Here is a 113,642-nt window from a genome sequence, read left to right as displayed (position 1 = left end):
AGCGGTGCTGGCCAACACCCCGGGTGCTTTCGAACGTCTGGTCCGCGAGTACCAGGGCCTGTGCTGGCACATCATCCAGCGCATGGTTCGACACCCGGAGGACACGCGCGAGCTGTGCCAGGAAACCTTCCTGCGCGTGCACCGCTACCTGCACCAGTACCGCCAGGAGAGTCCGCTCAAGGCGTGGATTGGCCAGGTGGCGTACTCGATGGCCAAACGCCACCTGGAGCGCAAGCGCATTCCACTGGTCGATGCCATCGACGATGAGGATGGCGCCAGCTTGCTGGACCGGGTGGCCGACCGCTTCGACCTGGAGGCAGCCAGTGCCGACGAGCAAGTGGTCGGCCGCCTGCACGCGGCGATCGAGGCACTGCCACCGCTGCAACGCACGATCCTTACCCTGTATCACCTGGATGAAGTGCCCATCGGCGAGATCGCATCAATCACCGGCCTGGCCGAAGGCACCATCAAGAGCCACCTGTTCCGCAGCCGCGCGAAACTGCGCGAACGGCTGCAGGACCACCTGGGAGTCAGCGCATGAACACTGGACCGCATGACAGCATCGCGACCGATGCCCACCGCCGCGACGCCGAATGGCGGGTGCAGGAGCAGGCGCTGCGCGACGAACGCGCGGGCATGCCGGTGGCGGCGGACGACCCGCGCTTGGCCGAATACCGGTTGATCAGCCGCGCCTTGCGCCATCCGCCCCTGGACCCGGTGCCGTATGACTTCGCCCGCACGGTGGCCGCGCGTGCCACCGCGGTGGCCGCGACCGACGACCGGGTGGAGCGGCTGTTGCTGCGCCTGCTGGTGGGCGTGATGGTGGCGGCGGCGCTGGTGATCGGCGCGATGTACGGTGCGACGTGGTGGCCCGCGGTGGCCGCCGTGCTGCCGCTGCCCGCCGGCGAGCTGCTGCGCTGGGGCCTGGTGCTGGTGGCCTGCACGGGGACCACGTGGATGCTGGGCCAGGTTCTGCGCAGCGAGGCCCCGCTGCACGCCTGACCGGGTGGGCGGCCGTTTCCGTCGCGCCGCCGCCGCCGCCGTGCCGCGGTCGCGTCGTCGCAACCCAGGGCAACGGCAGGTCAGCCCATCAACGCAACAACGGCGCCAATGCCTTCCACACGTGGTCACGCAACCGGGGCTGCGCGGCGGCGGTGGGGTGCAGGTTGTCGGCCTGGTAGGCGCGGCGGTCGAGTGCGATCGGCTCCAGCAGGAACGGCAGCAGGGTCACGCCATGCGCCTTCGCCAATGCCGCGTAGTTGGCGGTGAAGCCATCGGTGTAGGCCTTGCCCAGGTTGGGCGGCATGCGCATGCCCACCAGCAGCACCCGCGCCTTGGCGCCCTTGGCGGCGCGGATCATCCGGTCGAGGTTGCCCCGGGTCTGATCCAGCGGCAGGCCACGCAGGCCGTCGTTGGCACCCAGGGCAATCACCACGACGGCCGGACGCGTGCGCTTGAGTTCGGCGGCGATGCGCGTCGCACCCCCCGAGGTGGTCTCGCCGCTGATGCTGGCATTGACCACGCGCCAACCCGGTTTCTGTTGCGCGATGCGGTCCGCGGTCAGCGCCACCCAGCCTTGCGACGCGGCCATGCCGTAGCCGGCCGATAGCGAGTCGCCCATGACCAGCACGGTGCGGGCCGGTGCGGCGGCGGGCGACGCGGCGAGCGGCTTTGCCGCCTGCGCCCAGGCGGGCATGGCAGTCGCCAGCAGCACCACCACCCAACCGATGGCACATTGAACCTGCCGCCGCCACCCCGCATATCGGGAGGCATGGGCGGGTGATGGCATGGTTTGCAGGGTCGTCGCACGCATCGGTTTCACATTCTCCTCGTGGTGGCGCCAAGGGCGCCAGGCGGGGCAATACCAGGACAGATCATGGCCGACAGCATCGCATCCCTCGCTGAAGCAGAGCCCACCGCAGTGCAAAGTGCCCACGCCCTGCGCGTGGCGGGGCTGGGGAAGCGGGTGACGCTGCCGTCCGGCGAACTCACCATCCTGGATGGTGTCGGGTTCTCCATTGCGCAAGGCGAGACCGTCGCCATCGTTGGCGCCTCCGGTTCCGGCAAGAGCACCCTGCTGTCGCTGATGGCCGGGCTGGACGTGCCCAGCAGTGGCACGGTGACGCTGGATGGCGACGCGTTGTCGACGCTGGACGAGGACGGCCGCGCGCGCGTCCGCGGGGAAAAGGTCGGCTTCGTGTTCCAGAGCTTCCAGCTCCTGCCGTCGCTAACCGCGCTTGAGAACGTGATGCTGCCGCTGGAGCTGCGCGGCGATGCGGACGTGGAAACCCCGGCCCGGGCCATCCTGGAAAAGGTGGGCCTTGGCGCGCGCCTCGACCACTACCCGCGGCAACTGTCCGGCGGCGAGCAGCAGCGCGTGGCACTGGCCCGCGCCTTCGTCACGCGGCCATCGCTGCTGTTCGCGGATGAACCCACCGGCAACCTCGACACCCAGACCGGACAGGCCGTGATCGAACTGCTGTTCGCGCTCAACGCCGAGGCCGGCACCACCCTGGTGCTGGTCACCCACGACGACCACCTGGCCTCGCGCTGCGGCCGGCAGCTGCGGCTCGACGCGGGTCGGCTGGTGCAGGGCTGAGCCGACGATGAAAGTGCTCTCCCTCGCCTGGCGCCAGTTGCGCCGCGACGTCGCCGCCGGCGATGTGCGCATCCTGTTCGCCGCGCTGGTGCTGGCGGTGCTTGCGGTCACCTCGGTCGGTTTCATCACCGACCGCGCCGAGCGCGCATTGGCGATGGAGGCCAACCGCCTGCTGGGCGGCGATGCCGTGGTCCGCGCCGACGAAGCGGTCGGCGGCGACATCCGGCGGGCGCTCGGCGCGCCCGGCCTGCGTCACACCGAGACCCGTGAACTCAACACCATGATCCGCGTGGCCAGTGCCGATGGCGAGCGCCTGCACCTGGGCGACCTGCGCGCGCTGGGCGAGGGCTATCCCTTGCGTGGCAGCTACCGCGTCACCACGGCGGCGCGGACTGACGTGCACGACGCCACCGGCATTCCCGCCCGAGGCACCGCGTGGATCAGCCGCGCGGGGGCGGACCGGCTGGGCGCGCGCCTGGGCGACACCCTGCTGGTGGGCGAATCCTCGCTGAAGCTGGTGGCGCTGGTGGCCCAGGAACCGGACGCGGCGCTGGACTACTTCGACGTCGCACCCAAGGTGTTCCTCAACCTGGCCGACCTGCCCGCTACCGGGCTGGTACAGGAGGGCAGCCGCATCCGTCATCGCCTGGTGGTGGCCGGCGACGCCACCGCCGTGGAGCGTTTCGTCCGGCAGGTGCGACCCGCGCTTGGCCGCGGCCAGCGCCTGGAAACCATCCAGGACGCGCGGCCGGAAATCCGCTCCGCCCTGGACCGCGCCGGCCGCTTCCTCGGGCTGGCCGCGCTGGTGTCGGTGGTGCTGGCCGCCGTCGCGGTGGCGATGGCCGCGCGTCGCCATAGCGAGCGCCATCTGTCGGGCAGTGCGGTGATGCGTTGCCTCGGCGCCAGCCAACGCACGTTGGTGGGCGTGCACGTGGGCGAGTTGCTGCTGCTGGGCTTGGTGGCGTGCACGGTGGGCGTGGCGCTCGCCTTTGGTCTGCAGTGGGCGGTGGGGCAGTGGCTCGCGCAGGCATTGAAGCTGTCCATCCCCGCGGCCGGCTGGCTGCCGGCGTTGCAGGGTTATGGCGTGGGGCTCGTGGTTCTGCTTGCGTTCGGCGCGCCGCCGGTGCTGGCCCTGCGCCGGGTGCCGGCGCTGCGTGTACTCCGCCGCGACCTGGATGCGGTCGAGCCCAGCGCATGGGCGGTGGGCATGCTCGCCTTCGCCGCGCTCGGCGGCCTGCTGTGGTGGAAAGCCGGTTCGGCCACCCTGGCGCTGTCGATGCTTGCCGGCATCGCCGCCACGCTGGCCGTACTCGCGCTGCTCGCGTGGCTCATGGTCATTGTCGTCCGGCGCGTGCGCTCGCGGCTGCGTGGCAGCCTGCGCTATGGCCTCGCCAATGTCAGTCGCCGCGCCGGCACCAGCGTGGCGCAGGTATCGGCGCTCGGCCTGGGCCTGATGGCGCTGCTGCTGCTCACCTTCGTCCGCACCGACCTGCTCGACCGCTGGCAGCTGTCATTGCAGGCCAACGCCCCCAACCGCTTCATCATCAACGTACAGGATGACCAGCTCGCGCCGGTGCGTGCGTTCGTTGCCCAACAGGGCCTGGCCGCACCGGTGCTGTATCCGATGATCCGCGCGCGGCTGGTCGCCCGCAACGGCAAGCCGGTCACCGGCGCCGACTACGCCAGCGAGGGCGACCGCGCGCAGCGAATGGCCGAGCGCGAGTTCAACCTGTCCGTCGCCAATGCCCTGCGCGACGACAACGCGGTCACGGCCGGCAGGTTCTGGGGAGCGCGCGCGCCCGCCACGCCCGAGGCTTCGGTGGAGGAGAAGTTCGCGCAGACGCTGGGCTGGAAGCTGGGCGACCGCATCGCCTTCGACATTGCCGGCCAGCCATTCGAGGCGACCATCACCAGCCTGCGCCGGGTGGACTGGGAAAGCTTCCGCCCCAACTTCTTCGTCATCGTCTCGCCGGGCGCGCTCGATGGCTATCCGGCCAGCCACATCACGGCGGTGCACGTTCCCGCCGGGGCCGACCGCTTCACCGCGGACCTGGTGCGAGCCTTCCCCAACCTCACGGTCATCGACGTCGACGCGGTGCTCAACCAGGTGCGCAGCACCGCCGACCAGGTCTCCACCGTGGTCGAAGTGGTGTTCTATTTCTCGCTGGCTGCCGGCCTGCTGGTGCTGATGGCCGCGGTCAGCGCCAGCCAGGACGAGCGCCTGCTCGAAGGCGGGGTGATGCGCGTGCTCGGCGGCAGTCGGCGCCAGTTGCGCCTGGCACAAGCCTCCGAGTTCGCCGCGATCGGGTTGCTTGCCGGATTGGTCGCGGCGATCGCGGCCTCGGTGCTGTCGGGGGTGGTCGCCACTCGCGTGTTCGACTTGCCGTGGCAGGCGGACTGGGGCATGGCCGCGGTGGGCGGTGCCGCCGGCGTGGTCGCGGCGCTGCTGGCGGGCCTGTTCGCCACGCGGCGGGTGCTGGATGCGCCGCCCTCGGTGACGCTGCGCGAACTGGACAACTGAGGATCCATGGCCGGCGATGGCGGGCAGGTAGAATAGGCCGATGTATCCGCATTGCCCGCGCCATGGCCGCTGACGCCGATCCCGCGCTCGAAACCCTGTTCCTGCCGTTCGCCGAGGGCCGCCTGGCCTGGCCCGCCGAGGGCGTGCTGTTCCTGCGCGCGCGCGATGGCTGGCCGCTGCATCGCCACCCTACGGCGGGCCTCGTCTGCGAGCAGACCTTCAAGCCCGAGGCCGATGCGCTGCAGCGCTCGGGGCTGACGGTCTGCAACGACGGCGCGCTTGCCGATGCCGATGCGGATACCGACGCCACGGGACCTGCAGGCGCCACGTCGCGCCGCTATCCGCTGGTGTTGCTGCTGCCCACGCGCCAGCGCGAGGAATCGCGCGCACTGATGGCCCGCGCGCTCGACCTGTGCGCTCCCGGTGGCCGGGTTGTGGCCTGCGTGGCCAACAATGAAGGCGCCAAGTCCGCCGAGGACGACCTGCGCAGGATTGCCGGCCCGGTGGCCACGCTGACCAAGAACAAGTGCCGCGTGTTCTGGACCGCGCCCCGCGGCGAACCGGTGCAAGCAGCCGCTCCCGGCGGTGCTGCTGCCGATGCACCTTCAGCGCACCCGGAACGGGCCGAGGCACGTGACCTTGCCGCGGCGTGGCGCCACCTCGACCATATCCGCCCCATCGCGGGCGGCCGCCTGCTCAGCCGTCCCGGCGTGTTCGCCTGGGATCGTATCGACCCCGCGTCCGCCCTGCTCGTCGAGCACTTGCCGCCGGACCTGGCCGGCCAAGCTGCGGACCTCGGCGCGGGCGTCGGCTACCTCGGCGTTGAACTGCTCGCGCGTTGCCCGCGCATCGCTGCGCTCGACCTGTACGAGGCCGAGGCTCGCGCCCTCGATCTCGCCCGCCGCAACCTGCAATCACACGCCGACCGCGCCACGCTGCGCTTCCATTGGCACGACGTCACCACCGGCCTGCCGGCAAAGTACGACGTGATCATCACCAATCCGCCATTCCACGCGCAGGGCCGCGCGGATCGCCCGGATATCGGCCGCCGCTTCATCGCCGCCGCCGCCGCGGCGATGCGCCTGGGTGGTCGCCTGTGGCTGGTCGCCAACCGTCACCTGCCCTATGAAGCGGTGCTGCAGGAGCATTTCGGCGAGGTGCGCGTGGTGGCCACGCGCGGCGGCTTCAAGGTATTCGAAGCCGTTCGTGGCCGCTGAGGAATCCGCATGAAACTGGTCAAGCACATCGCCAACCTCGGCTACGGCAGCCGCAAGGACGTCACGTTGATGTTCCGCGAGGGCCGGATCACCGACGCCACCGGCGAAGTCCTCTACGCCGACGACAAGGTCGGCCACGAGGCGATCCACATCGACGGCAAGCCCCTCGACCCGCCCGCGGGCCTGGCGCTGATGCTCAACAAGCCGGTTGGCTACACCTGTTCAACCAAGGATGTGGGCCGGCTGATCTACGACCTGCTGCCAACGCGCTTTCGCCATCGTTCGCCGCAGCTGTCCAGCGTCGGCCGCCTTGACCGCCACACCAGCGGCCTGTTGCTGATGACGGATGACGGCCAGTTGCTGCACCGCATCGTCTCGCCCAAGGCGCACCTGCCCAAGGTGTACGAAGCCACGCTGGCACACGACCTGCGCGGTGACGAAGCCGAGGTATTCGCCAGCGGCACGCTGATGCTGGAGTCGGAGACCACCCCCCTGGCGCCGGCCGTGCTCGAGGTGCTCGATTCGCGTCACGCGCGCTTGACCCTTACCGAGGGTCGCTACCACCAGGTGCGGCGGATGTTCGCGGCCGTCGGCAACCACGTGGAGACGCTGCACCGCAGCCGCATTGGTGGCCTGTCATTGGGGGACCTGCCATCGGGGCAGTGGCGCGCGCTGGACGCCCCCGATCTGCAGTCGCTGTTCGCCGGGCGAGGTTGAAGCCCTGGCCGCCATTTGGCGGGCAAGCCCTCACTGCCGTTTGGGACTCAGCCCTCGAACAGCCTGCGCCAGCCCGCGTGTCCCAAGGCGTCGAGCGTGCGGAGATTGCGCTCGACGATCACGTCGGGGTCCGGAAACGCCGCCACTGCACGGTCGATGCTTGCCTCGCGAAGCAGGTGCAGCGTGGGGTACGGCGAGCGGTTGGTGAAGTTGCCGATGTCGTCATCGGCCGTGCCGGCGAAGCGGTAGTCAGGATGGAAGCTCGCCACCTGCAGTTCGCCCTGCAGGTCGAGCGACTCGATAGCCGCGTCGGCGTCTTCGAGGAAGTCGTTGTAATCGAGGAAATCCCGAAGCACGCCCGGGTGCACGATCAGCGTGGTGTCCACCTGCTCCGGGTCGCAGTCGCGCAGCAGCGCCAGTTCTTCGACGAGCTGCGCCAGCAATGCCTCGCGCGTGACGGCTTCGCTGAGCACGAAGCGCACCTGCTGCCTCCCGTACACCGCCTTGGCGAACGGACACAGGTTGAGCCCGATGACCGCCCGCTCCAACCAGCGCCTGGTTTCGGCAATCGGGTCGGGCCCTGGCCGTCCATCAGCTGAGTCAACGCGCATCGGGTTCATCCGGAAGATCGCGGCATCGCCGCACTGCCCGTACAGGTTCAGTCGCGGAAATTCTCGAACTGCAGCGGTCGCTCGAATTCCTTTCCGCGCAGCAATGCCATGGTGGCCTGCAGGTCATCGCGCTTCTTGCCGGTCACGCGCAGCTTGTCGCCGTTGATCTGCGTTTCCACCTTCAGCTTGGCGTCCTTGATCGCGGCCTGGATCTTCTTCGCCAGCTCGCGCTCGATGCCCTGTTTCACGGTGATCTTCTGCCGAGCCCCGGCCAGGTTGGCCTCGATGTCGCCGAACTCCAGGCAGCGTGCATCGATGCCACGCGCGATCAGCCGCGCGCGCAGGATGTCGTCCATCTGCTTGAGCTGGAAATCACTCGGCGCCGACTGGGTGATCAGCTTGTCCTCCAGCACGAACTTCGCATCCACGCCCTTGAAGTCGAACCGGGTGCCCAACTCGCGGTTGGCCTGGTCCACGGCGTTGGTCAGTTCGTGTGAGTCCACTTCGGAAACGATGTCGAACGAAGGCATGGCGATCGCAAAACGTGACGGGGTGGGCAGGGTAACCGAACCTGGGTTCGGCGTCGCGTGCGCTGTTCATCCTGCTGAACTGTGGTCGCTGTCACGCCTGCGATCGATTCATCGAAACCTTCGCTGAATGCGAGACTGAATGTGGATTTTCCTTCACTGCCCCGGGCATAGGATCAGCCCCAGCCGTGAACCCCCGACGGCCCCGATCCATCACCGCCAGACAACAGGAATAACGCAATGAATGCGAATCCGAAGATGCTGATGCTGTCCGCCGCGCTCCTCGCGGCCATGTTCACCACCGCCCCGGCGTTTGCCCAGGACGCCGGCAGCGACGCCGAAGTCGTCGCCACCGCCACCGTGCCGGCCGGCAAGATCGCCGACCGCTACGTCGCCAGCGGCCTGTTCGCCGACGAAGCCACCGCCGATGCCACCATCAACGCGCTGCGCACCGGTGGCGATTTCACCTACACCGAGCAGGTCACCACCACCACCACCAATTCGGACGGCACCACCACGACCACCACCTCCACCGTGGAGCGCACCGTGGTCAACCCGAACGGCCCCATGGGCTACGGCGAGGTCAACATCACCCTCGCCATTGCGGAGAAGCTGGTCGCTGCCGGCGAGTACACCGACCTGCAGTCGGCGCTGACCGGCACCACCACCACGGTGACCAACGCAGATGGCACCACCACCACGACCACCACCGGTGGCGTTCTCGCGATGCGTGCCGATGGCATGGGCTGGGGCAAGATCGCCAAGGAATTGGGCTTCAACCTCGGCTCGGTGATGAGCGCTGGTAATCGCAGCGACAAGGCTGTCGCCGGTGGTGACCGCGCCGCCAAGGCCAAAGTCGAGCGTGCCGAGCGCGTGGCCAAGGTCGAGCGCCCGACCCGTCCGGAACGCGCCCAGCGTCCGGAACGCCCGGAGCGCCCGACGAAGCCGGAACGCGGCGGCCGCCCGTAAGCGTTGACGCGATGACCACAAGGCGGGCGCCAGATTTGGCGCCCGCTTTTCTTGATTACGACCTGGAGTTCGAATGAAGCGTTCCGCCTTCTTGCTCGCCCTGTGCCTGGCCGCCGGCGCCGCCCATGCCGAGGACGGTTTCAACCTCGGCATTGGCGCTGACTACAGCAGCGGTGACTACGGCACCGATACCACCACGACGATCTTCTCGGTGCCGGTAACCGCCAAGTACACCAGCGGCAACTGGACATGGAAGGCCAGCCTGCCGTGGATGCGCGTGGACGGTGACCCGAACGTGGTGCCAGGTCTGGGCAGCGTGGTCAACACCAACCCCAATGGCCGGGGCCGCGGCGGCATCCTCGAACCCGAGCAGCCGGCGTCGGGCACCGCGAGCGGCATCGGTGACCTGCGCCTGAGTGGCACCTACGCGCTGGACACCGGCGGTCCGCTGGGCGTGGACCTGACTGCCAACCTCAAGGTCGCTACTGCCGACGAGGACAAGGGCCTGGGTACCGGCGCCAACGACTACGGCGTGGCCGTGGACCTGTACCGCGACTTCAACGGTACCCTGCTGTTTGGCGGCGCGGGCTACACCCGTCTGGGCGACTCGGATTACATCGACGTCGGCAGCGTGATCAACGCCAATTTCGGCGCGGCGTGGAAGGCCGGCACCGCCAGCGTCGGCGCCATGTACGACTTCCGCCAGGCCGCCACGGAAGATGCCGACGACCGCAGTGAAGTGACGGGGTTCGTCGCCTTCCCGACAGGTGATAGCAGCAAGCTGCAGTTCTACGCCGTGAAGGGACTCACTGATGGCAGCCCTGACTGGGGCGTGGGCCTCAACCTCAGCACGGGCTTCTGATCCGCAGAGAAGTTCCCTGTGATCCAACGGCGGCCTCAGGCCGCCGTTTTCATTTCGAGCCTTTGCCGTGACGCGACGCCCATCGCGCTAGCGGCCTGCAGGTTGCACGGTCCCAGGGTCATCAACCGCATTCGCGGCCTTCGCGGCAGGTGGCAGCGATCCGGGGTTGGCGGCCGGTGCCTGTTCCTCCCCCTTTCCAGGTGTCGTGGTGAAGGGCAAACCGTCGTCCGGCCCCAGCGTGGCGACGGGCGCTCGAGGCACCTCCTGCCCGCTGGCGTGCCCACCCGCGGGGTCGCGCCCCTGCGCGCATCCGGCCAGCCCCGCGGCCAGCCACGCGGCCGCCAGCACTTTGTTGAAAGCCATGGGGGAAACTCCTGCGGCGCGGTTTGACCGCCCGGTTACCTGTTTCCAACGCAAATCCGCGGCTCGGCAGGCAGCCGACAAACGCCCGATAATCCAGGCTCACCCGTTTTAGGAAGTCCGCATGCCCCGTCCGGGTTACACCTTGCGCCGCCAACCGTGTGTCACTGCATGAACCTGGGCGCTTCGCGGCAGTCGCGTGCGGTGCTGGCCATGCTGCTGGCGGTTGCACTGTTCTCGCTGATGGACGCAGGGCTGAAGGGGCTGGCCGGACATTACCCGCCGTTCCAGGTGGCCGCGTTGCGCGGTGCCGCGTCGCTGCCCTTCGTGGTGGCGTGGGCACTGGCCACGGCGGGGCCCGGCACCCTGTTGCGCGTGCGCTGGTCCCTCCACCTGCTGCGGGGCGTACTCGGTGTGGTGATGATGGCTGCGTTTGCCTACGCGTTGCGCCGCATGCCCCTTTCCACCGCGTACTCGATCTTCTTCGTGGCGCCATTGCTGATCACCGCACTGTCGGTGCCGTTCCTGGGCGAGTACGTGGGGCCGCGCCGCTGGATAGCCATCGGCATCGGACTGGCCGGGGTGGTCGTGGTGTTACGACCCACCGGCGAAGGCGTACTCAGTCTCGCTGGCATCGCGGTACTGGTGGCTGCACTGGGCTATGCGGTGAGTGCAATCACCGTGCGCGTGCTCGCGCGTACCGACAGCACGCAGGCAATGATGGTGTGGCTGCTGGCGATGATGGCCGTGGGCGCCGGCGCCATCGCGTGGCCGGAATGGGTGCCGCTGCGCAGCACCGACGCGTGGCTGATCCTCGGCGTGGGCGTTGCCGGCGCGCTGGGCCAGTACGCCATCACCGAAGCGTTCCGTCTGGGCGAGGCATCGCTGATCGCCCCGCTGGAATACACGGCGTTGCTGTGGGGCCTCATCCTTGACGCCACGTTGTGGGGCGTGCTTCCCGACAAGGTAACGTGGATCGGCGCGGCGATCATCATCGCAAGCGGCCTGTACCTGCTGCATCGTGAGCGGCTGCGCGCATCCACCACCACCTGACCGCCCGATGAGAAAACGGGCTCCCGAAGGAGCCCGTCTTGCACACGTCCACACGTGCACCGTCAAACTCAGAAGCGTGCGCCCAAGCCGACGCCGACGACCACCGGGTTGAGCTTGGCCTCGCCGGCATCCACGCCATCAATCTTCACGTCCGAGTTCCCATGCAGGTAGCGCACGTCCGCACGCGCGAACCAGTTCGGGTGGAAGTTGGCATCGACGCCCACCGTCGCCATCGCGCCCTTGGCGGTTTCAATGCCGATTCGCTGGCCAGCCAGGGGGCCGGTCGGGGTCGCGGTTTCCTCGCTGAAGTTGCTCTCGAAGTAGCCCAGGCCCACGAACGGGCGCACGGTCTGCGACGAGGTGCCGAAGTGGTACTGGCCACTCAGCGCATACGGCTGCGCGGCCACGCTCGCGGTCTTGCCCGCGGCGGTGCTGACGCGGTGGCCGAACTTGTCGGCGGCGCCCCACGCCTCAATGGCGAAGTTGTCGGTGATGTAGTAGCTGGCGCTCAGTGTCGCCGCGCCATCACCGTCCACCTTGGCCTGCGTGCCGCCAATGGTCGGGTCGTTGGTGGGCTCGGACAGCGCGTAACCGCCCACGATGGCGAAGCGCTTGCCGCTGGTGTCGGTGCCGTCCTGGGCGAAGGCCGAGGGTGCGATCGCCAGCGTGCCCAACAGGGCCAGGGTCAGGGTACGAAAACGGTTCATGTGGCGTCTCCTTGATCTCGTTTTGAGTGATGCCTTTGGAGGCGCCGCCACCGTAGCCACGCACGGATGAACCGTTGTTGCCACGCGCGTGCTCCGCAAAACCCCGGAAACGGGCGAAATCGTGCGGTAAGCCGTGCTCACGCGCGGTTCACTCCGCGTGCGCTGCGGCCCCAGCCGCGCTACGCTGCCCCGGTCCATTCCCCGGAGAGCCCCGATGCGCCGCGTTCCCGTCTTTGCCGCCCTCGCGCTGGTGTGCGTGAACGCCGCGGCAAAGGACGCGGGCTGCCGGGTCGAAAGCGATTACGAACTCACGCTGAACCAGCGCAGCCTGATCCTGGTGCGCGATGTTGGCGTTCCCAAGGCCATCGTGATGCGCCAAGGCCGCCTGTTCGTCGACAACGCCTGGGTCACCCTCGGTGCGGAGGACGTGCGGCGGTTGACCGCCTTCGAGCAGGGCACGCGGGACGCCATGCCCGAGGCGCAGGCGATCGGGCGCGCCGCGGCGGACATCGCGTTCACGGCACTGGGCGAGGTCGCCGTTGGTTTCAGCAGCGACCCCGTGGCGGTCCGGACCAAGCTGGACGCAGCACGGGTCAAGCTGGATGCGCGTCTGGCCGATTCGGTCAGCGCGAACCGCTTCGACGGGCGCGACGTTGGCCGCGGCATTGCCGAGGCCGTGGGCGAGGCGATCCCCAACCTGATCGGCGACATCGTCGGCGGCGCGATCAGCGCCGCTTTCTCGGGTGACAAGAGCCGGTTGGAGCGCATGGAGCGCCTGGACGCGGAGATCGAGGCCGCCGTGGCGCCGCGGGCGGCCGCCCTCGAGCAGCGCTCGAAGGCGCTGTGTCAACGCCTGGAAGCGCTCGACGCCCTGGACAACGCGTTGGAGTTCCGACTCCCCGACGGCCAGCCACTGCAACTGCTGCGGGTGGACGCGCCCGTCGAACACCCCCCGGCCGGCTAGTTTCGCCAGAAACATACCCGGGCGTACCCACTTGGCTTCCCGCGTACCCATTCGTCGCGGTTGGCGCTGTCCGCCGCAGAGCCCACAATAGGCCTTTGCCCGGATTTCGGAGCCCCCCATGGCTGAGCTGAAGGAAGCACGCGTCCCCGACATCGGCGGATACGACGACGTGCCCGTGATCGAACTGCTGGTCGCTGTTGGCGACACCGTTGCCGCCGACCAAGGCCTGGTCACGCTGGAGTCCGACAAGGCGACCATGGAGGTTCCCGCGCCGTTCGCCGGCGTGATCCGCGAGCTCAAGGTCAAGCTGGGCGACGCGGTGTCCGAAGGCAGTGTCGTGGCGGTGATCGAAGCCGAGGCGGGCGCGGAGGCGCCGGCCGCCGAAACGCCGAAGGCCGCGCCGGCGCCCGCACCGGCCCCCGCCCCGGCGGCCGCTGCCGCCCCCGTCCCGACCGCCGAGACCGGCGCCCGGGTCGAACCGGTGGCACCGTCCCCCCAGCCCGACGCCCTCGCCGCCCGCGAGATCGAAGCCGCCGCCGCGCACAGCGAGCCGCGCACACCGCCCGTCGCCTTCAACGCCGAAGAGCTGATGCCCGACAAGGTGCCTTACGCCAGTCCCGCGGTGCGCCTGTTCGCCCGCGAGCTGGGCGTGGACCTCGGCCAGGTCAAGGGCAGCGAACGCGGTGGCCGCATCACCCGCGAAGACGTGCAGAAGTTCGTCAAGGGCGTGCTGCAAGGTGGCGGCGCGGTCAGTGCGACACCCGTGGCCGGCGGCGGTGGCCTCAACCTGCTGCCGTGGCCCAAGGTCGACTTCGCCAAGTTCGGCCCGGTCGAAACCCGCGAGCTCAGCCGCATCCAGAAAATCTCCGGCGCCAACCTCGCCCGCAACTGGGCGATGATCCCGCACGTCACCCAGCACGACGACGCCGACATCACCGAACTCGAAGAGCTGCGCGTGCAGCTCAACAAGGAAAACGAGAAGTCGGGCACCAAGCTGACCATGCTCGCCTTCCTGATGAAGGCCTCGGTTGCCGCGCTGCAGAAGTTCCCCAACTTCAATGCCTCGCTCGATGCCTCGGGCGAAATGCTGACGCTCAAGCAGTACTTCCACATCGGCTTTGCCGCCGACACACCCAACGGCCTCGTGGTGCCGGTGGTGCGCGACGTCGACAAGAAGGGTGTGCTGCAGATCGCGCAGGAAACCAGCGAACTGGCCAAGAAAGCGCGCGATGGCAAGCTCGGCCCCGCCGACATGCAGGGCGGCTGCTTCTCCATCAGCTCGCTGGGCGGCATCGGGGGCACCAAGTTCACGCCCATCGTGAATGCCCCGGAAGTCGCCATCCTCGGCGTGTCCAAGTCGGCCATCCGCCCGGTGTGGAATGGCAGCGCCTTCGAGCCCAAGCTCATCCTGCCGTTGTCGCTCTCGTACGACCACCGCGTCATCGACGGCGCCGCCGCGGCACGCTTCACCGCCTATCTGGCGCAGTTGCTGGCCGACATGCGCCGGGTCCTGCTGTGACCGTGCGCGCGCTCTGCCTGGCCGCCGCGCTGGCGGTCGCGCCGCTCGCGCAGGCGGACGAGTGCGTGGTCGATCTGGGCCGTGGCTGGCCGCCGGGTGCACAGAACCATGGCGAGGCCGCGGAGAAGCTGCTGTTCGGCGGTCGCCAGCCGGTGCTGTCGCTGACCTGGCTGCCGGTGCGCGGCGAAGAACGTAGCCTGCAGCTCGTGCCCGCTGAGAGCGGTGACTGGACGCTGCGCTACAGCCTCGCCGATGAACGCGTGCTGCAATGGGCCACCGTGCGCAACGGCGTCGAGCAGCGGCTGATGCTGGAGCAGACCCCCGAAGTGCTGGAAGCGCCGATCCCGGCCGCGGTGGGCCAGCGCCTGGTGGCCGATTGGGGCCGTGTGCTGGCTACCGTCGCACCGGCAAGCCGCGCAGCCTCCTTCCACGAGGGTGACCTGTGGTTGCTGCAGGTGGAAGGCATGCGCATCAGCGGCCTCGCGCCCGGGTGCGGTCCGGCCGAGCGACTGCACGAACAGATCGGCCTGCTGATCGAGGCCGTGGACGAGAAGGCCTCCAAGCGCGAGAAGCGCTGGGCCCAGGTCCAGGAATCACTCGACACGATGCGCGAAGAACTGGCCAGCACCGCGGGTGCCGATGAAGGAGTGGCCCATGCCAACGATTGAAATCAAGGTCCCGGACATCGGTGGTTATGACGATGTGCCGGTGATCGAGCTGCTGGTCGCCGTGGGTGACACCGTCGCCAAGGACCAGGGCCTGGTCACACTGGAATCGGACAAGGCCACGATGGAAGTGCCGTCCTCGCACGCCGGCGTGATCAAGGAACTCAAGGTCAAGCTCGGCGACGTCGTGTCCGAAGGCAGCGTCATCGCGCTGATCGAAGCCGAAGGCGAGAACGCCGCAACGGCTGCGAAGCCGGCAGCGGCACCCGCGGCCGCACCGGCTTCCGCGGCCGCGCCTGCAGCAACGTCGGCCGCCACCGCGGCATCGACCGGGGCTGCGTCCGCACCGATCGCACCGGTCGCGCAACCCGCATCGTCCACCGGCCCCGCACCGGCCGCCGCCTCCGGGCGCAAGGCCGACATCGAGTGCCGCATGCTGGTACTGGGCGCTGGTCCCGGCGGCTACACCGCCGCGTTCCGCTCCGCCGATCTCGGCATGGACACCGTGCTGGTCGAGCGTTATCCCAGCCTCGGCGGCGTCTGCCTCAACGTCGGCTGCATCCCGTCCAAGGCGCTGCTGCACGCCGCAGCGGTGATCGACGAGGCCGCGCACGCCAAGGACTACGGCATCGATTTCGGCAAGCCCAAGATCACCCTGGACGCGCTGCGCGCCTACAAGGAAAAGGTGGTCGGCCAGCTGACCAAGGGCCTGGCCGGCATGGCCAAGCAGCGCAAGGTGCGCGTGGTCGAGGGCGTGGGCAAGTTCGTGTCGCCGCATGAGGTGGAAGTGGCCGGACCCAACGGCACCCAGCTCATCCGCTTCGAGCAGTGCATCATCGCCGCGGGTTCGCAGGCGGTGAAGCTGCCCGGCTTCCCGTGGGACGACGCGCGGGTGATGGATTCCACCGACGCGCTGGAACTGGCCGAGGTGCCGAAGAGGCTGTTGGTCGTGGGCGGCGGCATCATCGGCCTGGAAATGGCGACGGTCTACCGCGCCCTCGGCAGCGAAGTCACCGTGGTCGAATTCGCCGACCAGATCATGCCGGGCGCGGATACCGACCTGATCAAGCCGCTGGCCGACCGCCTGAAGAAGCAGGGCGTCGTCGTCCACACCAAGGTCAAGGCTGCGGGCACCGAAGCGCTCAAGTCGGGCCTCAAGGTGCGCTTCGAGCCGGCCCACGAGGGCGGCAGTGCGCCCGAGGCGCAGACCTTCGACCGCGTGCTGGTCGCCGTCGGCCGTTCGCCCAATGGTGGCAAGGTTGACGCGGGCAAGGCCGGCGTCAACGTCACCGATCGCGGCTTCATTCCAGTCGACCGGCAGATGCGCACCAACGTGCCGCACATCTTCGCGATCGGCGACCTTGTCGGCCAACCGATGCTGGCGCACAAGGCCACCCACGAAGGCAGGCTCGCCGCGGAAGTCGCGTTCGGCGAGAAGAAGGAGTGGGTGGCACGCGTGATCCCGTCGGTGGCCTACACCGATCCGGAAATCGCCTGGGTCGGCGTCACCGAGACCGAGGCCAAGGCCAAGGGCCTGAAGGTTGGTGTGGGCAAGTTCCCGTGGGCCGCCAGCGGCCGCGCGATCGGCATCGGTCGCACCGAGGGTTTCACCAAGCTCGTGTTCGATGAGGCCACGCACCGCATCATCGGCGGTGGCATCGTCGGCGTGCATGCCGGCGACCTGATCGCCGAGGTCGGGCTGGCCATCGAGATGGGTTGTGAGGTGCACGACATCGGCGCCACGATCCACCCGCACCCGACGCTGAGCGAATCGGTGGGCATGGCGGCCGAGGTCTACGACGGCACCATCACCGACCTGTACATCCCGCGGAAGAAGTAAGCGCGCGAAGCGATGAAAGCAAAGCCCCGGCCCGGGGAGCACATCCGGGCCGGGGCTTTGAGTGCCGCCGTTGCGTTGCCTTTGACGAGGAGGTTTGGGGCGGCGGCACCCGGGGTATGGGACAGGCCCGCCGGGAAAAGGTTCCCGGCCAATTCGCAAAGTTCAGCCGACCGGTTGCGGCGGGGCCGACGGTCCACTCCCATAGGCCCCGTCGATCATTTCGGCCCCGGGGCCATTGATTCACAAGGAAGCGCCCGACCAACGTCGGTTGCTCCATGCCGGTAGCCGTTCTATACTTTTGCGGCTTACCCGGGCGCTTTTCAGCCCGCTTCCTCCGACCGGGACCAGCGTGCACGACCCATTGACTGCAGGCCGTCGTCTGGCGACCCGCACGGTCGTCTGGCAAGCCACCGCGACAGCCCTGCTGGCGCTGGCTTTCCTGGCCAAGGGTGGCATGCATGCCCTCGCGGCGCTGCTTGGCGGCGGCGCGATGGCGGTCGGAAGTGCCATCGCGGCCCGCCTGCTGTTCAGGGGTGGCGTCGGGTCCGCAGGCACGGTGATGGGCCGCTGGCTGGCGGGTCTGGCACTGAAGTGGCTGGTGGTGTTCGTGGTGCTGTGGTTGGGCGTGGTGGTCTGGCACTTGCCGGCGCTGCCGCTGCTGCTGGGGATCGTGGCTGCACTCGTTGCGCTCGCCCTGGCCGCGACCCGCCGCTGACGGCACCGCTCGTTGTTCACAAATTTCACATTGCAAGGTTAGGGCACATGTCCGGCGCGGCAGAACTGACTCCCACCGAATATATCCAGCACCACCTCAAGAACCTGACCGTCCAAGTCGGCGAGGGTGGCTTCTGGACCCTGCACCTGGACACGTTCATCACTGCGGTGCTGATGGGCCTGGTGATCGTGGTCGCCTTCTGGCTGGCCACCCGCAAGGCGACTTCGGGCGTGCCCGGCAAGTGGCAGGCCTTCGTCGAGATCTGCCTGGAGTTCGTCGACAAGCAGGCGCGTGACACCTACCACGGTCCGAGCAAGCTGGTGACGCCGATCGCGATCACCCTGTTCTTCTGGATCCTGATGATGAACCTGCTGAAGATGATCCCGGCAGACTTCATCGCCAAGCCGCTGGAACTGGTCGGCGTGCATTACTGGAAGCCGGTTCCGACCGCCGACGTCAACGCGACGCTGGGCATGTCGATCAGCGTGTTCTTCCTGATGCTGTTCTTCGCCATCCGTGCGAAGGGCCTGGGCGGCTTCACCAAGGAATTCCTGACCGCGCCGTTCGGCAAGTGGATGGTGCCGTTCAACCTGATCCTCAACATCGTTGAATGGCTGAGCAAGCCGATCTCGCTGGCCATGCGACTGTTCGGCAACATGTTCGGCGGCGAAATCGTGTTCCTCCTCATCTGGGTGCTCGGCGGTGCCGGCATCCTGGGCGCCCTCGCGGGCGGTGCGTTCGGCCTCGGCTGGATGCTGTTCCACCTGCTGGTGATTCCGCTGCAGGCGTTCATCTTCATGATGCTGTCCATCGTGTACCTGAGCCTGTCGGAAGACGCTCACTAAGCGCCTCGGCGCTGGACCAAACCCGTTTCGTTTCAACCCTTCCTCGTATCAACCCTTAAGCACACGTTCGGAGACAACCATGGAAATCCTTGCCCACCTCGCTTCGGTTCAGGCCTCGACCGTTCTGGCCGTCGGCATCATGATCGGCCTCGCCGCCCTCGGCGCCGGCCTGGGTCTGGCCATCATGTCCGGCAAGTTCCTGGAGTCGGCCGCCCGCCAGCCGGAGCTGATCCCGGTCCTGCAGGTCCGCATGTTCATCACCGCCGGCCTGATCGACGCCGCGTTCATCATCACGGTCGCCGTCGCCCTGCTGCTGGCCTTCGCCAACCCGCTGGCCTCGGCGCTGCTGGCCGAAGCCGCCAAGCTGGCCGGCTAAGCCATCCCGCTTGACTGATGCGGGCCGGTTCGCCGGCCTGCATCGCGGTTGAAGGACGGGCGCGCCATCGCGCCCTTTCCCGTCACCTCTGGCAGAGCATCATCAATGAACATCGGCATGACCCTCATTGCCCAGGCACTGGCATTCGCCGGTTTGATCTGGATCATCGCGACCAAGATCTGGCCGCCGCTGCTGGCCGCGATCGAAGAGCGCCAGCAGAAGATCGCCGAAGGTCTGGCCGCGGCTGACAACAGCCAGAAGGCCCTGGCCCAGGCCCAGGAACAGGTCGACGCCGCCCTGCGCGAAGCGCGTGGCAAGGCCAACGAGATCATCGAGCAGGCGCACCAGCGCGCCAACCAGATCATCGACCAGGCCAAGAACGAAGCCCTCGCCGAAGGCGAGCGCCAGAAGACCCTGGCCCTGGCCGAGATCGAAGCGTCCGCCACCCGTGCCCGCGAAGACCTGCGCAAGCAGGTGTCCGCCCTGGCCGTGACCGGTGCCGAGAAGCTGCTCAAGCGCGAAATCGACGCCAACGCCCACAAGGCCCTGCTCGACGAGCTCGCCGCGGAAATCTGAGCCCACCATGAGCCAGCCCCTGACCCTCGCCCGCCCGTATGCCCGCGCAGCCTTCGCGCTGTCGCGTGAGGGCGGTCGCTCCGCCGACTGGTCGAAGGCCCTGGCCTTCGCCGCGCGCGTTGCCGCCGACCCGCAGGCGCAAGCCGTGCTCGGGCACCCGCTGCTGAGCAGCACCGACGCCGTTGGCCTGCTGGTCATCGACGGCGCCGACGAAGCGTTTACCCGCTTCCTCGGCCTGCTCGCCGAGAACCGCCGCCTGCCGCTGCTGCCGGAAATCGCCGGCCTGTTCGAGGAGCTGCGCGCCGAGGCCGACCGCGTGGTCAAGGCCAAGGTGACCGCCGCCACCGAACTGCCGAGCGCCGAGCTCGAATCGATCAAGGCCGCGCTGAAGAAGCGCTTCGGCCGCGAGGTCGAGATCGAGACGGCCGTCGACGCGTCGCTGATCGGCGGCGCGGTGATCGACACCGGCGACGTGGTCATCGACGGCTCGCTCAAGGGCAAGCTCTCGCGCCTGCAATCCGCGCTCGCGGGCTGACGGCACACAAGTCTTCAATTGCTACTCCGGCGGCAACGCCGGGCACATAGGGAAACTCCCATGCAAACCCAGCTCAACCCGTCCGAAATCAGCGAACTGATCAAGACCCGCATCGAGAAGGTCAAGCTGGCCGCCGAGGCGCGCAACGAAGGCACCGTCACCTCGGTGTCCGACGGCATCGTGCGCATCCACGGCCTGGCCGACGTGATGCAGGGCGAAATGATCGAGCTGCCGAACAGCACCTTCGCCCTGGCCCTGAACCTGGAGCGCGACTCCGTCGGCGCCGTGGTCCTGGGTGACTACGAGCACCTGCGCGAAGGCGACGTGGCCAAGACCACCGGCCGCATCCTCGAAGTGCCGACCGGTCCGGAGCTGCTGGGCCGCGTGGTGAACGCCCTCGGTGAGCCGATCGACGGCAAGGGCCCGATCAACGCCGCGCTGTCCGCGCCGGTGGAGCGCGTGGCGCCGGGCGTGATCTGGCGCAAGTCGGTCGACCAGCCGGTGCAGACCGGTTACAAGTCGGTCGACTCGATGATCCCGATCGGCCGCGGCCAGCGCGAGCTGATCATCGGTGACCGCCAGACCGGCAAGACCGCGATGGCCATCGACGCCGTGATCAACCAGAAGGGCACCGGCATCAAGTGCGTGTACGTCGCGATCGGCCAGAAGGCCTCGACCGTGGCCAACATCGTGCGCAAGCTGGAAGAGAACGGCGCGCTGGCCCACACCATCGTCGTCGCCGCCACCGCGTCCGAATCGGCCGCGATGCAGTACATCAGCGCCTACTCCGGTGCGACCATGGGTGAGTACTTCATGGATCGCGGCGAAGACGCCCTGATCGTGTACGACGACCTGTCCAAGCAGGCCGTGGCCTACCGCCAGATCTCGCTGCTGCTGAAGCGTCCGCCGGGCCGCGAAGCCTACCCGGGTGACGTGTTCTACCTGCACAGCCGCCTGCTCGAGCGCGCCGCCCGCGTGTCCGAGGAGTACGTCGAGCAGTTCACCAACGGTGCGGTGAAGGGCAAGACCGGCTCGCTGACCGCGCTGCCGATCATCGAGACCCAGGCCGGCGACGTGTCCGCGTTCGTGCCGACCAACGTGATCTCGATCACCGACGGCCAGATCTTCTTGGAAACCGACCTGTTCAACGCCGGCATTCGCCCGGCCGTGAACGCCGGTATCTCGGTGTCGCGCGTCGGTGGCGCCGCCCAGACCAAGATCATCAAGAAGCTGTCGGGCGGCATCCGTATCGCCCTCGCCCAGTACCGTGAGCTGGCTGCGTTCGCGCAGTTCGCCTCGGACCTGGACGAAGCCACCCGCAAGCAGCTCGAGCGCGGCCAGCGCGTCACCGAGCTGATGAAGCAGAAGCAGTACGCGCCGATGTCGATCGCGCTGCAGGCCCTGTCGATCTACGCCGTCAACGAGGGTTACCTCGACGACGTGCCGGTCAACAAGATCCTGGCGTTCGAGGAAGGCCTGCACGCCCACTTCGTCAACACCCAGGGTGCGCTGATCGACCAGATCAACAGCACCGGCAACTGGAACGACGACATCGAAGGTGCCTTCAAGAAGGGCATCGGCGAGTTCAAGACCACCGGTTCCTGGTAAGCCCGATCCGGGCATTCCGGATCAGCTAGTCATCCGCGCGGGCTCCGGCCCGCGTCGTTGAGTCCAAGCAGAAGAGAGCAGCATGGCAGGCGGACGCGAAATCAAGACGAAGATCAAGAGCGTGCAGAACACCCGCAAGGTGACGCGCGCGCTCGAGATGGTCTCGGCCTCCAAGATCCGCAAGGCGCAGGAGCGCATGCGGGTATCGCGCCCCTACGCGCGCGTGATGAAGCAGGTGATCGGCCACCTGGCCCAGGCCAACAGCGATTACCAGCACCCGTACATGGCCGAGCGCAAGGAGATCAAGCGCGTCGGTTACATCGTGGTGTCGTCCGACCGCGGCCTCGCCGGCGGCCTGAACAACAACATGTTCCGCAAGCTCGTGGCCGAGTTCCGCAAGTGGCAGGAACAGGGCGTCGAGGTCGACGTGGTCACCATCGGCCAGAAGGCCTCGGTGTTCTTCCGTCGGCTGCACGTCAACATGCTGGCCTCGGTGACCCACCTGGGCGACCAGCCCAAGCTCGACCAGCTGGTGGGCGTGGTCAAGGTGGTGCTGGATGGCTACAGCGCCGGCAACATCGACCGCGTGTTCGTCTGCTACAACGACTTCGTCAACACGATGGTGCAGCGCGCGGCGTTCGACCAGCTGCTGCCGTTGCCGCCGTCGGATGCGCCCGTCGCCAAGCACGACTGGGACTACATCTACGAGCCCAGCGCCGAAGGCGTGCTGGACCACGTGCTGACCCGCTACATCGAGTCGCTGGTGTACCAGGCGGTGCTCGAGAACGTCGCCTCCGAGCATGCCGCGCGCATGGTCGCGATGAAGGCCGCGTCCGACAATGCCAACAAGCTGATCGGCACCTTGCAGCTGGTCTACAACAAGGCCCGCCAGGCAGCGATCACCCAGGAAATTTCGGAAATCGTCGGCGGCGCCGCGGCGGTCTGATCCCGGGTTTGAACACACATTCCGGCACGGGCAGCCGCCCGGGCCACACAGATTTGAAGTTAGAGGAAACCACAATGAGCCAGGGCAAGATCGTTCAGATCATCGGTGCCGTTGTCGACGTCGAGTTCCCGCGTGAGTTCGTGCCGAAGGTGTACGACGCACTGAAGGTCGACGGCACCGCGATCACGCTGGAAGTGCAGCAGCAGCTGGGTGACGGCGTCGTCCGCACCATCGCCCTCGGTTCGACCGACGGCCTGAAGCGCAACCTGATCGCCAACAACACCGGCAAGGGCATCTCGGTGCCGGTCGGCGCCGGTACGCTGGGTCGCATCATGGACGTGCTCGGCCGCCCGATCGACGAGGCCGGCCCGGTGCAGGCGTCCGACCATTGGGAAATCCACCGCGCGGCCCCGTCGTACGAAGACCAGTCCTCGGCCAACGAGCTGCTGGAAACCGGCATCAAGGTCATCGACCTGATGTGCCCGTTCGCCAAGGGCGGCAAGGTCGGCCTGTTCGGCGGCGCCGGCGTGGGCAAGACGGTCAACATGATGGAACTCATCAACAACATCGCCAAGGCGCACTCGGGTCTGTCCGTGTTCGCCGGCGTGGGCGAGCGTACCCGCGAGGGCAACGACTTCTACCACGAGATGAAGGACTCCAACGTCCTCGACAAGGTGGCGATGGTGTACGGCCAGATGAACGAGCCGCCGGGCAACCGCCTGCGCGTCGCGCTGACCGGCCTGACCATGGCGGAGTACTTCCGTGATGAGAAGGACGCGTCGGGCAAGGGCAAGGACGTGCTGCTGTTCGTCGACAACATCTACCGCTACACCCTGGCCGGTACCGAAGTGTCGGCGCTGCTGGGCCGCATGCCGTCGGCGGTGGGTTACCAGCCGACCCTGGCCGAGGAAATGGGCGTCCTGCAGGAGCGCATCACCTCGACCAAGACCGGTTCGATCACCTCGATCCAGGCCGTGTACGTGCCCGCGGACGACCTGACCGACCCGTCGCCGGCGACCACCTTCGCCCACCTCGATGCCACCGTCGTGCTGAGCCGTAACATCGCGTCGCTGGGTATCTACCCGGCCGTCGATCCGCTGGACTCGACTTCGCGCCAGCTGGACCCGAACGTGATCGGCAACGAGCACTACGACACCGCCCGTCGCGTGCAGGCCACCCTGCAGAAGTACAAGGAGCTCAAGGACATCATTGCGATCCTGGGCATGGACGAACTGTCGGAAGAAGACAAGCAGGCCGTGTCGCGCGCGCGCAAGATCGAGCGCTTCTTCTCGCAGCCGTTCCACGTGGCCGAGGTGTTCACGGGTTCGCCGGGCAAGTACGTGTCGCTGAAGGACACCATCCGCGGCTTCAAGGGCATCGTCGAGGGCGAGTACGACCACCTGCCGGAGCAGGCGTTCTACATGGTCGGCTCGATCGAAGAGGCGGTCGAGAAGGCCAAGAAGATGAGCGCGGGCTGATCGCCCATCCTCGCTTCCGCACCTGATCAACCAAGGAAATCCTGATGAGCACCACCTTCCGTTGCGACATCGTCAGCGCCGAGAACGAGATCTTCCACGGTGACGCCGAGCTGTTGGTGGCGACCGGCGAGATGGGCGAGCTCGGCATCGCGCCGCGCCACGCGCCGCTGATCACGCGGTTGAAGCCGGGCAAGGTCGTGGTGACCTTGCCGGGTGGCGAGCAGGTCGACATCGCCATTTCCGGCGGCATCCTCGAGGTGCAGCCGCAGGTGGTGACGGTGTTGGCCGACACCGCGATCCGCGCCGAGGACATCGACGAGGCCAAGGTGCGCGCGGCGAAGGAAGAGGCCGAGCGCATCCTCGCCAAGAAGGATCCGAAGATGAGCCTTGAGGAGGCCCAGACCCAGCTGGCGATGAGCATCGCCCAGTTGAGCGCGCTGGAGCGCCTGCGCAAGAACCTCAAGCACTGAGCCTGCGGGCGAGGTGGTTGCGAAAACGCCGGCCCTGGGCCGGCGTTCTTGTTTCTACTTGCGGTAGACCCAGTGGCGCGACATGAAGAAGCCCAGCGCGCCCAAGGCCAGTTCCACCAGCGGTTTGGCCAGCCAGGCCCACTTCAGGCCCAGAGCGTCGTCGATCGTGGCGAGCGCCCAGGTACTGGCGGTGGTGGTTGCCAGCCACATGATCAGAAAGCGCAGCAACTGGCGCCGGCCGACCGTGGTGTCCGCGCCGGCAAAGGTGAACCGGCCGTTGGCCCAGAAACCCAGTGAGGCGCCGCTGATGCGCCCGGCAATGTTTGCCCATTCGACCGCGACGCCCAGATGGCTCAGGCCGACCATCACGCCCCAATCCAGCAACCACTGGACGATGCCGATCGCGAGGTAATGGCTGCCTTGCCTGGTCAGGTTCATTGCGCCGAACCCACGCTCGTGATCTGCCACAGCTCGGCATCGCCAAGGGTGGCGACGCGGTGGCCACTGCGTCGAAGGCCAGCATTCTCCGCAACACTGGCGCTGGCGGGCGTGGTCAGCACCCAGCGGATACCGTGGCGTCCGAACAAGTCGGACCAGCGTGCTCCGGATGGGTCAGCCTCTGCCCAGGCGTGCGCCGCCTTGAGTTGCGGGTCGTGGTCGAACACCCCGCGACCGCGGCCGCCAAGCTCGGCGACATAGCCCCGCGCCGGGTTCGTCGCCAGCACCAGGCCGCCGTCGTCGGCTGGAATCTGCTGCAACAACATCCGCTCGGGCACGTAATAGGTGTAGACCGATGCCTCGTCGCCACCGGATCGGATCACGCGTTTCAACGCAGCCGAGTGATGCAGCCAGCCAGCATTGGCCTGGAACGCCAGGTTGAGCGCGCAAGCGGCCAGCAGCACCCAGCGAAAGGCGCGCGCGCCAAACCGCGCCTCGCCGAGCGGTACCTGTACCAGGACCAGCAACAGCAGGCCCGGATAGGCATACCGTACGTACTGCATCGGCAGGAGCGGCAGCAGCAGGGCGAGGGACATCGCCAGTGCAAGAACCCGAGTCTCCCTGTGCAGCAGCGCAACCAGCCAAGCCCCGGACAGCGCAATGAGGCTGAAACCAATCCCGCCATCCCAGGCCTCGACGTAGCGGTCGGTGTCGAACACCATCTGCCACGGCAGCAGCGGCCCGAATCCAGCGAACCAGCGCGCGTCGCGGTAGTTTTCTTCGGTCGGGAAGTAGGGCGACTGGAAGAATCCATTGAACAACGGCAATACCGGATTGCCCGTCTGCCACCACGCCTGCCAGTAGCTGGAGCCTCCGACGACCAGCACGATGAACACTGCCAGCGGAAGTCGTCGCCACGGGATCCCATGCCGGTGGCGCCAGCCACCGTAGGCGAGCAGGGGCAGCGCGGACAGCACGTGGACTCCCTTGAGCGCGACGAGCGCGCCGAAGAGGATCGCACCGGGGATCAAGCGGCCGCCGGTCGCGCCCTCGCTTGGGGGTAGGACTATCACCGCCACGAGTGCCGCGAGTAGCGCGGTCGCCGCAAGTTCGGTCTGCATCCCCCCGGCCATCCACACCAGCGGCGGCAGGCTTGCAAACAGCGCCAACGCGGCCCAGCGCTCGGTGGGGCGTGCGCCGATGCCGGCACTGGCCGACCATACGCCGCCGGCAGCTACCGCAAGCCACAGCGCGTTAAGTCCACCTCGTGCGTGTTCTCCGGCGAGCACCGCGGCAAAGCCCTGCAGCGCGTCGCCAGCCCAAGGGGCGTAGGACCAGACCTGATGCACGGGGTCTGGGCGGTACTCGCCGTACATGAGCAGTTGTGTGGGCAGGCCCAGGTGATAGGCCAGGTCGTCGACCTGCATGGTCGGCAGCCAGCATGCGGTCGAGGCCAAGCCGAGCAGGCCGACGGCCAGCGCCGCCCAACGCGGCGAACCGGCCACCGCCGCGCGCCAGCCGCGTGTGGCGTCCATCAGGCTTTCCCGCAACTGGTGTCGCCGCCACAGCAGCAGGCCTGCGACCACCGGCCACCATGACCAGGCGAAGTGCACTGGCCAAGTCAGGATCCAGCCGCCCAATCCCGCGATCAGCCCCAGCCCCAACGCCGTCGCCACGGCCAGCGGAACAGGCACGCCAGCCACACGCCATATACCCCCCAACGCCGCGGCGGCCACGGCGAGTCCGAAGGTACCCAAAACCTGCATGGGGCCGAGGAAACCCACCAGCGCCAGCACCCATACCAGCGCCAACCCCGATGCCCAGCTCCATCCCGCGAAGCGGCGAAGTGGCCAGGCGAGGGCCGCTGCCATCAGCGACAGCACGAGCGACAGGCCCAGCCGCTCCCAGGGCAGCACGGTCCACATGCGATTCAGCGCGAATCCGGCGGCCAACAATGCGAACCCGCCAAACAGGCTCCAGCGCCGGGCAGAAGCATTGGCATCCTCCGCCCATGTCCTCGCCCCGGGGCGACTTGTATCCTCGATCATCCCATCCAGCCCGGCTGCGTGCGCAGCGTCCTGCAACCCGCGATCATAACAACGCCGGACGGTAGAATTGCCGGAGCCATTTCCCGGGAGTCCGCATGTCCGCACCGCTGCACGTCGTCATCCTCGCCGCTGGCGAAGGCAAGCGCATGAAATCGGTGGTGCCGAAGGTGCTGCAGAAGGTCGCGGGCAAGCCCATGCTCGGCCACGTGGTGGATACGGCGCGCGCGTTGCACCCGGCTGGCATCCACATCGTCTACGGCCACGGCGGCGACCAGGTACGCGACGCCTTCGAAGGCGATGCCGACCTGTACTGGAGCGAGCAGGCGCAGCGCCTGGGCACCGGCCACGCCCTGCAGCAGGCGATGCCCGAAGTGCCGCTGGATGCGCGCGTGCTGGTGCTGTACGGCGATGTACCGCTGATCGCCGCCCACACCCTGGAGCGCCTGTTGGCCGCGCCGGGGCGACTGGCGGTCCTGGTGGCCGACCTGGAGGACCCCACCGGCTACGGACGCATCGTCCGCGACGCGGAGGGGCGGGTGGGTGCCATCGTCGAGCACAAGGACGCCACGCACGAACAGCGTGAGATCCGTACCGTCAACACCGGCATCCTCGTGGCCGATGGTGAACCGCTGCGCCGCTGGCTCGCCGACCTGGGCAACGAGAACGCGCAGGGCGAGTACTACCTGACCGATGTGTTCGCCGCCGCCGCCGCCGAATTCAGCGCCGCCGAGATGGTGCACGTGGGCGAGCCGATCGAGGTCGAGGGCGCCAACGATCCGTGGCAACTGGCACAGTTGGAGCGCGCCTTCCAGCTCCGGCAGGCGCGAGCGCTGTGCGTGGCCGGAGCGCGCCTGGTCGACCCGGCGCGGCTCGACGTGCGCGGCGTGGTCAGCGTGGGACGCGATGTCGAGATCGATGCCAACGTCGTGCTGGAAGGCACGGTCGAGCTCGCCGATGGCGTGCGCATCGGCCCCTTCTGCCGGCTGAAGGACGTCAAGCTGGGCCCGGGCACCGAAGTGCGCGCGCATTGCGACCTGGACGGGGTGGTGGTGGAAGGCGCCGCCAGCATCGGCCCGTTCGCGCGGCTGCGTCCGGGCACCGTGCTGGCCGACGGCGTGCACATCGGCAACTTCGTCGAGACCAAGAACGCGCGGCTGGGCGTGGCCAGCAAGGCCAACCACCTGTCGTACCTGGGCGACGCGGTCGTGGGCAGCGGGGTCAACGTCGGCGCCGGCACCATCACCTGCAACTACGACGGGGTGAACAAGTCGACGACGACCATCGAGGACGGGGCATTCATCGGGTCCAACAGTTCGTTGGTGGCGCCGGTGACGGTGGGGCGGGACGCGACCTTGGCCGCGGGCACCGTGTTGACCCGCAATGCGCCGCCCGGGCAGCTGACCGTCGCGCGGGCTCGCCAGTCCACGGTGGAAGGCTGGAAGCGCCCGGAGAAAAAACCCCGCTGAGGGCCACACCGGGAGCAGGGGGAAGCCGCGCTAGAATGGACCGTCCCCTACCCCGGAAACTGCCCCTCCATGTGCGGAATTGTTGGTGCGATCGCTGGCCGTGATGTCGTCCCTGTCCTCGTCGAAGGCCTGAAGCGGCTGGAGTACCGCGGTTACGACTCGGCGGGCATCGCGGTGCTCGACCATGGCGACGTGCGCCGTGTGCGCCGCACCGGCCGCGTCGCGGAAATGGAGGCCGCGGCGCAAGCCGAAGGCTTCCACGCACAGCTGGGCATCGGCCACACCCGCTGGGCCACCCACGGGGGCGTCACAGAAGCCAATGCCCATCCCCATGTCAGCTTTGGCGAACTGGCGGTGGTGCACAACGGCATCATCGAGAACCACGAGGCGCAGCGCGAGCGCCTCAAGGGCCTCGGCTACACCTTCGAGTCGCAGACCGATACCGAGGTGATCGCCCACCTGGTGCACTACCACCAGCAGCAGGGCCTGGACCTGCTGGCCGCGGTGCAGGCGGCCGTGCGCGAACTGGAGGGCGCCTACGCCATCGCCGTGGTGAGCAAGCGCGAGCCGGAGCACATGGTGTGCGCGCGCATGGGCTGCCCGCTGCTGGTCGGCCTGGGCGAAGGCGAGAACTTCGTCGCCAGCGACGTGTCCGCGATCGTGCAGGCCACGCGCCGCGTGATCTTCCTGGAAGAGGGCGACACCGCTGACGTGACCCGCGAAGCCGTGCGCGTGTTCGATGCTGCGGGCAATGAGATCAACCGCGGCGTGCACCTCTCCGACGTCTCACTGGCCTCGCTGGAGCTGGGCCCGTACCGCCACTTCATGCAGAAGGAGATCCACGAACAGCCGCGAGCCATCGCCGACACCATCGAGGCGGTGATCGACAACCAGGGCTTCTCCGCGTCGCTGTTCGGCGCCAACGCCGAAGAGGTCCTACGCGACGTCGAAGGCGTGCAGATCCTGGCCTGCGGCACCAGCTACTACGCTGGCATGACCGCGCGTTATTGGATCGAGGCAATCGCGGGACTGCCGTGCTCGGTCGAGATCGCCAGCGAGTACCGGTACCGCGCAGCCGTCGCCAACCCGAAACACCTGGTGGTGACGATCTCGCAGTCGGGCGAAACATTGGACACGATGGAGGCGCTGAAGTACGCCAAGTCGCTGGGCCAGGCCAAGACGCTGTCGATCTGCAACGTGCCGGAGAGCGCCATTCCCCGTGCAAGCGCATTGGTCTACTACACCCGCGCCGGCGCCGAGATCGGCGTGGCGTCGACCAAGGCCTTCACCACCCAGCTGGTGGCGTTGTTCACCCTGACCTGTACCCTGGCCAAGCTCAAGGGCCGCCTGACGGCCGAGCAGGAGACCGGTTACCTGGACGCCCTGCGCCAGCTGCCGGGCAGCGTGCAGCACGCGCTGAACCTGGAGCCGCAGGTGCAGGTCTGGTCGGAACGTTTCGCGCCCAAGCAGCATGCGCTGTTCCTGGGGCGTGGCGTGCATTACCCGATCGCGCTGGAAGGTGCGCTCAAGCTCAAGGAGATCTCCTACATCCACGCCGAGGCCTACCCGGCGGGCGAGCTCAAGCACGGCCCGCTTGCGCTGGTCGACGAGGCGATGCCGGTGGTGGTGATCGCGCCGAACGACAGCCTGCTCGAGAAGGTGAAGTCCAACATCCAGGAAGTGCGCGCGCGCGGCGGCGAGATGTTCGTGTTCGCTGACCTCGACAGCCACTTCGGCGAGTCAGAGCAGGTGCACGTGATCCGCACGCCGCGCCACGTGGGCGTGCTGTCGCCGATCGTGCATGCGATCCCGGTGCAGTTGCTGGCGTACCACGCCGCCTTGGCGCGGGGCACCGACGTGGACAAGCCGCGCAACCTGGCGAAGAGCGTTACCGTCGAGTAAGGTGGATTCGCAGAAGGCCGCACGAAAAAGCCCGCTTGGTGCGGGCTTTTTCATTGCAGTCCCGCGGACATGCGGGCAGGACGGACTCAGTCCTCGTCGCCCTCAGGCTCCGGCTCCGGGCTGGCTTCAAATCCGTCGACCCCACCCCCGTCATGCATGGTGGTGGTCACCGGACCCGCCGGCGGACGGTAGCGCGGCGGAGGCAGCAACGCGATCGCGGCCTCCGCGGCGCTGACCAGTTCAGTGCGTCGCGCGTCGGGTACTTCCTGCCAATGCCGGTCGGTGAGCGCACCCTCGATCGCGTACAGCAGGTTGAGCGTGGGTTTGAACCCCGCACGCTTGACCCGCATGAACGCCTCCACCGTACCGACCGCAGCGATGTCGTCCTGGGTGCGCAGTCCCACCTGACGCAACCAGGCGGCCGACTTGGGCCCGATGTTCCGCAGCTTCTCGTTACTCAAGCGATCGACTCCACGAAGACCTTGGCGATGGCTTCCAGCCCGGATTGGTCATCCGTGGAAAAGCGGTTGAGCTCCGGACTGTCGAGGTCAAACACCCCGATCAGCGAGCCGTCAGCAGCCACCAGCGGCACCACCAGTTCAGACCGCGAGGCCGAGTCGCAGGCGATGTGGCCGGGAAAGGCCTCCACGTCCTCCACCCGCTGCGTCTGCCGGGTCTGCGCGGCCGTGCCGCACACGCCCTTGCCCAACGGGATGCGCACGCAGGCGGGCAGGCCCTGGAACGGCCCCACCACCAGCTCCGTGCCATCGAAGAAGTAGAAGCCCACCCAATTCAATGCCGGCAGCGCCTGGTACACCAGCGCCGACAGGTTGGCGGCGTTGGCGACGCGGTCGCGCTCGCCGTGCACCAGCGCACGGGCCTGTTCGGCCAACTGCGCATACTGCTCGTGCTTGCTGCCGCTTAAACTGTTGCTGGTGAACATCGTGATGAATCCCCCTCCGCTGGAGTCTATCAGCCCTGCACGGGGTGCCGACGGTTGTCGATGATGCCCGTGGACCGCCTGTTCGTCACCGGCACCGATACCGGCATCGGCAAGTCCGTGGCCAGTGCCGCATTGCTGCACGCGCTGCGTCGCGAGGGCCGGAGCGCGGTCGGCATGAAGCCGGTGGCCAGCGGTTGCGAGCGGCACGCCGAAGGCTGGCGCAACGAGGATGCACTGCTCCTGCAGGCCGCCAGCGCGCCCCGACCAGACTACGCGGATGTGAACCCCTTTGCCCTGCCGGAACCACTGGCACCCGAGTTGGCGGCGGCCAGTGCCAACGTGTCCATCACCCTGGAGCCGATCCGGTCCGCGTTCGCACGCCTGCGGGCGCAGGCTGACTGCGTGGTGGTGGAAGGCGTGGGCGGCTGGGCGGCGCCGCTGACAGCCACGCTCGACCAGATCGACCTGGTCCGCGCGCTGGAGTTGCCGGTGGTCATGGTGGTGGGCCTGCGCCTGGGCTGCATCAACCACGCGCGGTTGACCCGGCAGGCCATCGAGGCGTCCGGCGCACGGTTGGTGGGCTGGATTGCCAACGACATCGATCCGGCGATGGCGCGCGCGGACGACAACTTCGCCATTCTTCACCGCTACCTGGCCGTGCCCTGCTGGGGACGCTTGCCCCATGCCACGACGCCCGATCCCGCACAGTTGGCCCACAACCTCATCGGGCCGCGTTAACCGCCAAGCGGCCTTTGCGTGGACCGTGGCCGTTAACGGGACTAATGGCACGGGCGTGGCCGCCCGCCCCGCCAGCTAAACTGGTCAGTACACGAAATCCCCCCGCGAGGCCCAGGATGCGCCGCACCCATCTCTTCTCCGCCGTATTGGTCGTCGTGCTGTCCATCACCGCATGCGGCGGCAAGCAGGAACCGGGCGCAGGTGGCGGCGGTGGACCGCCGGGCGGCATGCAACTGCCGGTGGAGACGGTAACGCTGCAGCCGCAGGCGCTGGCCGGTGGCCTGCAGACCGTGGGCAGCCTGCGTGCGGACGAGTCGGTGGTGATGCGGCCGGAAGTCGGCGGGCGCATCACCCGCATCCACTTCACCGAAGGCGGCCGCGTGGTCGCGGGGCAACCGTTGTTCACGCTCGATGGCGCCCTTGCCCAGGCGAGCCTCAACGAGGCGGCCGCCAATCTGGAGAACAGCCGTAGCACCATCGCGCGCGCCGAGCAGCTCAGCGCGCAGAAACTCATCGCGCAGTCCGACCTGGACAAGGCGCGCGCGCAGCTGGGCGTCGACCAGGCGCGCGTGGCCTCGGCGCGCACCGCGCTGTCGAAGATGACCCTGCGCGCACCGTTCTCCGGCCAGGTGGGCCTGCGCAGCGTCAGCGTCGGCGAGTTCGTCAACGCCGGCCAAGACCTGGTCACGCTGGTGAAGCTGGACCCGATCGAAGTCGATTTCAGCGTGCCCGAGACCGTGCTGGATCAGCTGCGCAACGGGCAGAAGATCGACATCATCGTCGACGCGTTCCCCGGTGATGCGTTTGGCGGCAAGGTGGTGGCCATCGACCCCGTCATCGATCCCAACACCCGTAGCGCCAAGCTGCGCGCGCAGATCCCCAATCCCGATTTCCGCCTGCGCCCGGGCCAGTTCGCCAAGCTGCAACTCGACACCGGCACTGGCAATGCCAAGGCGCTGATGGTGCCCGAGCAGGCGATGATGCAGGACGGCGATACCCGCTTCGTCTACCTCGTGGTGGACGGCAAGGCGAAGAAGACCACGGTCAAGACCGGCACGCGGACGCCGGGCTTGGTGCAGGTGGTGGAAGGGCTGAAGGCGGGTGACGTGGTCATCACCGCCGGCCAGGCCAAGCCGATGATGCGGGACGGCGTGTCGGTGATGTCGCTGCCCCCGCAGGGGGCTGGCGGCGACAAGCCGGCCGCAGGCGCGCCCAAGGCGCCCGCGGCCGCGCGCGAGCCCGCCAAGGCCGGTACGGACAAGCCCGCCAACGGCGGCTGAGGAAGGGAATCCCCATGGTCCTCTCCGACATCTCCATCCGCCGCCCGGTCTTCGCGACGGTGATCAACCTGGTGGTGCTGCTGGTCGGCATCATCGCCTACGACCGGCTCGCGGTCCGGTTGATCCCCAACGTCGACACGCCGGTCGTCACCGTCAACACCAGCTACCCGGGCGCGAGCGCGCAGGTGATCGAGTCGCAGATCACCCAGCCGATCGAGGATGCGCTCTCCGGCGTGGAAGGCATCGAGTACATCTCGTCGGTCAGTCGCGAGCAGTCCAGCCAGGTCACGATCCGCTTCCGCCTGGATCGCGATCCCGACGGCGCTGCGTCCGACGTGCGCGATCGCGTCGGCCAGGCGCGCGACTTCCTGCCCGAGGAGGCCAACGAGCCGATCGTGCAGAAGCAGGAGGCCGACGCGCAGCCGATCATCTGGATGGCGTTCTCGTCCGACCGCCACAGCAAGACCGAGCTGGCCGACTTGGCCGACCGCCTGGTCAAGGACCGCGTGCAGACCATCCCCGGCGTCGCGCAGGCGCAGGTGTTCGGCGTGCGCTACGCGATGCGCGTGTGGCTCAATCCGCAGCGCCTGGCCGGCTTCGGGCTGACCCCGGTCGACGTGGAGAACGCATTGCGGGCGCAGAACGCCGAAATTCCGGCTGGCCGCGTGGAAGGCAGTACCCGCGAGTTCACCGTGCTGTCGGAAACCGACCTGCGCACCGCCGAGCAGTTCGGCGAGGTGATCCTGGGCAACAGCGGCGGTTACCTGGTGCGCCTGAAGGACGTGGCCAAGGTCGAGTTGGGCTCGCAGGAGGACCGCTTCCGCGCGCGCTTCAACGGCGTGGACGCGGTGCCGCTGGGCGTGGTCAAGCAGGCGGTGGCCAATCCGCTGGAGATCTCCGAGGCGCTGAAGGCGATGCTGCCGCAGATCCAGCGCACGTTGCCGGAGGGCGTGAAGGTCGCCATTGCCTACGACTCCACCATCTTCATCGAGAAGTCGATCGACGAGGTCTACAAGACCGTCGGCGAGGCGGTGCTGCTGGTCATCCTGGTGATCTTCCTGTTCCTGCGCAGCTGGCGCGCCACGCTGATCCCGCTGGTGACCATCCCGGTGTCGCTGGTGGGCGCGTTCGCGTTGATGTACGCCTTTGGTTTCACCATCAACACGCTGACGTTACTGGCCATGGTGCTGGCGATCGGCCTGGTGGTCGACGATGCCATCGTGATGCTGGAGAACATCTTCCGCCACGTGGAGGAGGGCATGCCGCCGTTCGAGGCGGCGCTGAAGGGCAGCAAGGAAATTGGCTTCGCGATCATCGCGATGACCCTGACGCTGGTGGCGGTGTACGTGCCGCTGGCGTTCTCCACCGGGCGCACCGGCAAGCTGTTCGTCGAGTTCGCGCTGACCCTGGCCGGCGCGGTGCTGGTGTCCGGCTTCACCGCGCTGACCCTGTCGCCGATGATGTCGTCCAAGCTGCTGAAGCACGAGAAGAAGCACGGCCGCTTCTACGCCGCCGGCGAGAAGGTGCTGCGCGGCATCGACAACACCTACCGCGCGGTGCTGAAGCGGGCGCTGTCGTTGAAGTTGATCGTCGCCGGCATCGGCGTGGCCATCCTGGCCGCCGCGATCGGAGTGTTCATGCTGCTGCCGCGTGAGTTGGCGCCGCAGGAGGACCAGGGCCTGGTGATCGGCTTCGGCATCGCACCTGAAGGCTCCACCGTGGAGTACACCGACAAGTACGCGCACGCGATGGAAGGCATGTTCGCCAAGGTGCCGGAAGTGGACCGCTACTTCCAGATCGTCGGTTTCCCGTCGATCACGCAGACCATCGGCTTCGTTGGCCTGGTTGACTGGGACGAGCGAACCCGCAAGTCGGCCGAGATCCAGGGCCAGCTGTTCCCGCAGTTCATGGGCATCCCGGGGGTGATGGCGTTCCCGGTGCTGCCACCGCCGCTGGGCCAGCAGGGCTTCGGCCAACCGGTGAGCTTCGTGGTGCAGAGCACGGGTACCTGGGAGGACCTGGGCGCGACGGTGCAGAAGCTGATGGCCAAGATGGCCGAGAACCCGCAACTGACCAACCCGGACACCGACCTCAAGCTGGACAAGCCGCAGCTGAAGATCGACGTCAACCGCGACAAGGTGGCCGCGGTCGGCAGCAACGTGGCCACGGTCGGCCGCACGCTGGAAACGCTGCTGGGCGGGCGCAACGTCACCCGCTTCAAGATGGGCAGCGAGCAGTACGACGTGATCGTGCAGACTGACGACGCCAACCGCCGCGTGCCCGGCGACCTGAGCAACATCTTCGTGCGCGCCGGCGATGGCCAGATGGTGCAGCTGTCCAACCTGGTGGACGTGCAGGAAACCATCGCGGCCAAGGAGTTGAACCACTTCAACAAGCTGCGCTCGGCGACCATCAGTGCGGGCCTCGCCCCGGGTTACTCCATGGGCGAGGCGCTGACCTGGATGGAAGGCGCGCTCAAGGAAGTCGCGCCGGAAGCGCAGTACGACCTGTCGGGCCAGAGTCGCGAATTCCGGGAGTCCTCCAGCGACTTCGCGATGATCTTCGTGCTGGCGCTGGCCTTCATCTTCCTGGTGCTGGCCGCACAGTTCGAGAGCTGGGTCGATCCGTTCGTGATCCTGCTGGCGGTGCCGCTGGCGGCGTTCGGCGCGTTCCTGGCGCTGAAGCTCACCGGTGGCAGCTGGAACATCTACTCGCAGATCGGCATCGTCACTTTGGTCGGCCTGATCGCCAAGCACGGCATCCTGATCGTGGAATTCTCCAACCAGTTGCAGGAGCAGGGCCGCAGCAAGCTGGATGCAGTGGTCGAAGCGTCCGCGTTGCGCCTGCGCCCGATCCTGATGACCACCGGCGCGATGGTGCTGGGCTCGTTGCCGCTGGCCATCGCCAGTGGTGCTGGTGCCGAGGCACGCAACCAGATCGGTTGGGTGATCGTCGGCGGCATGGGCATCGGCACCTTCTTCACCCTGTTCGTGGTGCCGGTGATGTACCTGCTGATCGGCCGCGACCACCAGAAGGTGGCCAAGGCCAAGGTGAAGGCGCCGGGCGCGTACTGACGCGCGCCTCAGGAGCCCGGCTCCAGTGGGCTCCTTGGCTTCCGTTGGGGAGTCGGGGCGCGGGACCATCCAAGTGAGGCAGCCCAGGCGGATCGTGATTGCCCAGTGCTACGCTTGCGCGGCGCGGGAGCCGCGCGGCCCAGCCCGTTCTGGTGCGGGGTCACACTTTCAGGATTATTGGGGAAACAGGATGCGTTCTCTCTTCTCGAGTGCTCTTTTGCTCGCCGGTCTGTCGTGGGCCACGCCGGGCGCTGCCCAGACGACCGCCACCTCGCCGTGCACGCAATGGATCACGGAAGTACCGGTAACCATTACCGCGCCGGGTTATTACTGCCTCAAGCAGAACATCAACACCAACCTCGTTGGCAGTGCCATTGGCATTGAGTCAAGCGACGTCACCGTCGATTGCCGCGGCCGCAGCATCAGCCACCAGGATCCCGCGAACGATGCGTTTGGCATCACGGGTGGGGGCTTTGGCCCCGTGCATGACGTCAAGGTCCGCGCCTGCAAGCTGGTCGATTTTGGTACCGGCATCGTCTTTGGACCCGGAAGTGACCGCGTTGAAATCGCGGGCAATGACATCGTGCGGCCCAAGCTCGATGGCATCGTGCTGTGGGGCAGCAACTCACGTATTACCGGCAACTCCGTTCTGGCCACGTCCAACCCGTTCTACGATTATTCGCGCAACATCACCGTGACGGCATTCCAGCCGGGAGTCCGTTCGACGGGCAACGTGATTTCGGGCAACACGGTCGCCGGCGCCCATGGCAATGGCACCATCTGGGGCATTCGCGTCGACATGTCGGATGACGTGCTGATCAACAACAATAACGTCCTCGACCTGCAGCCCAAGGACGGCGGCTATGCCGCAGCCATCGTCACCGACAGTCCTACCTCGCGCATCATGAACAACGTGATGATGTCCCGGGTGGGTACCAATTACGGCAACATGGGTAGCGCTGCCATTTGCTCGCGCAACCTCGCCATCGGCCTGACGGTGGCTGGTTTCGAGTGGTGCACCCAATCAGTGAACAACACCACGCAGCCGTAAGCGTGGTGAGTGCGAAAAAAGGCCCGGGAGACCGGGCCTTTTTCGTGACGCGGACCGGGAGGACGTCCGGGCAGCGCGCGCACGGACGCGCAAAAAAACACCCGGCCGCGAGGGCGGCCGGGTGGGGAGTTCCAGTGTGACTGGAGAGAGAGATCCGGTTACTTGGCCTTCGGCGCGGCAGCCTTGACCGCCTTGTCGACGTTGGCTTCGGCCTTCTTGGCGGCCGCTTCGAACTGGGCCTTGGTGATCTGGCCGATGGCCTCGTTGGCCTTCACGGTGCGGTCGACCACTTCCTGCGAAGCGGACACGGCGCGCTCCATGTTCTCGCGGGCGATCTGCACGCCCTTCGGGAACAGGGTCTTGGCGGCATCGAGGTCACGGGCCTCGGCGACTTCACCGAAGAATGCGAAAGTGGCGCTGGCGCGCTCTTCCAGGGCCGAGAGCTGCAGGCCGAAGACGGCCTCGGCATTCTCGAGGGCAATGCGGTTGATCTGGGCTGCCGTGTCCGCGAACTGGCGCGTGGCGGCGGCAAACTGTTCGTTGAACTGCTGGTACATGGCGGTGACTCCAGGATCGCCGGCAGGAATTGCCGGTTTGTGCGATGCAGCATATCGCCGCCAATGTTGCAATGCAACAATGAAATTGTGAACGGGGCTGGGGGCTTACGGCGCGGTTCATGCGGGATTGCCGGGCACGGCCGGAACCGTCAACAGCCCTTGCGACCGGTCGCCGCCTCCCGGGGTGACCGTGGCTTAGCATGGCTCCAACCAACCGGAGTCGCGATGGACTGGAACGAGGTCTTGAAGGGGCTGCTGACCGCCTTGGGCGTCGGCCTGCTGATTGGCGTGGTGCGCGAGCGCCACTACGGCCCCAACGTGAGCAAGGCGGGCGTGCGCACCCACGCCCTCGTGGCGCTGCTGGGAGCGGTGGCGATGGGCATGGGCATGCCGGCGTTCGTCACGCTGCTGCTGATCGTCGGTGCCTATGCGATTGCCGGGTACTGGAACAGCCACCGCGACGATCCAGGCCTCACCGGTGAAGTGGCGTTGCTGGTCTCGGCCATGCTGGGCGCACTGGCGCAGCAGGAGCCGGCCCTGGCAGCGGGGCTGGGCGTGGTGGCGGCGATCCTGCTGCAGGCCAAGCGGCCGTTGCAGCGCTTCACCCGCGAGCTGATCAGCGAGCGCGAGATGCAGGACGCGCTGCTGCTGGCCGCCGCGGCACTGGTGGTGATGCCGCTGCTGCCGGATCGCCCGCTCGACCCGTGGGGCGTTCTGCCGCCCCGCCTGTTGTGGAAGATCGTGGTGCTGGTGATGGCCGTGGGCATGCTCGGCCACATCGCGCTACGGGCCGTGGGCGCGCGCTGGGGACTGCCGGTGGCGGGATTCTTCTCGGGATTCGCGTCGTCCACGGCGGCGGTGGCCGGCTTCGGCCGGCGGGCGGCGGACAACCCGGCCCTGGTCGCGCCCGCGGGTGCCGCTGCACTGCTGGCCAACCTGGCATCGTTGCTGCTGTTCGTGGCGGTGATCGGCACGGTGGCGCCGCCACTGTTGGCCGCCACGGCGTGGCCGCTGACCGCCGCGGCGCTGGGACTGCTGGCCTTTGCGGCGCTCGGCCTGCATCGCGCGAATCACCTCGACGGGCTGCCGGCGGAACCGGAGCCGCGTGCGTTCCACCTCACCCATGCACTGCTGATCGCGGCCATCATCGCCGTGGTCCTGCTGTTGTCGGCGTGGTTGCGCCAGGTGTTCGGCGACGCCGGCGCCCTGGTCGCGGCCACGCTGGTGGCGCTAGCGGAAATCCATGCGGCGGCGGCCAGCATCGCCCAGCTGACCTCGGCCGGCGGGCTGCCCATCGAACATGCGCGCTGGGGCGTGGTGGCGCTGCTGGCGGCCGGCTCGCTGGCGAAACTCGTGTTGGCGCTGGTCAGCGGCGGCTGGCACTACGGCCGTTATGTCGGCGCGGGCCTGCTGGCGATGACGGGCGCGGCGGCCGTGGTGACGGCGCTCGCGCCCTACTAGGAGGTCAGCGGCCGCGGTACCGGCAGCCAGAAGTGCACGTCTCGTGCACCACGACTTCGCTCAGCAGGGGCAGGCCCGGCTTGAGCTGCTCCCAGATCCAGATGGCGAGGCGCTCACTGGTGGGGTTCTCAAGGCCGGGGATGTCATTGAGGTAGTGATGGTCAAGCTGGTCGTACAACGGCTGGAAGGCCTTCTTCACGTCGCCGAAGTCCATCACCCACCCGGTGTCCACGCCCACGTCGCCGCTGACGTGCAGTTCGACGCGGAACGAGTGGCCGTGCAGGCGCGCGCACTTGTGGCCCGGCGGCACATTGGGGAGCCGGTGCGCGGCTTCGAGGGTGAAGGCCTTGAAGATATCCATCGCCCATTCTCGCATGCGCGGCCGGGCCGCTGCCGCGCGTGCTGACGCGACGTTAAGGCGCCGTCCCTACACTGAAGGGATGACCCGGCATGCACTCCTCGTCGTGATCCTGGCAGGTGCGCTGGTCTTGCCGGCCCAAGCCCGCACCGTATACCGCTGCGTGCGCGACGGCACGGTGAGCCTGGCGACGGCGCCGGAGCCCGGGTCCCGGTGCAAGGCGCGCCATTTCGATGACAACGTCGCCAGGGTGCCCAACCTGTGGGGCGAGCTGGGCAAGGTCTCGGGCACCCTGTACGAACGTGTCCAGGACGGCCAGGTGGTGTACAGCACCCGCGAGTTGCCGGGGTCGACGCCCGTGCTGGGTTTCACCGTGGAAACACCGAAGGCTTCGCCGGCGCACTCCGGCCTCGGCAGCGTCGGCAAGCCGCGACTGGACCGCTACCCGGCCGAATTCCGTGCTGCCGCGTCGGCCACCAGGCTGGACGAGGCCTGGTTGCGGGCCATTGCGCATGCCGAGAGCGACTATGACGCGCGCGCGGTGTCAGCCAAGGGCGCCCGCGGGGTCATGCAGCTAATGCCCGACGTGGCGCGGGAGCAGGGCGTGCGCGATCCCTTCGTGCCATCGGAATCAATCCGTGGCGGCGCACGCCACCTGCGCCAGTTGCTGCAGCGTTACCGCGGCGACTACACCCGGGCCGCCGCGGCCTACAACGCCGGAGCGGGCGCGGTGGCAAAGCACGGCGGCGTGCCCCCCTATCGGGAGACGCTCGCCTACGTGGAGAAGGTCGCACGCTTGCACGCGAGTTACCGCGTGGCGCTGGGCAAGTCGCCGCTCAACGTCGTTGCTGGCCGATAGCGCCGCCGGCCGGGGGGTCAGAACGTCCCGGCGGGCACCCGCACCTGTCCTTCCATCAGCACGCGTGCGCTGCGGCTCATCACGGCCTTGGTCACCGTCCACTGACCGTTGACCTGTTGCACGTCGGCGCCCACGCGCAGGGTGCCCGAGGGATGGCCGAAGGTAACGACGCCACGCGTACCGCCCCCGGCGGCGGCGTTGACCAGCGTGCCCGGCACCGCGGCGGCAGTGGCGATCGCCACCGAGGCGGTGCCCATCATCGCGTGATGCAGCTTGCCCATCGACAGCGCACGCACGCGCAGGTCGATGTCCGCGGCGCTGACCTGCTTGCCGCTGGAGGCCGCGTAATCGGCGCTCGGCGCGACGAAGGCGACCTTGGGCGTGTGCTGGCGCTTGGCGGCTTCGGACACGTCCTTGATCAGGCCCATGCGCACGGCGCCGTGGGCGCGGATGGCCTCGAACATGGCCAGCGCCTTCGCATCGCCGTTGATCGCATCCTGCAGTTCGCTGCCGGTGTAGCCGATGTCGGCCGCATTGACGAACACGGTGGGGATGCCGGCATTGATCATCGTGGCCTTGAGCGTCCCCACACCCGGCACCTCAAGCTCATCGATGAGGTTGCCGGTGGGGAACATCGCGCCGCCACCATCGCCCTCACCCTCGTCGGCGGGGTCGATGAACTCCAGTACGATCTCCGCGGCGGGGAAGGTCACGCCGTCGAGCTCGAAGTCGCCAATCTCCTGGACTTGGCCGTTCGACACCGGCACGTGCGCGACGATGGTCTTGCCGATGTTGGCCTGCCAGATGCGCACCGTGCAGAGGCCGTCCTGCGGCACCCGCTCCGGATCGACCAGGCCGTTGGCGATCGCGAAGGGGCCGACAGCGGACGACAGGTTGCCGCAGTTGCCGCTCCAGTCGACGAACGCAGTGTCGATCGACACTTGGCCGTACAGGTAGTCGACATCGTGGTCGGGCACCGTGGCCTTGGAGATGATCACGCACTTGCTGGTGCTGGACGTCGCGCCGCCCATGCCGTCGGTGTGCTTGCCGTACGGGTCTGGCGAGCCGATCACGCGCATCAGCAGCGCGTCGCGCGCGGGGCCGGGGACCTGCGCCGCTTCCGGCAGATCCTGCAGGCGGAAGAACACGCCCTTGGAGGTGCCGCCGCGCATGTAGGTGGCGGGAATGCGGAGCTGGGGTGCGTAGGCCATGCGGAAGGATTCCTGGAGCGGCCCCGCGCTGGCGCGGGGCGGTGGCAAGGTTGATGGGACGGAAAGGCCCGGCCAGTTCCGGTCGCCCTGAACCAACGAGCCGTGCGGGCTCAGGCCGCCTTCGAGGACTCGAGGAAGTCGTTGGCGAAGCGCTGCAGCACGCCACCAGCCTCGTAGATCGACACTTCCTCGGCGGTATCAAGGCGGCAGGTCACCGGCACTTCCAGGCGCTCGCCGTTCTTGCGGTGGATGACCAGGGTCAGCGACGCGCGCGGCGTGCGCTCGCCGATGACGTCATAGGTCTCGGTGCCGTCGATGGCCAGCGTGTTGCGGTTGGTGCCCGGCTGGAACTCCAGCGGCAGCACGCCCATGCCGATCAGGTTGGTGCGGTGGATGCGCTCGAAGCCTTCGGCCACGATCGCCTCGACGCCCGCCAGGCGCACGCCCTTGGCCGCCCAGTCACGGCTGGAGCCCTGGCCGTAATCGGCGCCGGCAATGATGATCAGCGGCTGCTTGCGCTCCATGTAGGTCTCGATCGCTTCCCACATGCGGGTGACCTGGCCTTCCGGCTCGATCCGCGCCAGCGAACCCTGGCGCACGCTGCCGTCGTCCTTGCGCACCATCTCGTTGAACAGCTTCGGGTTGGCGAAGGTGGCGCGCTGCGCGGTGAGGTGGTCGCCGCGGTGGGTCGCGTAGGAATTGAAGTCCTCTTCCGGCAGGCCCATCTTGTCCAGGTACTCGCCCGCGGCGCTGTCCAGCAGGATCGCGTTGCTGGGGGATAGGTGGTCGGTGGTGATGTTGTCGCCCAGCACCGCCAGCGGACGCATGCCGCGCAGCGCGCGCTCGCCGGCCAGCGCGCCTTCCCAGTACGGTGGGCGGCGGATGTAGGTGCTCTGCGGGCGCCAGTCGTACAGCGGGCTCACCGCACCGCCGTGCTCCACGCGCACGTTGAACATCGGCTCGTACACCTTGCGGAACTGTTCGGGCTTCACCGCAGCCTTCATCACCGCGTCGATCTCGGCGTCGGTGGGCCACAGGTCCTTGAGGCGGATCTCGCGGCCGTCGACCACGCCCAGCACGTCCTTCTCGATGTCGAAGCGGATTGTGCCGGCGATGGCATAGGCCACCACCAGCGGCGGCGAGGCGAGGAACGCCTGCTTCGCGTACGGATGGATGCGGCCGTCGAAGTTGCGGTTGCCCGACAGCACGGCGGTCGCGTACAGGTCGCGGTCGATGATTTCCTGCTGGATCTTCGGGTCCAGCGCGCCGCTCATGCCGTTGCAGGTAGTGCAGGCGAATCCGACGATGCCGAAGCCCAGCCTCTCCAGGTCATCGGTGAGGCCGGCTTCGTCCAGGTACAGCGCCACGGCCTTGGAGCCGGGCGCCAGCGACGACTTGACCCAGGGCTTGCGCACCAACCCCAGCCGGTTCGCGTTGCGTGCCAGCAGGCCGGCGGCGATCACGTTGCGCGGGTTGGACGTGTTGGTGCACGAAGTGATGGCGGCGATGATCACCGCGCCATCGGGCAGCAGGCCTTGCGCTTCCTGCGCGCGCGCGGCCTCGAGGTTGCCTGCGATGCCGCGCTCGGCCAGCTGGGCGACCGGCAGCCGCGCATGCGGGTTGGACGGACCGGCCATCGTGCGCTCCACGCTGGACAGGTCGAAGTGCAGCGTGCGTTCGTACTGCGCGGTGCGCAGGTCGTCGGCCCACAGGCCGGCGGCCTTGGCGTAGGTCTCCACCAGCGCGACCTGCTCGTCGCTGCGGCCGGTCAGGCGCAGGTAGTCGAGGGTGTTGTCGTCGATGAAGAACATCGCCGCGGTGGCGCCATACTCGGGCGCCATGTTGGAGATGGTGGCGCGGTCGCCGATGGTCAGTGCCGCGGCGCCTTCCCCACGGAACTCCAGGTACGCGCCCACCACCTTCTGCTTGCGCAGGAACTCGGTCAGCGACAGCACGATGTCGGTGGCGGTGATGCCCGGTTGCGGCTTGCCGCTCAGCTCCACGCCCACGATGTCCGGCAGGCGCATCCACGAGGCGCGGCCGAGCATCACGTTCTCCGCCTCCAGTCCGCCCACGCCCACCGCGATCACGCCCAGCGCGTCCACGTGCGGGGTGTGGCTGTCGGTGCCCACGCAGGTGTCGGGGAAAGCCACGCCGTCCTGCACGTAGATCACCGGGCTCATCTTCTCCAGGTTGATCTGGTGCATGATCCCGTTGCCCGGCGGGATCACATCGACGTTGCGGAACGCCTGTTTGGTCCAGTCGATGAAATGGAAGCGGTCCTCGTTGCGGCGGTCCTCGATGGCCCGGTTCTTGGCGAAGGCATCGGGGTCGAAGCCGCCGCATTCGACAGCGAGCGAGTGATCCACGATCAGCTGCACCGGCACCACCGGGTTGACCTGCGCCGGATCGCCGCCCTTGTCGGCGATGGCGTCGCGCAGGCCGGCCAGGTCGACCAGCGCGGTCTGGCCGAGGATGTCGTGGCACACCACGCGCGCCGGGAACCACGGGAAGTCGAGGTCACGGCGGCGCTCCACCAACTGGCGCAGGTACGCGTCGCGCATCGCCGGGTCCGCCTTGCGCACGATGTTCTCGGCGTGGACGCGGGCGGTGTAGGGGAGGGTGGCCCAGGCGCCCGGCTGCAGGGCCTCGACGGCCTCGCGCGCGTCAAACCAGTCGAGTTTCGTGCCGGGCAGCGGCTTGCGGTGGGCGTTGTTCATGGCGGGCGATGGGGGGCTCGGGGACCGCAACGTGCGGCGAGGCCTCGATTTTACCCCGCGCTCCCAGAACCGTCGTCCCACGATGGTCTCAACCCCTGCGACCCGGGTGGCTATCCTAGGCGTCCACCCGACCCCGGATATATGGCACTGGACGCGACCGAGCAGCAAACCGCAGACACCGGGCTGGTGATCTTTCGCGCCAGCCGGCTGGAGGCATTGGTGCCCCCGTTGCGCGAATTGCTGCGGCAGACCCGGCCCGCGTCGGTGCTGGCGCCGCAGACGGTGGTGGCGGCGCATCCCGGCATGAAGCAATGGCTGACCGGTGCGCTGGCGCGGCTGGCCGGGCCGACCGGGGTAGTGGCCAACCTGGAGGTGATCCTCCCCAGTTCATGGTTGAACGCGGTGGCGGGCGCGCGGCTGGGCGCGCAGGCGGTGAAGCTGCCGGCATGGCAGCGCGCCCACCTGCGCTGGACGCTGCACGACCTGCTGCGGCCGGGGCACGCGGTGCCCGGGCTCGAAGACGCACGCATCGAGCGCTACCTTGCGCCCGCACCGGGCGCGGCGGTGGCCGATGCGGCCCGACGCCGTTTCCAGCTGGCCGACCGGCTGGCGGGCCTGTATTCGCAGTACCTGGTGTACCGGCCCGACTGGCTCGATGCGTGGGAGCACGGCCAGTACCGCTTCGCCACCGCACGGCAGGCCGACAAAGACCTGCAATGCCTGGAGTCGTCCCTGCTGGCGCCGTTGTGGCATGCAGTCAAGGAGCGGCTGGGCCCTCATCGCGCCGATGCGGTGGACGCGCTGGTGGTCGCGTTGCAGTCCCCCACGCCGTGCGAGCCGCTGCACGTGTTCGGCGTCAGCCACCTCCCGCCGCGGGAGATGGACGTGCTGCGGGCATGGGCGCGGCATGCCCTGGTCTGCCTCTACGTCCCCGACCCCAGCCGCGAATACTGGGGCGGGCTCGCGCATCGCCGCGATGGCCTGGCGGGCCTGCGCGCATGGTCGCGGGAGGAGCAGGCGCGTATCGAGGCCGCCGGCAGTGGCGACTGGTGCGAAGCGCAGGCGCATCCACTGCTGGCGCGGTGGGGCCGATTGGGCCAGCACTTCTTCGCCGCACTGGTCGAAGGGGAGGTGCGCGAGGACATGCGCCATGGCCAGGACGAGGTGGACGTTGCCCCCGCGAACCGGCTGCAGCGTGTGCAGGAAAGCATTCGCCGCCTCGACAGGGCGCTGATGGACGACGCGATTCCGCCCACCACCAGCGAGGACACGGATGGTGAACGCGACCGCGCCGCCGCGAATCCGGGCAATGGCATGGGCAATGCCGAAGATGGGGGCGCTGCCGATGGCGAAACGGCGGAGGGCTGGCGCCTTCGCCAGCGCGCGGACGCCAGCCTGCGGCTGCACGCGTGCCACACGCGGTTGCGCGAGTTGGAAGTGCTGCGCGACGCGCTGCTGGACGCGGTGGAGCATGACGGGGTGCGGGCCGGCAACATCGTGGTCATGGCCCCTGACATCGGCGCCTATGCGCCCTTGATCCCCACCGTGTTCGGCGAGCCGGGCAGCCCGCGTGAGCGGTTGCTGCCGTACCACCTCAGCGACGTGCCCATCGCGCGCGGCCATCGCTTGTTCAGCACGTTCCGCCGCCTTCTGGAACTGGGCAGCAGCCGCGCCACCACGCCGGAAGTGGCTGACTTGCTGGCCATCCCGGAAGTGGCACGTCGTCTCGGCCTGGGCCCCGATGCCGCCGAGGCGTTGCTGGGCTGGATGGAGCGCAGCCGCGTGGCCTGGGCACTGGATGGCGCGCACCGCGCCGCGTTCGCCGCGCCGCCCAGCGCGGACCACAGCTTCGCCTGGGCGATGGACCGACTGCTCGCCGGCTATGTCATGGCCGATGCGCCGGAAGATGCACGCGCCATGGCGTTGGACTTGCCCGATGCCAGCCGCGTGCTACCCCTGGCCGGCGTACAGGGTCCCGCTACTGCAGGCCTGGGCGTGCTGGACCGCCTGTTGTGCGAGCTGCAGCGCTGGCGCGACCTGAGCGACCTGACACTGTCGGCATCGGCCTGGGCGGTCGAGTTGAAGAAGCGCCTGGAGGCGCTGCTGCGCGCCGACCCGGAAGACGGCGATGCCATCGAAGCGATCAAGACACTCGGCCAACTCATCGCCCAACTAGGCGCGGAGCCGGAGAAGGCAGGCCTTGATCCGGAGTTGCACTTCGCCGTGATCCGCGACCTGCTGATCGACGCCCTCGACAGCGTGCCGGAGCGCCAGCGCTTCCTGATGGGCGGCATCACCTTCTGCGGCATGGTGCCGCAACGCGCCATCCCGTTCGAGGTGGTGTGCGTGCTGGGACTCAACGATGGCGAGTTCCCGCGCAGCCACCGCGACGGCGGCCTCGACCTGATGGCGCGCGTGCGGCGCTTGGGCGACCGGGACGTGCGCAGCGACGACCGCTACCTGTTCCTCGAGACCCTGATGTCCGCGCGCAAGCGCCTGCACCTGAGCTGGGTGGGGCAGGGCGTGCGGGACGGTGCCGCACGCAACCCCGCGCCGCCGCTGGCGGAACTGATCGCCGCGCTGGATCAGGCCACGGGCACGCAAGGCTTGTCGATGGACGGGCCGCACGCGGATCGGCCGTGGTGGGTGTGGCACCCGCTGCAACCCTTCGATGAGCGATATTTCAACGGCGAAGACCCCGCGCTGTTCTCCTACTCGCCGGTGTTCGCGCGCCAGCATGGCGACGGCCGCGGCGAATCGCCGGCGTTCCTGGGGGGCGAGGTCGCCGCACGCGATCCGCTACCGGTGCCGTTGTCGCTGCGGGCGCTGGGCGACTTCTTCAAGCGGCCGGCCGACTACCTGCTCAAGCGACGCCTGCAGTTGAACCTCGAGGCGCTGGACGAGGACCACCTCCCCGCCAGCGAGCCGCTCGATGACCGGCTTGAGCGCGTGCAGACGATCGCGCGCCGCGTGTTTTTCGGCGAGGCCCTGCCACAGGGATACACCACCGATGGCGCGCCCGTCTGGCGCCCCGACCACGTCCCGGACTGGGTCGCGCATGGCGGCCTGCTGCCGCCCGGTGAACTCGGCCGCATCGCGTGGCGGCACGAAGCCAATGCCGTGATGGCGCTGCTGGCGGCCGCGACGGCGCACGGACTGGGCGGTGCAGACTCCCGCGCGGCCCGCGCGGTGGAAGTGGATCTCGTGGTGCCGCTGGATGCGGCTGACGGCGTGGACGTCGCCGCGGATGAGCCACGCGTTGCGCGGCTGCACGGCGTGATCGAACACGTGTTCGTGGATGCCACGATGGGCACCCATTTCCTGGTGCGCGCCTTCCCCAAGGCCGGACCCGATGCGGACAAGGCGCTCAAGCCGGTGGCGGATCTGGACTACGGAGAGCGCGTACGAATGTTCATCGAATGGGCCGCGCTGCGGCTGCATACCGGCACCCAACCCAACCCGCCGTCGGTGAAAGTCGCACTGCTGGCGCTCGACGGCGAGGCTTGGGACGAGCTTGGCTGGCGTGCGTGGGATGCGCATTTCCTCGCCACGCCGCAGGCGCGAAGCGCGCTGCTGGCGCAGTTGCGCCAGCGACTGCACACGCTGCTGGCGTTGTGGCAGGACGCAAGCGCCAAGCCCCCGGTGTACTTCCCCAATACCGCGTGGAAGGCGCGGCAGGCGTGGGACAAGGCCATGCGCAAGCCGGCTGGTCCCGCGGACGATGCCCCGCCGTCGCATGCCGCCCTCGAGGCCGCGGCACGCGCTGCAGAAACGGCATTCGACAACGACCGCGGCGGCGAACGCGCCCGCGCGCCTGGCTACGCACGGGTGATGGCGCGCGGACTTTCGTTTGAGCTGGACCCGGCGGACCTCGACAGTGATTTCGACCTCCGCGCCGGAATCGGCAACGGTACGGGTGCGTCGGCCGTGGGTCAGTTGCTGGGTTACGCCATGCAACTCGATGCGGTGATGCAGCTCGAAGTGCCCTCCGACAGCGTGCGGGAGCCCGCCCATGACTGAGGCACCAGATTGGCGCACGCTGCCGCTGGCTGGCGACGGTCGCACGCTGGTCGAGGCCAGTGCGGGCACCGGCAAGACGTGGACCATAGGCGCGCTGTACCTGCGCCTGTTGCTGGAGGACCACAACGGACAGCCGCCGCTCTCGCCCCGCCAGATCGTGGTGGCCACGTACACCAACGCCGCCGCCGACGAACTGCGTCGGCGCCTGCGCGGACGCCTGCTGGAGACGCTCGACCTCGCCGCCAGCGGCTTTCACCTCGCGCCGGCGCCGGCGCCCGAGCACACCGACCGCGCGTGGCTGCATGCACGCTGGCAGCGCACGGACACGCTGGCCGCGGACCGTGAGCGCCTCGGCCTGGCCCTCGCCGAACTCGACCTCGCTCCGGTGAGCACGCTGCACCGGTTGTGCGCGCGCATCCTGGCGGACCATCCGTTCGCCGCCGGCGCCGCCTTCCGCACGCCCGAGATGGTGGACAGCCAGCAGCGTGTGCACGAGTTGGCCGACGACCTGTGGCGCCTGCTGCAGAGCGACGATGCCGCCGACCCTGCGGCCCACGCCGTACTGCAGGCGCACAACGGGCTACACCACGTGCCCACCCGCGACACCGTGCGCCACGACCTTGAGGGGCTGATGCAACCGCTGGTGGTGGTGGAGGCGGATGAGGTGCCGTTGGCGTGGCTGGCCCAAGTGCAGGCGACGCTGGAGGCCGTCGTCGAGCGGCCCGAGATCTTCGCGAGGAGCACTTCGGTGCTGCTCAAGCAGTGGAAGGCGCTGGCAGAGTTCCTGGCCAGCTGTCCGTCCGGCACGCCCGCCTGGGACCTGCTTCCCAAGGCCAAGGACGTCCGCACTGCCCTCGGCAACCTGCAGCACAACCAGGTCAAACCCGAGTTTCACCACGACCCCAGCGTGGTGGCCGCGGCGGCCATCACCGATCCATTGCTCGACGCCATCAGCCGGATGCAAGCCCTGCCGCGCGCGCGTTTCCTCGCCGCCGTCCAGGCCTGGGCCCGGGCGGAGCTCGACCGCCGCCTGGGCGCGGCCGGGCAACTTGGTTTCGACGACCTGCTCACCACCGTCCACGACGCGTTGCGTCCGACGGTCGACGGTGCCCGGCCGTTGGCCGATGCCCTGCACCAGGCCTGGCCGGTCGCGCTGATCGATGAATTCCAGGACACCGACCCGGTGCAGTTCGGCATCCTCGACGCGATCTACCGCAACGGGGATGGCGCGCGGCGCGGTCGCCTGGTGCTGATCGGCGACCCCAAGCAGGCTATCTACCGGTTCCGTGGCGGCGACATCCACACCTACGAGCGTGCCAAGGCCGATGTGCCCGACGCCGACCGGCTGACCCTGGACATCAACCGCCGCTCCTCCGACGACTTCGTCGAAGCGGTCAACCAGTTCTACGACGTTGCCGGCGTCCGCCTCGGCGCCCCCGATTCCGACACGCCCATCGCCTTCACTCGGGCGCGTCCCAGCGGACGACGCGCCGCGCAGCCCTATGCCGGTCCGGAGGGTGCCGGAAGCCGCTCGCTGGTGCTGCACAGCGCCGCAGAGGGCGAGGCCGACGAATCCACCGCCCTGCGCTCCTGCGCCAACCGCATCACCCGCCTGCTGGATCCGCAAGGCGGCCATGCCATCGGTGACCGCGCGTTGCAGGCCTCCGACCTGTGCGTGCTGGTGCCCAACAACGGCCATGCCATCGCGATGCTCAGGTTGCTGCGCGAGCGGGGCGTACCCTGCGTGCTGCGCGGGCGCCAAAGCGTGTTCGCGGACAACGCGCTCGCGCGCGATCTGCTGGTGGTGCTGCACGCCGTGGTCCATTGCCACGATCCCGCCGTGCTGCGCGCCGCACTCGGCACCGGTCTGTGGGGCTGGGGCTACCACCGCCTGCGCGCACTGCGCGATGAACCGGCGGCCTGGCAGCGGGAAACCGCACGCTTCCACCGCTGGCAACGCCTGTGGCGCGAACGCGGCGTGCTGTCCGTGGTTACGGCGCTGATCGATGAGGTCGCTCGCGCGCACCTCGACACACGCGACGGCCACCGCGTGCTGACCGACCTGCGCCACCTGGGCGAACTGCTGCAGGCCTGCGAGGACCAGGCTGACGGCATGGCCTCGGTGCTCAAGTGGCTGCAGCAGCGCATTGAAGGCTCGCGTGAGGACAGCGAGGACGCCGCCGACGCCAACGCGCTGCGCATCGAGTCAGACGCACACTGCGTGCAGGTGATGACCCTGCACGGCAGCAAGGGCCTGGAGTTCAACGTGGTGTTGTTGCCGTTGATGTGGAAGCACGAGGGGCGCGCGCGCCAGCACGCCAAGGGCCTGCGCACGCTGTCGGGCGCGGACGGCCTGCGACGCGTCGCACTGGACGAGGCCAGTGTGCGGCTCGATGACCGCGAGCAGCAGGACGAGCGCTTCCGCGTGCTCTACGTGGCGCTGACGCGGGCGGTGCATGCCTGCCATCTGTGGATCGCGCCGCATGCGAAGAAGGGCGCGGACGATGCCCTGGCCGCGCCGTTGGCGCTGGCCACCCCGCGTCTTGATGCGGAGACGCTTGCCGCACATGGGGCCGACCGCATCGCCGTGGTGTCGGGTTGGCGCACGTCGCCGGTGCTGCGCCCGCCGCAGCCAATCCGCGTGCGCACCGGCGACGAAGCGCGCGTCCTGCCGGCCGTCCCGGAACGCATCCTCCCGTCGCGCCACAGCTTCACCACGCTCGTGGCGCGACGCCGCCGCTTCGAAGCCGACCCGTGGGCAGCGGCGGGTGACGAGCGCGACGCCACGGTTCTCAACGCGCCCCTCGACGCGTCGGCGATGGAGGACGCGACGGCCTCGGTCACCGCGACCACCATCGCCACGCCACATCCCGAGCTGGACAGCCTGCTGGGCGTGGCCGGCGCCGACTTCGGCAACGCCGTTCACCGGATTCTGGAACTGCGCGTTCCCGGCGAGCCATTGGCCGCGCAGCACGCACTGGTGCGCGAGAGCCTCACCCACTACGACGTCAGCCACCGCGAGTTGACCACCGAAGCGCTGGCCGCGCGACTGATCCCGCGGTTGCAGGCCGTGCTGGACGCCGACCTCGCGCGCGCAGGCGTGCGACTGGCCGACTTGCCGTCCCCGGCCCTGCGCGCCGAGATGGAGTTCAACTACGCCCTCGATGGGGCCTCGCTCGCGCGCCTGCGCGACGCCTGCGCCCAGCACGGATGGCCGCAACTGATCCCCGCACGCGCGCAGCAGCTCGCAGGCCTGATGAACGGCAAGATCGACCTCGTGTTCGAGCACGAGGGCCGCTTCCACATCCTCGACTGGAAGGGCAACGACCTCGGCGATGGAAATTCCGCCTGTCTGGAGGATTACGCCCCAGCCGCGCTGGAGCGGAAGATGGACAGCACCCACTACCGCTTCCAGGCACTGCTCTACACGGTGGCCATTGACCGCTACCTGCGCGATCGGCTGGGCGACGCCTACGACCGCGCCCGCCACCTGGGTGATTGCTGGTACCTGTTCGTGCGAGCCACCGGCCTGCAGCTGCCCGACGGCACGCCCTGTGGCGTGTGGCGCCATCGTTTCGACGACGCCCTGATCGACGCGGTGCAGGCGGAGCTGTCGCGCGTCGAGGTGGGTGTGGAGGCGGCCGCGTGAACCTGCCCGTCGCACGCGGTTTCCACTTCCGCCCGGTCCCGGGCTTCGAGCCGCCCGAGGCCTGGTCCAGCCTCGACAATGCCGTGGCGCGTTGGGTGCTGGCCCACGGCGGCGATGCGCGGCTCGCCCGCTTGGCGGGCTGGGCCAGCGCCGCCGAAGCGCGCGGGGACGCGGCGCTGCTGCTCACCCCGGACGGCGCGCAACGGCTCGGCATGCCGTGGTCACCAGGCCTGCCCGCGTTCGTTCACGCGATGGTTGGCGATGCCGCCAACGCCTGGGTGCAGCGGGCCGAGGGCGACGCGGTCCCCGCCAGCCCCTTCGTGCTCGATGGCGAAGCATTCTTCCTGCGTCGCAACTTCCTGCACGAAACCGCGGTCGCCGAGTTGGTCCGGCACCGTCGCCAGGCAGGCACCACGGCGGCGCACGCCATCACCGACGACGACCTGCGCGGCCTGTTCAACGGCAGCACCCGCGATGAGGAAGCGCCGCAGCGCGCGGCTGTCCGCCAGGCGCCGGGCAAGCGCCTGTTCGTGCTCACCGGCGGCCCCGGCACGGGCAAGACCACCACGGTGCTGCGCATGCTGTTGGCACTGGTGCGCGAGCACACCGCCACGCACGAAGGTCGCGCGCCGGTCGTGCGCATCGCCGCGCCGACGGGCAAGGCCGCCCAGCGCCTGACCGAGTCGTTGCGTCGGGGCAGCGTCGCGCTGCACGCAAGACCGGCGTCGCAGGGCGCGAACCCCGAGAACGCCGCCGGCCCCACCACCGCCCCCCCGTGGCTTCCCCTGCCGCCTACGTGGCAGCCCCATCTCGACAGCCTAGCCACGGCCGAGTCCGGCACCCTGCACCGGCTGCTGGGCAGCCGCGGCGGGCAGGGTGGCTTCGCCCACCACCGTGACCACCGCTTGCCGGCGGACATCGTGGTGGTGGACGAAGCCTCGATGATCGACCTCGCGCTGCTGCGTGCCCTGCTCGAAGCCCTGCGCGACGATGCGGTGCTGGTACTGGTGGGCGATGCGGACCAGCTGACCTCGGTGGGCACCGGCTCGGTGCTGGCCGATCTGGTGGCCGCACTGGAAGCCGACGACGCACCCGACCTGGTCCGGCTGCGCCACTGCTTCCGTGCCGACCGTTTGCTCGTCCCGATCAACGACGCCGTGCGCAACGGCGACGTTGGCGCGTTCCAGGACGCGTGGCGCGCCGCCGGTGGTCGGGCCGCGCGTCATGCGCCACTGGACCGCCGCGCGTTGGACCCCCTGCTTTCGGCTTGGGCGCGGCGCGTGGAAACCTCGCTGGCGCAGGCCCGCGCGTTCGATGTGCTGCACGACGCCGATCCCACCGCCGCGCGCCGCGCGCTGTCGGCACTGCATGCCCAGCAACTGCTGTGTGCATTGCGCGAAGGCCCGTTCGGCGCTGTCGACGCCAACGCCCGCATTGCGCACCACCTGCGCCGCAGCGAAGCCCTCGCCGAGTGGGCCGAGGCCGACTGGTATCCCGGGCGGGCGGTGATGGTGGTCCGCAACGACTACGCCAGCAACCTGTTCAACGGCGACGTGGGCCTGTGCCTGCGCGTGCGTCTGGCAGACGACCGCGAGGTGTTGCGCGTGGCGTTCGAAGGCTCCGCGGTTGACGGCGACGGCGACGGCGGAGCTGCGGCCGTGCGATGGTTCGACCCCGACACGCTGCCCGCGCACGAAGGCGCCTTCGCCCTGACCGTGCACAAGAGCCAGGGCTCCGAGTACGGACATGTGGCGTTGCTGCTGCCGCCAGTCGCTGAACACCCATTGCTGGTGCGGCAGATGCTCTACACCGGCCTGTCGCGGGCGCGCCAGAGCGTGGAACTGTGGGGAACGGACGACGCGGTCGCGACATGCCTGGCCAACGCCCTGACCCGGGCCGGGCGTCTGCGCGAGCGGGTGCGGGGACAGGTCTGCGCTGCGGATGCCGCCGCTCCTGCGGAAGGGGCGGGTTAACCCGACACCACCCCATGGATTGCCTTTGAATCTGACCCCGATCAAGGCGGTTCGGCAGCGCGGATCAATCATGGAAAACGCGCCGGCACGTCCCAGCGCGTGGAGCGGACGTGACGGTGTTTCCCCCCATTGCATCCACGCATCCGGAGGCATCAGATGTCAGGCATCACCCGCTGGAACCCGTTCGAAGGCATGTCGCGGTTCGACCCTGCGGCAGAGATGGGCGAGATGTTGCGCGGCTTTGGCCTGCAGTCCCTGCGCAATGGCCCGCCCATGCCCATGGAGTTGCGTACCGACATCAGCGAGCAGGAGGGCGCCTATCAGGTCAACGTCGAGATCCCCGGCGCGCGCAAGGAAGACATCGACGTGTCCATCGACGGCCGCCAGGTATCCATCACCGTGGAGACCCGCAGCGAGAAGCGCGAGGAAAAGGGCAAGGCCATCCACACCGAGCGCTATCAAGGCACCGCCTACCGCGCGTTCACCTTGCCGGAGGAAGTGGACCGCACCAAGGCCAGCGCGCGCTACGAGGATGGCGTGCTCAAGCTCACCCTTCCCAAGCACGGCGGGACGGAGTCTCACCGCGTCGCGGTGCAGTGACTGGAACGCGGCCGCCGCGCACGGCGGGGCGGGCTGCGCGGCCAACAAAAAAGCCCGCCAAGGCGGGCTTTTCCACGGCGGGGCAGGACCCCGCATCTGCGACCCACCGGACTGGTGGCTATGGGTGGACTCGAACCACCGACCCCAGCATTATGAGTGCTGTGCTCTAACCGGCTGAGCTACATAGCCGGGAGTCGCAGATCCCGCCGCAGTCGCGGCGAGCCGCAAATTGTGCGGACCCCGGTTGGCAATGTCAATTCTCCGCGCCCGTCGCGGTCGACTTGTCCTGTGCCGCCCCCCGTGGCAGAGTCCAAGACAGAGACGCAAGTCACCCTAATTCAGGAGTCCGCATCGTGATCGATCCGGACGGCTATAGGCCCAATGTCGGCATCATCCTGATGCACCCGGACGGCCGCCTGTTCTGGGCGCGCCGGGTGCACCGCGATGGCTGGCAATTCCCGCAAGGCGGGATGAACAGCGACGAGACGCCGCTCGAGGCGATGTACCGCGAGCTGCGCGAGGAAACCGGGTTGATGCCCGAGCACGTCGAAGTGCTGGGCGCCACCCCGGGCTGGCTGCGCTATCGCCTGCCGCAGCGCTCCATCCGCCGCCACGACCGGCTGGTCTGCATCGGCCAGAAGCAGGTCTGGTTCCTGCTGCGCCTGATGGGCGAAGAATCCGACCTGCGCCTGGACCTGACCGACAAGCCCGAGTTCGACCACTGGCGCTGGGTGGACTTCTGGTACCCGGTGGAGCACGTGGTGATGTTCAAGCGCGGCGTCTATGCCAGCGCCCTGCATCACCTGGCGCCGGTGGCCCGCCGCGTGGCCGGCCCGAGCGCGGTGCCTGACCCGCGGGGCGTGCCGGGCCTGGCACGGCCCCCGCTGCGTTCGCGCCAGCGGCCGCGCCCGCAGCCCAACGGCCCCCCGGGGCGGGGCGGCGACACCGGTTCAGCTTCCAGCAATTGACAATCATTCTCATTCGTGTTCCCCTGCGCAGGCAGCCAATCCGGCTGCATGCCGCCCGAACGCCGCCGTGTACGTCTGCATCTGCAATGGGGTCACCGACCATGCCATCCGCCAGGCCGCCGAAGCGGGCTGCCGCACGATGTCCGAACTGACCATGCGCACCGGTGCCGGCTCCACCTGTGGCAGCTGCATCGAGATGGCCACGGCCATCCTCGACGAGACCCACGCCCGGCTCGAGCTGCCGTTGCCTATGCTCCGGGAAGCCGCCTGACCCTGCCACGCCTGGTCGGGCCGTCCGTTCGAGCGAAGGCTCCTTCCCGCCCGTCGTGGCCGCGGCCTGCCGCGACCGGATCGTCGCAAACGCCACTGATTCGCGTCCGCGCCCGCATGCGATTCGCGTTTCGTCATTCGGTGCGTGCCGCGGGCTAAAGTGTCCCCTTGCCACGCAAACGGAGCACCGCGATGAAGGGTGACGCCAAAGTCATCGAGTACCTCAACAAGGCGCTCTACAACGAGCTGACCGCGATCAACCAGTACTTCCTGCACGCCAAGATGCTGAAGAACTGGGGCCTGAAGGAGCTCGCCGAGCACGAGTACCACGAGTCCATCGACGAGATGAAGCACGCCGACAAGCTGTCGGATCGCATCCTGTTCCTGGACGGCCTGCCCAATTTCCAGGCGCTGGGCAAGCTGAAGATCGGCGAGAACCCGCGCGAAGTGTTCAGCTGTGACCTCGCGCTGGAGCTGGAGGCCGTGCCGCTGCTGCGCGAGGCCATCAAGTACTGCGAGACCGTGGGTGACTACAACAGCCGCAAGCTGTTCGCCGACATCCTCGACTCCGAGGAAGAGCACATCGACTGGATCGAGACCCAGCTGTCGCTGATGGATCGCGTGGGCGACCAGAACTACCTGGCGATGAAGCTGGAAAGCTGACCGCAGCCGCCCGCCACGCCATGCAAAACGCCACCGCGAGGTGGCGTTTTTTTTGCGTCCTCAGCCCGTCGGCACCCGCGGCGCCCGCCGGAACAGCCTGCGCCATACCCACCACAGCACCAGCGCCAGCGCGACCGTCAGCACCACGACCACCGACAGCGCCACCCACGGGTAGGCGAACACCAGGCCCAGCCCGCCCACCACCGCCACGTCCTCGGTCACCGAGGCGGTCCAGTTGCTCACCGGCTCGGGCGAGGTATTGAGCAGCGCGCGCGAGCCGGCCTTGAGCAGGTGGCTGGTCAGCGCCACGCCGGCACCGGTGGCCAGGGCACCCGCCCCCAGGTCGCCGCCGTCGCCGCCCAGCGTGGCGGCGGCCAGGAACGCCCCGGCCGGCACCCGCAACAGGGTGTGCAGCAGGTCCCAGCCGGTGTCGACCCCCGGGATCTTGTCGGCGAAGAACTCGACGGCGGCCAGGACCCCGGAAATGCCGATCACCCACGGCGAGGCGGTCACTTCCAGCGCCTGCGGCAGGTCCAGCCAGCCGAACGCGCCCGCCAGCCCCACCCCGAACACGGTCAGGTACACGCGGATGCCCGCCAGCCACGCCAGCACTACGCCAATTGCGAACAGGTGCGCATCGGTCATGTCGGGTTCTCGCTAGACTGTCGGCCGCAGTATAGGAGCGCCGATGTCCCGATGGCGCTCACGGGGAACGCATGGTCAACAAACCACCACCGCCGCGTTACGTGGTTACCCAGCAGCGGCCCAGCCGTCGGAGCTGGCTGTGGGTGGGGCTTGCCGTGCTCTGGGCAGGCTCGCTGGGCGGCGCCTGGATCGCCGCCTCGACCACCGCGGCGCCGCGCCTGCCGGTGATCAGCGCCGAGCTCGACGAGACCCGCGGCCGGCTGGCGAGCGTGCAGGCCGAGCTGGATGAGTTACGCCAGCGCGAGGCCACCCTTTCACGCTCCGACCAGATCAGCCGCGCGGCCAACAAGGAAGTGCAGGACGGCCTGGCCCAGCGGGACGAACAGATCGCCCGGCTGCGCGCCGACCTGGCGTTCTACGAACGCATGGTCGGCCCCGGCGCCAAGCCGCAGCCGCTCAACGTGCACTCGGTGGCCTTCGATCCGGAGGCCCCCGGCAGCTGGCAGTACGAAGTGGTGCTGACCCAGAGCCTCAACCGCGATGGTGTCACCCAGGGACAGCTGCAACTGCGCGTCGAAGGCATGCGCAACGGCCGGCCGGCGACACTGGCCTGGTCCGAGTTGTCCCCGGGCCGGCAACCGCAGGCCTTCTCCTTCCGCTACTTCCAGCGGCTCAAGGGCAGCGTGAGCCTGCCGCCGGGGTTTACCCCGCAGCGGGTCCGCGTCGACGTGCGAGGCGGCGGCGTCGCCCTCGACCAAGCCTTTGGCTGGAATGACATCTCCACTACCGGAACCACCTGAATGAAGTTCAAGAGCAAGCCGGCGTCCGTGCCGGACGGGCAGGTCGATACCCTCATCGGCCCGCAGATGATCATCCGTGGCGACCTGCAGTTCAGCGGCGGGTTGTACGTGGAAGGCCGGATCGTGGGCAAGGTCATCGCCGAAGAAGGCAAGCCGGCCATGTTGACCCTGGCCGAGAACGGCAGCATCGAAGGCGAGATCCGCGCCCCGGTGGTGATCCTCAATGGCCGCCTGGATGGCGACGTGCATGCCGAGGAACGCGTCGAGCTGGCGTCCAAGGCGCGGGTGAAGGGCAACGTGCACTACAAGGTGGTGGAGATGGCCGCCGGCGCGATGCTGACCGGCCGCCTGATCCACGCCGAGGCCACGCTGGACGAGTCGCGGCTGGAGGCCGCAGCCGTAGTAGGCTGATCGCTCCTCCGGTAGTCCGGGAGCGTCCATGGAAGACAACCCACCACCTGCCAGTGCCCCTGGCGGTATCTTGCCCGCCGCGCGCAGCCGCCGCGGGCTGTACGTGCTGGCGGCGCTGGTCGCCGTGTCGCTGCTGTTCGGCGCTTGGGGCGCGTGGCGCGTGCTCGCCCCCGCCAGCGGTGACACCCGCGGCCGCCTGCTCGCCGCCGAGCGCCAGCTGGCCGTGGCCAAGGCGTACATCGAGGATCAGGAGCAGCAGGTCGCCACGCTCAAGCGCTCGGACCAGATCAGCCGTGACGCCAACCGCGACCTGCAGGGTGCCCTGGCCGAACGCGAGGAAGAGATCGCCGGCCTGCGCGCCGACCTCGCCTTCTACGAGCGCCTCGTCGGCGCCACCGGGCAGCGCCGCGGCCTGAGCGTGCATGCCATCCGCCTGCAGCCGCAGGGCGCGGATGCCTGGCACTTCGCCACCACCCTGACCCAGAACCTCAACCGCGGCGGGGTCAGCACCGGGCAGATGTCGCTGGCGGTGGAAGGCACCCAGGCCGGCAAGCTGCGCAAACTGGCCTGGGCCGACCTGCGTCGCCAGCCTGCCGCGCCGGGCGTGGCCTACTCGTTCAAGTACTTCGAACAGGTCGAAGGCGACGTGTTCCTGCCGGCAGGCTTCACCCCCGTGCGGGTGGAAGTGCGCCTGCAGCCACGCTCCGGCGGCTCGGTCACCGAGTCGTTCAGCTGGGCCGACGCCACCCGCGACAGCGTGGGCAACACGGCCGCACCGTGATTGCAACGGCTTGAATGCGGGGCCCCGGCGCCCCATCCTGAGCGTATGGACATCATCTCCCCCGAGTCCCTCCGCGCGCCGGATTACCAGTCGCTGGAGCGTCCGCTGCAGTTCACCCCCGCCGCGGCCGCCAAGGTCCGCGAGTTGGCCGCCGAAGAGGGCAACCTCGACCTCAAGCTGCGCGTGTACATCCAGGGCGGTGGCTGCTCCGGGTTCCAGTACGGCTTCGAGTTCGACGAGGCGCAGGCCGAGGATGACCTGGCCGTGCTCACCGACGGCATGACCCTGCTGGTCGACCCGCTGAGCCTGCAGTACCTGATGGGTGCGGAAGTCGATTACACCGAAAGCCTGCACGGCGCGCAGTTCGTGATCCGCAACCCCAACGCCAAGACCACCTGCGGCTGCGGCTCATCGTTCTCGACGTGAGCGTGCCGGGCGCGCCCTTCGCCTTCATCGGTGGCGGTGATCCCGCCGGCCGCGTGCCACCCGCCGTGCTCGACCGCGCCGACCACCTGCGTGACGATGCCGACGCGTTGGCCGCGCTGTGGCCGCAGGCGCGCGTCATCGTGCTCGACGAGAAGGGCAATGCCCTGAGCGATGCCGACCACGCGCCCCTGTTGCCGACCGGTGCCGAGATCACCGGCGGTCCGGGCGGCGTGGGCGCGGCGGCGTTCCTCGGGCTGGATGAGTCCGGCGTGGCCTGGTTCTCGCTGGATGCGGCCCTGACCGCGTGGGAAGCGCCCTCGCGGATCGACCTGCGCGGCGCGGCCGCGACTTGGCCGCTGCGCGAGGCGGCGGTGTTCGCCGAGGCGCGCGCGCTGCAGCACTGGCGCACGCGGCACCGCTACTGCGGCGTGTGCGGCGGCGAAGTCAGCCGTTCGCGCGCCGGTTGGCTGGGACGCTGCACCCAATGCAGCACCGAGCACTACCCACGCACCGACCCCGCGGTGATCGTCGCCGTCAGCGATGGCGAGCGCCTGTTGCTGGGCCGGCAGGCCGGCTGGCCGCCGCGCCGCTACTCGGTCATCGCCGGCTTCGTCGAGCCGGGAGAGTCGCTGGAGCAGACCGTGGTGCGCGAAGTGGCCGAGGAGACGGGCGTGCGCGTGCGCGCCTGTCGCTACGCCGCCTCGCAGCCGTGGCCATTCCCGTCGGCGCTGATGCTGGGCTTTACCGCGCAGGCCGAGCCGGACGAGCCGCGCGTCAATGACGAACTGGAAGACGCGCGCTGGTTCACCCTCGACGAAGTGCGTGCGGCGCAACAGCGGCGTGCCGATGACCAAGGCGAGGGCCTGCTGCTGTCACCGCGGATCTCGATAGCGCGCTGGCTGATCGATGCGTGGGTCGAGTCGAAGGCGGCTGGCTAAGGGAGCGCCGCGCTAGAATCGGGACATGCCCCCACCGGGCCGAAGGAGACGCCATGTCCGTGACCCTGATCGCCGTGGTCATCGCATTGCTGCTGGGGCACCTGGCGCAGCCGTTCGTCGCGGCGCTGCGCCAATACGACTGGTATGCCGACTGGCTGCGCTGGCTGTCCGCGCGCTTCGGCGAGGGCAGTGCGTGGCGGGGCCGTTACGGCATCGCGATCGCGCTGGCGGTGCCGCTGCTGGTGGTGGGCCTGTTCCAGGTTGCGTTGGACGCGCCGCTGCTGGGCCTGGTGGGCCTGCTGTTTGCGGTGGCGGTGCTGGTCTATGCGTGGGGTCCGCGTGACCTGGACCTGGACGTCGATGCGATCACCGCGACCACCGACCCCGTCGCGCGGCGCGAGGCCGCCGCACGCCTGTGGCCCGCCGGGCAGGAACCGTTGATGGACGGCGCCTCACTGGTGGAGGCGGTATTCCGCAACGCGCAGCGGCGCTGGTTCGGCGTGCTGTTCTGGTTCCTGCTGCTGGGGCCGGTGGGCGCGCTGCTGTACCGGTTGTCGGTGCTGTCGGTGGAGGGCGAGATGGCGACGCAGCTGCCGCCTACCACGGGCGAAGGCGCGCGGCGCCTGCTGGCGGTGCTGGACTGGCCGGTCGCGCAACTGATGACGCTGGCGCTGGCACTGGTGGGCAACTTCGACACCGTGCTGGCGGCGTGGCGCGAGGCGGGTGGTGGTTCGGCGTCGCTCGACAACCGGTTCCTCGGCGCGGTGGCTCGAGCCAGTGTGCGCAGCGAGCTGGTGGAGGAAGCGAGTGATTATGCCGACGAGAATGGCGTGGTGCCGCCACGTTACATGGCGGTGGCGACGGATCTGCCGGAATTGCGCGATGCGATGAGTCTGGTTTGGCGGTGCCTGCTGGTTTGGTTGGCGGTGCTGGCTCTGTTTGTCATCGCGGGGTGGGTTAGTTAGGGGAGATCGGTCGGAGGCGGGGCGTGGAGGCCATTGCTCCAGCGATCCGTCGCGGCATCCTGCCGCGAGTCGCGCCGCGCGCCATCCATGGCGCGCTTTTCCGCAATAGCCCCCACGCCCCACCTCACCAATCGGGTTGGGTGGGTTCAAGTGCAACAGCCAAACCGATTGCGACCCCCGACCCAATCGGGTGTCCCTTGCCGACTAGCAGTGCTTACCGAGGGCAACGGCCCCGGCCGAAGCCAGCATTGTTAGGCTGCAGAGCCACGCAACTCGCGCACCTTGGCCTCGAGTACTTTGGCTGAAGCGGAGGCGGGGTCGAAGGGCGGATCGGCGATGACGTCGACGTGCGCGCGGAAGCGACGCGGTACGCGCATGCGGCCCAGGCGCGTGTCGCGGCGGCTCCACATGCTGGACCACATCCCGCCCAAGGCCATCGGCACCACGGGTACGGGCCGGCGTTCGAGGATGCGCTCGACGCCAGACTTGAATGCGGCGATCTCGCCGTCCTTGGTCAGCGCGCCCTCGGGGAAGATGCCGACGATCTGCCCGTCGGCCAGTGCCGCGTCGATCTCGTCGAAGGCGCGCTGCATGATCTCGGGATTCTCGCGCGCGCCGGCGATGGGAATGGCCTTCGCGGTGCGGAAGATCCAGCGCATCACCGGGATGTTGAAGATCTTGTAGTACATGACGAAGCGCACCGGCCGCGGGATGCTGGCGGCCAGGATCAGCGCGTCCATGTAGCTGACGTGGTTGCATACGATCAGCGCGGGGCCTTCGTCGGGCACGTTGGCCTCGATGCCGCGCACGCGCAGGCGGTAGAGCGTGCGCACCAGCACCCAGCTCAGGAACCGCATCAGGAACTCGGGCACGATGGTGAAGATCCACAGCGCCACCAGCGTATTGGCCACCGCCAGCGCCAGGAACAGCTGCGGAATGGTCCAATCGGGCAGCGGAATGCGCAGGCCGCCAAGCTGCAGCGCGGCCATCTGCAGCACCACGCCCAGCACCGCGGCCATCACCACGAAGCCGGAGTTCTGGATGTTGAGGCCCGCGATCACGCGGGCGATCTCGCCGCGCGGGGTGCGGCTCTGGATCAGCGCGAACAGCGGCACCACGAAGAAGCCGGTGAACAGGCCCACGGCGGTAAGGTCGAGCACGATGCGCCAGCTGCCCGGCTGCTGCAGGAAAGCCGCCACGCCCAGCCCGGTGGCCGGCGGCGCGCCGGTGCGCGCGAAATACAGGTCGAACAGGAACGCGCTCATGCCGAACGCGCCCATTGGCACGAGGCCGATTTCGACGGTGCGTGCAGACAGCTTCTCGCACAGCAGCGAGCCCAGGCCGGTGCCCACCGAGAACAGTGCCAGCACGAACAGGTACAGCGTCTCCGCGCCGCCCAGGTTGACCTCGGCGTAGGTGGGCAGCTGCGCGGTCAGCATGGTGCCTACGAACCAGAACCACGACACTCCCAGCACCGCGTTGCGCACCGCCAGTTGCTTCTTCGCCAGGCGCAGCACGGCGAGGGATTCGGGGATGGGGTTGAGGTGAATCTTCAGGTCGGGCGCGCCGGCCTCCGCGCGGGGGATCAGGCGGCTGACCAGATTGCCGGTGATGGCCAGCGCGATGATCGCGGTGGCGGCGACAATGGGGCCGTGGTCGCCGGCCAGCTTGAAGATCAGCCCGCCGGCGATCATGCCGGTGAGGATGGAGATCGACGTGCCCATCTCCACCAGGCCGTTGCCGCCGGTGAGTTCCTCGGGCTTGAGCACCGAGGGCAGCAGCGAGTACTTCACCGGCCCGAACAGCGTGGACTGCACGCCGGTGGCGAACAGCGCCACCAGCAGCACCGTCATGTTCTGGGTCAGGAAGCCGACCGCGGCCAGCGACATGATCGCGATTTCCATCGCCGTGGTGATGCGTATCAGCCGCGACTTCTCCAGCTTCTCCGCGATCTGCCCGGCGGTGGCCGAGAACAGGAAGTACGGCAGGATGAACAATGCCGGCGCCAGGTTGGTGTACAGCGTGCGCTGCTCCGGCGACACGCCCAGCCAGAACAGCAGGCCGATGATGGCCTGGCGGTAGACGTTGTCGTTGAAGGCGCCCAGCGCCTGCACCAGGAAGAACGGCAGGAAGCGGCGCTGGCGCAGCAGCTCGAACTGGGTGTGGCGCCGTTCCGTCGGCGCGGTGTGCGGCTGGTGCTTCGACTCGTCCTGCGTCATGCGGCCCCCGGGGTTTGGCGGGAGCCTAGCAGATGGGGGCGATGTTGCTGGCGTGGGTCAGCGTGCGGTGTAGGGGGTGGCGGGTTCGTGCACGCCGCCTGCAGCGCGCAGGTGAGGCCGCAACCACGTGGCGAATTCGCTCTCCGACATCGAGCCATCGGCCAGCGCGATATACACCGGGTACAGCGTCAGGTCGTCGGCCTCCAGCACCGTGCCGTTGAGCAGCAGAAAGGTTTCGCAGGCGACGGCCGCGGTGCGTTTGTTGCCATCCACGAAGGGGTGATTGCGCGCCAAGCCGTAGGTCAGGCTCGCGGCGAGCGCGGCCAGGTCGGGCGGCGGATCGCCATAGGCGTGCAACTGGTGCGGGCGGGCCAGCGCCGAGTCGAGCAGACCCTCGTCGCGCACGCCGGAACCGCCGCCATGCTCGGCCAGTTGCCGGTCGTGGATGGCCAGGATCAGTGGCTTTCCAATCCAGATGACCATGTCACTGCGCCAGCTTGTGCAGCAGGGTGCGGCGCTTGCGCATGACCTCTTCGGCCACTTCCATCTGCGCCGCCAGCTCCGGGTCGAACGCGGTCAGCTTGATGCCGTCGGGCGTCTCCAGCACGTACAGCTCGTCGCCCTTGTCCACGCGCAGACGGGCCAGCAGCTCCTTGGGCAGGATCAGGCCGGCGGAGTTGCCGATGGTGGTGATCTTGAGCTTCATGGGGGCGGCTCCGATGTGCGTTATAACTAAGTTATAACTAACGTTATACCGGCACCGAGAGCGGGGCAAGCGCCCCAATGAACAAGGCCCCGTTGCCGGGGCCTTGTGGCTACTGCATCAACCGTCCGCCGGGTGTCCCGGCGCCGGCTCAGCCCACCGCAGCCTGCGGCGCCGACGGGGTCGGCAGCGGCGTGGGGGTCGGGGTGGGCGCCGGGTCCGGCGTGCGCGACGTGGTGTCGAAGCGCTTGCCCAGCATCTTCTTCAGCGCCTCCACGCCCTCACCCTTGCCCGCCGTCTTGAGGTAGTTGTAGCCCTCCAGCGCGGCCATCATCACGTCGCTGCCCAGCACCATCTCGGTGTGGCGCACGCGCTCGGTCAGCTTGGTCAGGCGCACCATGCGCGCGTTGAGCGCGTCGTGCGTGCCCAGGTCGCGGCGCATTTCGTCATAGTCGAAGGCGCGCGGCATCAGGTGCAGGTTCTCGCCGATGACGTCGGCCGCCTGCCGGCAGAACGGCTCCGAGCCGTCGCCCATCTTGACCAATCGCTGCAGCTGGCTGGCCGTGGTGCTGGTGAGGATGGGGTCCAGCGCCTCCATCAGCGCGTTGAGCGCCTGATCGACCTTGCCCCTCTGCTCAGTGTCCATGTGGTGGCTTGCGAAGTTCTGACTCATGTCTTCCGTGTCTCCATGTAGGTGTTGCTCCAAGCCCTGGCCACCTTGGCCGGGGAGGGGAAGGGTACCTGACGAGGGGGGGGCGTGGGACCGCGGGCGCTGGGAGGTTCGCGACAGAACCTTGGCGTAGGGTGAGGGAACCCTGGGGCCCCGCGGTCAGAGGGCAAGGCGTAGGGCGCCGAGTCACGAGGAGGGCGGCGGCGAGCCTGTGCGTCCTCGCGCGCGGACGAATCGGGGTCCGCGTGCGGGGCCCGGGTGTTGGGCGCGTGGCTGCCGCGGTGCGCGTACGGACGCGTGCGGGGGCGGGAGCGAAACAATGGGCGTCCGCGAGCGGACGGACGCAGGGGGAGTGCGGAAGGAGCGATGTTTGCCGCAGGCCGGGAGAGGTGCGGCAGCGGAGGAGGGAGTACTCGCACGCAAGCCCCAAACGGTCCGCGCAGCGAGGTTGGGAGCGCCCGTCGCCGACGTTGAACTTCTGACGGTCGAGGGCCTTCGTATGGACGCTGGTCCTACGCGGCACCCGCCCTTGCCAGTCGTGATTTGAAATAGCGTTGCGTCTCGGCGTCCGTGCAGTAGATGTAGCAGCCCTTCATCCCACGCGTCATTAGCGTTCGATAGGTGTTGCGGATGATCCGATCCACGCGAAGCGCGGTACCCGTCGGGTCAGTCTCCGCCAATGCCTTGTAGCCGTGAATGGACTTGTCCCGGCGCGAGCGGTGCTTCGCGGATGTCACCATCACCCCGTCACGAACCTGCACGTCCGGACCCACGATCACGCCCACGTAGTCCAGTTCCAGCCCCTGACACGTATGGATGCAGCCGACTTCATCGATCGAGGTGGGTGTAATGATCCATAGGCTACCGTCCTGGTCGAGGTTCCACCGGCGTTTGTATCCATGCTCGGGGATAACAATGTCGAACAAGTCGGGGTTCTGCTTGCTGACCCAATCCCAGCAATAGCCAGCGACCACGCGCGCCTTGTTGTTGACGTGGTTCTTCTCCGTGATTAGTGCATGAAGTTCGGTGGGCGAGTCGACCACCTTAAAATCGAACTCGGCCGGATCGAGTTGTTCATTAGCGGTTTCTCGTATCCCCAGCGTGTGGTCAAGCCACGCCATGTATCCATCCGAACCGTTGCATCGGAATTGGGAAGCAAGCTCCAGATGCAGGATGTCCGCGCTGGTATCGGTTGCGATGCGCTCAATCTCAGCAACGTGTCCAACGTCCTTCAACGTGACGATCTGATCATCGTCCGCGAAGAAGATCGTGCATTTCGCACTATTGATGATCTCCCGGACCTGATGGTCGCCAAGGTTGCCAAACAGCCCCGACTTCTCGTTGAGACGGTGTGCTTCATCCACGATCAGCACATCGAAGACATTAGGGTCGGTGTTCATGAACGCCCCAGACCCTGAGAACAGGTTGGAAATAACGGTTGGTCGCACCGTCCCTGTAAGTCGCGTTCGATATACCGCCCGCGGCGCAGCATTCTTTGACACGTAACGGCTGTTCAGCCCCAGTTTGGAGAGCTCCACAAGCAGGTTGATCGCAACGACAGACTTGCCGGTGCCGGGGCCGCCACGGACTATGACGACCTGCTTCCTTCCGTCGGATGCCTGCTTTGCCCGGGCAATGGCGTTCTCGTAAACCACCTTCTGGTCGTCGACCAGAATGAATTCCTGGTTCCCTTTCATCATCTTTACAAGGCTATCCACCAGCATCTTCGACGGTTTGATCCTGCCGTTGTCGATTCGGTAGATTAGCTCGGCCTTGTCTCCGTGACGCACGTGCTGCTTGATGAACTGGCGGAGCCGGGACCGCTCGGATTCGCCCTTGAGGAAGAGTGGCGCCTTTTCGATGTAGGGCGCGTAATGCGGGTGATTAACGACGCCATCGGCCACATGGTTGTGCAGGTAGGCGCAGGGACGCAACTCCACGCCGCCGTCGTATACAGCCTCGTTGAAACCCTGTAGCAATGCCGCGTAGGACCATGCCTGGTAGCTTGGGTGGGCGCCTTCCCTCGGGCCAGAGGCACCGCCGCGACGCGCGATGATGATTCCGTCCTTGTCAGTCAGTGTGGTCTCTGACCACTGCTTAAGCTCGACAATGATGACGTGCGGGTTGTGGTCTTCATCCTTGCCGGAAAGGATGAAATCAATGCGCTTGGATGTCTGGGGTATTCCGAACTCGATGCCCACGCCCATGTCGGCCGGGATGCCGTCGTCGCGCAAGACGTGGGCCATCTGCGTGAGCGACTCCCGCCAGGCGCGGATTTCGGGTTCAGGCGCGTAGCGGCCTGTCTGGTTCAAGTACCGTTGTGCCACGATGTCCTCAATGACGCGATCAAACACGTCATCCATGAACTTGGTCTTCGTTTCCTGATAGACGATCACTCAAGCCTCCGCCGGCTCGTGGTGTCTAGAGTTCGCTGTACTTGTTTGCCGTTCCCTTTGCCAAGGAGATCGGGTACTTGGATGCGTTGATCTCAATCTTCGCTTGGGCGGCGTCGATGAGGTCGATATCGAGCTTGTCCGCCAGCTGGATCAGATACAGCAGCACATCGGCCATTTCATGCCCTGCCGCCGTCCTCTTATCCACGGACAACGAACGACTCTGTTCGTCATTGAGCCACTGGAAGTGTTCCAGCAGTTCCGCGGCCTCTACCGCCAGTGCCGTTGCGAGGTTCTTTGGAGAATGAAACTGCTCCCAATCGCGTTCCTCAGCGAACAGGCGCAACTTTTCCCTCAGTGTTTCGATTGAAGGACTCATGACAGGCTCCACACGGGTTGACGGTATCCTACCCGCTGTGCTCTTGCGCTAAGAGAAATTCCCGCGCGGCGCAACTGCTGGAGACACGTCGTCGTGCATAGATTTCCGCCGGTACATTGACCACGGAGACCCCATGAGCTGGCTAATCACCAAATACCTCCTCACCGCCGCCGTCGTGGTCCTCGTCTCCGAAGCCGCCAAGCGCAGCGACAAACTCGGCGCCTTCGTCGCGGCGCTGCCCATGGTCACGGTACTCGCGCTGATCTGGCTCTATGTCGAGAAGCAGCCGCAGGCCAAGATCGCCAACCACGCCTGGTACACGTTCTGGTACGTGGTGCCCACGCTGCCGATGTTCCTCGCCTTCCCCTTCCTGCTTGGGCGCATCGGCTTCTGGCCGACCATGGCGGCCAGCGTGGTCATCACCGTGGTGTGCTTCGGACTGTTCGCGCTGGCGCTGCGGCCGTTCGGCATCCAGTTGCTGCCTTAGCGTCAGCAGTGGGTCGGTGGGGCGCCGCCCACGGTCCGACAAGTCTCTTTTTTCTGCGGCCTTGTCGATTCGTGCCGCCACCGTTCGTCGTACTGGCACAACCACAGCAAAGGACCCCGCCATGGCCCGCATGATATTCGTCAACCTTCCCGTCACCCACCTCGCTGCGTCGATGGCGTTCTACGAGGCCCTGGGTTTCACCAACAACCCCCAGTTCACCGACGAGACCGCCGCATGCATGGTCTGGAGCGAGGCGATCAACGTGATGCTGCTCACCCACGACAAGTGGCGCACCTTCACCAGCCGCCCGATTCCGCCCAGGACCTCAAGTGAGGTGCTGCTGGCGCTCTCGCTGGAAAGCCGCGAAGCGGTGGATGCAATGAACGAGGCCGCAGCCGCCCACGGCGGCACCGCCGACATCAATCCCACTCAGGATCTGGGCTTCATGTACAACCGCAACCTGGCCGACCCGGACGGCCACGTGTGGGAGGCGTTCTGGATGGACATGTCCGCGGTGCCCCCGGCGGACCACCACTGAGCGACTCTCAGGCAACCCCGCGCAGATATGCCGGGGTGCCCAGATCAGGTCGTCAGGTCAGCTGGCTGGACCTGTGGTCGCCAACGATGGGCGCGGCGCAATCGCCTGCGCCCAAGCGGACAGCCGCGGCGCCAGCGGCCGCCACGCGCGGTCGGGCAGGCGGAAGTCCAGCCATTCCAGCGCACAGGCCACGCTGATGTCCGCCAAAGTCAGGCCGTCGCCCACGAACCACGCGCGCTCGCCCAGCTGGCGCTCCAGCTCGCGCACGCCGCCTTCCACCTTCAGCCACTGCCAGTCCATCCAGCCCGCGCTGCGCTCGTGCTCGGCGCGGCCGGCGTAGATGCCCTCCAGGCGGATCGCCACGCCCGCGTCCATCACGCCATCGGCCAGCGCCTCGACGCGCTTCACCGCCATGCGCGTGGCGAAATCGGCGGGGAGCAGGCGCGGACCTGGCAGCGCGTCCAACCACTCGCAGATCACCGGCGAGTCGTACCACGCATCGCCGTCATCGGTGACCAGGCACGGCACCTTGCGCAGCGGGTTGAGCGCGGCGACCGGGCTGGCCGGGTCGAGCACGTCGACCACCACCAGCTCCAGCGCGATGCCCTTCTCGGCGGCGAGCGCGCGCACCTTGCGCGCGAACGGGCTGGGCAGCGAGCAGAACAGTTTCATTGGCGCGGCTCAGCCTTGCTGTTCGCGGGCGATGGCGCGCCAGCCGATGTCGTGGCGGTGGAACTCGCCGTGCCAGGAAATGCCGGCCACCCCGCCGTACGCCTTGTGCTGTGCCTCGGCCACCGTGTCGCCCAGGCCGACCACACACAGCACGCGGCCGCCCGCGGTGACAATGTCGTCGCCCACCAGCTTGGTGCCCGCGTGGAAGACCTTGGTGTCCTCCATCTCCGGCACGTCCCACATGCTGATGATGTCGCCGAGGCGCGGCGTGTCGGGATAGTGCTCGGCTGCCATCACCACGCCCAGCGCAGGGCGCCGGTCCCAGCGTGCCTCAACGCCCGCCAGTCGGCCGTCGATGCCGGCCTCGACCAGATCCAGCAGGTCCGATTGCAGGCGCATCATCACCGGCTGCGTTTCCGGATCGCCGAAGCGCACGTTGAATTCGATCACCTTGGGCGCGCCGCTGGCGTCGATCATCAGCCCGGCGTAGAGGAACCCGGTAAACGGCACGCCGTCCTTGATCATGCCCTGCACGGTCGGGTTGACCACCTCGCGCATCACGCGCGCGTGCACCTCGGGCGTGACCACCGGCGCGGGCGAGTAAGCGCCCATGCCGCCGGTGTTGGGGCCGGTGTCGCGGTCGCCCACGCGCTTGTGGTCCTGGCTGGTGGCCATCGGCAGCGCGGTGGTGCCGTCGACCATGGAGATGAAGCTGGCCTCCTCGCCGTCGAGGAACTCCTCGATCACCACGCGCGAACCTGCCGCGCCGAACGCATTGCCGGCCAGCATGTCGCGCACCGCGGCTTCGGCTTCCTCCAGCGTCATCGCCACGATCACGCCCTTGCCGGCGGCCAGGCCGTCGGCCTTGACCACGATCGGCGCACCCTTCTCGCGCACGTACGCCAGCGCGGCATCCACGTCGGTGTGCACGGCGTAGTACGCGGTGGGAATGCCGTGGCGAGCGAGGAAGTCCTTGGCGAAGGCCTTGCTGCCCTCCAGCTGCGCGGCGGCTGCGGTCGGCCCGAAGATGCGGTGGCCGGCGGCGCGGAAGCGGTCAACCACGCCGATCACCAGCGGCGCCTCGGGGCCGACCACGGTGACCGCCACGCCTTCGCGATCCACCAGCGCCAGCAGGCCATCGATGTCGGTGGCGCTGACCGCGACGTTGCGGCACTTGTCCTCATGCGCGGTCCCGGCGTTGCCCGGCGCGACCAGGACTTCGCTGACGCGCGGGGACTGGGCCAGCTTCCACGCCAGGGCGTGTTCGCGGCCGCCGGAGCCGATGACGAGCAGTTTCATGGGGCAGTCTCAGAAGGGGGCGCAGGAGGCTGATTTTACGGGAGCGGGTGGGGGGGGTGGGGGCGTTGGTCGAGTCGCACGGAGGCTGGCGATGGGGGGTATTGCTACAGCCCTCCGTCCGCGCATCCTGCGCGGAGTCGGGCCGCGCGCCATCCATGGCGCGCTTTTCCGCAATACCCCCCACCCGAAGCCATTGCCAATCAATGGCGGAAGTGCCGCACCCCAGTGAACACCATCGCGATGCCATGCTCGTCGGCCGCCGCAATCACCTCGGCATCGCGCATGGAACCACCCGGCTGGATCACCGCCTTGATGCCCGCCTCCGCCGCCGCATCGATGCCATCGCGGAACGGGAAGAACGCATCCGACGCCATCACCGAACCCGGCACCACCAGCCCCGCGTCGCTGGCCTTGATGCCCGCGATGCGCGCCGAGTACACCCGGCTCATCTGCCCCGCGCCGACGCCGACGGTCTGCTTGTTCTTCGCGTAGACAATCGCGTTGGACTTCACGAACTTGGCCACGCGCCACGCGAACAGCAGGTCGCCCAGCTGCTCCTCGGTCGGCGCCACCTTGGTGACCACTTTCAGTTCGTCGCGCGTCACCTCGCGGATGTCGGCGGTCTGCATCAGCAGGCCCGAGCCGACACGCTTGACGTCGATGTTGTTCTTGCCCTCGCCGTGCGGGATCTTCAGCACGCGCACGTTGGCCTTCTTGGTGCAGTAGTCCAGCGCGCCCTGCTCGTAATCCGGGGCGATCAGCACCTCGACGAACTGGCGGTCGAGGATGGTCTTGGCGGTGGCCGCATCGAGCGTACGGTTGAAGGCGATGATGCCGCCGAACGCGCTGGTCGGGTCGGTGGCGTACGCGGCTTCGTACGTGTCGGCGCAGCTGGCGCCTTCGGCCACGCCGCACGGGTTGGCGTGCTTGACGATCACGCAGGCCGGCGCATCAAACTGGCGCACGCATTCCCAGGCCGCATCGGCATCGGCCAGGTTGTTGTAGCTCAGCTCCTTGCCCTGCAGCTGGGTGAAGGTGGCCAGCGTGCCCGGCACCGGCCACAGGTCGCGGTAGAACGCGCCCTGCTGGTGCGGGTTCTCGCCGTAGCGCAGGTCCATCACCTTGACGAAATTGCTGTTGTTCTGCGCCGGGAACAACTGCTGCTTGCCGTCCGCGTCGAGCGAGGACAGGTAGTTGCTGATGCACGCGTCATAGAAGGCCACGTTGTTGAACGCGGCCACCGACAGCGCGAAGCGGGTCTTGGCCGACAGCGTGCCGTCATTGGCATTGAGCTCGTCGACGAGGCCGGCGTACTGCGCCGGATCGGTCGCCACCGCCACGCGTGCGAAGTTCTTCGCCGCGCTGCGCAGCATTGCCGGGCCACCGATGTCGATGTTCTCGATGATGTCGTCGAAGGTGCTGTTGGGGTCCATCGACACGCGCACGAACGGATACAGGTTCAGCACCAGCAGATCGATCTTCTCGATGCCGTGCTGCGCCATCACCGCGTCATCGGTGCCGGCGCGGCCGAGCAGGCCGCCGTGCACGATCGGGTGCAGGGTCTTGACCCGGCCGTCCATCATTTCCGGGAAGCCGGTGACGTCGCTGACGTCCTTGACCGGCAGGCCGGCGTCGCGGATCGCCTTGGCGGTGCCGCCGGTGGAGAGCAGTTCGACGCCGCGCGCGGCGAGCGCCTTGGCAAGGTCGATCAGGCCGGTCTTGTCGGAAACGGACAGCAGTGCCCTGCGGACGGGCAGACGGTCGGTGGTCATGGGGGTGGCGATGGGTGGCGTGTGGGGAGCCGGCCATTATACGGGCAGCCCCATTCCACACCCTGCGGCCGCTCTACCCGGTGCGCTGGCGGATACCGGTTGTCACGCGCGTGGCGCGACCGGCAGTTCACGCCAGCCCGTAATCCCGCAGCTTCTTGCGCAGCGTCGCGCGGTGGATGCCGAGCATGGTGGCGGCGCGGCTCTGGTTGCCTTCGCAGTGGCGCAGCACTTCGATGAAGAGCGGTATCTCCAGCTCGCGGAGGGCGATGTCATACAGGTTCGCGCTGTCCTCGCACCCGTCCAGGTCGCCGAGGTAACGGCGGATGGAGGTGGCGACATGGTCGCGCAATGGCACGCGCGAGCCCGTGCGGGCCTCGGAGCGGTCGGCGGCAGCGTTCAAGCGGATCCCCTGTGGAACAGTCTCGTCCCGCCGCGGTCGGCCAGTGCGGGACGGGCGGGAGGGTGGAGTCTAGCGCGGCCAAGTCGCAGCCGTCACCGCGACCTGCGATCGTCAGCGGAAATCGAAGCTGAAAGCGACGGTGTCGGGCGCGGGTTCCACCACATCCAGCAAAACGGTCACGGTCTGGCCGGGGGCCAGGGTGTCGCCGGTGGTGCGCAGGTCGCGGTAATCGGCCGGCTGGAAGGCGCGGGCGCCCACGGTCTGTCCGTGGATGTCCGACAGGCTCAGCAGCAGCACCGGCCAGGCCTGCTCGCGCGCGGCATCGTTGCGGAACGTCGCGGTGATCTCCAGCACGCCCGGGTGCACCGGGCTGGGGCGCACGCTGCGCGTGACCATGGCGAAGGCCTCCGGTTCGCGCCAGGCAGGCAGGGAGCAACCCAGCGCGCCACAGACCCGCTCCAGTGCAGGGCGCCAGCGGGGCTGCCCGGCGAGTTCGGCGCGCTGCGACAGCAGCAGCTGAATCGCCAGCAGCAGCGCCAGGGCCAGGATGACCGCGACCCCGGGCCAGCGCGGGCCCGAATCCACCATCGACAGCGTGCGGCGCGCAAAGCGGGGGGCCGTGACCAGTCGTGGAGGTTGGGGAGTTGTGCGGGGCGCGGCAGGGGGCGCTTCAGCGTCCGCGGGCGTGTAGTGCTGTACGGATGCGTCCGGAGTGGCGACGTCGTCAACCCCGTCGACCCGGTCCACTCCGTGCCCAACCGCAGCGAGATCCACATCGGCGGCATCGGCATCGGTGTCGGTGCCAACTTCCTCGGAAGGTAGGGCCTCGGCGGGGGAATCGCTGGGTGACGTCTCCACGAGCGCACCGTCGGCGGGCGATGCGTCCGCGGACGACGCGTCGACCGCATCCATCCGCAGCACGCCCTGGCACTGTGGGCAACGCGCGTCGGCCCCGTCACGCGCGGTGATCAGGGCAACCAGGAAGCCGCAGTGGGGGCAACGCATGAACATTGATTGAGTTTACGCAACCGACCGTGGCGGCCGGGAGTCGCCACGCGGGCGGGCCATCGCGAAACCGGGACTGGGTCGCAGATTTGGCGGGTTCGCTCGGTGCGCTGGCGCGGGTCCCCACGCCGCCGGGATCAAGCGCGGCGCACGCCGCTGATGCGGATCCAGTCCTCGAGGCGGTCCACCTGCAGTTGGTCGAAGTGCGGCATGTACGCGGCGAGCACCTCCTCCTCCTGGCCGGCGAGGATGCCCGAGAGGGCGATGCGGCCGCCGGGCGCCACGCGCGACGCCAGCGTGTCCACCAGCGCGATCAGCGCGACGGCGAGGATGTTGGCGACCACCACCGGGTAGGTCGCCACCGGCTCGTCCTGCGGCAGGTACACCGCCATGCGCGCGCCGACGCCATTGCGCTCTGCATTGTCGTGGGTCGCGATCAGCGCCTGCGGGTCGTTGTCCACGCCCACCGCCTGCGCCGCACCCAACTTGAGCGCGGCCAGCGCAAGGATGCCGCTGCCGCACCCGAAGTCGAGCACGCGCGCTTCGCGCAGTACGCCCTCACTGGCCAGCCCATCCAGCCACTGCAGGCACAACGCGGTGGTCGGGTGCGTGCCCGAGCCGAATGCCAGGCCCGGGTCCAGGCGGACGATCGCCGGTATGCGCGCCGGGTCCTCGCTGGCCGCGTCCAGCTGCTGCTGCGCATCTTCCGGCAGGTCCGCGTTCCACGGCACGATCCAGGTGCGCTGGCCGAAGCGCAGCGGTTCGTACTGGTCCATCCATGCGCGCTCCCAATCCTGGTCCTCGACCTCGCGGAAGCTGGCGCGCGACCAGTCCAGTCCTTCGTCCGCGGCGGACAGCGCGTACAGCAGCAACGCTTCGGAGGTACCGCCCTCGAACAACGCGGTCAGCACCAGCTCGTTCCACAGTGGCTGCTCGCCCACGCCCGGCTCGAAAATGGCCTGCTCGTCAGGCGCGTCGGCGTGCGCGTCGGCCAGGGTCACTGCCAATGCGCCTACGTCCTCCAAGGCCCGCTCGTAGCGCGGTTGCTGGGCTTCGGTGCAGGGCAGGGAGAGCTCTAGAAAAGGCATGCGGGCGCGGGCTGAGGGGAATCCCGCAATTCTACCCCCGTGACACGGGGCCCCTTTGCACGCCCGTGGTCGCCGCCGCTCCGACGTGCGCGCCGGGGGCGCCGCATGGACGCATCGCCGCGCCACTTGAACGCAAAAAGGCCGCCCACGAGGAGCGGCCCTTGCCATGCGGAACGACGGGATCAGACGATCGAGATCGTCTTCTCCTTCTGCTCCTTCAGCCGCTTCTCCAGGTAGTGGATGTTCTGTCCACCCTGCTGGAAGCCGACGTCGGCGAGGATGCGCTGCTGCAGCGGAATGTTGGTCTTGATGCCATCCACCACCATCTCGCTCAGCGCCACGCGCATGCGCGCGATCGCGGTCTCGCGGTCGGGGCCGTGCACGATCAGCTTGCCGATCATCGAATCGTAGTTCGGCGGCACGCGGTAGCCTTCGTAGATGTGGCTGTCCACGCGCACGCCCGGGCCACCCGGCGCGTGGAAGTGCTGGATCAGGCCGGGGCACGGCATGAACGTATCCGGGTCCTCGGCGTTGATGCGGCACTCGATGGCGTGGCCCTCGAGCACGATGTCCTCCTGCTTCAGGCTCAGCTTGTGGCCGGCGGCGACCAGCAGCTGTTCCTTGACCAGGTCGATGCCGGTGACCATCTCGGTGACCGGATGCTCGACCTGGATGCGGGTGTTCATCTCGATGAAGTAGAAGCGGCCGTCCTCGTACAGGAACTCGAACGTGCCGGCGCCGCGGTAGCCGATGCGGATGCACGCTTCCACGCACACCTTGCCGATTTCAGCGCGCTGTTCGGCCGTGATGCCGGGTGCGGGCGCTTCTTCCACCACCTTCTGGTGGCGGCGCTGCATGGAGCAGTCGCGTTCACCCAGGTGGATGGCATTGCCCTGGCCGTCGGCCAGCACCTGGATCTCCACGTGGCGCGGATTCTCCAGGAACTTCTCCATGTACACCATGTCGTTGCCGAAGGCGGCCTTGGCCTCGGACTTGGTGGTCTGGATGGCGTTGTTGAGGTGCGCCTCGGTGTGCACCACGCGCATGCCGCGGCCACCGCCGCCGCCCGCGGCCTTGACGATGACCGGGTAGCCGATCTCGCGGGCGATCTTGACGTTGGTCGCGGCGTCATCGCCCAGCGGGCCACCGCTGCCCGGCACGCACGGCACGCCGGCGGCCTTCATCGCCTTGATCGCCTCGACCTTGTCGCCCATCAGGCGGATGGTGTCGGCCTTCGGACCGATGAAGATGAAGCCCGATTCCTCCACGCGCTCGGCGAAGTCGGCGTTCTCCGACAGGAAGCCGTAGCCGGGGTGGATGGCCTGCGCGTCGGTGACTTCGGCCGCCGCGATCAACGAGGCCATGTTGAGGTAGCTCGCCGTGGACGGGGCCGGGCCGATGCACACCGACTCGTCGGCCATGGCGACGTGCTTGAGGTTGCGGTCGACGGTGGAATGTACCGCGACCGTGCGGATGCCCAGGGCGTGGCACGCGCGCAGGATGCGCAGCGCGATTTCGCCACGGTTGGCAATGACGACTTTGTCCAGCATGCGCCGCGCCTCAGCCGATCACGAACAGCGGCTGGTCGAACTCGATCGGCTGGCCGTTCTCGGCGATCACCTTGAGCACGGTGCCCGACACGTCGGCTTCGATCGGGTTGAACATCTTCATCGCCTCGATGATGGCCAGCGTGTCGCCGACCTTGACCGTCTGGCCGACGGTGACGAAGGCGGGCTTGTCCGGCGAAGGGCTGGCGTAGAAGGTGCCGACCATCGGCGCGCGCACCACGTGGCCGTCGGGCAGGTCGCTGCCGGCCTTGGCGTGGCCGCCGGTGGCGGCTTCGGTCGGGCCCTGCATCGGCATCGCCGGCGCGGGGGCCGGGGCGTGGTGCATCACCGGGGCGGCGGCGACGATGCTGCCCTTCGGGGTGCGGGCAAGGCGGACCGACTCCTCCCCTTCCTTGATTTCGATTTCAGCGAGGTTGGATTCTTCCAGCAGGTCGATCAGCTTCTTGATTTTGCGCAGGTCCATCTCGGGCCTCTAGGTCGGGCCCCGGCGTGCGGGGCGTGGATGCGAAAGGAAAATGTCGGGGCGCCGGCGCCCAAGGGCCGACCGGCGACCGCTTCAGGAAGGCTTGGTCTTGGAGACCGCGTGGCTGTCGAGCCACGCCAGCGCCGCGTCGAGTGCGAAGCGGTAGCTGTTTTCGCCGAAACCGGCGATCACGCCCAGGGCGAGGTCACTGAAGTAGCTGTGACGGCGGAACGGCTCGCGGGCATGTGGGTTGGACAGGTGGACCTCGATGAACGGAATGTCCACCGCGGCCAGCGCGTCGCGCAGGGCGACGCTGGTGTGGGTGAAGGCGGCCGGGTTGATCAGGATCAGCGCGGTGCCGTCATGGCGGGCAGCCTGTACCCGCTCGACCAGCACGTGCTCGGCGTTGGATTGCAGGCTGTCGTACTGGTGACCGGCACGCTCGGTGCCGGCGCGCAGTGCGCCGTCGATCTGCGCCAGCGTGGTGCGGCCGTAGATGCCTGGCTCGCGGTCGCCGAGCAGGTTGAGGTTGGGACCGTTCAGTACCAGAAGCTTCGCCATGGCCGTCCATACGGGCATCGGGAAGGCCGCAGTGTGCGTGATGGCTGGGCGGCTGTCTAGAAGTTCGCCACCATTTCGCAGAAGATGTCGCGATTTAATCAGTTGTTTGAGTTTTGGCTCTAAAGTGCTGACCAGCCTTCGATTTCCCCGTGGGCGAAGGGGCCGATGCGCTGCTTCAGCAGCCGCCCGTCGGCCGAAACCAGCACGGAGTAGGGCAGCACGCCCCTCGGATTGCCCAGTTGCACGCCGCTGTCCCGCGGACCCGCGGCGTCGAGAAGGATCGGGTAGCCCACGGGCGTGCGCTGCAGGAAGGCGCGCACTGCCTCGGCATCGTCCAGCGCAATGCCGACCACTTGCGTGCCGTTGGCGCCTTGGGTCTGGGCGTAACGGTCCAGCTCCGGCATCTCCTGGATGCACGGCCCGCACCAGCTGGCCCAGAAGTTGATGAGGATCGGCCGGCCAGCGTATGCGGCGGGCAATTCGACGACGTTGCCGGACACTGCAGGCAGTGATAGCCGGGGGATGACCTCGCCGCGACGGGCCACGACGAGGTCCGCGGGAGTGGCGGGCGCGTTGGCGGCCACGACGCTCTGCAGCGCACGTTGTCCCATCTCCGAGCGCAGCAGGGGCCCCGGTCCCGTGGTCCACAGGCTGGCAGCGACACCGGCGACCCCCGCGGCCAGGGCCACCAGCACGATCTTCGTCGCCGACTTCACCGCGTGCCGCCCGCCGCGTCGCGCAACGCCACCTCGACGGTGGCCTCGGTCAGCACGGTGGGCAACACCCGGCCTTCGCCGCCGCCGCGCGGGAATACCACGTACAGCGGTACGCCCACGGCCTTGTATCGCTGCAGGAATGCAGTCAGGGTCGGGTCGACATCGGTCCAGTCGCCGACCATGTACACCGCGTTGGCCGCCTCCATCGCGCGACGGAAGCCGTCACCCTTGAACACGGACTTCTCGTTGACCTTGCAGGTCACGCACCAATCGGCCGTGACGTTGACGAACACCACGCGGTCGGCGCCACGCAGGTCGGCCAGGCGCTGTTCGCCGTAGGGCACCGCGGTGACGCCTTCGGCGGGGCCGGCGGGCGCTGCCTGCGCCGCCGGGCGGGGCAGGCCGTGGATGGTGTGCAGCGGCCACGCCAGGCCCAGGACCGCCAGCAGCGCGGTGGCCGTGGCCCAGCGGTGGCCGGTGCGGCGCGAGCGCGTCCATGCCCATGCGGCGAACGCCAGCAGCACCGCCGCGAACAACCACCAGCCGACCGCATCGGCGCCCCGCTGGCGCGCGAGCACCCAGGCCAGCCACGCGGCCGTGAGGTACAGCGGGAAGGCGAGGGCCTGCTTGAAAGTCTCCATCCACTCGCCTGGCCGCGGCAGGCGCCTGGCCAGCGCGGGGATGAAACCGATCAGAAGGAACGGCAGTGCCAGGCCCAGGCCCAGTGCCAGGAATACGGCGATGGCGGTGCCGGTGGATGCGGTGAAGGCCCACGCCAGGGCCGCGCCCATGAACGGGGCGGTGCACGGCGTCGCCACGACCACCGCCAGCACCCCGGTGAAGAAGTCGCCCGCGGGCCCGCTCTGCGTGGTCAGCGCGTGCCCGGCGCCGGTCCAGCGGCCGCCGACATGCCAGACGCCCGACATGCTCAGGCCGAGGGCCAGCATCACCAGCGCCAGCACCGCGATCACCACCGGCTGCTGCAATTGGAAGCCCCAGCCCAGGGCCAGGCCGGCATGGCGCAAGGCCAGCGCAATCCCACCCAACGCGGCGAAGCTCAGCAAGACGCCCGCGGTGTACCAGAGCGCGTGGCGCCGGGCGCGGGTCGGGTCCTGCCCATTGCCCGCCAGCGATAGCGCCTTCAGCGACAGCACCGGCAGCACGCAGGGCATGAGGTTGAGGATCAGGCCGCCCAACAGGGCCAGCACCAGTGCGGACCACAGGGTAAGGTCCGCACCGCGGGGGGCGGCACCCAGGGCGCCATCGGCAACGGTGGCCGCGGTGCTCGCCTGCGTTGCGCCAGTGGCCGGATCTGCCCGGGGCGCGATGGCGGCGCCACTGCCCTCAAGGGTCGCAGCGGTGGAATCGACAGCGCCCACGATGCCGCCGGCCGTGGCCGCAACCCCGGCCGCGGTGTCCGCAGCCGAGGGCGCACCGGCGCCAAGACCGGTGCCTTGGGGCGCGACGCCCGCGGGGGTCACCTTGCCGCGCGGCAACGACACCGACACCGTGCGGGTCATCGGCGGATAGCAGATGCCATTGTTCTGGCAGCCCTGGAACGTGGCGGTCAGGCGCAGGTCCGCCGCATCGGCGCGGGTGCGGAGCACCGGCACCGGTACGTCGACCTGGTCGAAGAACACAGTGGTACGGCCGAAGTATTCGTCCTGATGCGAAGTGCCCTGCGGCCAGCGCGGCGCGCCCAGACCCAGGCCTGCTCGGGTCGAGCCGGCATCCAGCGTGAGCCGGGTCTTGTCGCGGTACAGGTAATAGCCCCGTGCGGGCGTGAAGCGCAGCAGCAGCGTGTTCCCGTCACCGGCGATCGCCTCGAAACCGTAGGCCTGCTCCGGCGGCAGCGGCAGCGCGTCCGCACCTCCGGCCTTGCCCAGCAGCCCGGCGCCTGCGGCGACGCCACCGCCACCCGGATTGCCAAAGGCCACCACCGGTGCCGGTGCGGCGGCGGGCAGGGCCACGGTGATGCGGCGCGTCTGCGGCGGATAGCAGATGCCGGCGTCGGCGCAGCCCTGGTACTTGATCGTCAGCGTGGTGCGGTCGGCGTTGGCCGTGCCCGCCAACGTCGCCGACAGTGAGCCCCGGTAGGTCTCCACGTCGCCGAAGAACTCGTCGCGGTAGGCCTTGCCCTTGGGCAACTGCAGCGCGCCAGCGGTGAAACCGGCGTCGGCCTGCACCGCGGTGCGGTGTCGATAGAGGTAATAGCCCTCTGCGATCTTCCACTGCACGTTGATCCGCCCGGCATCGCCCGCCTGCGCGCTGAGGACGAAGACCTCGTCCACCGGCGGCAGCTGGTCCGGCGTCACCGCCGTGGCGGGCCCGGCCAGCAGGGCAGCAAACAGTGCGAGGGTGGGGCGGAGGCGGCGCAGGGGACGCGGGAGGAGCGCGGGTTCAGTCATGGTCTCGGGTCTGTTGGGCCACCCAGTCGAAGTACTCGGGCAGGCCGGCGCTGGCTTCGACCGCCAGTACCTCGGGGAGTTCATAGGGGTGCAGTTCGCGCAGGCGCCGGGTCAGCGCATCCAGACGCGCGTCCGTGGTCTTGATCATCAGCAGCACCTCGTCGGCCTGCTCCACGCGTTCATGCCAGCGGTAGGTGGAGCGGATGCCGGGCAGCACGTTGACGCAGGCCGCCAGGCGCGCCTCGACCACGGCGCGCGCCAGCCGATCGGCGGTGACGGCATCGGGGCAGGCGCAGTACACGATCAGCGTGGGCATCCGCCGATTCTAGCGGTCCGCGTGAACGGGTGCCGGCGGCGGCGATCACGGGCTATTCGAGCACCCCGGGCAGGCGCTCGTCCTCGCGGCGCTCGCCCCGGCGGTAGCGCCCGGTGCGCATGCCGGCCAACTGCTCGGCCAGTTCCACCAGTGGCGGCCGGGCGCGCATGGGCGTCTCGCGGAATGCGCGGATCAACCGGATCTCGATGGGGTCGTCCAGTAGCAGCGCGTCGGCGGCGGCGATTGCGTCCAGTTCCGCGTCGGCCGACTGGCGCATCAGTCCGCGGCCCGTGGCCAGCCATTCGAACTGCACGCCGGTGGCCAGTGCCACCGCCCGCAGGTGGTTCACGCTGGGGTGCTTGCCGTCGCTGGCTTCCCAGTGGCTGACCGCGCTGCGCTGGACGCCCACGGCAGCGCCCAGGGCGGCCTGGGACAGGCCGGCGTGACGACGGGCGAGGCGGATACGTTGTTGTGAGGTCATGTCGGGCTCCCGCGGGGGCGTGGACTGGCAATTGGCACCAAAAGTAACCCAGTGATCAATAGACACGCAACGCGTGCGCTTTCGGTATACAGCATGTCCATTGGGTGCCAACAGGTCACGCTTTGCAGTGACATGGGTCGCAGTATGGACACCCGAAGTGGCCCCCAAGAGCTCTTATGGGGGGTGTTGACGTGACGCAAACTGATCAATACTGACGCATGCCGGCAGGAAGCCGGTTAGACATGGGGTGTCTGGTCTGGGGAGAGGGCGCGGGAAGGCGCCAAGCCGAGGATGGCCGTCTCCGTACCGGAAAGGGCGTGGACCTTCGGGGTCACGCCCTTTCTTTTGCGCGTCGTTCGGGGCGTGCCTTCCCGTGAGTGCACTGGGCCTTGAAAGCCCGCGTCCACCGCCCCATCTCTGCGCGGTCCCGGTTCTGCCGGGCGCTGTCGTCCCGGATTCTGGCACTCCTCCGGCACGACTGCTAACATTCCCGATCTTTCCCCACCACTTCAACCACTTACGAGGTTGTCATGTCGAATATCAAGCCGCTCTATGACCGCGTGGTCCTCAAGCGCATGGAAGAAGAAAAGCTGTCCGCCGGCGGCATCGTGATCCCGGACTCGGCCACCGAGAAGCCCATCAAGGGCGAAGTCGTCGCCGTTGGCGAAGGCAAGGTCCTGGACAACGGCACCGTGCGCGCGCCGAAGGTCAAGGCTGGCGACAAGGTCCTGTTCGGCAAGTACAGCGGCACCGAGGTCAAGCTCGACGGCGTCGAGTACCTGGTGGTCAAGGAAGACGACATCTTCGCGATCCTCGGCTGATCGCGCTGCGGCGTGGGCCGTGCCGGGCGCGACCTCGCGTCCGCGACCGGCCGCCGCTCCCGCGGGAAACCCCGCGCCGCACCCGTCGCCTTCCCCTTCTTCAAATCAATTCAACTATTGAGGTAATCCGCAATGGCTGCCAAGGAAATTCGTTTCGGTGAGGACGCGCGCGCCAAGATGGTGCGCGGCGTCAACGTGCTCGCCAATGCCGTCAAGGCCACCCTGGGCCCGAAGGGCCGCAACGTCGTGCTCGAGAAGAGCTTCGGCGCGCCGACCATCACCAAGGACGGCGTGAGCGTCGCCAAGGAAATCGAACTGTCCGACAAGTTCGAGAACATGGGCGCGCAGATGGTCAAGGAAGTCGCTTCCAAGACCTCCGACAACGCCGGCGACGGCACCACCACCGCCACCGTGCTGGCCCAGGCGTTCATCCGTGAAGGCATGAAGGCCGTCGCGGCCGGCATGAACCCGATGGACCTCAAGCGCGGCATCGACCAGGCCGTCGTCGCCGCCGTCGGCGAGCTGAAGAAGATCAGCAAGCCGTCGTCGACCAACAAGGAAATCGCCCAGGTCGGCACGATCTCGGCCAACTCGGACGCCAACATCGGCGACCTGATCGCCCAGGCGATGGACAAGGTCGGCAAGGAAGGCGTGATCACCGTTGAAGACGGTTCGGGCCTGGAGAACGAGCTGGACGTGGTCGAGGGCATGCAGTTCGACCGCGGCTACCTGTCGCCGTACTTCATCAACAACCAGCAGTCGATGCAGGCCGAACTGGACGATCCGTTCATCCTGCTGCACGACAAGAAGATCTCCAACGTGCGTGACCTGCTGCCGGTGCTGGAAGGCGTCGCGAAGGCTGGCAAGCCGCTGCTGATCATCGCCGAGGAAGTCGAGGGCGAAGCCCTGGCGACCCTGGTGGTCAACACCATCCGCGGCATCGTCAAGGTCTGCGCGGTGAAGGCCCCGGGCTTCGGCGACCGTCGCAAGGCGATGCTGGAAGACATGGCCATCCTGACCGGCGGCACCGTGATCTCCGAGGAAGTGGGCCTGCAGCTGGACAAGGCCACCATCAAGGACCTGGGCCGCGCGAAGAAGGTGCAGGTCTCCAAGGAGAACACCACCATCATCGACGGCGCGGGCGAGCACGCCGGCATCGAAGGTCGCATCAAGCAGATCAAGGCGCAGATCGAAGAGACCTCTTCGGACTACGACCGCGAGAAGCTGCAGGAGCGCGTGGCCAAGCTGGCCGGCGGCGTGGCCGTCATCAAGGTCGGTGCCGCCACCGAAGTCGAGATGAAGGAAAAGAAGGCGCGCGTGGAAGACGCCCTGCACGCCACCCGCGCTGCGGTTGAGGAAGGCATCGTCCCGGGCGGCGGCGTCGCGCTGCTGCGCGCCAAGGCCGCGATCGCTGGCCTGAAGGGTGCCAACGAAGACCAGAACCACGGTATCGCAATCGCCCTGCGCGCGATGGAAGCCCCGCTGCGCGAGATCGTCACCAATGCCGGCGAAGAGCCGTCGGTGGTGCTGAACCGCGTGATCGAGGGCACCGGTGCCTTCGGTTACAACGCCGCCAACGGCGAGTTCGGCGACATGATCGAGTTCGGCATCCTGGACCCGACCAAGGTCACCCGCACCGCGCTGCAGAACGCCGCGTCGATCGCCGGTCTGATGATCACGACCGAGGCGATGGTCGCCGACCTGCCGAAGAAGGACGAGCCGGCGATGCCGGGCGCCGGTGGCATGGGCGGCATGGGTGGCATGGACTTCTAAGTCCTGCTGCCACGTAAGCGCGACACTAAGGCCCCGCCGTTCGGCGGGGCCTTTTTTGTTGTGGCCGCAATCGCGCCGCCGCGGCGTTGGCGCTGGTTGGCGCGTCAGTGTTCGCCCGGGGACCCCAAGGAGCATAGTGCCGGGACAGGGGGCCATTTCGTCGCGTCATCACCCACAACGAAGGGGATCGGCAGTGAAGAAGTCTTCCGTACTTGCAGTTACGGCGCTGGCCAGCGCCTGCATGGTGGCATTGGCCGCCACTGGCTCGACCGTCATCGAGCTCTTCCCGCTTGAACCGCAGGCCGTGCCCGAGGCCGGCCCGCCCCAAGACGAAAGCCCGCAGCGCTGGTTCGTCGAGCTCAGCGGCGCCCCCACGGCGGACGGCGGCAAGCAGGCGGCCGTGAAGGCGGAGAAAAAGGCATTCCGAGATGGGGCCCGCCGTGCCGGCCTGCGCTATCGCGAGGTATACGCCTACGACGCGCTCTTCAACGGGTTCTCCATCGTGGTGGATCGCGCGCAACTGAGCACGCTGGCGCGCCTGCCAGGGGTCAAGGCGATCTATCCCGTGGAGACGGTGGCGGCGCCGACGCCGGGCACCTCCAATCCTGAGCTGCTGACGGCATTGGCCATGACCGGAGCCGACGTGGCCCAGGGCCAGTTGGGTCTGGATGGCAGCGGCGTGCGCGTGGCCGTGATGGACACGGGCGTGGACCACGACCACCCGGATTTCGGTGGCGGCGGCAGCCCGGGTACCACGGCCTTCCCCACCGCGCGAGTCGTCGCGGGTTGGGATTTCGTCGGCGATGCGTTCAATGCCGATCCCGCATCGGCCAGCTACAACCCCGTGCCAGTGCCCGACGCCAATCCGGACGACTGCAACGGCCACGGCACCCACGTGGCGGGCATCATCGGCGCCGATGGCGCGGTCAAGGGCGTCGCCCCGAAGGTGGCCCTGGGTGCCTATCGGGTGTTCGGCTGCCAGGGCTCGACCACCGCGGACATCATGGTGGCCGCGATGGAGCAGGTGCTGGCCGACGACATGGACGTGCTCAACATGAGCATTGGCTCCACCTACCAGTGGCCCGAGTACCCAACCGCCAAGGCGGCCACCCGCCTGGTCAACAATGGCGTGGTGGTCGTGGCCTCCGCCGGCAACAGCGGCACGTCCGGCCTGTACTCGACGGGGGCGCCCAGCGTGGGCGACAAAGTGATCAGCGTCGCCTCCTTCGACAACACCCACGTGCGCCAGCGCTACTTCACGATCTCGCCCGATGGCACCCAGGTCGGGTTCAACCCCGCCACGGGCTCGCCCGCCGCACCCGCCAGTGGCACCTGGCCGATGGCGCGCACGGGCACGGCCACCAGCAGTGCGGACGCCTGTTCGGCGCTGCCGGCTGGCAGCCTCGCCGGCAAGGTGGCGTTGATCCGCCGCGGCACGTGCACGTTCCACGTGAAGGCCTACAACGCGCAGACGGCGGGCGCCGCTGCGGTGGTGGTGTACGACAATCTCGCCGGCTCACCGCTGAGTCCGACCGTCGTCGGTACGCCGGCGATCACCATCCCCGTGGTCGCCACGAGCAAGGCGCTGGGCGAACTGATCGACGGGCGGCTGGCCACCGCGGCGGTCGATCTGACGTGGACCGCGGGGGTGGGTTCGTTCCCCAACCCGGCAGGCGGGCTCATGTCGAGCTTCAGTTCCTACGGCATGTCCCCTGACCTGCAACTCAAGCCCGATATCGGCGCACCCGGCGGCGCGATCTACTCCACCTACCCGCTGGAAGGCGGCGGCTACGCCACGATCAGCGGCACCTCCATGGCCTCGCCCCACGTGGCCGGTGCGGCGGCACTGCTGTTGCAGTCCGCCCCCAACCTGCCGTCGCAGGCGGTGGCCGCGGCCTTGCAGAACAGCGCCGTGCCAAAGCCGTGGTCGGGCAACCCCGGCCTCGGTTTTCTGGACCTGGTGCACCGCCAAGGGGCCGGCATGCTCCGCATCGACGATGCCATCACCACCGCCACGCGTATCGCCCCGGGCAAGCTGTCCCTGGGCGAAAGCGAAGCGGGGCCTGCCGCGCACAGCCTGACCCTGCGCAACATCGGTTCGACCGCGGTGACCTACACGCTCTCGTCGGTCAATGCGGTGTCCACGGGGCCGGCCACGTACGTGCCCACGTTCGCCACCAGCAACGCCACCGCGGTCTTCGCCGTGCAGACGCTCACGCTGCTGCCCGGCGCGACGGCGACCGTGGGCGTGACCATCACCGCGCCGGCCGCGCCGCTGGGCGGCCAGTACGGCGGCTACCTGGTGTTCACTCCTGACGACGGCAGTGCCACGTTGCGTGTGCCGTTTGCGGGCGTCATCGGCGATTACCAGGCCAAGCAGGTGCTGGTGCCCACTGCCAACGGTTTCCCGTGGCTGGCCAAGCTCAGCAACGGCAGCTATGCCCGGCAGGCGTCGGGCGCCAGCTACACGATGGCGGGCAACGACGTGCCGTTCTTCCTGGTCCACTTCGAACACCAGCCACAGCTGATGCGCATGGACGTGACCGAAGTCAGCACGGGCAAGTCCTGGCACCGTGCATTGGAAAGCCAGTACTTGGGGCGCAACTCGACCGCGACCGGCTTCTTCGCGTTCTCGTGGGACGGCCAGACGTTTGCTGGGAACAAGGCCTACACCGTTCCCAACGGCCAGTACGTGATACGGCTGTCGGTGCTCAAGGCGCTGGGCGAAGCTGCCAACCCTGCGCACTGGGAGACCTGGGATTCCCCGGTCGTGACCATCGCGCGGCCGTGATGGTCTGACACTCGGCTGTAGCAGTGTGCTGGAGGCCCCGTCATGCGGCGGGGCCTCCTCGCGACTGCGGGGTCTGTCGGCCGTGTTACCCCAGCGCCGTGTCGCGGCCAGCCGGGTTCAGGGCAACATGCGGCCGGTGTCCAGCCACCGCTGGTGCCACGACAGCGCCTCGGGCAGCAGATGCGGAGTGTGCTTGCCATAGCTGTCGCGGCTGGCGCGCGCGAAGTAGTCCTGCAGCGCGTCGCGGAAATCCGCATGCGCGCAATGGTCGATGACCTGCCGTGCACGCTGCTTGGGCGACAAGCCGCGCAGGTCCGCCAGGCCGTGTTCGGTGACGATGATCGATACGTCGTGTTCGGTGTGGTCCACGTGGCTGACCATCGGCACGATCGAGGAGATGGTGCCGTCCTTCGCGGTGCTCGGGCTCATGAAGATCGACAGGAAGCCGTTGCGCGCAAAGTCGCCCGAGCCGCCGATGCCGTTCTGTATGCGCGTGCCCATGATGTGGGTGGAGTTGACGTTGCCATACAGGTCGGCCTCGACCATGCCGTTCATGCCGATGCAGCCCAGGCGGCGCACGAGCTCCGGATGGTTGGAGATCTCCTGCGTGCGCATCACGATGCGCTTGCGGTAGAAGTCGATGTCCTGCTTGAACCGCTCGTTGGCCTCGGGACTGAGCGCGAAGCCGGTGCACGAGGCGCTGGTGATGATGCCTTCGCGCAGCAGGTCGAGCATCCCGTCCTGGATCACCTCGGTGAAGGCAGTAAGGTTGCGGAAACCGCTGGCGGCCAAGCCCGCGAGCACCGCGTTGGGAATATTTCCCACGCCCGACTGCAGCGGCAGCAGGTTGGCGGGCAGGCGTCCCGCCTTCACTTCGTGCTGCAGGAACTCCACCAGGTGCGCGGCGATGCGCTGGCTGGTGGCATCGGCGGGGTTGAACGGGCTGTTGCGGTCGGGGCCGTGCGTGCGCACCACCGCCACGATCTTGGACGGATCGCAGCGCAGCGCGGTGTCGCCGATACGGTCGTCCGGATTGACCAGCGGGATCGGCTTGCGGTGCGGCGGCAGCGCGGTCCCGTAGTAGATGTCGTGCATGCCTTCGACACCAGCCGGCTGCCAATCGTTGACCTCCAGGATCACCTTCTTCGCCAGGTCCAGCCACGTCTTGTTGTTGCCCAACGACGTGGACGGGACCAGCGATCCGTCCTCGCGGATGGCCGAGACCTCGATCACCGCGGTGTCGATCTCGCCGTAGAAGCCAAACCACGCATGCTGCGCGACGTGGCTCAGGTGTGCGTCGATGTATTCCAGCGTGCCGTCGTTGATGCGCTTGCGCGCGTCGGGGTCCGACTGGAACGGCAGGCGCAGCGCCAGGCCATCAACCTTGGCCAGCGCGCCATCCAGCTCCGGTGCGGTGGACGCGCCGGTCAGCAGCCGGATCTGGAAGGCGTCGCCCTGCGCGTGCACCTGCTCGATGCGGCGGGCGAGGGCCAGCGGCACCGCCTTGGGGTAGCCCGAGCCGGTGAAGCCGCTCATGGCCACCGTGGTGCCGGGTTGGATGAAGGCAGCCGCCGCGTCGGCGGACATGACGCGGTCCAGCAGGCGTGCGTCGCGAATGCGGTCTTCGGACATGATCGGGAGAGGGCGGGGGAAACCCCATTATCGCGCCGGGATTTGGGCGGGGCTGTACGCCCAACGTAGGGCTTGAAATCGCCTTCCTGTACCCGTCAGTACTCTTTTGCACTGCAGCGTGCATTCCCTCTAACAAATCCTTCACGATTGGCCTGCATCCCGACGTGGGGGAGGGAGCAGGCCCGCAACCGGTTCGACCGGGGCGGGCTTTTTTATTGCCCGTCTCCAAGGGGCGCCCCCGGCACGGTGCCGGGATCCGGCGTGGCGGGGCGTGCTCGGTCATCCGACCAGGTGCACCAGAAGGCGACCGTGACCAGCCGCGAAGGGTTTGGCGTCGGCGTACCGACAGGCGGATCGGCGCCGAAGACGGCGTGCCAGAATCCGTCCATGGATTCCGACGCCCGGGAAAACGCATCCGACCCCACCTCCTTCGCGCCCCACGTGGAGCGCGCCATCGCGCGCCTGCGCGCTACTGCCCCCACCCTGAACGCGCGGCTCGATGATCCGACGGTCGCGGCAGCAGTGGCCCGTGTGGTGCAGACCAGCGATTTCTTCACCGACACCCTGGCGCGCCAGCCCACGCTGCTGGACCGCCTGTGGGCCGATGACGGAGCGCATTGGCCGGTCCCGGCGCTGCGGTTGGAGCAACGCGCGGACTGGCCCGCGCTGCTGCGCCGCCACCGCACCGCGGTCTCTGCCCGGCTGGTGTGGCGCGACGTGCTGGGCCTGGATGAGGTGGCCGACACCCTGCGCGGCACCACCCAACTGGCCGATGACTGCCTGCAGGCGGCCCTTGTGGCGCTGGAGGCCGAGTTCGCCAGCCGCCACGGCGTGGTGCGCGACGCCGACGGGCGCCTGCAGCGGCTGGTGGTGTTCGGCCTGGGCAAGCTGGGCGGGAGCGAGCTCAACTTCAGCTCCGACGTCGACCTTGTGTATGGGTACGAGTGCGATGGCCAGTCCGATGGCCCGCGTCCGCTGCCGGCCGAGCAGTACTTCGCCCGACTGGGCCAGCAACTGGCCAAGCTGCTGGACGAACCCACCGTCGATGGTTTCTGCCACCGCGTCGACCTGCGCCTGCGGCCCTACGGCAACGCCGGCCGGGTGGCATGGTCATTCGCGGCGATGGAGCAGTACTTCCAGCGCGAAGGCCGCGATTGGGAACGCTATGCGTGGCAGAAGGCGCGACCGGTGGCGGGCGATATCGACGCCGCCGAACGCTTCCTCGAAACGCTGCGGCCTTTCGTCTACCGCCGTTACCTCGACTACGGCGCACTCGATGGCCTGCGTTCGATGAAGGCCGCGATTGCCGCGGAAGTGGCGCGCAAGGAGATGGCCGACGACATCAAGCGCGGCCCGGGCGGCATCCGCGAGATCGAGTTCCTGGTGCAGGCCCTGCAGTTGATCCGCGGCGGGCGCGAGCCGGAACTGCGCGGCCGCCAGTTGCATCCGGCGCTGCAGGCGCTGGTGGCGACCCACCAGGTGGCGCCGGAGGCGGGGCAGGCATTGCTGCAGGCGCATCGGTTCCTGCGCCGGCTGGAGAACCGGCTGCAGATGCTTCGCGATGCGCAGACCCACGGCCTGCCGAACAATGCGGAGGATCGCGCCCGCGTCGCTTTCGGCCTTGGCTACGCCGACTGGGACGCGTTGCGCGCTGACCTGGACGGGCATCGCCACCGCGTGAGCGAGGAGTTCGCGGCGCTGCTGTCGCCGCGTCGGGGTAGCGCCGCCCCCGACGCATTGGCGACTTACTGGCAGCTGCTGCCCGATGAGGGAGATGCCGCGACGCTGGTCGACGCTGGCTTCGTCGAGGCAGGCAACGCCGATGCCATGCTGCGCGACTTCGCCCGCAGCCCGGGCGTACGCGGCCTGTCGACCGGCGCGCGGCAGCGGCTGGACCGCGTGCTGCCCGCGCTGCTGCAGGGCGCGGTCACCGCCACCCAGCCGATGCTGGCGCTGCGGCGACTGCTCGATCTGCTGCACAACGTGTTGCGGCGCAGCGCCTACCTCGCACTGCTGGACGAACAGCCCGCCGCACTCGCGCGCCTGGTCGAAGTGGTGGGCCGCAGCGCGTTGCTGGCCGAGCGCCTGGCCACGCACCCGCTCTTGCTGGACGAATTGCTGGACGCGCGGGTGGCCGGTCCGCTGCCGGGGCGTGAGGCCCTGCTGGAGGCCTGTGCCGCCGTCGATGGCGGTGACGACACCGAGGCGACGCTGCAGGCGCTCAACGAGGTGCGCCAGGCCCTCAGTTTCCGCATCGCCCTCGCGCAGCGCGACGGCCGCCAGGGCGCGGTGCAGAGTGCGCGCCAGCTGGCCTGGCTGGCCGATGGCGTGGTCGCACGCGTGCTGCAGGTGGCGCAGCAGGAAGTGCGCGGTGCGCACGGCGGCGTGCCCGGCGCGCAGTTCGCGGTGATCGGCTATGGCAGCCTCGGCGGCGAGGAGCTGGGCTTTGGCTCCGACCTCGACCTGGTGTTCCTCTACGACGCCGCGGCGGACGCGCAGTCCGACGGCGCGCGCCCGCTCGACGCCGCGCGCTGGTTCGCGCGGCTGGCGCAGAAGGTGGTGGCGCTGCTCGGCGCGGTGACCGCCGCCGGCCGCCTCTTCGACGTGGACGTGCGCCTGCGCCCCGACGGCGCCAAGGGCCTGCTGGTATCGAGCCTGGCAAGCTACACCGAGTACCAGCGCGAGCGCGCGTGGACGTGGGAGCACCAGGCGCTGGTCCGTGCCCGCGCCGTGGCCGGCGATGCCGAACTGCTGGCGCGCTTCGAAGCGGTGCGTGTGGAGACCCTGGCGCGGCCGCGCGAGCCCGCCAGGGTGGCCGAGGAGGTGGTGGCGATGCGCCGCCGCATGCGCACCGAGCTGGACCGCACCGATGCCGCGCTGTTCGACCTCAAGCAGGGCGACGGCGGTCTGGTCGACCTGGAGTTCCTGTTGCAGGCGATGGTCCTCGCCCACGCCGGCGCCTGTGCGCCGCTGCGGACGCCGCGCGACACGCCGGGGCTGATCGACGCGGCGCAGGCCTGCGGCCGGCTGGAAGCCACCGAAGCCGCGCGGCTGCAGGCGGCGCACGCCACGCTGCTGACGCTGGGGCTGGAGTGCACGCTGGACCGCCGTGCACGGCGCGTGCCGTTCGGCGACACCGTGGATGCCGCGCGCTCGGTCGTCCGCGACGTGGCACACGCCAAGGGGCTCGCGTTCGACGCCGGCTGAGGTCCGGCGTCGACCTTGCTCAGTCCGGCGCGTTCCAGCCGAGCCGTTGCCGCACCTCGGCGGCGACCCGGGCGGTCTCGCGCAGGGCGGTCACCGCGAAAGCTTCCGGCTGCTCGGTCCATGGCCGCACCCGGCCCAGGGCCTGCAGTTGCTCGACGAACCGTCCCGGCCGACCCTGCGCCTCGCCGGCCACATACACGGGGACGTTGGTCGCCGCGGCTTCCGACAGCATGTTCACCGAATCCGCGGTGCACACGATCCGGTCGGCCCAGCCCAGCAGCCCGGCGTAGGGGTTGGGCGCGGCATCGCCGGACGGCCCTGTCCACACCACGCCCGGCACCCCGTCGAGCCGCGCCTGCAACCGGGCGACCGCCGCGGCCGGGGTGCGCCGCGAGGTACTGGCCAGCACGCTGCCGCCCTCGCCCCGGACGTGGGCCGCCAGTGCGGCCAGCCAATGGTCGAACTCGCCCATGTCGAAGTCGCCCGCGTGGGTCGCTCCACCCACCAGGACCGCGGTGCGCGGGCCCGGCAACGTGCCCAGGTGCGCGAAGTCGCGACGGGCCGCGGCCAGCCACAGGTCATCCACCGGATGCAGGCTGCCGATCACCGGGATGACGTTGTCGCCACGCAGCCCGTCATGGCTGGGTACGACCAGCAGGTCCCAGTGCGCGGGATCCAGGCGCGGATCGAGGATCTGAACCGCCCGCGCGCCGCGCGCGCGCGCCAGCCGGGTCGCCAGCGCGGCCTGCCGCCCACAGCCGATCACCAGCGGCGGCGGCTGTTCCAGCGCGGCGGCAAATGCCGGCCCGAAGGCCAGGCGGGCACCCGGCAGGCGGCGCGGGGCCAGCCAGCGCCAGGGCGCGCGCGCCTGCAGCGCCCAGGCCGTGGCTCCCGCGCCCATCGCCGCGGCCAGGGCCTCCGCCTGGCGCACATTGCCCGCGGCACCGTCGGTCAGGGTCCAGGCGGTGGCATGCGCGCGTCCGGGACCCTCAACCCGGTCTGGTTGTTGCACGTTTGTCATCAATCCGTTCCGGAAGGCGTCACTGTGTCGCTGCTCGCGAGACTCTACACTTTCCACCATCGGTCGCGTCACCCGGCGCGGCACCCATGGAGATACTGATGTCCCGGACCCTGCCCACCGCGTCGCTCGAGCAACTGTTCACCACCGCCCGCACCCACAACGAACTGGGCGGCGACGTGAGCGACGACACCCTGCGCCAGCTGTACGAACTGGCCAAGTGGGGCCCGACCAGCGCCAACTCCTCGCCGGCGCGCTTCGTCTTCGTGAAGTCCGCCGAGGCCAAGGCCAAGCTCGGCCCGGCCCTGGATGAGGGCAACTACGCCAAGACCATGGCCGCGCCGGTCACCGTGATCGTCGGTTACGACCTGGCCTTCTTCGAGAAGCTGCCGTACCTGTTCCCGCACACCGACGCCAAGGGCTGGTTCGACACCAAGCCCGACGACGTGCTGGAGACCATCTGCCTGCGCAACGGCAGCCTGCAGGGTGCCTACCTGATCCTCGCCGCCCGTGCGCTTGGCCTGGACTGCGGGCCGATGTCCGGCTTCGACAACGCCAAGGTCGACGCGGCGTTCTTCGCCGGCACCCGGATCAAGTCCAACTTCCTCATCAATCTGGGCTACGGCGATGCGGCCAAGCTGTTCCCGCGCTCGCCGCGCCTGCCGTTCGACGAAGCCGCGCAGATTCTCTGACCCCAACCCCCCGCCCGGAGCCCACCCCCCATGTTCAAGCGCCTCGTTCTTGCCACCGCCCTCTTCGCCGCCAGCACCGCCGCCTTCGCCGCGCCGGTCAGCTACAAGATGGACCCCAACCACACCGACGTGACCGCCAGCTGGAACCACTTCGGCTTCTCCAACCCGATCGCCCACTTCGGCCAAGTCGACGGCACCATCGTCCATGACGCCGACAACGTCGGGCAGTCGTCGGTCAACGTGACCATCCCGCTGGCCGGCCTGAACTCGCACGTCGGCGCGTTCGACGAGCACCTGCGCAGCGCCGACTTCTTCGACGCCGCCAAGTACCCGGCCATCACTTTCAAGAGCACCAAGGTCGAGGCCGCTGGCGACGGCAAGCTCCGCGTGTTCGGCGACCTGACCATCAAGGAAACCACCAAGCCGGTGGTGCTGGACGTGACCATCAACAAGATCGGCGAGCAGCCGATGGCCAAGAAGCTGGCCGCCGGTTTCGACGCCACCACCACCATCAAGCGCACCGACTTCGGCGTGGGCCTGTACGCCCCCAACGTCAGCGACGAGGTGACCATCCGCATCACCACCGAAGCGCTGGGCCCGAAGGTCGAAGCCGCCGCGCCGGCTGCCAAGGGCAAGGCCAAGCGGAAGTAATCCGCCGCGCGGGTGATCATCTAAACTGCACGGATGATCATCGAACGCCCATCCTCGGCCCGCGGCCATGTGCGCGCGGGCTGGCTCGAGAGCCGGCACACGTTCTCGTTCGGCCACTACTACGACCCGGCCTGGATGGGCTTCGGCCCGCTGCGGGTGATCAACGAAGACCGCGTCGCCCCCGGCGCGGGCTTCCCGCCACACCGCCACGCCAACATGGAAATCCTCAGCTACGTGCTGGAGGGCGGGCTGTCGCACCAGGACAGCAGCGGCGGCGGGGGCGTGATAAAGCCGGGCGAGCTGCAGTGGATGAGCGCCGGCCACGGCGTGGAGCACAGCGAGTTCAACGCGTCTCCGGACGCGCCGGTGCATTTCCTGCAGGTCTGGATCCAACCCGACCGGGTGAATGCCGCGCCGACCTATGCGCAACAGGCCTTCGACCCGGCCGACCGCCACGGCCGCTGGGCGGCACTGGCCTCGCGCGATGGCATGGAGGGCGGCCTGCCGATCCGCCAGGATGCGCGGGTGCTGGGCACGCTAGTGGCCCTTGATGAAGCCGTCGACTACGCGCTGGAACCGGGCCGCCTGTACTGGCTGCATGTAGCCAGCGGAGAGATAGAGGCCAATGGCCGCCCCCTTCTCGCCGGGGATGCCCTGGGCTTTTCCGACGAAGCGGGCCGCGTGCAACTGAGCGGCCGCGGGGCTGGCCGCGCCGACGTGCTGCTGTTCGACCTGCCGCGCTGAGTCTTTGCCAGCGGCCGGGCGCTGGCGTCCACTGGTAAACTGCAAGTCCGAGCCGCATCGTTTCCACCATCGCCATGACCGCAGCCAACGCCCATCCCACCCAGGCCAACGCCGAGCAGCGCTACGTCGTGCACCGCAGCGACCTGCCGCTGAGCTGCCCGCTGCCGTCGATGGCGCTGTGGAACTCGCACCCGCGCGTGTACCTGCCAGTCGAGGCGGAGCGCGAGTGCCAGTGCCCGTACTGCGGCGCGCACTACGTGCTGGAAGACTGAATCCGGATCGCACGCGGCAACGACGCGTGTCCGCGCGCCTGACCGTCGTGCAACTGCTGCCCGCGCTGGAGTCCGGCGGGGTGGAGCGCTCCACGCTGGAAATCGCGCAGGCGTTGGTCGCGGCCGGCCACCGCGCGATCGTCGTGTCCGCGGGCGGACGGCTAGTGCCGCGCCTGCTGGCCAGTGGCGCCGAACACGTGGCGCTGGATATCGGCCGCAAATCCCTGCTGACCCTGCGCCACGTGCGCACGCTGCGCGCATTGTTGCAGCGCGAAGGCGTGGACATCGTGCATGCACGCTCGCGCCTGCCGGCGTGGGTCGGGCGACTGGCATTGCGCGGTTTGCCAAGCGCTTCGCGACCGCATTGGGTCACCACGGTGCACGGCCTGAATTCGCCCTCTCGCTACAGCGCCGTGATGGCCAGCGGCGAGCGTGTGATCTGCGTGTCCGACACGGTGCGCGAGTACGTGCTGCGGCACTACCCCAATACCCCTCGCGACAACCTGCGGGTGATCCCGCGCGGCATTGACCCAGCGGCATTTGCACGCGTGGCGCCGGTGGACGCGCAGGCCCGCGCATGGGCAGCGACACAACACCCGGCCTTGGCCGGAGAGGCGCCGTTGCTGCTGCTGCCGGGGCGTGGCACGCGGCTCAAGGGCCACGGTGATGCCCTGGCCTTGCTGGCAGACATGAAGGCAGCCGGCTGCGGGACCCGCCTGTGGCTGCCCGGTGCGCGCGAAGCCGGTCGTGAGGCCTACATCGCCGAGCTGGAAGCCGAAGCCGCGCGCCTCGGCATCGCTGACCGCGTGGCCTTCACCCCGCCCACCGATGCCATCGCCCGCGCCTACGCGGCCAGTGCGCTGGTGCTGCAACTCTCGCGCAAGCCGGAGGCGTTTGGCCGCACCGTGGTCGAGGCGTTGGCAGTGGGCCGTCCCGTTCTGGGCTGGGGCCACGGTGGGGTTGGCGAACTGCTGCGCACGCTGCAGCCCGAGGGCGCGGTGCCGCCGTTCGAGCGCGACGCGTTGCAGGCCACCGCGCTCCGCCTGCTCACCCATCCGCCTTCGCCACCCGTTACGATGCCGCACACCTTGCTTGCGATGCAGGAGGCCACGCTTGCCGTCTACGCCGAACTTGTCCACTGACCCGGGCCCGATGCCGGCCGCCGGCGTTCGCCCGCAACCGGTGCAAGGGTGGCGCTGGGCCCCGGCATGGATCCTGGCGCACGTGGCGCTGTGGCCCGCCCCCGGTTATGCCGAGGCGGTGCTTGCGCTGGGCGCGCTGGTGGCGCTGGGCAAGCTGTTGTTGTCGCGCTTCCGGGGCGGCGACCAGTTGTTGAGCCACCAGGCGTGGGCGTTGACCAGCGTGCTGTTCTTCGCCTACTGGCTGCCGGAACTGGTGTCGGCGTTCGATGCCGTCGATCGGGCCCATGCTTTTAGCCAAGCCGTGGAAGACCTGCGCTACCTGCCGTTCCTGTGGCTCGCTGCGTCGGCCGTGGCCAACGAGCGCGGGCGGCGGGTGACCTTCGGTGGCCTGGCGGTGATCCTTGCCGTGTGGGTGGTGGATGCGCTGCTGCAGGCAGCGGTGGGTACCAGCCCCTTGTTCTTCGGCATCGACGCGATCAAGCACGCGATCAGCGGACATGGCATGTGCAGTGCCGCCGAGGTGGCAGCCCTGGACCGGCTCAGCGGCGTGCTCGGCCCGTGCAACCTCAAGCTGGGCGTGGTGGTGGCCAGCCTCTCCCCCTTCCTGCTGTATGCGGCCGCCAACCGATTCGGGACTCCGGGTTGGATGGCTTCGGCAGCGCTGGTGGGGCTGGTGGTGATGCTGGCGGGTGCGCGTGCCGCCTGGCTGACCTTCGCCTTGGTGCTGGTGTTCTCGGGCTGGCGGCTGCTGGGCTGGAAGAAACTGGCACTGACGTTGGCGTTCGGCGCGATGGCGCTGGTCGCACTCGGCGTCGGCTCACCTCTGGTGCGCGAACGGTTGGCGCGCACCGCGCATGCGTTGAATGCCGATGAGTCGGGGGTCGACATGGCCTTGTCGGGCCGGGCGCGGATCTGGTCCGCCGCCGCGTGCATGGCGCGCGAGCATCCCTTCAATGGTGTCGGCGCGCGCGGCTTCCGGGATGCATTTCCGGCCTGTGACGCCGAGCGCGGGAAGCCGGCGGCATGGGGAGAGGGCCCCGCGTTCCACGCCCACCAGATTGTGTTGGAAATCCTCAGCGAAACAGGGGGTTTTGGCCTGCTGATGTGGCTCGCCGGTGCGGCGATGGCGTGGCGAGCCTGGCGCTTCTCGCCAGCGGCCGCGCGCGAGCGGGCGCGCCCGGCGATGCTGGCCCTGGGCGTGACGGTGTTTCCGCTGAACACCCACCTGGCGTTCTATTCGACCTTCTGGGGTGGGTTCACGTTGCTTTTGGCGGCGCTTTACGCCGGCAGCCTGTTGGCCAAGTCGGCCGACGCCTCGGTCTCCGCCAGCGACAACTGACGCAACGCGGTCTCGACGACATTTTCGGCCGGGAGCGAGGCCAGTGGACTGGCGGTGAGGCAAATTGCGTCACGCGCCTCGACGCCGGTGCTGACGCGTGCCGGGTTGCGACTATCGAACAGGACCACGCAACGGGTACCCAGGCACGCCGCCAGGTGCGTGGGGCCGCTGTCGTTACCTATCACCAGGCAAGCGGCTTTGAGCACGCCGGCCAGCTCATGCAGGTTCAGGACCCTGTGCGGAGTCCTCAACACAGTTCCCGCAAACCCTTCGCCCAGATCGGGTTCATCGATGCCCGGAACGGTGACCACGCACAGTCCCTGCTGGTCCAGCAGCTGCGAGCACCGGGCGTAATGCGGCCAGCGCTTGTGCGGGTTCCGCGCCGACGAGCCGGGTAGCAACACGACGAAGGGGGCGCGGACACCCGCTTCGCGCAGGAGCGGCGCGACGTCGTCGGCAATCCAGCCCGGCGACGGATGCTCGCAATGTCTGACGGGAACGCCGGCCTCTTTCAGTTGCGTGGCATGGCGGCTCGTGACGGCCCCTGCCTTGGGAGTATCGGGTGGCTCCTGGGACCATCGGGCGCCCGGCGGCGAGAGCCAGCGTCGGTAGAACCGCGTGCGCCGTGAGTTCTGCAGGTCATAGACGTGGGCGAAGGAGCCCGTGGCCAGTCGTTCGCGCAGGGCAAGCATGCGATCCAGGCGCCAGCGCGGTGCGTTATCGTCCGCGATCACCGTGTCGACCCACGGGCAGCGTTGCATCAGCGCGGCAAACCCGCGGCGGGTCAACAGCGTGATGTTCGCGTCGGGGTGCCGTGCGCGGATGTCTCGCAGCGCGCCGTCGGCGAACACGATGTCGCCCAGCGCCCCGAGCTTGATCACCAGTACGTTGCCGCGGTCATCCATGGGTTGCATCTCATTCGTAGAGTGATGTGCCATCCGGCTGGCGTTTGAAGCGGCGGTGGATCCACAGGTACTGCTCGGGTGCGCGCCGCGCCATCGCTTCGATCGCCGCCATCACCCGCGCGGTGTCGGCGGTGGCATCGTTTGACGGGAAACCCTCGAACACCGGGGACAGGCGCAGGGTGTAGCCGCCATCGGCGCGGCGTTCATGGCCGTAGGCGATCACCGCGGCGCCGGACAGGCGCGCGAGTTGGTGGGTCGAAGTGAGGCTGTGGGCGGGACGACCGAAGAACGGCACGTACACGGCGTCGCCGCGGCTGGGGTCCTGGTCGGGCGCGTACCACAGCAGCCCGCCCTGCTTGAGGTGCTTCACGACCGGTCGCAGTTCGGATTTGGTGAACATCGCCGCGGCGTAGCGCAGGCGACCGCGCTTCACGGCCCACTCCATCGCCGGTTCGGCATGCGGCCGGTACATGCCCGCGAGCGGCACGAAGTCGCACATCAGCCGGCCGCATACCTCCAGCGTGGTGAAGTGGCCGGATACGACGATCACCCCTCGGCCCGCGGCATGCGCCTGCTGGATGTGTTCCAGGCCTTCCACCACCAGACCGCGGCGCAACGGCGCCACCGACCCCCACCAGGCGCGCGCAAATTCGAATACGCCGATGCCCAGGGCGCCGAAGTGACGGCGCAGCAGCACATCGCGCGCGCCTTGGTCGAGTTCGGGGAAACACAGGGCAATGTTGCGCTCGGCGATGCGCCGTCGCGCGGGCAGGGCCAGGCGCAGCACGTGGCCCATCGCACGGCCCATGGCACGCTGCACCGGCCACGGGATGCGCGCCAGCGCGGCCAGCGTGCCAATGCCCAGCCAGGTCGGCCAGTGGCGGGGCGCAAGGGGCGGCGAGGGCATCGCGGACGGTGTGGACATCCGCCGATTCTACCGTCGCGTCGACGGTGATGCCGGCGTCGCACCACGGCGGGGCCGGCTTCGTTATCCTTTCGCGATGCGGACAGACCCCATCGAGCGCCTGCTGCGCGGCCTGTATTCGGCCGCGCTTTACGTGTTGGTGCCGATTACCCTCTATCACCTGGTGTGGCGCGGCTTCCGCCAACCGGCGTACTTCCATCGCTGGCCGGAGCGCTATGCCCGGTACCGCGGTGCGACCCCCTTCGCGCGCACACTGTGGGTGCATGCCGTGTCGGTGGGCGAGGTCAACGCCGCGGTGCCGCTGGTGAACGCGCTGCGCCGGGTGCGTCCGGACCTGCGCCTGCTGGTCACCACCATCACCCCCACCGGGTCCGAACGGGTGCTGGCGCTATGGGGTGACGACGTCGAGCACGTCTACCTGCCCTACGACCTTCCGGGTGCGGTGGGCCGCTTCCTCCGGCATTACCGCCCGTGCGCGGCGCTGATCATGGAAACCGAGCTGTGGCCGAACCTGCTGTTCGGCTGTCGCGACCACGGCGTGCCCACGTTCATCCTCAACGCCCGCCTGTCGGCGCGCTCGCTGAAGGGCTATCGCGCGCTGGCGCCGCTGGTGGGGCGCGCACTTCGCACTGTGTCGAAGGTGGCCGCGCAGTCGGCGGCGGACGCGATCCGGTTCGTGCGGCTGGGTGCGCGGAGCGAGCAGGTGGCCGAAGTGGGCAACCTCAAGTTCGACGTGGCGATCCCCGACACACTCGACGCATTCTCGCGCGAATGCCGCGCGTCCGCCGGCGTTCGGCCGGCGTGGATCGCTGCCAGCACGCATCCCGACGAGGAAGCGGCCGTGCTGGCGATCCATCGACAACTTCGGGCGCAGCATCCGGACCTGCTGCTGCTGTGGGCGCCGCGGCATCCGGAGCGGTTCCGCATTGTGGTCGAGAGTGCGCGGGCACTGGGTTGGACGGTATCGACGCGCTCGCGCTCCCGCTGCCCAGGCGCAAGCGATGACGTGTTCGTGATCGACACGCTCGGCGAGCTGCTGCATTTCTACGCTTGCGCCGATGTGGCCTTCGTGGGCGGCAGCCTGCAGGCCATTGGCGGGCACAACCTGCTGGAGCCCGCGGCGGCGGGCGTGGCAATCGTCACCGGGCCGCACCTGCACAACTTCGTCGAGATCTCGCGCCGCTTGGACGAGGTCGGCGCGCTGCGCGTGGGTCAGGATGCCGATGCGGTTGGCGCGGCGCTTTCTGACCTACTTGCCGATACCGCTGAACGCGACCGCATGACCGAGGCGGGACGTCGCCTCGTGGAGCGTGGACGAGGCGCGCTGGCGCAGACGCTGATCCTGCTGCAACCGGCGTTGCCGCCCCCACCAGCGGGCTGAAACGCGAACGGCCCGCACCAGGCGGGCCGTTCGGCGGGCGGGATCGGCCTCGCGGCGCCGACGGTCAGGGCGCCACGGGCGCCTGAACCTCCACCGTCAGCAGGCGGTTGACGTCCTGCAGGTCCTCGGCGTCGAGCGTGCCCGCCGCCTGCTCGAGGGTCAGGCGGCTCTGCAGGAAGTTGTACTTGGCCTGCGCGAAGGCAAGCTGTGCATTGAACAGGTTGCGCTGGTTGTTGAGCACGTCCAGCACGGTGCGGGTGCCCACTTCCAGGCCGACCTGCGAGGCGTCATACGCGCTCTGCGCCGAGACCAGCGCGAGCCGGCGCGCTTCGACTTCGCTGATGCCGGCAATCACCGTCTGGTACGCGTTGCGCGTGCTGCGTTCCAGCGCGCGCTTCTGCTGCTCCAGGCCATCCTGGGCGGCGTCGCGCTCGGCCAGCGCCTGGCGCACGCGTGACTGGGTGGCGCCGCCGGAGAAGATCGGCACCGACAGGGTCAGGCCGACGGACGGACCGCGGCTTTCATTGTCGATCGGGTTGGTGGAAGAGAACTGGTTGCCCCCGAAGGTGCCGCTGAAGGTGTTCTCACCCCAGCTCTTGCTGTCGTTGTAGCCGGCGCCGGCGTACAGCGTCGGAAGATGGCCGGCACGCGCGGTGTCCACGCTGGCATTGGCGGCATCCACGCGGGCCTGGGTGGCGGCAAGTGCCGGGTTGTTCTCCCGCGCCGCCTGCACCCAGCCTTCGAGGTCGCGGCCTTCCGGCGCGCTCGGCTGGAAGTCGTCGGGCAGGGCCTTCAGCGTGCGGATCGGCTGGCCGGTGATTTCCGACAGCGCCTGGTAGGCATCCTCGACCGCGTTGCGGGCGAGGATGGTGTTGGCGCGCGCGCTGTCGAACTGGGCGCGGGCCTCGTGCACGTCGGTGATCGGCGCCAGGCCGACTTCCAGGCGCTTGGAGGCGTAGTCGAACTGCTTCTTCAGTGCGGTTTCCGCGGCCTCGGCCGCCGCCAGCGTTTCCAACTGCACCAGCACGTTGAAATAGGCGGCGGAGGTGCGGGTGATTAGCGAGTGGCCCTCGGCCGCCAGGGTGAAATCACCCGCGCGGCTCAGCGCCCGCTGGCCCTTGAGCGTGGTGAAACGCGAGTGGTCATAGACCATCTGGTCCAGGTTCACGCCAATCCGGCGCGAGGTGGTCTCCGTCTCGCTGTCGCCGGTGAAGCGGATCTGCGAGCCGGTGTCCGGGTCGAACTGGGTCTGGCTCGCCGGTCCCTCGCTGCGCGACCGCTGCAGCGTGGCGCTGCCATTGATCTGCGGCAGCATCGCCGCCCGCGCCTGCACCGCGCCTTCCCGGGTGGCCAGGCGGTTGGATTCGGCGGCGGCGAACTGCGGGTCGCCGGCCCGTGCCAGCTCGTAGGTCTGCATCAGGTCTTCCGCCGAAGCGGTGGCCGGCAGCAGGGTGGCGGTGCCGACGGCGGCAGCCAGGGCGAGTACGAGCGGGCGACGGATCATGCGGGGGTCCTTTTAGAACTCGAAGGCCGGCGCGGGCGCGGCGCCGGCAAGGTAGGGGAGGTCCGTCTCGAACAACGATTGGATGCGCGGACCGTTGACGTCGTTGTGGAACAACACGGCTTCCATGGCCGGCGAGCGGCCACGCACGATGAACATGCGACCGCCCGGCTCCAGCCAGTGGATGAACTTCTGCGGGATGGCATCGACCGCGCCGGTGACGCAGATCGCCTTGAACTTGCGTGGCGTGTCCCACGCCATCGCGTCGGCGTTGACCACCTGCACGTTGTTCAGGCCCTGCGCCTTGAGTGCGGCTTCCGCGGCGGCGGCCTGCGTTGCGTTGCGCTCGACGCTGACCACGTCGCGGGCGAGGCGGCCCAGGCATGCGGTGAGATAGCCGTTGCCGGTGCCGATCTCGAGCACGTCCTCGCTGCCGTCCAGCGCCAGCGCCTGCAGCACGCGGCCGACGATCACCGGCTTCAGCGCGAATTGGCCTTCGCCCAGCGGCAGCGGCACATCGGTGTACGCCAGCGCGCGCTGCGCCGCCGGCATGAAGTCCTCGCGCGGCAGCGTGCCGAGCACCTCGAGCACCCGCGCATCGAGCACGTCCCAGGGCCGAACCTGCTGTTCGACCATCAGTTCACGGGCGTGGGCGTAATCGATCGTCATGGTGCTGTCTCGCGGGGGTGGAACCGCGAATTGTACCGGGCGGTGGACGGGGTGTCGGCAAGCAGGGCCGGGGTGAACAGGATCGCCGGAGGGGCGCCGGTGGACTGAGTGCCGGAAGTCACCGGGACTGTCGGCACCAAGCCGGGAGCGCGGCACAAATGCGCCCGGGCCGCCCCGTCCGCCATCAGTCGCCTGAAGCATCCACGCGGGGCGCGTAGGCGCGCAGGAACATCTCGACCGAAGCCTGCAGGTGGCCCTCCACGTCCGGCGTGGCGCTGCAGCAGCCAAACACCAGTTGGTTGTACGGTTCGCCCTTGAGCAGGGTAAAGAACTGGGCCGCGGCCACGTTGGTATCGGGAATGTCCAGTTCGCCGCTGGCCACGCGCCGCTCAAGCAGGGCCGCGAACTCACCCTGGACCCGCATCGGCCCGCCCTCCCAGAACACCCGCGGGAGCGCGGTAGCGCTCATCTGCGGGCTGCACAGGAAGCGGTGGCCGGCAATGGCCTCGGGGCTGCTGACCATGGCGTAGAAGGCGCGGGCAATGGCAAGCAGGCGCTCGCGCACCGGCGTGCCGGGCTCGGCGGTGAACAGTGACGACGGCACCTGCTGCTCGCAATAGCTGCGGGCGACGGCCACGAACAGCGTCTCCTTGTCGCCGAAGTGGCTGTACACGGTCAGCTTGGACACGCCGGCCGCGGTTGCGATCTGGTCCATGCTGACGCCATCGAAACCCTGTTCGATGAAGAGGCGGGTGGCTGCGCCAAGGATGGCGGCACGCTTTCCCAGGTCCTTGGGGCGGCCCGGTCCCGACGGTTTGGCGGAGGTGGCGGCACTGCGTTCGGCGGACATGGAGGAATACTAGACTAACGAGTTCGATATTTATACAGTACCGCCAAGTTCATTAATTAAGCCTGAGGCCCCCATGCGCAGCCGCCACCCCCACGGCGCTCTCCTCCAAACCGTGGCCCCGGCCCTGGCCGCCGCGCTCTTGCTGGCGGCCTGCGGCAAGGACGCGGCGCCCGAAGAGGCCCCCCGCCCGGTACTGGTCGCGCATCCCACCGAAAGCGCACACGCGGTGGCGGCCTTTGCGGGGGAAGTGCGCGCCCGCGAGGAGAGCCCGCTGTCGTTCCGCGTCGGCGGCAACCTTGTCGAACGACACGTGGACGTGGGTGACCATGTGCGTGGTGGCCAACTATTGGCCGTGCTCGACGCGGGGGACCTGCAGGCGCAGGCGCGCGCGGCGCAGGCGCAACTCACCGCTGCGCAGGCCGAGTTGGGTCGGGCGCGCGCCGACCAGGCCCGGCTGGCGCAGTTGGCGGGGCAGCAGCTGGTCAGCCGCTCGGCGCTGGATGCGGCCAATGCCGCCGCGACGGCCGCGCAGGGGCAGGTCAACGCCGCGCGCGCCAACCTCGACGTGGCGCGCAACCAGGCCGGCTACACCCGGCTGCGCGCACCCCGCGATGGCGTGATCGCCGCGCGCAGCGCCGAGGCCGGGCAGGTGGTTGCCGCCGGGCAGGCCGTGTTCTCCCTTGCCGCCGACGGGGTGCGCGAGGTGGCCTTCGCCGTGCCCGAGGGCGCGGTGGCCGAGGTGAAGCCAGGCCTGCCGGTGCAGGTGGAGGTGTGGTCCAAACCGGGTGAGCGTTGGCCGGGCAAGGTACGCGAGATCGCTCCAGCGGCCGATCCGGCCTCGCGCACCTACGCCGCGCGGGTGACCGTGGCCGCGCCCGAGGGGGCGTTGGAACTCGGCCAGAGCGCGCGCGTGTACCTGCCCCGGCACGGCAACGGCGCGTTGAGCGTGCCGCTGTCGGCGCTGCAGCGCAGCGGCCAAGGCGCGGCGGTGCTGGTCGTGGATGCCAAGACCTCCACGCTGACATTGCGTCCGGTGCAGCTGGGGCCGTATGGCGACGATCGCGCGCCGGTGCGCGGCGGCCTGGTGGCGGGTGACTGGGTAGTCACGGCGGGCGGCCATCTGTTGCGCGCCGGGCAGAAGGTGGTCCCGGTGGACCGCGACAACCGTCCGGTGCTGACGCCGGCCGCCGCCCCGACCGCGCGCTGAGGCTGCCATGCGTTTCAATCTGTCCGAATGGGCGCTGCGCCACCGCAGCCTGGTCGTGTACCTGATGCTGGTGATGGCCATTGCCGGCACGCTTTCCTATCTCAAGCTGGGCCGCAGCGAGGACCCGGCCTTCACCTTCAAGGTGATGGTGGTGCGCACGCTGTGGCCGGGTGCCACCGCCGAGGAGGTCTCGCAGCAGGTCACCGAACGCATCGAGAAGAAGCTGATGGAAACCGGGCAGTACGAGTTCATCCGCTCGTACTCGCGGCCCGGCGAGTCGCAGGTGATCTTCATGGCGCGCGACTCGATGCGCAGCAAGGAGATCGGTCCACTGTGGTACCAGGTGCGCAAGAAGGTCGGCGACCTCAAGCCGCTGCTGCCGGCAGATACGGTGGGGCCCTTCTTCAACGATGAGTTTGGCGACACCTTTGGCAACATCTACGCGCTGACCGGCAAGGGCTTCGACTACGCGGTGATGAAGGACTACGCCGACCGCGTGCAGCTGGCGCTGCAGCGCGTGCCGGACGTGGGCAAGATCGACCTGTTCGGCGTGCAGGACGAGAAGGTGTGGATCGAGCTGTCCAACACCAAGCTGTCGACGCTCGGGGTGCCGGTCAGCGCAGTCAAGGACGCCTTGGACCAGCAGAACGCGATGGTGCCCGCAGGCTTCTTCGAAACCGGAAGCTCGCGCGTGGCGCTGCGCGTGGGTGGCAAGTTCAGCTCGGTGGACGAGATCCGCGCGTTCCCGGTGCGGGTCGGCGACCGCACGTTCCGCCTCGGCGACGTGGCGGAGGTGCGTCGTGGATTCTCCGATCCGCCGGCGCCGCGCATGCGCTTCATGGGCGAGGACGCCATCGGCATCGGCGTGTCGATGAAGGAGGGCGGCGACATCCTCGAACTGGGCAAGACGCTGGAAACCGAGTTCGCGGCGCTGCAGAAGACGCTGCCGGCGGGCATGGAGCTGCGCAAGGTCGCCGACCAGCCCGCGGCGGTGACGGAATCGGTCGGCGAATTCGTGAAGGTGCTGAGCGAGGCGGTGGCCATCGTGCTGCTGGTGAGCTTCTTCTCGCTGGGGCTGCGCACGGGCCTGGTGGTGGCGCTGTCGATCCCCCTGGTGCTGGCGATGACCTTCGCGGTCATGGACCTGTTCGGTGTCAGCCTGCACAAGATCTCGCTCGGTGCGCTGGTGCTGGCGCTGGGCCTGCTGGTCGACGACGCGATCATTGCCGTGGAGATGATGGCGATCAAGATGGAGCAGGGCTTCAGCCGGCTGAAGGCGGCCGCCTTCGCGTGGGAAAGCACGGCGTTCCCGATGCTGACCGGCACCCTGATCACCGCCGCGGGCTTCCTGCCGATCGCCACGGCGCAGTCGAGCACGGGCGAGTACACGCGTTCACTGTTCGAGGTGGTGACCATCGCCCTGCTGGTGTCGTGGGTCGCGGCGGTGATGTTCATCCCATACCTGGGCGACAAGCTGCTGCCGGACTTCCAGAAGGCCGGGCAGCCGCCGGCGCCGGGCACGCTGGCTGGCTGGTGGCATCGCAAGCGCATGGCGTGGGCGGACCGCCACCCCGCGTTCCATGACCTGATCGCGCCCAAGCCAGCGCATGACGGGCACGCCCATGACCCCTACGCGAGCCGCTTCTACCAGCGCTTCCGCGGCTGGGTGCTGTGGTGCGTGCGCTACCGCAAGACGGTGCTGGCAGTGACCGCGGGCGCGTTCGTGTTGTCGGTGTTGATGTTCCGGTTCGTGCCGCAGCAGTTCTTCCCCGATTCGGTCCGGCCGGAGCTGATGGTGGACATGGAGCTGGCCGAAGGCAGTTCGCTGAAGGCGACCACGGCGCAGGCCGAGCGGCTGGAGGCAATCCTGAAGTCGCGCAAGGACCTGACCAACTACGTGGCCTACGTGGGCACCGGGTCGCCGCGCTTCTACCTGCCGCTGGACCAGCAGCTACCGGCAGCCAACTTCGCCCAGTTCGTGCTGATGCCCGAGAGCGTGGAGGCACGCGAAGCCGTTCGCAACTGGCTGATCAAGGACGTGATTCCACAGTTCCCCGAATTGCAGCTGCGCGTCACGCGGCTGGAGAACGGACCGCCGGTCGGATACCCGGTGCAGTTCCGCGTGTCGGGTGAGCACATCGAGCGCGTACGTGCGATCGCGTACCAGGTGCGGGAGAAGCTGCGCGAGAACCCGCACGTGGCCAACGTGAACCTGGACTGGGACGAGCCGAGCAAGGTGGTGCGCCTGCAGGTCGACCAGGAGCGCGCACGCGCGTTGGGCATCAGCTCGGCGGGGCTGTCGCAGTTCCTCTCGAGTTCGCTGTCGGGCTCGCATGTGAGCACCTACCGCGAAGCCGATGAGCTCGTCGAGATGCTGCTGCGCGGGCCGGAGGAAGAGCGCCTGAGCCTGTCGATGCTGGGTAGCCTGGCAGTGCCCACGGCCAGCGGGCGCAGCGTGCCATTGAGCCAGATCGCCACGCTGGAGTACGGCTTCGAGGAGGGCATCATCTGGCACCGCGACCGCGAGCCGACGATGACCGTGCGCGCTGACATCTACGATGGCACGCAGCCGGCGACGGTGGCGGCGCAGATCTCGCCTGCGCTGGATCCGATCCGCGCGACGCTGCCCTACGGCTATTCCATCAAGGTCGGTGGCACGGTGGAGGATTCTGCGCGCGGGCAGAACTCGATCAATGCCGGCATGCCGCTGTTCCTGTTCGTGGTGTTCACCCTGCTGATGCTGCAGTTGCGCAGCTTCTCGCGCAGCGTGATGGTGCTGCTGACCGCACCGTTGGGGCTGATCGGCGTGACCCTGTTCCTGCTGGTGTTCCGCGTGCCGTTCGGCTTCGTGGCGATGCTGGGCACGATCGCGCTGGCGGGCATGATCATGCGCAACTCGGTGATCCTGGTTGACCAGATCGAACACGACCGCGCCGACGGGGCCGAGCCTTGGCAGGCGATCGTGGAAGCGACGGTGCGCCGGTTCCGCCCGATCGTGCTGACCGCGCTGGCGGCCATCCTGGCGATGATCCCGCTGTCGCGCAGCGCGTTCTTCGGGCCGATGGCGGTGGCGATCATGGGTGGCCTGCTGGTGGCCACGGCGCTGACGCTGTTGTTCCTGCCGGCGCTGTATGCGGCGTGGTTCCGGGTGAAGGTGCCGGAGCGCGCCTAACGCGGGCGATACGTGTGGCGCGGACGCCGCAATGAGGAAGGCGCCCAAGTGGGCGCCTTCATTCCTTGGGGTTCAGTCCTTGCTGCCCCATGGCGCAGGCGGCGCGGCAATGGGCCGGGTCAGGTCGAATTCCACGCGGAACAGGCGGCCGGGACGCGCCAGTTCGTAGACGAAGCTGCGGCCGGGGCGGATCTCCATCGCCCAGGTGTTGGTGTTGGACACGGTGCGCCCCTCGCGGGTGAACAGCGCCTGCGACTCGGCGTCGACCGGGAACTCCTGCCGCTCGGCAGTGCCGGCGCTGGCGGTGTCGCCACCGTACATCGTGGTGGCGTCCGGGGTGCCATCGGCGTGGCGGTGGTCGTGCTTCAGGCGCAGGCCAGTGGCGGTGCGGGTGAGCACCCAAGTGCGCGAGCGGTCGTCGCCGACATGGAAGGGAATGCGGATCACGCCGGCATCGCACTCGCGGACGTGCATCACCAGCGGCTTGCCGACGAAGGGATCATTGCCTGTGGGTGCCGGCGTGTCGACGACGATGCGGCCGGCGAATGCCTTCCCGCATAGCGGAGTGAGGTTGTCGAGGAAGGCGTCGGCTGGCGTCCGGGTCGACGCCGGCACCGACGCGACGCTCGTTGTTTGCGGGGACAGCGCGGTGGCGCAGCCGGCGGTGATGGCCAGCGCAAGCGACAGCGGGAGGGCAAAGTGGCACGGGGAAGTCTTCATCGCGCCACCGTAGCCGCTGGTGCAGGTGCCACGCAAATCAAGCGCACGAAGCCAGAGGCCCCCACCGGTTTCAGGACACCAGCCCTGTCGGCCCCACCCCTGCACCACGAGCAGGCCCTCAGTCGCGCAACTCGACCACGTGGCATTCGATCTGCAGTTGGCGGATGACCGCGGCGGCAGCCGCATCGGTGCCGATGGCGGGGCGGCCGCCGGCGAGGTCGCCGGTGAACTGGCCATCGTCCAGCGCGCGCGAGACGGCCAGCTCCACGCACGTGGCCTCGTCCTCCAGTCCCAGCGAGTGGCGCAGCAGCATCGCAACGCTGAGGATGGTCGCGTACGGGTTGGCGATGCCGCGACCGGCGATGTCCGGCGCAGAGCCGTGGATGGGTTCGTAAAGGCCGACACGGCCTTCGCCCAGTGAGGCCGACGGCAGCAGCCCCAGCGAGCCGGCCAGCATCGAGGCCTCGTCGGTGAGGATGTCGCCGAACATGTTCTCGGTCACGATGACGTCGTACTCGCGCGGCTTGGCCAGCAGGTGCATCGCCATGGAATCGACCAACTGGTGCTCGAGGGTGATGTCCGGAAACTCGTCGCGGGCGATGCGCGTGGCGGTTTCGCGCCACAACCGCGAGGTTTCCAGCACGTTGGCCTTATCCACCGAGGTCACGTGGCTGCGGCGGTGGCGCGCCAGCTCGCAGGCGCGGCGCACCACGCGCTCGATCTCGGCGACGGCGTAGGTGCACAGGTCGCTGGCCGTGTCGCCGCTGCGGGTCTTGTCGCCGAAGTAGATGCCGCCGGTGAGCTCGCGCACGACCAGCAGGTCGACGCCGTTGAGCAGATGCGGCTTGATCGGCGAGGCCCCCAGCGCAGCCGGGTGCGGTTTGACCGGACGCAGGTTGGCGTACAGGCCCAGCGCCTTGCGGATGGCCAGCAGCCCCTGCTCGGGGCGCACCTTGGCCTGCGGGTCCGACCACTTGGGTCCACCGACGGCGCCGAGCAGCACGGCGTCAGCCTTGCGGCAGGCGCCCAGTGTCGCGGACGGCAAGGGTTCGCCGGTGGCGTCGATGGCCGCGCCGCCAATCAGGTGCTCGTGGGTGGTGAAGCGGTGGCCGTAGCGTTCACCGACGGCGCGCAGCACGCGCACGGCCGCCCGGGTCACCTCGGGGCCGATGCCATCACCGGGCAGGACGACGATCTCAGCTTGCATGTTGCACCTCCAATGAATCTTCGAAGCGGCTGATCGCCGGCGCCTGCTTGAGCAGGTAACCCAACTGGTCCACGCCTTCGATCAGGCAGGTCTGGGCGAAGGCGTCCAGCGGAAAGCGGAACGTGCGGAAATCCGGCAGCACCACTTCGCGGCGGGCCACGTCGATGTGCAGTTCCAGCCCCGGATTGGCGAGCAGTTCGTCGACCACCTTCTCCTCGAGCACCACGGGCAGCAGGCCGTTCTTCAGCGCGTTGCTGCGGAAGATGTCGGCGATCTCGGCGCTGATCACCGCGCGCAGGCCCAGGTCGGTGAGTGCCCACGGCGCGTGTTCGCGCGAGGACCCGCAGCCGAAATTGCGGCCGGCGACGAGGATCGCCGCACCATCGTTGGCCGGATCGTTGAATGGGAACTGCGGGTTGGGCGTGCCGTCGGGCAGCGTGCGCCAGTCGCTGAAGGCATGCTGGCCCAGGCCCTGGCGCTCGGTGGTGGTGAGGAAGCGGGCGGGGATGATCTGGTCGGTATCGATGTTGCGCTCGCGCAATACCAAGGTGCGCGAGTGCAGCTGGGTGAAGGCGCTCATGGGCAGCGGTCCTCGGCGTTAATGGGGGCGGGCGAGCGCTCAGGCCACATGGCGTTCGGCCTCGTGGCGGGCGAAGGTGCGCGGGTCGGTGATCTCTCCGGTGACGGCGCACACGGCGGCGGTCAGCGGCGAGGCCAGCACGGTGCGCGCGCCCTTGCCCTGGCGCCCCTCGAAATTGCGGTTGCTGGTGGACACGGCCAGCTGGCCGGCGCCTACCAGGTCGCCATTCATGGCAATGCACATGGAGCAGCCCGGCTCGCGCCATTCGGCGCCGGCGGCGCGGACGATGGCGTCGATGCCCTCGGCTTCGGCGTCGCGTTTGACCTGCCCGGAGCCCGGCACCACCAGCATGCGCACGCGTGGATGCACCTTGTGCCCGCGCAGCACCGATGCGGCCACGCGCAGATCGCTCAGTCGCGAGTTGGTGCAGCTGCCGATGAACACCACGTCCACCGGCTGCCCCGCCACCGCTGCGCCCGCGTCGAAGCCCATGTAGGCGAGCGCCTTGGCCTCGTCGCCGCCGTTGGCGGCAGGCAGTGGAGTCTCGATCGCGGTGACCTGGCCCGGGTGCGTGCCCCAGGTGACCGTCGGCGCGATGTCGCGCGCGTTGATGAACACCTCGCGTTCGAAGCGCGCGCCGGGATCGGTGTGCAGGGTCCGCCACCGGCCCACAGCGGCTTCGAATGCATCGCCCTTCGGCGCTCGCGGCGTGCGGCGCAGGTAGTCGAAGGTGACCTCGTCGGGGGCGATCAGGCCGGCACGCGCACCGGCCTCGATCGACATGTTGCACACGGTCATGCGTTCGTCCATCGACAGGGCGCGGATGGCCGAACCGCGGTACTCGATGACGCAGCCGGTGCCACCGTTGACGCCGATCACGCCGATCACGTGCAGGATCAGGTCCTTGGCCGTGACGCCGGGTGCCAACTCGCCTTCGACGGTGATGGAGAGGGTTCTCGGCCTGCGCTGCAGCAGGCACTGGGTGGCCAGCACGTGGCCGACCTCGCTGGTGCCGATGCCGAATGCCAGCGCGCCGAACGCGCCGTGGGTGGCGGTGTGGCTGTCACCGCAGACGATGGTCATGCCCGGCTGGGTCAGGCCCAGCTCCGGGCCGACGACATGGACGATGCCACGGCATTCGCTGTCCAGGTCGAACAGTTCGATGTCGTGGCGGGCGCAGTTGCGCGCCAGGGTGTCGACCTGCGCTTCGGCCTGCGCGCTGTAGTACGGCAGCGTGCCGTCCGCGCGGCGCGGCAGGGTCGGGGTCGAGTGGTCCATCGTGGCCTTGGTGCGGTCCGGCCGGCGCACCGGCAGGCCGCGGGACTCAAGTTCGGTGAAGGCCTGCGGCGAGGTCACCTCGTGGATCAGATGCAGGTCGATGTACAGCACCGCGGGCGCGGCATCGCTTTCGGGCTCGACCAGATGGGCGTCCCACAGCTTCTCGAACAGGGTCTTGGGGGTGGTGTCGGTCATGGGGGCGGGCGTCGGCAGGAAGGAGTTGAGCGAGGTCATGCGTTGGCCACCTCGGGCAGCCGGTGCTTGGCCGGGTCGTGGCGCTGGCTGCGGTACACACGGTTGGCGATGTCCAGCCATGCCAGCGCGCTGGCTTCGACGATGTCGGTGCTGGTGCCGGAGCCGATGTACTCGGTGCCGCCGTGGCGCGCGGTGACGCGGGCCTGACCCTGGGCGTCGTCGCCGGTGGTGACGCTGGAGACCTGGTAGTGGTCGACCTCCAGTTGCAGCCCGGTGGCGCGCGACAGCGCGGCGAACAGCGCATGCACCGGTCCGTCCCCGACGGCCGCTTCGCTCAGCGCCTGGCCATCGGGATCGACCACCTGCACGCTGGCGGTGGGCAGCGAGTCGCCGGTCGCGCCGGTGCTGACGTGCAGGCGTGCCAGTCGGTAGCCCCGCGCGGGCGTGCCGTCGCTGCCCAGCGCCAGCGCTTCCAGGTCGGCATCGAATACTTCGCGCTTCTTCTCCGCCAGCGCCTTGAACGCGCCGAACACCACATTCAAGCGCGCTTCGTCCAACTCGAATCCCAGCGTCTGCAGCCGGTCCTTGAGCGCCGCGCGGCCGCTGTGCCGCCCCAGCACCATCTGCGACTGCGACCAGCCCACGGTCTCCGGGTGCATGATCTCGTAGGTGCCGCGGTGCTTGAGCATGCCGTGCTGGTGGATGCCCGATTCGTGGGCGAAGGCGTTCTGGCCGACGATGGCCTTGTTGCGTTGCACCGCCATGCCGGTGATGTGCGACAGCAGGCGCGAGGTGGGCACCAGCCGGCGGGTGTCGATGCCGGTGCGGGCGTTGTAGTAGCCCCGGCGCACGTTCAGCGCCATCACCAGCTCTTCCAGCGCGCAATTGCCGGCGCGCTCGCCGATGCCGTTGATGGTGCATTCCACCTGTCGTGCGC

General features: G+C 68.6%; 101 protein-coding genes, 1 tRNA gene and 2 pseudogenes (2 of these 104 cut by a window edge). 58 read left to right on the top strand and 46 right to left on the bottom strand.

The features are described from left to right. On the top strand, positions 1-541 hold the 3' portion of the coding sequence (locus tag AC3ARF_RS13115) for an RNA polymerase sigma factor (protein WP_498928607.1). It extends 107 nt beyond the left edge of the window; 541 of the gene's 648 nt are visible here — the last part of the coding sequence; its start codon lies beyond the left edge, outside the window; the stop codon is at positions 539-541. After that, positions 538-1,002 carry a hypothetical protein gene (locus tag AC3ARF_RS13110; protein ID WP_498928605.1) on the top strand — a complete coding sequence of 155 codons (465 nt, stop codon included), beginning with the start codon at positions 538-540 and terminating at the stop codon, positions 1,000-1,002. The genes AC3ARF_RS13115 and AC3ARF_RS13110 overlap by 4 nt, the downstream gene beginning before the upstream one ends. A gap of 88 nt (positions 1,003-1,090) precedes the next feature. On the opposite strand, the gene AC3ARF_RS13105 is transcribed toward AC3ARF_RS13110, so the two are convergent. After that, positions 1,091-1,789, bottom strand: a complete 699-nt coding sequence (locus tag AC3ARF_RS13105; protein WP_498928603.1) for an arylesterase — start codon at positions 1,787-1,789, stop codon at positions 1,091-1,093. Between the two features lie 87 nt (positions 1,790-1,876). Between AC3ARF_RS13105 and AC3ARF_RS13100 the strand changes: the two genes are divergently transcribed. The 4 genes from AC3ARF_RS13100 to AC3ARF_RS13085 all read left to right on the top strand — a co-directional run bounded on the left by AC3ARF_RS13100 (position 1,877) and on the right by AC3ARF_RS13085 (position 7,054). Continuing rightward, complete coding sequence (locus tag AC3ARF_RS13100; protein ID WP_498928601.1) at positions 1,877-2,599, top strand: ABC transporter ATP-binding protein; 723 nt, start codon at positions 1,877-1,879, stop codon at positions 2,597-2,599. Between the two features lie 7 nt (positions 2,600-2,606). Further along, positions 2,607-5,120 (top strand): ABC transporter permease, encoded by a 2,514-nt coding sequence (locus AC3ARF_RS13095; RefSeq protein ID WP_498928599.1) that lies wholly within the window; start codon positions 2,607-2,609, stop codon positions 5,118-5,120. Between the two features lie 62 nt (positions 5,121-5,182). Beyond that, positions 5,183-6,337, top strand: a complete 1,155-nt coding sequence (locus AC3ARF_RS13090) for a class I SAM-dependent methyltransferase (protein WP_498928597.1) — start codon at positions 5,183-5,185, stop codon at positions 6,335-6,337. A 9-nt stretch (positions 6,338-6,346) separates the two neighbouring features. After that, entirely contained in the window at positions 6,347-7,054 is a 708-nt protein-coding gene (locus tag AC3ARF_RS13085; RefSeq protein ID WP_498928595.1) for a pseudouridine synthase, read from the top strand. A gap of 47 nt (positions 7,055-7,101) precedes the next feature. Here AC3ARF_RS13085 and AC3ARF_RS13080 read toward each other — a convergent pair whose 3' ends face one another. After that, positions 7,102-7,665, bottom strand: a complete 564-nt coding sequence (locus tag AC3ARF_RS13080) for a DUF1415 domain-containing protein (protein WP_498928593.1) — start codon at positions 7,663-7,665, stop codon at positions 7,102-7,104. Between the two features lie 47 nt (positions 7,666-7,712). After that, positions 7,713-8,195 (bottom strand): YajQ family cyclic di-GMP-binding protein, encoded by a 483-nt coding sequence (locus AC3ARF_RS13075; protein WP_498928591.1) that lies wholly within the window; start codon positions 8,193-8,195, stop codon positions 7,713-7,715. Between the two features lie 237 nt (positions 8,196-8,432). Between AC3ARF_RS13075 and AC3ARF_RS13070 the strand changes: the two genes are divergently transcribed. Further along, positions 8,433-9,161, top strand: coding sequence for a hypothetical protein (locus tag AC3ARF_RS13070; protein WP_498928589.1), 729 nt, complete (start codon positions 8,433-8,435; stop codon positions 9,159-9,161). 73 nt (positions 9,162-9,234) lie between these two features. Then, a complete protein-coding gene (locus AC3ARF_RS13065) occupies positions 9,235-10,023 on the top strand; it encodes a transporter family protein (protein ID WP_498928587.1) in 789 nt (262 codons plus the stop codon). 87 nt (positions 10,024-10,110) lie between these two features. On the opposite strand, the gene AC3ARF_RS13060 is transcribed toward AC3ARF_RS13065, so the two are convergent. After that, a complete protein-coding gene (locus AC3ARF_RS13060; protein WP_498928586.1) occupies positions 10,111-10,386 on the bottom strand; it encodes a hypothetical protein in 276 nt (91 codons plus the stop codon). Between the two features lie 168 nt (positions 10,387-10,554). Between AC3ARF_RS13060 and AC3ARF_RS13055 the strand changes: the two are divergent. Then, positions 10,555-11,443 (top strand): annotated as a pseudogene (locus AC3ARF_RS13055) (DMT family transporter); the annotation flags it as partial. A 61-nt stretch (positions 11,444-11,504) separates the two neighbouring features. Here the strand turns inward: AC3ARF_RS13055 and AC3ARF_RS13050 are convergent. Then, on the bottom strand, positions 11,505-12,143 hold the full coding sequence (locus tag AC3ARF_RS13050) for an OmpW/AlkL family protein (protein ID WP_498928584.1): 639 nt from the start codon (positions 12,141-12,143) through the stop codon (positions 11,505-11,507). A 214-nt stretch (positions 12,144-12,357) separates the two neighbouring features. On the opposite strand from AC3ARF_RS13050, the gene AC3ARF_RS13045 reads away from it, so the two are divergent. The 13 genes from AC3ARF_RS13045 to AC3ARF_RS12985 all read left to right on the top strand — a co-directional run bounded on the left by AC3ARF_RS13045 (position 12,358) and on the right by AC3ARF_RS12985 (position 24,680). After that, positions 12,358-13,107 (top strand): DUF2884 family protein, encoded by a 750-nt coding sequence (locus AC3ARF_RS13045; RefSeq protein WP_498928582.1) that lies wholly within the window; start codon positions 12,358-12,360, stop codon positions 13,105-13,107. A gap of 118 nt (positions 13,108-13,225) precedes the next feature. Further along, the gene (locus AC3ARF_RS13040) at positions 13,226-14,626 is read left to right on the top strand and encodes a dihydrolipoyllysine-residue acetyltransferase (RefSeq protein WP_498928580.1); all 1,401 of its coding nucleotides are present in this window, start codon (positions 13,226-13,228) and stop codon (positions 14,624-14,626) included. Between the two features lie 2 nt (positions 14,627-14,628). Beyond that, positions 14,629-15,294: a hypothetical protein gene (locus tag AC3ARF_RS13035; RefSeq protein WP_498928579.1), complete on the top strand. Its 666-nt coding sequence runs from the start codon at positions 14,629-14,631 to the stop codon at positions 15,292-15,294. Next, a complete protein-coding gene (gene lpdA, locus AC3ARF_RS13030) occupies positions 15,281-17,131 on the top strand; it encodes a dihydrolipoyl dehydrogenase (protein WP_498928577.1) in 1,851 nt (616 codons plus the stop codon). The genes AC3ARF_RS13035 and lpdA overlap by 14 nt, the downstream gene beginning before the upstream one ends. 349 nt (positions 17,132-17,480) lie before the next feature. Further along, positions 17,481-17,846 carry a hypothetical protein gene (locus AC3ARF_RS13025; protein ID WP_498928575.1) on the top strand — a complete coding sequence of 122 codons (366 nt, stop codon included), beginning with the start codon at positions 17,481-17,483 and terminating at the stop codon, positions 17,844-17,846. A 47-nt stretch (positions 17,847-17,893) separates the two neighbouring features. Further along, entirely contained in the window at positions 17,894-18,691 is a 798-nt protein-coding gene (gene atpB / locus AC3ARF_RS13020) for a F0F1 ATP synthase subunit A (protein WP_498928573.1), read from the top strand. Between the two features lie 79 nt (positions 18,692-18,770). Continuing rightward, positions 18,771-19,067, top strand: a complete 297-nt coding sequence (gene atpE / locus AC3ARF_RS13015) for a F0F1 ATP synthase subunit C (RefSeq protein WP_036138930.1) — start codon at positions 18,771-18,773, stop codon at positions 19,065-19,067. Positions 19,068-19,172: 105 nt separating this feature from the next. Then, complete coding sequence (locus tag AC3ARF_RS13010; protein WP_498928571.1) at positions 19,173-19,643, top strand: F0F1 ATP synthase subunit B; 471 nt, start codon at positions 19,173-19,175, stop codon at positions 19,641-19,643. A 7-nt stretch (positions 19,644-19,650) separates the two neighbouring features. Further along, the gene (locus AC3ARF_RS13005; protein ID WP_498928569.1) at positions 19,651-20,178 is read left to right on the top strand and encodes a F0F1 ATP synthase subunit delta; all 528 of its coding nucleotides are present in this window, start codon (positions 19,651-19,653) and stop codon (positions 20,176-20,178) included. 60 nt (positions 20,179-20,238) lie between these two features. Then, entirely contained in the window at positions 20,239-21,786 is a 1,548-nt protein-coding gene (gene atpA / locus AC3ARF_RS13000) for a F0F1 ATP synthase subunit alpha (RefSeq protein ID WP_498928567.1), read from the top strand. 82 nt (positions 21,787-21,868) lie between these two features. Next, positions 21,869-22,732, top strand: a complete 864-nt coding sequence (gene atpG, locus AC3ARF_RS12995) for a F0F1 ATP synthase subunit gamma (protein ID WP_498928565.1) — start codon at positions 21,869-21,871, stop codon at positions 22,730-22,732. A 74-nt stretch (positions 22,733-22,806) separates the two neighbouring features. Continuing rightward, complete coding sequence (gene atpD, locus AC3ARF_RS12990) at positions 22,807-24,210, top strand: F0F1 ATP synthase subunit beta (protein WP_498928563.1); 1,404 nt, start codon at positions 22,807-22,809, stop codon at positions 24,208-24,210. Between the two features lie 44 nt (positions 24,211-24,254). Continuing rightward, on the top strand, positions 24,255-24,680 hold the full coding sequence (locus AC3ARF_RS12985; RefSeq protein ID WP_498928561.1) for a F0F1 ATP synthase subunit epsilon: 426 nt from the start codon (positions 24,255-24,257) through the stop codon (positions 24,678-24,680). Positions 24,681-24,734: 54 nt separating this feature from the next. On the opposite strand, the gene AC3ARF_RS12980 is transcribed toward AC3ARF_RS12985, so the two are convergent. Both AC3ARF_RS12980 and AC3ARF_RS12975 read right to left on the bottom strand, forming a co-directional pair. After that, complete coding sequence (locus tag AC3ARF_RS12980) at positions 24,735-25,118, bottom strand: GtrA family protein (protein WP_498928559.1); 384 nt, start codon at positions 25,116-25,118, stop codon at positions 24,735-24,737. Then, positions 25,115-27,166: a hypothetical protein gene (locus AC3ARF_RS12975; RefSeq protein ID WP_498928557.1), complete on the bottom strand. Its 2,052-nt coding sequence runs from the start codon at positions 27,164-27,166 to the stop codon at positions 25,115-25,117. The genes AC3ARF_RS12980 and AC3ARF_RS12975 overlap by 4 nt, the downstream gene beginning before the upstream one ends. A gap of 95 nt (positions 27,167-27,261) precedes the next feature. Here AC3ARF_RS12975 and glmU point away from each other — a divergent pair, with 95 nt between their 5' ends. Together glmU and glmS are read left to right on the top strand one after the other, a co-directional pair. Beyond that, on the top strand, positions 27,262-28,632 hold the full coding sequence (gene glmU / locus AC3ARF_RS12970) for a bifunctional UDP-N-acetylglucosamine diphosphorylase/glucosamine-1-phosphate N-acetyltransferase GlmU (RefSeq protein WP_498928556.1): 1,371 nt from the start codon (positions 27,262-27,264) through the stop codon (positions 28,630-28,632). 69 nt (positions 28,633-28,701) lie between these two features. Next, on the top strand, positions 28,702-30,534 hold the full coding sequence (gene glmS / locus AC3ARF_RS12965; RefSeq protein WP_498928554.1) for a glutamine--fructose-6-phosphate transaminase (isomerizing): 1,833 nt from the start codon (positions 28,702-28,704) through the stop codon (positions 30,532-30,534). An 86-nt stretch (positions 30,535-30,620) separates the two neighbouring features. Here glmS and AC3ARF_RS12960 read toward each other — a convergent pair whose 3' ends face one another. Further along, positions 30,621-30,995 (bottom strand): TfoX/Sxy family protein, encoded by a 375-nt coding sequence (locus AC3ARF_RS12960; protein WP_498928552.1) that lies wholly within the window; start codon positions 30,993-30,995, stop codon positions 30,621-30,623. After that, positions 30,992-31,477: a GAF domain-containing protein gene (locus AC3ARF_RS12955; RefSeq protein ID WP_498928550.1), complete on the bottom strand. Its 486-nt coding sequence runs from the start codon at positions 31,475-31,477 to the stop codon at positions 30,992-30,994. The genes AC3ARF_RS12960 and AC3ARF_RS12955 overlap by 4 nt, the downstream gene beginning before the upstream one ends. A gap of 63 nt (positions 31,478-31,540) precedes the next feature. Here AC3ARF_RS12955 and bioD point away from each other — a divergent pair, with 63 nt between their 5' ends. The 4 genes from bioD (at position 31,541) to AC3ARF_RS12935 (ending at position 37,620) form a co-directional block, all read left to right on the top strand. Then, a complete protein-coding gene (gene bioD / locus AC3ARF_RS12950) occupies positions 31,541-32,215 on the top strand; it encodes a dethiobiotin synthase (protein ID WP_498928548.1) in 675 nt (224 codons plus the stop codon). Between the two features lie 116 nt (positions 32,216-32,331). After that, positions 32,332-33,495 (top strand): efflux RND transporter periplasmic adaptor subunit, encoded by a 1,164-nt coding sequence (locus AC3ARF_RS12945; protein WP_498928546.1) that lies wholly within the window; start codon positions 32,332-32,334, stop codon positions 33,493-33,495. A 14-nt stretch (positions 33,496-33,509) separates the two neighbouring features. Continuing rightward, the gene (locus tag AC3ARF_RS12940; protein ID WP_498928545.1) at positions 33,510-36,569 is read left to right on the top strand and encodes an efflux RND transporter permease subunit; all 3,060 of its coding nucleotides are present in this window, start codon (positions 33,510-33,512) and stop codon (positions 36,567-36,569) included. A gap of 190 nt (positions 36,570-36,759) precedes the next feature. Further along, entirely contained in the window at positions 36,760-37,620 is an 861-nt protein-coding gene (locus AC3ARF_RS12935; RefSeq protein WP_498928543.1) for a right-handed parallel beta-helix repeat-containing protein, read from the top strand. A 158-nt stretch (positions 37,621-37,778) separates the two neighbouring features. Here the strand turns inward: AC3ARF_RS12935 and AC3ARF_RS12930 are convergent, their stop codons facing one another. Then, entirely contained in the window at positions 37,779-38,177 is a 399-nt protein-coding gene (locus AC3ARF_RS12930) for a phasin family protein (RefSeq protein WP_498928541.1), read from the bottom strand. Between the two features lie 225 nt (positions 38,178-38,402). Between AC3ARF_RS12930 and AC3ARF_RS12925 the strand changes: the two genes are divergently transcribed. Beyond that, positions 38,403-39,638: an MgtC/SapB family protein gene (locus AC3ARF_RS12925; protein ID WP_498928539.1), complete on the top strand. Its 1,236-nt coding sequence runs from the start codon at positions 38,403-38,405 to the stop codon at positions 39,636-39,638. Positions 39,639-39,642: 4 nt separating this feature from the next. Here the strand turns inward: AC3ARF_RS12925 and queD are convergent, their stop codons facing one another. Next, positions 39,643-39,999, bottom strand: coding sequence for a 6-carboxytetrahydropterin synthase QueD (gene queD, locus AC3ARF_RS12920; RefSeq protein ID WP_498928537.1), 357 nt, complete (start codon positions 39,997-39,999; stop codon positions 39,643-39,645). A gap of 79 nt (positions 40,000-40,078) precedes the next feature. Here queD and AC3ARF_RS12915 point away from each other — a divergent pair, with 79 nt between their 5' ends. Next, positions 40,079-40,855 (top strand): lytic transglycosylase domain-containing protein, encoded by a 777-nt coding sequence (locus AC3ARF_RS12915; protein ID WP_498928535.1) that lies wholly within the window; start codon positions 40,079-40,081, stop codon positions 40,853-40,855. A 17-nt stretch (positions 40,856-40,872) separates the two neighbouring features. Here the strand turns inward: AC3ARF_RS12915 and prpF are convergent, their stop codons facing one another. Both prpF and acnD read right to left on the bottom strand, forming a co-directional pair. Then, on the bottom strand, positions 40,873-42,066 hold the full coding sequence (gene prpF, locus AC3ARF_RS12910) for a 2-methylaconitate cis-trans isomerase PrpF (protein ID WP_498928533.1): 1,194 nt from the start codon (positions 42,064-42,066) through the stop codon (positions 40,873-40,875). A gap of 110 nt (positions 42,067-42,176) precedes the next feature. Beyond that, positions 42,177-44,786, bottom strand: a complete 2,610-nt coding sequence (gene acnD, locus AC3ARF_RS12905; RefSeq protein WP_498928531.1) for a Fe/S-dependent 2-methylisocitrate dehydratase AcnD — start codon at positions 44,784-44,786, stop codon at positions 42,177-42,179. A 141-nt stretch (positions 44,787-44,927) separates the two neighbouring features. Between acnD and recC the strand changes: the two genes are divergently transcribed. The 4 genes from recC (at position 44,928) to AC3ARF_RS12885 (ending at position 55,028) form a co-directional block, all read left to right on the top strand. Continuing rightward, complete coding sequence (recC, locus tag AC3ARF_RS12900; RefSeq protein ID WP_498928529.1) at positions 44,928-48,806, top strand: exodeoxyribonuclease V subunit gamma; 3,879 nt, start codon at positions 44,928-44,930, stop codon at positions 48,804-48,806. After that, positions 48,799-52,455, top strand: coding sequence for a UvrD-helicase domain-containing protein (locus AC3ARF_RS12895; protein ID WP_498928527.1), 3,657 nt, complete (start codon positions 48,799-48,801; stop codon positions 52,453-52,455). The genes recC and AC3ARF_RS12895 overlap by 8 nt, the downstream gene beginning before the upstream one ends. After that, a complete protein-coding gene (locus AC3ARF_RS12890) occupies positions 52,452-54,428 on the top strand; it encodes an AAA family ATPase (protein WP_498928526.1) in 1,977 nt (658 codons plus the stop codon). The genes AC3ARF_RS12895 and AC3ARF_RS12890 overlap by 4 nt, the downstream gene beginning before the upstream one ends. Positions 54,429-54,584: 156 nt before the next feature. After that, entirely contained in the window at positions 54,585-55,028 is a 444-nt protein-coding gene (locus AC3ARF_RS12885) for an Hsp20/alpha crystallin family protein (RefSeq protein WP_498928524.1), read from the top strand. Positions 55,029-55,140: 112 nt separating this feature from the next. Here the strand turns inward: AC3ARF_RS12885 and AC3ARF_RS12880 are convergent. Continuing rightward, positions 55,141-55,217: transfer RNA gene (locus AC3ARF_RS12880), tRNA-Met, on the bottom strand. A gap of 164 nt (positions 55,218-55,381) precedes the next feature. Here AC3ARF_RS12880 and AC3ARF_RS12875 point away from each other — a divergent pair. The 3 genes from AC3ARF_RS12875 to bfr all read left to right on the top strand — a co-directional run bounded on the left by AC3ARF_RS12875 (position 55,382) and on the right by bfr (position 56,929). Next, the gene (locus AC3ARF_RS12875; RefSeq protein WP_498928522.1) at positions 55,382-55,996 is read left to right on the top strand and encodes an RNA pyrophosphohydrolase; all 615 of its coding nucleotides are present in this window, start codon (positions 55,382-55,384) and stop codon (positions 55,994-55,996) included. A 67-nt stretch (positions 55,997-56,063) separates the two neighbouring features. Continuing rightward, entirely contained in the window at positions 56,064-56,267 is a 204-nt protein-coding gene (locus AC3ARF_RS12870; RefSeq protein WP_498928520.1) for a bacterioferritin-associated ferredoxin, read from the top strand. Positions 56,268-56,458: 191 nt separating this feature from the next. Then, positions 56,459-56,929 (top strand): bacterioferritin, encoded by a 471-nt coding sequence (bfr, locus tag AC3ARF_RS12865; RefSeq protein ID WP_498928518.1) that lies wholly within the window; start codon positions 56,459-56,461, stop codon positions 56,927-56,929. 60 nt (positions 56,930-56,989) lie between these two features. Here the strand turns inward: bfr and AC3ARF_RS12860 are convergent, their stop codons facing one another. Beyond that, the gene (locus AC3ARF_RS12860; RefSeq protein ID WP_498928516.1) at positions 56,990-57,574 is read right to left on the bottom strand and encodes a DUF4126 domain-containing protein; all 585 of its coding nucleotides are present in this window, start codon (positions 57,572-57,574) and stop codon (positions 56,990-56,992) included. Between the two features lie 71 nt (positions 57,575-57,645). On the opposite strand from AC3ARF_RS12860, the gene AC3ARF_RS12855 reads away from it, so the two are divergent. The 6 genes and pseudogenes from AC3ARF_RS12855 (at position 57,646) to AC3ARF_RS12830 (ending at position 61,895) form a co-directional block, all read left to right on the top strand. Beyond that, positions 57,646-58,374: a DUF6776 family protein gene (locus AC3ARF_RS12855; RefSeq protein ID WP_498928515.1), complete on the top strand. Its 729-nt coding sequence runs from the start codon at positions 57,646-57,648 to the stop codon at positions 58,372-58,374. Continuing rightward, a pseudogene (locus AC3ARF_RS12850) lies at positions 58,375-58,734 on the top strand (bactofilin family protein); the annotation flags it as partial. A gap of 79 nt (positions 58,735-58,813) precedes the next feature. Then, positions 58,814-59,566, top strand: coding sequence for a DUF6776 family protein (locus tag AC3ARF_RS12845; RefSeq protein ID WP_498928513.1), 753 nt, complete (start codon positions 58,814-58,816; stop codon positions 59,564-59,566). 45 nt (positions 59,567-59,611) lie between these two features. Then, positions 59,612-59,992: an iron-sulfur cluster insertion protein ErpA gene (gene erpA, locus AC3ARF_RS12840; RefSeq protein WP_498928511.1), complete on the top strand. Its 381-nt coding sequence runs from the start codon at positions 59,612-59,614 to the stop codon at positions 59,990-59,992. Between the two features lie 2 nt (positions 59,993-59,994). Continuing rightward, positions 59,995-60,930 (top strand): NAD(+) diphosphatase, encoded by a 936-nt coding sequence (gene nudC, locus AC3ARF_RS12835; RefSeq protein WP_498931881.1) that lies wholly within the window; start codon positions 59,995-59,997, stop codon positions 60,928-60,930. 53 nt (positions 60,931-60,983) lie between these two features. Further along, positions 60,984-61,895, top strand: coding sequence for a hypothetical protein (locus tag AC3ARF_RS12830; RefSeq protein ID WP_498928509.1), 912 nt, complete (start codon positions 60,984-60,986; stop codon positions 61,893-61,895). Between the two features lie 251 nt (positions 61,896-62,146). Here AC3ARF_RS12830 and AC3ARF_RS12825 read toward each other — a convergent pair whose 3' ends face one another. From AC3ARF_RS12825 to AC3ARF_RS12800, 6 genes are all read right to left on the bottom strand, one after another. After that, positions 62,147-64,114, bottom strand: coding sequence for an MFS transporter (locus tag AC3ARF_RS12825; protein ID WP_498928507.1), 1,968 nt, complete (start codon positions 64,112-64,114; stop codon positions 62,147-62,149). Positions 64,115-64,171: 57 nt separating this feature from the next. Continuing rightward, complete coding sequence (locus AC3ARF_RS12820) at positions 64,172-64,597, bottom strand: type II toxin-antitoxin system death-on-curing family toxin (RefSeq protein ID WP_498928505.1); 426 nt, start codon at positions 64,595-64,597, stop codon at positions 64,172-64,174. Between the two features lies 1 nt (position 64,598). Next, positions 64,599-64,820: an AbrB/MazE/SpoVT family DNA-binding domain-containing protein gene (locus AC3ARF_RS12815; protein WP_498928504.1), complete on the bottom strand. Its 222-nt coding sequence runs from the start codon at positions 64,818-64,820 to the stop codon at positions 64,599-64,601. Positions 64,821-64,968: 148 nt separating this feature from the next. Next, positions 64,969-65,490 (bottom strand): hypothetical protein, encoded by a 522-nt coding sequence (locus AC3ARF_RS12810; RefSeq protein WP_498928502.1) that lies wholly within the window; start codon positions 65,488-65,490, stop codon positions 64,969-64,971. A 509-nt stretch (positions 65,491-65,999) separates the two neighbouring features. Beyond that, on the bottom strand, positions 66,000-67,883 hold the full coding sequence (locus AC3ARF_RS12805; RefSeq protein WP_498928500.1) for a DNA/RNA helicase domain-containing protein: 1,884 nt from the start codon (positions 67,881-67,883) through the stop codon (positions 66,000-66,002). A 25-nt stretch (positions 67,884-67,908) separates the two neighbouring features. After that, complete coding sequence (locus tag AC3ARF_RS12800; protein WP_498928498.1) at positions 67,909-68,259, bottom strand: nucleotide pyrophosphohydrolase; 351 nt, start codon at positions 68,257-68,259, stop codon at positions 67,909-67,911. A gap of 133 nt (positions 68,260-68,392) precedes the next feature. Between AC3ARF_RS12800 and AC3ARF_RS12795 the strand changes: the two genes are divergently transcribed. Together AC3ARF_RS12795 and AC3ARF_RS12790 are read left to right on the top strand one after the other, a co-directional pair. Then, positions 68,393-68,746 (top strand): DUF3147 family protein, encoded by a 354-nt coding sequence (locus tag AC3ARF_RS12795; RefSeq protein ID WP_498928496.1) that lies wholly within the window; start codon positions 68,393-68,395, stop codon positions 68,744-68,746. 121 nt (positions 68,747-68,867) lie between these two features. Next, positions 68,868-69,284 carry a VOC family protein gene (locus AC3ARF_RS12790; RefSeq protein WP_498928494.1) on the top strand — a complete coding sequence of 139 codons (417 nt, stop codon included), beginning with the start codon at positions 68,868-68,870 and terminating at the stop codon, positions 69,282-69,284. A 57-nt stretch (positions 69,285-69,341) separates the two neighbouring features. Here AC3ARF_RS12790 and AC3ARF_RS12785 read toward each other — a convergent pair whose 3' ends face one another. The 13 genes from AC3ARF_RS12785 to AC3ARF_RS12725 form a co-directional block, all read right to left on the bottom strand. Beyond that, a complete protein-coding gene (locus tag AC3ARF_RS12785) occupies positions 69,342-69,956 on the bottom strand; it encodes a glutathione S-transferase N-terminal domain-containing protein (protein WP_498928492.1) in 615 nt (204 codons plus the stop codon). A 9-nt stretch (positions 69,957-69,965) separates the two neighbouring features. Beyond that, positions 69,966-71,255, bottom strand: a complete 1,290-nt coding sequence (purD, locus tag AC3ARF_RS12780) for a phosphoribosylamine--glycine ligase (RefSeq protein WP_498928490.1) — start codon at positions 71,253-71,255, stop codon at positions 69,966-69,968. Positions 71,256-71,455: 200 nt separating this feature from the next. After that, entirely contained in the window at positions 71,456-73,027 is a 1,572-nt protein-coding gene (purH, locus tag AC3ARF_RS12775) for a bifunctional phosphoribosylaminoimidazolecarboxamide formyltransferase/IMP cyclohydrolase (protein ID WP_498928488.1), read from the bottom strand. 127 nt (positions 73,028-73,154) lie between these two features. Further along, entirely contained in the window at positions 73,155-73,427 is a 273-nt protein-coding gene (gene fis / locus AC3ARF_RS12770; RefSeq protein WP_498928486.1) for a DNA-binding transcriptional regulator Fis, read from the bottom strand. A 111-nt stretch (positions 73,428-73,538) separates the two neighbouring features. Further along, positions 73,539-74,438, bottom strand: a complete 900-nt coding sequence (locus AC3ARF_RS12765; protein ID WP_498928484.1) for a DUF3426 domain-containing protein — start codon at positions 74,436-74,438, stop codon at positions 73,539-73,541. Positions 74,439-74,569: 131 nt separating this feature from the next. Further along, on the bottom strand, positions 74,570-75,520 hold the full coding sequence (prmA, locus tag AC3ARF_RS12760; protein ID WP_498928482.1) for a 50S ribosomal protein L11 methyltransferase: 951 nt from the start codon (positions 75,518-75,520) through the stop codon (positions 74,570-74,572). 182 nt (positions 75,521-75,702) lie between these two features. Continuing rightward, complete coding sequence (accC, locus tag AC3ARF_RS12755) at positions 75,703-77,070, bottom strand: acetyl-CoA carboxylase biotin carboxylase subunit (RefSeq protein WP_498928480.1); 1,368 nt, start codon at positions 77,068-77,070, stop codon at positions 75,703-75,705. A gap of 10 nt (positions 77,071-77,080) precedes the next feature. Beyond that, complete coding sequence (gene accB / locus AC3ARF_RS12750) at positions 77,081-77,551, bottom strand: acetyl-CoA carboxylase biotin carboxyl carrier protein (protein ID WP_498928478.1); 471 nt, start codon at positions 77,549-77,551, stop codon at positions 77,081-77,083. 93 nt (positions 77,552-77,644) lie between these two features. Next, positions 77,645-78,112 (bottom strand): type II 3-dehydroquinate dehydratase, encoded by a 468-nt coding sequence (gene aroQ / locus AC3ARF_RS12745; RefSeq protein WP_498928476.1) that lies wholly within the window; start codon positions 78,110-78,112, stop codon positions 77,645-77,647. A gap of 119 nt (positions 78,113-78,231) precedes the next feature. After that, a complete protein-coding gene (locus tag AC3ARF_RS12740; RefSeq protein ID WP_498928474.1) occupies positions 78,232-78,828 on the bottom strand; it encodes a TlpA family protein disulfide reductase in 597 nt (198 codons plus the stop codon). Next, entirely contained in the window at positions 78,825-81,236 is a 2,412-nt protein-coding gene (locus AC3ARF_RS12735) for a protein-disulfide reductase DsbD family protein (protein ID WP_498928472.1), read from the bottom strand. The genes AC3ARF_RS12740 and AC3ARF_RS12735 overlap by 4 nt, the downstream gene beginning before the upstream one ends. Then, positions 81,229-81,552, bottom strand: a complete 324-nt coding sequence (cutA, locus tag AC3ARF_RS12730) for a divalent-cation tolerance protein CutA (protein WP_498928470.1) — start codon at positions 81,550-81,552, stop codon at positions 81,229-81,231. The genes AC3ARF_RS12735 and cutA overlap by 8 nt, the downstream gene beginning before the upstream one ends. A gap of 52 nt (positions 81,553-81,604) precedes the next feature. Next, on the bottom strand, positions 81,605-82,033 hold the full coding sequence (locus AC3ARF_RS12725; RefSeq protein ID WP_498928468.1) for a helix-turn-helix transcriptional regulator: 429 nt from the start codon (positions 82,031-82,033) through the stop codon (positions 81,605-81,607). A 530-nt stretch (positions 82,034-82,563) separates the two neighbouring features. On the opposite strand from AC3ARF_RS12725, the gene groES reads away from it, so the two are divergent. The 3 genes from groES (at position 82,564) to AC3ARF_RS12710 (ending at position 87,418) form a co-directional block, all read left to right on the top strand. After that, positions 82,564-82,854 (top strand): co-chaperone GroES, encoded by a 291-nt coding sequence (groES, locus tag AC3ARF_RS12720; protein ID WP_498928466.1) that lies wholly within the window; start codon positions 82,564-82,566, stop codon positions 82,852-82,854. A gap of 132 nt (positions 82,855-82,986) precedes the next feature. Beyond that, positions 82,987-84,627: a chaperonin GroEL gene (groL, locus tag AC3ARF_RS12715; protein ID WP_498928464.1), complete on the top strand. Its 1,641-nt coding sequence runs from the start codon at positions 82,987-82,989 to the stop codon at positions 84,625-84,627. Between the two features lie 193 nt (positions 84,628-84,820). Beyond that, a complete protein-coding gene (locus AC3ARF_RS12710) occupies positions 84,821-87,418 on the top strand; it encodes a S8 family serine peptidase (RefSeq protein ID WP_498928462.1) in 2,598 nt (865 codons plus the stop codon). 117 nt (positions 87,419-87,535) lie between these two features. Here the strand turns inward: AC3ARF_RS12710 and scpC are convergent, their stop codons facing one another. After that, positions 87,536-89,050 (bottom strand): succinyl-CoA:acetate CoA-transferase ScpC, encoded by a 1,515-nt coding sequence (scpC, locus tag AC3ARF_RS12705; protein WP_498928460.1) that lies wholly within the window; start codon positions 89,048-89,050, stop codon positions 87,536-87,538. Positions 89,051-89,437: 387 nt separating this feature from the next. Between scpC and glnE the strand changes: the two genes are divergently transcribed. Continuing rightward, complete coding sequence (gene glnE / locus AC3ARF_RS12700; protein ID WP_498928458.1) at positions 89,438-92,257, top strand: bifunctional [glutamate--ammonia ligase]-adenylyl-L-tyrosine phosphorylase/[glutamate--ammonia-ligase] adenylyltransferase; 2,820 nt, start codon at positions 89,438-89,440, stop codon at positions 92,255-92,257. A 19-nt stretch (positions 92,258-92,276) separates the two neighbouring features. On the opposite strand, the gene AC3ARF_RS12695 is transcribed toward glnE, so the two are convergent. Then, complete coding sequence (locus AC3ARF_RS12695; RefSeq protein ID WP_498928456.1) at positions 92,277-93,278, bottom strand: mitochondrial fission ELM1 family protein; 1,002 nt, start codon at positions 93,276-93,278, stop codon at positions 92,277-92,279. Between the two features lie 98 nt (positions 93,279-93,376). On the opposite strand from AC3ARF_RS12695, the gene AC3ARF_RS12690 reads away from it, so the two are divergent. From AC3ARF_RS12690 to AC3ARF_RS12665, 6 genes are all read left to right on the top strand, one after another. After that, a complete protein-coding gene (locus tag AC3ARF_RS12690) occupies positions 93,377-93,967 on the top strand; it encodes a malonic semialdehyde reductase (protein WP_498928454.1) in 591 nt (196 codons plus the stop codon). Between the two features lie 30 nt (positions 93,968-93,997). Continuing rightward, positions 93,998-94,618 (top strand): YceI family protein, encoded by a 621-nt coding sequence (locus AC3ARF_RS12685; protein ID WP_498928452.1) that lies wholly within the window; start codon positions 93,998-94,000, stop codon positions 94,616-94,618. 33 nt (positions 94,619-94,651) lie between these two features. After that, positions 94,652-95,362 (top strand): pirin family protein, encoded by a 711-nt coding sequence (locus AC3ARF_RS12680; protein WP_498928450.1) that lies wholly within the window; start codon positions 94,652-94,654, stop codon positions 95,360-95,362. A 74-nt stretch (positions 95,363-95,436) separates the two neighbouring features. Then, complete coding sequence (locus tag AC3ARF_RS12675; protein WP_498928448.1) at positions 95,437-95,634, top strand: zinc-finger domain-containing protein; 198 nt, start codon at positions 95,437-95,439, stop codon at positions 95,632-95,634. Positions 95,635-95,660: 26 nt separating this feature from the next. Then, positions 95,661-96,776, top strand: coding sequence for a glycosyltransferase (locus AC3ARF_RS12670; RefSeq protein ID WP_498928446.1), 1,116 nt, complete (start codon positions 95,661-95,663; stop codon positions 96,774-96,776). A gap of 10 nt (positions 96,777-96,786) precedes the next feature. Continuing rightward, positions 96,787-98,115: an O-antigen ligase family protein gene (locus tag AC3ARF_RS12665; protein ID WP_498931879.1), complete on the top strand. Its 1,329-nt coding sequence runs from the start codon at positions 96,787-96,789 to the stop codon at positions 98,113-98,115. Here the strand turns inward: AC3ARF_RS12665 and AC3ARF_RS12660 are convergent. Next, positions 98,055-99,020, bottom strand: a complete 966-nt coding sequence (locus AC3ARF_RS12660) for a glycosyltransferase family 9 protein (protein WP_498928444.1) — start codon at positions 99,018-99,020, stop codon at positions 98,055-98,057. The two genes, AC3ARF_RS12665 and AC3ARF_RS12660, sit on opposite strands and share 61 nt — an antisense overlap. 10 nt (positions 99,021-99,030) lie before the next feature. Continuing rightward, the gene (gene lpxL, locus AC3ARF_RS12655; protein WP_498928442.1) at positions 99,031-99,945 is read right to left on the bottom strand and encodes an LpxL/LpxP family Kdo(2)-lipid IV(A) lauroyl/palmitoleoyl acyltransferase; all 915 of its coding nucleotides are present in this window, start codon (positions 99,943-99,945) and stop codon (positions 99,031-99,033) included. Between the two features lie 76 nt (positions 99,946-100,021). Here lpxL and waaA point away from each other — a divergent pair, with 76 nt between their 5' ends. Beyond that, the gene (waaA, locus tag AC3ARF_RS12650; RefSeq protein ID WP_498928440.1) at positions 100,022-101,326 is read left to right on the top strand and encodes a lipid IV(A) 3-deoxy-D-manno-octulosonic acid transferase; all 1,305 of its coding nucleotides are present in this window, start codon (positions 100,022-100,024) and stop codon (positions 101,324-101,326) included. A 64-nt stretch (positions 101,327-101,390) separates the two neighbouring features. On the opposite strand, the gene AC3ARF_RS12645 is transcribed toward waaA, so the two are convergent. The 3 genes from AC3ARF_RS12645 to AC3ARF_RS12635 form a co-directional block, all read right to left on the bottom strand. Next, on the bottom strand, positions 101,391-102,830 hold the full coding sequence (locus AC3ARF_RS12645; protein ID WP_498928438.1) for a TolC family outer membrane protein: 1,440 nt from the start codon (positions 102,828-102,830) through the stop codon (positions 101,391-101,393). Between the two features lie 12 nt (positions 102,831-102,842). Beyond that, the gene (locus tag AC3ARF_RS12640; protein WP_498928436.1) at positions 102,843-103,496 is read right to left on the bottom strand and encodes a protein-L-isoaspartate O-methyltransferase family protein; all 654 of its coding nucleotides are present in this window, start codon (positions 103,494-103,496) and stop codon (positions 102,843-102,845) included. Between the two features lie 184 nt (positions 103,497-103,680). Next, positions 103,681-104,346: a TetR/AcrR family transcriptional regulator gene (locus AC3ARF_RS12635; protein ID WP_498928434.1), complete on the bottom strand. Its 666-nt coding sequence runs from the start codon at positions 104,344-104,346 to the stop codon at positions 103,681-103,683. Between the two features lie 73 nt (positions 104,347-104,419). Here AC3ARF_RS12635 and AC3ARF_RS12630 point away from each other — a divergent pair, with 73 nt between their 5' ends. Both AC3ARF_RS12630 and AC3ARF_RS12625 read left to right on the top strand, forming a co-directional pair. Then, entirely contained in the window at positions 104,420-105,553 is a 1,134-nt protein-coding gene (locus tag AC3ARF_RS12630) for an efflux RND transporter periplasmic adaptor subunit (protein WP_498928432.1), read from the top strand. Between the two features lie 7 nt (positions 105,554-105,560). Next, positions 105,561-108,725: an efflux RND transporter permease subunit gene (locus AC3ARF_RS12625; protein WP_498928430.1), complete on the top strand. Its 3,165-nt coding sequence runs from the start codon at positions 105,561-105,563 to the stop codon at positions 108,723-108,725. A 72-nt stretch (positions 108,726-108,797) separates the two neighbouring features. Here the strand turns inward: AC3ARF_RS12625 and AC3ARF_RS12620 are convergent, their stop codons facing one another. The 5 genes from AC3ARF_RS12620 to AC3ARF_RS12600 all read right to left on the bottom strand — a co-directional run. After that, on the bottom strand, positions 108,798-109,445 hold the full coding sequence (locus tag AC3ARF_RS12620; RefSeq protein ID WP_498928429.1) for a hypothetical protein: 648 nt from the start codon (positions 109,443-109,445) through the stop codon (positions 108,798-108,800). A 118-nt stretch (positions 109,446-109,563) separates the two neighbouring features. Beyond that, complete coding sequence (gene leuB / locus AC3ARF_RS12615) at positions 109,564-110,652, bottom strand: 3-isopropylmalate dehydrogenase (protein WP_498928427.1); 1,089 nt, start codon at positions 110,650-110,652, stop codon at positions 109,564-109,566. Beyond that, complete coding sequence (gene leuD, locus AC3ARF_RS12610) at positions 110,642-111,232, bottom strand: 3-isopropylmalate dehydratase small subunit (RefSeq protein WP_498928425.1); 591 nt, start codon at positions 111,230-111,232, stop codon at positions 110,642-110,644. Before leuD ends, leuB begins: the two co-directional genes overlap by 11 nt. A 39-nt stretch (positions 111,233-111,271) precedes the next feature. Beyond that, complete coding sequence (leuC, locus tag AC3ARF_RS12605) at positions 111,272-112,744, bottom strand: 3-isopropylmalate dehydratase large subunit (RefSeq protein WP_498928423.1); 1,473 nt, start codon at positions 112,742-112,744, stop codon at positions 111,272-111,274. Beyond that, positions 112,741-113,642, bottom strand: partial view of a 2-isopropylmalate synthase gene (locus tag AC3ARF_RS12600; RefSeq protein WP_498928422.1) — the 3' portion only. It continues 667 nt past the right edge of the window; only the last 902 of its 1,569 coding nucleotides appear in the window; its start codon lies beyond the right edge, outside the window; its stop codon occupies positions 112,741-112,743. The genes leuC and AC3ARF_RS12600 overlap by 4 nt, the downstream gene beginning before the upstream one ends.

The organism is Lysobacter sp. KACC 24251, assembly GCF_057747755.1.
Note: the sequence above shows the minus strand (reverse complement) of the source record. Positions and strands in the feature narration are given on the sequence as shown.

Bases quoted from the DNA above. Each gene is read 5' to 3' on its own strand.
- AC3ARF_RS13110 (WP_498928605.1), top strand. From the start codon at position 538: ATGAACACTGGACCGCATGACAGCATCGCGACCGATGCCCACCGCCGC.
- AC3ARF_RS13105 (WP_498928603.1), bottom strand. From the start codon at position 1,789: ATGCCATCACCCGCCCATGCCTCCCGATATGCGGGGTGGCGGCGGCAG.
- AC3ARF_RS13100 (WP_498928601.1), top strand. From the start codon at position 1,877: ATGGCCGACAGCATCGCATCCCTCGCTGAAGCAGAGCCCACCGCAGTG.
- AC3ARF_RS13095 (WP_498928599.1), top strand. From the start codon at position 2,607: ATGAAAGTGCTCTCCCTCGCCTGGCGCCAGTTGCGCCGCGACGTCGCC.
- AC3ARF_RS13090 (WP_498928597.1), top strand. From the start codon at position 5,183: ATGGCCGCTGACGCCGATCCCGCGCTCGAAACCCTGTTCCTGCCGTTC.
- AC3ARF_RS13085 (WP_498928595.1), top strand. From the start codon at position 6,347: ATGAAACTGGTCAAGCACATCGCCAACCTCGGCTACGGCAGCCGCAAG.
- AC3ARF_RS13080 (WP_498928593.1), bottom strand. From the start codon at position 7,665: ATGCGCGTTGACTCAGCTGATGGACGGCCAGGGCCCGACCCGATTGCC.
- AC3ARF_RS13075 (WP_498928591.1), bottom strand. From the start codon at position 8,195: ATGCCTTCGTTCGACATCGTTTCCGAAGTGGACTCACACGAACTGACC.
- AC3ARF_RS13070 (WP_498928589.1), top strand. From the start codon at position 8,433: ATGAATGCGAATCCGAAGATGCTGATGCTGTCCGCCGCGCTCCTCGCG.
- AC3ARF_RS13065 (WP_498928587.1), top strand. From the start codon at position 9,235: ATGAAGCGTTCCGCCTTCTTGCTCGCCCTGTGCCTGGCCGCCGGCGCC.
- AC3ARF_RS13060 (WP_498928586.1), bottom strand. From the start codon at position 10,386: ATGGCTTTCAACAAAGTGCTGGCGGCCGCGTGGCTGGCCGCGGGGCTG.
- AC3ARF_RS13050 (WP_498928584.1), bottom strand. From the start codon at position 12,143: ATGAACCGTTTTCGTACCCTGACCCTGGCCCTGTTGGGCACGCTGGCG.
- AC3ARF_RS13045 (WP_498928582.1), top strand. From the start codon at position 12,358: ATGCGCCGCGTTCCCGTCTTTGCCGCCCTCGCGCTGGTGTGCGTGAAC.
- AC3ARF_RS13040 (WP_498928580.1), top strand. From the start codon at position 13,226: ATGGCTGAGCTGAAGGAAGCACGCGTCCCCGACATCGGCGGATACGAC.
- lpdA (WP_498928577.1), top strand. From the start codon at position 15,281: ATGCCAACGATTGAAATCAAGGTCCCGGACATCGGTGGTTATGACGAT.
- atpB (WP_498928573.1), top strand. From the start codon at position 17,894: ATGTCCGGCGCGGCAGAACTGACTCCCACCGAATATATCCAGCACCAC.
- atpE (WP_036138930.1), top strand. From the start codon at position 18,771: ATGGAAATCCTTGCCCACCTCGCTTCGGTTCAGGCCTCGACCGTTCTG.
- AC3ARF_RS13010 (WP_498928571.1), top strand. From the start codon at position 19,173: ATGAACATCGGCATGACCCTCATTGCCCAGGCACTGGCATTCGCCGGT.
- AC3ARF_RS13005 (WP_498928569.1), top strand. From the start codon at position 19,651: ATGAGCCAGCCCCTGACCCTCGCCCGCCCGTATGCCCGCGCAGCCTTC.
- atpA (WP_498928567.1), top strand. From the start codon at position 20,239: ATGCAAACCCAGCTCAACCCGTCCGAAATCAGCGAACTGATCAAGACC.
- atpG (WP_498928565.1), top strand. From the start codon at position 21,869: ATGGCAGGCGGACGCGAAATCAAGACGAAGATCAAGAGCGTGCAGAAC.
- atpD (WP_498928563.1), top strand. From the start codon at position 22,807: ATGAGCCAGGGCAAGATCGTTCAGATCATCGGTGCCGTTGTCGACGTC.
- AC3ARF_RS12985 (WP_498928561.1), top strand. From the start codon at position 24,255: ATGAGCACCACCTTCCGTTGCGACATCGTCAGCGCCGAGAACGAGATC.
- AC3ARF_RS12980 (WP_498928559.1), bottom strand. From the start codon at position 25,118: ATGAACCTGACCAGGCAAGGCAGCCATTACCTCGCGATCGGCATCGTC.
- AC3ARF_RS12975 (WP_498928557.1), bottom strand. From the start codon at position 27,166: ATGATCGAGGATACAAGTCGCCCCGGGGCGAGGACATGGGCGGAGGAT.
- glmU (WP_498928556.1), top strand. From the start codon at position 27,262: ATGTCCGCACCGCTGCACGTCGTCATCCTCGCCGCTGGCGAAGGCAAG.
- glmS (WP_498928554.1), top strand. From the start codon at position 28,702: ATGTGCGGAATTGTTGGTGCGATCGCTGGCCGTGATGTCGTCCCTGTC.
- AC3ARF_RS12955 (WP_498928550.1), bottom strand. From the start codon at position 31,477: ATGTTCACCAGCAACAGTTTAAGCGGCAGCAAGCACGAGCAGTATGCG.
- bioD (WP_498928548.1), top strand. From the start codon at position 31,541: ATGCCCGTGGACCGCCTGTTCGTCACCGGCACCGATACCGGCATCGGC.
- AC3ARF_RS12945 (WP_498928546.1), top strand. From the start codon at position 32,332: ATGCGCCGCACCCATCTCTTCTCCGCCGTATTGGTCGTCGTGCTGTCC.
- AC3ARF_RS12940 (WP_498928545.1), top strand. From the start codon at position 33,510: ATGGTCCTCTCCGACATCTCCATCCGCCGCCCGGTCTTCGCGACGGTG.
- AC3ARF_RS12935 (WP_498928543.1), top strand. From the start codon at position 36,760: ATGCGTTCTCTCTTCTCGAGTGCTCTTTTGCTCGCCGGTCTGTCGTGG.
- AC3ARF_RS12930 (WP_498928541.1), bottom strand. From the start codon at position 38,177: ATGTACCAGCAGTTCAACGAACAGTTTGCCGCCGCCACGCGCCAGTTC.
- AC3ARF_RS12925 (WP_498928539.1), top strand. From the start codon at position 38,403: ATGGACTGGAACGAGGTCTTGAAGGGGCTGCTGACCGCCTTGGGCGTC.
- queD (WP_498928537.1), bottom strand. From the start codon at position 39,999: ATGGATATCTTCAAGGCCTTCACCCTCGAAGCCGCGCACCGGCTCCCC.
- AC3ARF_RS12915 (WP_498928535.1), top strand. From the start codon at position 40,079: ATGACCCGGCATGCACTCCTCGTCGTGATCCTGGCAGGTGCGCTGGTC.
- prpF (WP_498928533.1), bottom strand. From the start codon at position 42,066: ATGGCCTACGCACCCCAGCTCCGCATTCCCGCCACCTACATGCGCGGC.
- acnD (WP_498928531.1), bottom strand. From the start codon at position 44,786: ATGAACAACGCCCACCGCAAGCCGCTGCCCGGCACGAAACTCGACTGG.
- recC (WP_498928529.1), top strand. From the start codon at position 44,928: ATGGCACTGGACGCGACCGAGCAGCAAACCGCAGACACCGGGCTGGTG.
- AC3ARF_RS12895 (WP_498928527.1), top strand. From the start codon at position 48,799: ATGACTGAGGCACCAGATTGGCGCACGCTGCCGCTGGCTGGCGACGGT.
- AC3ARF_RS12885 (WP_498928524.1), top strand. From the start codon at position 54,585: ATGTCAGGCATCACCCGCTGGAACCCGTTCGAAGGCATGTCGCGGTTC.
- bfr (WP_498928518.1), top strand. From the start codon at position 56,459: ATGAAGGGTGACGCCAAAGTCATCGAGTACCTCAACAAGGCGCTCTAC.
- AC3ARF_RS12860 (WP_498928516.1), bottom strand. From the start codon at position 57,574: ATGACCGATGCGCACCTGTTCGCAATTGGCGTAGTGCTGGCGTGGCTG.
- AC3ARF_RS12855 (WP_498928515.1), top strand. From the start codon at position 57,646: ATGGTCAACAAACCACCACCGCCGCGTTACGTGGTTACCCAGCAGCGG.
- AC3ARF_RS12845 (WP_498928513.1), top strand. From the start codon at position 58,814: ATGGAAGACAACCCACCACCTGCCAGTGCCCCTGGCGGTATCTTGCCC.
- erpA (WP_498928511.1), top strand. From the start codon at position 59,612: ATGGACATCATCTCCCCCGAGTCCCTCCGCGCGCCGGATTACCAGTCG.
- AC3ARF_RS12830 (WP_498928509.1), top strand. From the start codon at position 60,984: ATGTCCGTGACCCTGATCGCCGTGGTCATCGCATTGCTGCTGGGGCAC.
- AC3ARF_RS12825 (WP_498928507.1), bottom strand. From the start codon at position 64,114: ATGACGCAGGACGAGTCGAAGCACCAGCCGCACACCGCGCCGACGGAA.
- AC3ARF_RS12820 (WP_498928505.1), bottom strand. From the start codon at position 64,597: ATGGTCATCTGGATTGGAAAGCCACTGATCCTGGCCATCCACGACCGG.
- AC3ARF_RS12815 (WP_498928504.1), bottom strand. From the start codon at position 64,820: ATGAAGCTCAAGATCACCACCATCGGCAACTCCGCCGGCCTGATCCTG.
- AC3ARF_RS12810 (WP_498928502.1), bottom strand. From the start codon at position 65,490: ATGAGTCAGAACTTCGCAAGCCACCACATGGACACTGAGCAGAGGGGC.
- AC3ARF_RS12800 (WP_498928498.1), bottom strand. From the start codon at position 68,259: ATGAGTCCTTCAATCGAAACACTGAGGGAAAAGTTGCGCCTGTTCGCT.
- AC3ARF_RS12795 (WP_498928496.1), top strand. From the start codon at position 68,393: ATGAGCTGGCTAATCACCAAATACCTCCTCACCGCCGCCGTCGTGGTC.
- AC3ARF_RS12790 (WP_498928494.1), top strand. From the start codon at position 68,868: ATGGCCCGCATGATATTCGTCAACCTTCCCGTCACCCACCTCGCTGCG.
- AC3ARF_RS12785 (WP_498928492.1), bottom strand. From the start codon at position 69,956: ATGAAACTGTTCTGCTCGCTGCCCAGCCCGTTCGCGCGCAAGGTGCGC.
- purD (WP_498928490.1), bottom strand. From the start codon at position 71,255: ATGAAACTGCTCGTCATCGGCTCCGGCGGCCGCGAACACGCCCTGGCG.
- purH (WP_498928488.1), bottom strand. From the start codon at position 73,027: ATGACCACCGACCGTCTGCCCGTCCGCAGGGCACTGCTGTCCGTTTCC.
- AC3ARF_RS12765 (WP_498928484.1), bottom strand. From the start codon at position 74,438: ATGTTCATGCGTTGCCCCCACTGCGGCTTCCTGGTTGCCCTGATCACC.
- prmA (WP_498928482.1), bottom strand. From the start codon at position 75,520: ATGCCTTTTCTAGAGCTCTCCCTGCCCTGCACCGAAGCCCAGCAACCG.
- accC (WP_498928480.1), bottom strand. From the start codon at position 77,070: ATGCTGGACAAAGTCGTCATTGCCAACCGTGGCGAAATCGCGCTGCGC.
- accB (WP_498928478.1), bottom strand. From the start codon at position 77,551: ATGGACCTGCGCAAAATCAAGAAGCTGATCGACCTGCTGGAAGAATCC.
- aroQ (WP_498928476.1), bottom strand. From the start codon at position 78,112: ATGGCGAAGCTTCTGGTACTGAACGGTCCCAACCTCAACCTGCTCGGC.
- AC3ARF_RS12735 (WP_498928472.1), bottom strand. From the start codon at position 81,236: ATGACTGAACCCGCGCTCCTCCCGCGTCCCCTGCGCCGCCTCCGCCCC.
- cutA (WP_498928470.1), bottom strand. From the start codon at position 81,552: ATGCCCACGCTGATCGTGTACTGCGCCTGCCCCGATGCCGTCACCGCC.
- AC3ARF_RS12725 (WP_498928468.1), bottom strand. From the start codon at position 82,033: ATGACCTCACAACAACGTATCCGCCTCGCCCGTCGTCACGCCGGCCTG.
- groES (WP_498928466.1), top strand. From the start codon at position 82,564: ATGTCGAATATCAAGCCGCTCTATGACCGCGTGGTCCTCAAGCGCATG.
- groL (WP_498928464.1), top strand. From the start codon at position 82,987: ATGGCTGCCAAGGAAATTCGTTTCGGTGAGGACGCGCGCGCCAAGATG.
- scpC (WP_498928460.1), bottom strand. From the start codon at position 89,050: ATGTCCGAAGACCGCATTCGCGACGCACGCCTGCTGGACCGCGTCATG.
- glnE (WP_498928458.1), top strand. From the start codon at position 89,438: ATGGATTCCGACGCCCGGGAAAACGCATCCGACCCCACCTCCTTCGCG.
- AC3ARF_RS12695 (WP_498928456.1), bottom strand. From the start codon at position 93,278: ATGACAAACGTGCAACAACCAGACCGGGTTGAGGGTCCCGGACGCGCG.
- AC3ARF_RS12690 (WP_498928454.1), top strand. From the start codon at position 93,377: ATGTCCCGGACCCTGCCCACCGCGTCGCTCGAGCAACTGTTCACCACC.
- AC3ARF_RS12685 (WP_498928452.1), top strand. From the start codon at position 93,998: ATGTTCAAGCGCCTCGTTCTTGCCACCGCCCTCTTCGCCGCCAGCACC.
- AC3ARF_RS12680 (WP_498928450.1), top strand. From the start codon at position 94,652: ATGATCATCGAACGCCCATCCTCGGCCCGCGGCCATGTGCGCGCGGGC.
- AC3ARF_RS12675 (WP_498928448.1), top strand. From the start codon at position 95,437: ATGACCGCAGCCAACGCCCATCCCACCCAGGCCAACGCCGAGCAGCGC.
- AC3ARF_RS12665 (WP_498931879.1), top strand. From the start codon at position 96,787: ATGCCGGCCGCCGGCGTTCGCCCGCAACCGGTGCAAGGGTGGCGCTGG.
- AC3ARF_RS12660 (WP_498928444.1), bottom strand. From the start codon at position 99,020: ATGGATGACCGCGGCAACGTACTGGTGATCAAGCTCGGGGCGCTGGGC.
- lpxL (WP_498928442.1), bottom strand. From the start codon at position 99,945: ATGTCCACACCGTCCGCGATGCCCTCGCCGCCCCTTGCGCCCCGCCAC.
- waaA (WP_498928440.1), top strand. From the start codon at position 100,022: ATGCGGACAGACCCCATCGAGCGCCTGCTGCGCGGCCTGTATTCGGCC.
- AC3ARF_RS12645 (WP_498928438.1), bottom strand. From the start codon at position 102,830: ATGATCCGTCGCCCGCTCGTACTCGCCCTGGCTGCCGCCGTCGGCACC.
- AC3ARF_RS12640 (WP_498928436.1), bottom strand. From the start codon at position 103,496: ATGACGATCGATTACGCCCACGCCCGTGAACTGATGGTCGAACAGCAG.
- AC3ARF_RS12635 (WP_498928434.1), bottom strand. From the start codon at position 104,346: ATGTCCGCCGAACGCAGTGCCGCCACCTCCGCCAAACCGTCGGGACCG.
- AC3ARF_RS12630 (WP_498928432.1), top strand. From the start codon at position 104,420: ATGCGCAGCCGCCACCCCCACGGCGCTCTCCTCCAAACCGTGGCCCCG.
- AC3ARF_RS12625 (WP_498928430.1), top strand. From the start codon at position 105,561: ATGCGTTTCAATCTGTCCGAATGGGCGCTGCGCCACCGCAGCCTGGTC.
- AC3ARF_RS12620 (WP_498928429.1), bottom strand. From the start codon at position 109,445: ATGAAGACTTCCCCGTGCCACTTTGCCCTCCCGCTGTCGCTTGCGCTG.
- leuB (WP_498928427.1), bottom strand. From the start codon at position 110,652: ATGCAAGCTGAGATCGTCGTCCTGCCCGGTGATGGCATCGGCCCCGAG.
- leuD (WP_498928425.1), bottom strand. From the start codon at position 111,232: ATGAGCGCCTTCACCCAGCTGCACTCGCGCACCTTGGTATTGCGCGAG.
- leuC (WP_498928423.1), bottom strand. From the start codon at position 112,744: ATGACCTCGCTCAACTCCTTCCTGCCGACGCCCGCCCCCATGACCGAC.